Here is an 87,383-nt window from a genome sequence, read left to right on the forward strand (position 1 = left end):
CCGATGAGCACGCTGCTGGAGAAGCAGGGGATTTCTCTGATTCAGGGATATGACGCCAGCCAGCTCGAGCCGCAGCCGGATCTGGTGATCGTTGGTAACGCCATGACCCGTGGGAATCCATGCGTTGAAGCGGTGCTGGAACGCAATATCCCGTACATGTCTGGCCCGCAGTGGCTGCATGACTTTGTCCTGCGCGACCGCTGGGTTGTCGCCGTTGCCGGGACGCACGGCAAAACCACCACCGGCGGTATGGCGACCTGGATCCTCGAAGCCTGCGGCTACAAGCCGGGGTTCGTGATCGGCGGCGTGCCGGGGAATTTCGACGTCTCCGCGCGTCTGGGCGACAGCCCGTTCTTTGTGATTGAAGCGGATGAATACGACTGCGCGTTCTTCGACAAGCGCTCCAAGTTCGTGCATTACTGCCCACGCACGCTGATCCTCAACAACCTTGAGTTCGATCACGCGGATATCTTTGACGACCTGAAAGCGATTCAGAAACAGTTCCACCATCTGGTGCGCATTGTTCCGGGTCAGGGCCGCATTATCCTGCCGGAGAACGACATCAACCTGAAGCAGACTATGGCGATGGGGTGCTGGAGCGAGCAGGAGCTGGTTGGCGAGCAGGGGCACTGGCAGGCGAAAAAGCTCAACGCGGATGCTTCCGAATGGGAAGTGCTGCTCGACGGCGAAAAAGTGGGCGAAGTGAAGTGGGGCCTGGTGGGTGAGCACAATATGCACAACGGCCTGATGGCGATCGCCGCGGCGCGTCACGTGGGCGTACTGCCTGCGGATGCCGCCAATGCGCTGGGTTCATTCATTAACGCCCGCCGCCGTCTGGAGCTGCGTGGTGAAGCGAATGGCGTGACGGTGTACGACGATTTCGCGCACCACCCAACCGCCATTCTGGCGACACTTGCCGCATTGCGTGGCAAAGTTGGCGGCACTGCGCGTATTCTGGCCGTGCTGGAACCGCGTTCGAACACCATGAAAATGGGGATATGCAAAGACGATCTCGCGCCGTCCTTAGGGCGTGCCGACGAGGTCTTCCTCCTGCAACCGCAGCATATTCCGTGGCAGGTGGCCGAAGTGGCCGACGCCTGCATTCAGCCAGCGCACTGGAGTGCGGACGTGGATGTCTTAGCGGATATGGTGGTGAAAGCCGCACAGCCTGGCGATCACATTCTGGTGATGAGCAACGGCGGGTTTGGTGGGATCCATCAGAAGCTGCTGGACGGTCTGGCGAAGAAAGCCGCGGCCGCAGAGTAAAAAAAGGCCCGGTGGCGTTAGCGCTTACCGGGCCTACATTATCTCTTCTCCCTCTCCCCTTTGGGGAGAGGGCTGGGGTGAGGGGTTTACTCTTCGTTCTCAGACAGCTCGCGCAGATACTGGAAAATCAGACGCGCAGACTTCGGCGGCTTATTCCCTTCTTTCTCTTTCTTCGCGTTACGGATCAAAGAACGCAGCTGCTGGCGGTCGGCATTCGGCCACAGGTTCAGCACTTCAGGTACCGCGTCATCACCTTGCTCGATCAGACGGTCGCGGATCTGCTCCAGCTTATGGAACAGCGCAACCTGCTGGTTGTGGCGGTTCTTAAGTTTATCCAGCGCCTGACGGATCGGCTCAACATCGCGCTGACGCAGCAGTTTCCCGATAAGCTGAAGCTGGCGGCGACGCCCTTCTTTCTTGATTTTCTGTGCCAGTTCAATGGCATCGCGCAGATCCTGGTCGAGCGGGATCTTATCCAGCGCGTTCTTACCCAGTTCTACCATTTCTGCGCCAAGCTGTTTTAACTCTTCGGCGTCACGTTTAATTTCACTTTTACTGACCCAGATGATCTCATCATCTTCGTCTTCGATGTCATCACCGGGAACGTCGTCGAGCCAGTCTTCGGGCTGCTTAGTCATGTCAGGCTCCTTAAAAAAAGAGGCTAATGTTACCAGTTAAGACGCGCACTGAAAAACGGTTCTCTGTTAGACTTCACTTAACTCTCTCTTACAGTATGGCATTTGCGATGAAAGTAACCTCACAAGTTGAAGCGCAGCGTAAGATCCTGGAAGAAGCCGTCTCCACCGCGCTGATGCTCGCTTCAGGAAAATCAGATGGCGCCGAAGTGGCGGTCAGCAAAACCACCGGCATTAGCGTGAGCACCCGCTATGGCGAAGTGGAGAATGTAGAATTTAACAGCGATGGCGCGCTGGGGATCACGGTGTATCACCAGAATCGCAAAGGCAGCGCGTCGTCTACCGATCTCAGCCCGGATGCCATCGCCCGTACAGTGCAGGCGGCGCTGGATATCGCGCGGTACACCTCCCCGGATCCTTACGCTGGCGTGGCTGATAAAGAGCTGCTGGCGTTTGACGCGCCGGATCTCGATCTGTTCCATCCGGCGGAAGTGACCCCGGATGAAGCCATTGAGCTGGCCTCGCGCGCCGAGCAGGCGTCTTTGCAGGCTGACAAACGCATCACCAATACCGAAGGCGGCAGCTTTAACAGCCACTACGGCATCAAAGTGTTTGGTAACTCCCATGGCATGTTGCAGGGGTACTGCTCAACCCGCCACTCGCTTTCCAGCTGCGTGATCGCCGAAGAGAACGGCGATATGGAGCGTGATTACGCGTATACCATTGGCCGCGCGCTGGGGGATTTGCAGTCTCCGGAGTGGGTGGGAAAAGAGTGCGCCGAACGCACGCTGTCACGCCTCTCGCCGCGTAAACTCTCCACCATGAAAGCCCCGGTCATTTTTGCCAACGAAGTGGCAACCGGTCTGTTTGGTCATCTGGTGGGGGCGATTGCGGGTGGTTCGGTGTACCGTAAATCGACCTTCCTGCTCGACTCGCTGGGCAAGCAGATCCTGCCGGAATGGCTGACCATCGAAGAGCACCCGCACCTGCTGAAAGGGCTGGCCTCCACGCCGTTCGACAGCGAAGGCGTGCGCACGGAGCGCCGGGATATCGTTAAAGACGGCATTCTGACCCAGTGGCTGCTGACCAACTACTCCGCGCGTAAGCTGGGGCTGAAAAGCACCGGGCACGCGGGCGGCATTCATAACTGGCGCATTGCCGGACAGGGCCTGAATTTTGAACAGATGCTGAAAGAGATGGGCACCGGTCTGGTGGTCACCGAGCTGATGGGACAGGGCGTGAGCGGTATCACCGGCGACTACTCTCGCGGCGCAGCGGGCTTCTGGGTCGAAAACGGTGAAATTCAGTATCCGGTGAGCGAAATCACCATCGCCGGCAACCTCAAGGACATGTGGCGCAATATTGTTACGGTCGGTAACGATATTGAAACACGCAGCAATATTCAGTGTGGTTCTGTATTACTGCCGGAGATGAAAATCGCCGGGCAATAATCCCCGTAAAAGCGTGATTTATAATAAAAAAGGAAGTGAGCAATGCGTAAACACCTGTTAGCGATCGTCGCGGCTTCAACGCTGGTTCTTGGTTCATCTGCGTTTGCTGCCGATCTTGAAGACAACATGGACATCCTCAGTCAAAACCTGAAGGTGGTGCAGAAAACCGACGATGCGGCGGAGATGAAAGACGCACTGACCAAAATGCGTGAAGCGGCGCTGGATGCGCAAAAAGCGACGCCGCCGAAGCTGGAAAGCAAAGCGGCGGACAGCGCCGAGATGAAAGACTACCGCCACGGTTTTGACGTGCTGGTCGGCCAGATCGACGGCGCGCTGAAGCTGGCTAACGAAGGCAAAGTGAAGGAAGCTCAGGCGGCAGCCGACCAGTTTGCGGCGACCCGCAACGCGTATCACAAAAAGTATCGTTGATAGTCTGGATGAGCGGGGCGCGTTAAGCATCCCCGCTCACACTCTTCTCCCTCCCCATAAGAAAACCTTATCCACGTCACATTTCTACGAGCCTGCTCGTAATCTTTTCCACTCCGCTTACCTGTTTAGTGCCGCGTAATAGCGTGATATTCATCACGTAAATCCAGCGATTAATCCAGATTCACCGCATTTATGTGGCACAGATCACTGCCGCGGCTCGCCTTTCCACTTCGAAGTGGAAAACAACTCGCTACAAACAACGCCCCCTCGACGTTAGTTTTATTCCAGAGCCATTAACGGGGTAAGACGAGTGATTAACGGAGCGGTAATGAACGACGTTGGGGAACAGGCGGTGCAAACAGAACAGCTCGCGAACACCATGCTTCAGCAGGTCTACGCCCTGCTGGCCCGGCACAACATCATCCCCAACGCGGTACAGGAGCAGATGCTGACCTCCCACGTTCGCGCAATGGCGCACCGGTCTGTGACCGGCGAGCCGCTGCCGGAGGTTGAAGCAGAGCTGTTCGACGAAATTTCACCAGATTCAATGCAACTTGCCCGTGAAGTGGTAGCGCAGTTTGGCAATCTTCCTGATGAAGAAGCCTGGCTGCTCTCCGTTCACTTCGAAGTCGCGAAAGACAACCTTTAAGGAGCAACACATGGAACAGATTACAGTCGTGATTGGCGATCGCCTGGGTAAAGGTCAGAAAGTGGCTGCGGGTGTGGAAAAAGCCGGCGGACGCGCGGTTGTCGTACCGGGCATGGCAGCGGATATGAAGCTCGGTGACGTGATGAAAGCAGAAAACGCCACCTTCGGGATCTCGTTCTGCGGCAGCGGCGGCGCGGGTGCCATCACCGCCCAGACCAAATACGGCTACAAGGCCAAATACGGCATGCGCTCCGTGGATGAGGGGGTGACCGCTATCAACGAAGGCTGCAACGTGCTGGGCTTTGGCTTTATGGATAAAGAAGAGCTGGGCGAGCGTCTGGTACAGGCGTGGCAGAAGAAATACGGCGCGTAAGCATGAAAGAACAGTTCACGACCACGGTGAGAGTGAAGGGGAAGGGCGATGCCAAAGCGCGCGCCTTTGCCGACGCCCTCAACCACGTACAGGCCGCGGTGATGAAAGCCTCACCGCATATCTTACTGCGTATTGAGCCACAGGATGTGCAGGTTGTTCAGGCGCAAGAAGCGGTGCGAAAAGAAGCGTTTTTGTTCTTCTTTCTGCGTCGGGAAAGACGCACCTACAGCGTGGAGCTGGATGTGACCGTCAACGTGACCGCCATCAATCTCGACCAGGTGGATTTCGTCACGCAACGCTGATTATTCATAAAAGGGCAGACTGATGTTCTTAATTATATTAATAAAATCGCTCATCATTGGCGGCCTGGTTGGCGTCGGTGTTGGAGCCGGGGCTGCACGCATGTTTCATGCGCCTACCACTCAGGGTATGGGCGCGTTTCGTACATTGGGGGAACTGAACTCCTGTGAAGGGGATCCGGCGTCCCACTTCTCCTTTGGGTTAGGTTTCTTCTTTAACGCCTGGGCCTCTTCCGTGGCCGCAGGTGCCTTCACACAGGACGTTGACCACCGCATCATCCCGAACTGGGGTGCTGCTGCACTGATGATCAAAAACCGTAACGTCGGTGAAACGCTGCATGACCCGCGCAAAATGGCGATTGCCTGCGGCATTATCGGCATGATTGTCGTGACCTTCCTTAACCTGACCGCCTCCTCCGTTCCGGCTGCGCTTCAGGTCACCGCCGTGAAGGTGCTGGTGCCTGCCGCGAACCTGCTGGTCAACACCGTGATGCCGGTGATCTTCTGGCTGGCAGCCATCGACGCGGGTAAAAAATCGGGCTTCTGGGCCACCATCTTTGGCGGCGCAGCGCAGCTGATCATGGGTAACGCCGTGCCGGGTCTGGTGCTGGGGATCCTGATCGGTAAAGGCGTGGAAGAGAGCGGCTGGAACCACGTCACCAAAGTGATGATGGCGGCGATCGTCCTGCTGTTTGTGCTGAGCGGCTTCTTCCGCGGCTTCGACATGAAGATGATCGAATCCTTCCATCTGACCGTGCCGAACTGGCTCGACATGATCCACAACTCGCTCAGCGGTAAATAACAGGAGCCTCTAAATGGAACAGAATAAAGGTTTTTGGTATGCCGACTGGTCGTTCCCGATCTTCGTTGGCCTGCTCTCCTCCGGCGTCTTCGCCGGGACGCACATGTACTACCTCTACGGTATCGGCGCGTTTAACGAAGTGGCCTTCGTGGCAATGCTGAAAGCGGGAATCGATACCGGCGTTTACGGCGCGGTGGCGGCGTTCGGCGCAAGCTTCCTGTTCGCCCGTATCATCGAAGGGTCGCTGGTCGGGATTCTCGACATCGGCGGGGCGATCCAGACCGGCGTGGGCCTCGGCGTACCGGCGCTGCTGCTGGGCGCGGGGATCATGTTCCCGGTGACCAACTTTATTGCCTCGCTGATTACCGGCCTGGTGATTGGTCTGGCGATTGGCTACGTCATCATCCTGGCGCGTAAGTTCACCATCAACCAGAGTAACTCCACCTACGGTGCAGACGTGATGATGGGCGCGGGTAACGCCTCCGGCCGCTTCCTCGGGCCGTTGATTATCCTCAGCGCCATGACCGCCTCCATTCCAATCGGCGTCGGTTCCCTGGTGGGCGCGCTGCTGTTCTACATCTGGCAGAAGCCGATTACCGGTGGCGCCATCCTCGGCGCAATGATTTTGGGCTGGCTGTTCCCGGTCGCCCTTTAATACCTGCGGGCGCTTCGGTGCCCGCCTTATCAGGAGAACCCCATGTTTGATCTACTCCTGCGCCGTGCGCGCCTCGCCGACGATACCCTGACCGATATCGCCATTCAGGACGGGAAGATCGCCGCGACAGGCCAAATTGACGCTCCCGCTCGTAAAACGGTTGAGCTTAACGGTGACGTGTTCGTCAGCGCGGGCTGGATTGACTCCCACGTCCACTGCTACCCGAACTCCCCAATTTACCACGACGAGCCGGACAGCGTGGGCATTGCCACCGGCGTCACCACCGTGGTGGACGCGGGCAGTACCGGGGCCGACGACGTGGATGATTTTTACGCCATCACCCGCAAAGCATCCACCGAGGTGTTTGCCCTGCTGAACATCTCCCGCGTGGGGCTGATTGCCCAGAACGAGCTGGCCAATATGGCCAATATTGATGCTGATGCGGTGAAGCAGGCGGTGACGCGCTACCCGGATTTTATCGTCGGCCTGAAGGCGCGCATGAGCAGCAGCGTGGTCGGTGAAAACGGTATTACCCCGCTGGAGCGCGCGAAAGCGATTCAGAAAGAGAATGGCGACCTGCCGCTGATGGTGCACATCGGCAACAACCCGCCGAACCTCGATGAGATTGCCGAGCTGTTAAGCTCCGGCGACATCATTACCCACTGCTACAACGGCAAGCCCAACCGCATTCTGACGCCCTCCGGCGAGCTGCGCGCCTCCATTACGTCTGCGCTGAAGCGCGGCGTGCGTCTGGACGTCGGCCACGGCACGGCGAGCTTCAGCTTTGAGGTGGCGAAACGCGCCATCGCGATGGGCATTCTGCCGCACACCATCAGCTCGGATATCTACTGCCGCAACCGCATCAACGGCCCGGTCGGCTCGCTGGCCAGCGTGATGTCGAAATTCCTCGCCATCGGCATGTCATTGCCGCAGGTGATTGACTGCGTCACCGCCAACGCCGCAGACGGCCTGCGCCTGACGCGCAAAGGCCGCATTCAGCCTGGTCTCGACGCTGATCTGACGCTGTTCACCCTCAAACGCCAGCCGACGGTGCTGACGGATGCTGAAAACGACAGCCTGCAGGCTGAACACATTCTGGTGCCGCTTGCCGCGATCCGCGCGGGCAAGGGCTACATGACCGAACAAGGGAGCACGGAACATGCCTTCGATTTATGAGAAGTACAACTTAAAGCAGGTTATCAACACCTCTGGCCGCATGACGGCGCTGGGTGTCTCCACGCCGCGCCCGGAAGTGGTGCAGGCGGCGATGGACGGCATGAATCACTACTTTGAGATAAAGGATCTGGTCAATAAAACCGGCGAATACATCGCGAAGTTGCTGGAGGTGGAAGGCGCAACGGTGGTCTCCTGCGCGTCAGCGGGCATTGCCCAGTCCGTGGCGGCGGTACTGGTGAAAGACAGCGACTGGCTGCTGGAAAACCTGCACGTCACACCGATTGAGAACAACGAGATCGTCCTGCCGAAAGGCCACAACGTTAACTTTGGCGCGCCGGTAGGCACCATGGTAGCGCTGGGTGGCGGCAGGCTGGTGGAAGCGGGCTACGCCAACGAATGCTCTGCCGATCAGCTGGCGGCAGCGATCACCCCGCGTACAGCGGCTATCCTCTACATTAAATCGCACCACTGCGTGCAGAAAAGCATGCTTAGCGTTGAGCAGGCGGCGGTCGTGGCGCGTAAACACGATCTGCCGCTGATCGTTGACGCCGCGGCGGAAGAAGATCTGCATACCTATTACCGATCCGGCGCCGATCTGGTGATCTACAGCGGCGCGAAGGCGATTGAAGGGCCAACCAGCGGCCTGGTGATCGGCAAAACCCAGTACGTTGAGTGGGTGAAGCGCCAGACGGCGGGCATTGGCCGCGCGATGAAGGTGGGCAAAGAGGGGATCCTCGGCCTGACCTGCGCCATCGAACACTACCTGACGGCCACCAGGGAGAGCGGGGCCGAGATGGTGGCGAAAATGACGCCGTTTATTGACGCGCTCAACACCCTGAACGGCGTCACCGCCCGCGTGGTCTGGGACAGCGCGGGTCGCGATATCGCGCGCACCGAGATTAAGTTTGACGAAGCGACCACCGGCGTCGGCACCGGTGAACTGGTGAACGCGCTCAAGCAGGGCGAATACGCCATTTACTTCCGTGGCTATAAAGCTAACGAAGGGATTATCGAAGCGGATGTGCGCAGCGTGAATGCTGACCAGCTGAACATCGTGTACCGCCGCATTAGCGAAGAATTAGGACAGGAGAAAAAAGCATGAAACTGACCCCCAACTTTTACCGTGACCGCGTCTGCCTGAACGTGCTGGCAGGATCGAAAGCCAACGCCAGCGCCATTTACGAGGCGGCGGAAGGTCATGTGCTGGTGGGCGTGCTCTCCAAAAATTACCCCGACGTGGCGAGCGCCGTCGCGGATATGCGCGAGTACGCGGCACTGATTGATAACGCGCTCTCCGTGGGGCTGGGCGCAGGCGATCCGAACCAGTCGGCGATGGTGAGTGAAATCTCCCGCCAGGTACAGCCGCAGCACGTCAATCAGGTCTTTACCGGCGTGGCCGCCAGCCGCGCGCTGCTGGGGCAGAATGAGTCCGTGGTCAACGGCCTGGTCTCCCCGACCGGCACCGTCGGCATGGTTAAAATTTCCACCGGCCCGCTGAGCAGCAACGCGCCGGACGGCATTGTGCCGGTTGAAACCGCTATCGCCCTGCTGAAAGATTTCGGCGGCAGCTCAATCAAGTACTTCCCGATGGGCGGCCTCAAGTGCCGTGACGAGTATAAAGCGGTGGCGGAAGCCTGCGCCCGTCACGACTTCTGGCTGGAGCCGACCGGGGGAATCGATCTGGAGAACTTTGAGGAGATCCTGCAGATCGCCCTGGACGCGGGCGTGAGCAAAATCATCCCGCATATCTACAGCTCGATTATCGACAAAGCCAGCGGCGACACGCGTCCGGAAGATGTGCGTACGCTGCTGGCGATGACGAAGAAGCTGGTGAAGTAGAACCTGCCCCTCACCCCAGCCCTCTCCCCAAAGGGGAGAGGGTGTAATCGTCCCCTCTCCCCTTTGGGGAGAGGGTTAGGATGAGGGGAAACACACCGCACACACCCGAAGGAGCCACCATGCACACCCGTACCCTGCTTGTCGCTTCACTCTCAATGCTCGCCACCGCCGCTGTCGCCCAGACGCAATACGCCTGGGTGGGCACCTATAATCCCAACGGCGAAGGGCTGTACCGTTTTACCGTCGACCCGCAAACCGGCGCGCTAGATAACAAAACGCTGGTGAGCCAACTCCCGAACGCTGCGCAGCTTACCGTCTCGCACGACGGAAAAACGCTCTACCTGGCAAGCGAGGTGGAGCAGGGCGTGGTGCAGGCGTTGCGAATAGGCGATAACGGCGCGCTGAGCGAGCTGAATCAGGTGGCCTCCGGCGGCGCGGGGCCGGTGTATCTTTCCCTGACGCCGAACGGCAAACATTTGCTGGTGGCGAACTACGTCAGCGGATCGATCGCGGTGCTGCCCGTTAACGCAGACGGCAGCCTGGGCGATGCTACGGACACCCATCAGGACAAAGGCGAACCGGGCGCGGCAAAGCCGGAAGCTGCCGTCGAGGGCAGTTTCGCCATCAGCGATCATAACGGCCCTCACGCGCACATGATCGCCGCCGATCCGAGCGGGAAATACGTTTTTTCCACCGATCTGGGGCTGGATCGCATCTATCAGTACCGTTTTGACGATCGAACCGGAAAGCTGACCCCGAACGATCCGCCGTTTATCCGCGCCTCCTCAAAAGGGGCCGGGCCGTGCCATTTCGTCTTTACGCCGAAGGGGGATGCCCTGTGGCTGATTAACGAAGAAGCCTCTACGCTCACCCATTATGCGCTGGACAGCAACGGCAGGCTGAAAGAGGGTAAAACGATTTCAGCCTTGCCGGACGGTTATAAAGGCACCAGTTTTGCCGCCGGGCTGGCGCTAAGCGCCGACGGGAAACAGCTGTATGTCGCTAACCGTTTGCATAACAGCATCGGGCACTTTACCGTAACGGCGGAGGGCACGCTGACACATCAGGACGATGTCTGGACGCGGGGCGACTATCCGCGCACCCTGACGCTTGATAAGCAGGGGCGCTGGCTGTACGTCATGAACCAGCGCAGCGACAACATTACCCGTTTCCGCGTGGCGCCGGACGGCAAGCTGAGCGCCGAGCCAGACTATACCCCGGTCGGCAGCCCATCCCAGATGGTCATTTCACCCTGAGCAGTAAGAGGACAACGACGTGCGATTTCCGAACCAACGTTTAGCACAACTTTTCGATCTGTTGCAAAACGAGACGCTGCCGCAGGACGAGCTGGCGCAGCGGCTGTCGGTCTCCACGCGAACCGTCCGGGCGGATATCACCGCCCTGAACGCGCTGCTGGCCAGCCACGGCGCGCAGTTCATTTTGAGCCGGGGCAACGGCTATCAGCTCAAAATCAATGATGTGGTGCGCTATCAACAATTGCAGTCGTCCCACCCGCGCGCGCTGCGTATTCCGCGAACCGGACCGGAGCGTGTGCACTATCTGGTGGTGCGTTTTCTGACGTCAGCCTTTTCCCTCAAGCTGGAGGATCTGGCCGATGAGTGGTTCGTCAGCCGGGCCACATTGCAGAGCGACATGGTGGAAGTGCGCGAGTGGTTCCACCGTTACAACCTGACGCTGGAAACCCGCCCGCGCCACGGCATGAAGCTGTTTGGCAGCGAGATGGCGATCCGCGCCTGCCTGACCGACCTCCTGTGGGAGCTGGCGCAGCAGGATAGCCTTAACCCGCTGGTGACCGACGTGGCGCTCAACGCGGGCGTGGCGGAAAAGATGGTCCCTGTCCTGCACGACGCGCTGACGCGCCATCACATTCGCCTGACCGATGAAGGCGAGCTGTTCCTGCGCCTGTACTGCGCGGTGTCGGTGCGGCGCATCAGCGAGGGGTATCCGCTGCCGGAATTCCACGCTGAAGACGTGGAAGAGAACGTACGCGAGGCGGCTAAAGATATCGCTGTGGCTATCCAGGAGCTGGCGGGCAAGGCGCTTTCGCCATCGGAAGAGAGCTGGCTGTGCGTGCACATTGCGGCGCGGCAGATCCAGGAGATCGCCCCCAGCGCCATTAATGCTGACGACGACGAAGCCCTGGTCAACTATATCCTGCGCTACATCAACACCCACTATAACTACAACCTGTTGAGCGACGAGCAACTGCATGCAGATCTGCTCACGCACATCAAAACCATGATTACCCGCGTGCGGTATCAAATCATGATCCCCAATCCGCTGCTGGATAACATCAAGCAGCACTACCCGATGGCGTGGGATATGACCCTCGCGGCGGTGTCGAGCTGGGGCAAATACACGCCGTATGTGATCAGCGAAAACGAAATTGGTTTTCTGGTGCTGCATATCGGTGTCGGTCTGGAGCGCCACTACAACATCGGCTACCAGCGTCAGCCGCGCGTGCTGCTGGTATGTGACGCCGGTAACGCGATGGTGCGCATGATCGAGGCGGTGCTTCAGCGCAAATACCCGCAGATTGAGGTGACGCGCACGCTCACCCTGCGCGAGTACGAACTTGCCGATGCCATCGGCGAAGACTTCGTGATCTCCACCGCTCGCGTGAGCGAAAAATCCAAACCGGTGGTGATAATCGCCCCGTTCCCGACCGATTATCAGTTAGAGCAGATCGGCAAGCTGGTGCTGGTGGACCGTACCCGTCCGTGGATGCTGGAGAAATACTTCGACGCGGCCCATTTCCGCATTCTCGACAAGCCTGTCGACCAGCAAACGCTGTTCCGCGAACTGTGTGGGCAGCTTGAAAGCGAAGGCTTTGTCGGCGCGGAATTTCTGGAATCGGTTATCGAGCGTGAAGCTATCGTCAGCACTATGCTCGGCGACGGCATCGCGCTGCCGCACTCCCTCGGCCTGCTGGCGCAAAAAACGGTGGTCTACACCGTGCTGGCGCCGCAGGGCATTCAGTGGGGAGATGAAACTGCCCATGTCATTTTTCTGCTCGCCATCAGCAAAAGCGAGTACGAAGAGGCAATGGCGATTTACGATATTTTTGTCACTTTCCTGCGTGAACGCGCGATGGCGCGCCTGTGCCAGTGCGAGGATTTTGCGGCGTTTAAGGCTGAGGCAATGGAGAGTGTGAGTCGGTTTTGACGTTCAGGCGGACAGCGGATATCCGCCTTCATTCAACGCAGATGATGCACAACCTGGTTGCTGCTGCCGCGCCAGATAAGCATAGGATCTTTTAGATCCTGCACGAACTTGCCGTCGACCAGGACGTTAATCAGATCCACCACTTCCTTCTGCTGCGCATTCAGTTCATCCAGCTTATAACCCGTCCAGACCCAGATGTCTTTTCCCGCGCACTCGCGGCGGATGCGTTTTACCAGCTTCAGGATCGCCGGCACGTTTTGCGGATGGAGCGGGTCGCCGCCGGAGAGCGAGATCCCCTGACGTTTAATGCGCGTGTCGTTCAGGTCGTTGATGATGCGGTCTTCCATCTCAGCGGTAAACGGCATACCCGAGTTCAGGCGCCAGGTGCTTTTGTTATAGCAGCCGGGGCACTCGTGAACGCAGCCTGATACAAAGAGGGTGCAGCGGGTGCCGGGGCCGTTGACGATGTCGACGGGGTAGTACTGGTGATAGTTCATCGCGAATAACCACGCCGGGTGGCGCTGCGCTTACCCGGCCTACAAAAGAGAGCGGTCCGTAGGCCCGGTAAGCGCAGCGCCACCGGGCATTAACGTGGCAGCGGATTACCCGATCTGCCCATTTCCCAGATGTTTCACCCTGCGCTTCACCTCTTCCTGCTTACCGGCGTTAAACGGACGGGCGTCCGGGCTGCCGAGGTAGCCGCACACGCGGCGGGTTACGGAGACGCGGGCTGCATCGTGGTTACCGCATTTAGGGCAGGTGAAGCCTTTGCTGGTGCACTCGAACTCACCGGTAAAGCCGCACTCGTAGCACTCGTCGATTGGCGTGTTGGTTCCGTAGTACGGAACGTGCTGATAGCTGTAATCCCACACGTCTTCCAGCGCCTTCAGGTTATGCTGGATGTTCGGGTACTCGCCGTAGCAGATAAAACCGCCGTTCGCGATGGGCGGATAGGCCGCTTCGAAGTCGATCTTGTCGTACGGGTTCACCTTCTTCTCCACATCGAGGTGGAAGCTGTTGGTGTAGTAACCTTTGTCGGTCACCCCTTCCACGATGCCGAACTCGGCGGTATCCAGACGGCAGAAGCGATCGCAGAGGTTTTCGCTCGGCGTGCTGTACAGGCTGAAACCGTAGCCGGTTTCCTCTTTCCACTGGTCTACCGCATCGCGCAGGCGCTGCACAATCGCGATACCTTTCTCACGCAGGGCGTCGTTGTCATAGATGTGCTTGTCGCCAAACAGCGCGTTAATGGTTTCGTGAATGCCGATATAGCCGAGAGAGATCGACGCGCGACCGTTTTTGAAGATCTCCGACACATCATCGTCCGCTTTCAGGCGCACGCCGCAGGCCCCTTCCATATAGAGAATTGGCGCGACGCGGGCTTTCACCCCTTCAAGACGGGCGATGCGGGTCATCAGCGCCTTACGTGCCAGCTGTAAACGTTCATCCAGCAGTGTCCAGAAGGCCGCTTCATTCCCTTTGGCTTCCAGCGCGATGCGCGGCAGGTTCAGGCTGATGACGCCCAGGTTGTTGCGCCCGTCGTGGATCTGCTCGCCGTTCTCATCTTCGTACACGCCGAGGAAGCTGCGGCAGCCCATTGGCGTTTTAAACGAACCCGTGACTTTTACCACCTGGTCGTAGTTGAGGATATCCGGGTACATACGCTTGCTCGCACACTCCAGCGCCAGCTGTTTGATGTCGTAGTTCGGATCGCCAAACTTGTGGTTCAGGCCGTCGCGGATGGCGAACACCAGTTTCGGGAACACCGCCGTTTTACGGTTTTTACCGAGGCCGGAGATACGGTTGCGCAGAATAGACTGCTGGATCAGGCGTGATTCCCAGCTGGTGCCGAGGCCAAACCCGAAGGTCACAAACGGCGTCTGGCCGTTGGCGGTGTGCAGCGTGTTTACCTCATATTCCAGCGACTGGAAGGCGTCGTAGCACTCTTTCTCGGTGCGGGAACGGGCGTAACCGTCAGCATCCGGGATCTGCCACTCTTCCGCCGTTTTACGGTGTTTGTTGAAGCTCTCGGTCACGAACGGGGCCAGCACTTCATCAATGCGGTTAATGGTGGTGCCGCCATAGATGTGGCTCGCCACCTGGGCGATGATCTGCGCCGTGACCGCCGTCGCGGTGGAGATGGATTTCGGCGGCTCAATCTCGGCGTTACCCATTTTAAAACCGTGGGTCAGCATGCCTTTCAGGTCGATCAGCATGCAGTTAAACATCGGGAAGAACGGCGAGTAGTCGAGATCGTGATAGTGGATCTCACCGCGCTCGTGCGCCGAGACTACATCGCGCGGCAGCAGATGCTGACGGGCATAGTGCTTGGCGACGATACCGGCCAGCAGGTCGCGCTGGGTCGGGATCACTTTGCTGTCTTTATTGGCATTTTCATTGAGCAGCGACGAGTTGGTTTGCTCTACCAGGCCGCGGATCTCCTGGTTCAGGCGACCCCGTTTCTCACGCTGGACGTCACGGTCGTGACGATACTCAATGTAGGCGCGCGCCAGCTGCTTGTACGGACCAGACATCAGCTGGTTTTCAACCGCGGTCTGGATCTCGTTGATATCCACCTGGCTGCGTTCATGCATCTGGCTGCTAACGACTTCTGCGACGGTGGCGCAGTAATCTGCGTCATCGACTCCCGCTGCTTTAGCTGCACGCAGAATGGCTTCTTTGATGCGCTCTGATTTAAACGGCACTTTACAGCCATCACGTTTCATCACATGCGGTGTCATGATCACTCCATTTTAAAAACAGGTTATCCACAGAGGTGGAGAAGTATTCACCGGGCGTATTCCTCGCCGCGGCAAAGACTTCCCGCGTGCCCAGCCCGTGTTATCCACAATTCCGGCCAGCGTAAGCGCCGTCTTGTTGTTGGAATAGTAGACGATAAATACAAGATGTTGGGTCGGCGTGCATTTTAAGTGCTACATATAGTGATTTGCATCAAACATGTTTGCGATTTTTTTGATGCAGGACAAAGTAAAAAGACGAGAGTACAAACGGCGGGCGCTGGGGCAATTGTAAAGACGCGAAGGAAAAATCTGATTAATTATTCAACAAAAACAGCAAAGTAAGCCGGACACGGCATCGTGCCCGGCGGAGGAATTACTGCTTTAACCACCACACGGCTTCAAACGGACGAAGCATTGAGGTTTGAGGGGCGGGGTAGTTGCTTATCACCACCTGCGACTCGCCGCTGAGAGCGTCCGCTTGCCATTCCTGAGGCAAATGGCTCAGGTTCGCCACCACCATCAGCGTTTGCCCCTGCCACTGGCGGCGATAGCACCACAGGGAAGGGTGGTCAGGCAGGAGATCCTCATAATCCCCCCACGTCAGTACCGGCAGGGTTTTGCGCAGGCTAATCAGCGACTGATAGGTGTAGAACACCGAATCGGGGTCGTCCAGCGCCGCGCGGACATTCACGGTTTCGTAGTTGTCGCAAACGCCAATCCACGGCTCGGCCTCGGTAAAGCCCGCATTATGCGAGGCGTCCCACTGCATCGGCGTGCGGCCATTATCGCGTGACTTACTCGCCAGAATCGCCAGTAGTTCATCGGTATCGCGTCCGTTAGCCCGCTGTTCGGCGAACATGTTCAGGCTTTCTACGTCGCGGTAGTCGGTGATACGGCTGAAATGCGGGTTGGTCATGCCCAGCTCTTCACCCTGATAGATATACGGCGTGCCCTGCATCCCGTGCAGCACCATGCCGAGCATTTTCGCCGCCGCCACGCGGTGTTCCCCTTCGTCACCAAAGCGTGACACGATGCGCGGCTGGTCATGGTTACACCAGAACAGCGCGTTCCAGGCTTTGTTGTGCATCCCCTGCTGCCAGTGGCGGAAAAGGGTTTTCAGCGCCACAAAATCCGGCTTCGCAAGCGTCCACTTTTCGCCGCCGGGGTAGTCGACCTTCAGATGATGGAAGTTAAAGGTCATCGACAGCTCGCGCCCGTCGAGCGACGCATACTGCTGACAGTTCTCCAGCGAGGTGGAGGACATCTCGCCCACCGTCATCAGGTTGCGCGGCGTAAAGACATCCCGGCTCATCTCCTGGAGATATTCGTGGATGCGCGGCCCGTCAGTGTAGAAACGTCGGCCATCCCCGATGGTGTCGTCCGGGAAATCCTGATCTTTTGAAATCAGGTTAATGACGTCCAGACGCAAGCCGTCCACGCCGCGATCGGCCCAGAACTCGCACACTTTTTTCAGCTCGGCGCGCACCGCCGGGTTTACCCAGTTGAGATCCGCCTGCTCCGGCGCGAACAGGTGCAGATAATACTGCTCGCTTTCGGCATGCCAGCGCCAGGCGTTGCCGCCAAACTTGGAGCGCCAGTTGTTGGGAAGCGCGTCCGGCGTACCGTCGCGCCAGATATAGAACTCACGGTACGGACTCGCTTTATCCAGCGACTCGCGGAACCAGGCGTGCTGCGTGGACGTGTGGTTAAAGACCATATCCAGCACGATGCGGATACCGCGTTCATGCGCCCGGGCAACCAGTTCGTCAAAGTCGTCCAGCGTGCCGTAGGTCGGGTCAATGGCAGTGTAGTTCGCCACGTCGTAACCGTTATCCACCTGCGGCGAGATATAAAACGGCGTCAGCCAGATGGCGTCAATGCCAAGGGTTTTCAGGTAGTCAAGGCGCTGCGTTACGCCGCGCAGATCGCCGGTGCCGCTGCCGGTGGTATCCTGAAAACTCTTTGGGTAAATCTGATAGATAACGCCGTTCTGCCACCAGTGAGGAAGGGTATTCATAGTACGTTCCTGCAAATGCGAAGGGGCGCAACTGCGCCCCGAAAAAGGGAATTAAACAATCTGCAACGTGCCCTGACGGAACTTACGCTGGTAAACCACGGTAGTCAGCGCCATTGGGATGATAATCGCCACCGCCATCGCCAGCGCAAATACCTGCCAGAATGAAGGCTGAATGGAGAGGATACCCGGCAGGCCGCCGACGCCAATCCCGTTTGCCATTACGCCGTTCAGGCCGCACAGCAAGCCCGCCAGACCGGAGCCGATCATCGCGCAGAGCATCGGGAAGCGATATTTCAGGTTGATACCGTACATCGCCGGTTCAGTGACGCCGAGGTAGGCGGAGATAGCAGCCGGAACGGAGATCTCACGCTCGTTGTGCTTACGGCTGACGATGATAATGCCGGTTACAGCGGAGGCCTGCGCAATGTTAGACAGGGCGATAATCGGCCAGACCGGCGTGCCGCCGAGGCTCTGGATCATCTGCATATCGATCGCCAGCGTGGTCTGGTGCACGCCGGTGATCACCAGCGGAGCGTACAGGAAGCCGAACAGTGCGGCGCCAATCGGTGCGAAGCTGCCGGTCATCAGGTGACGGACCGCGAAGGCCACGCCGTCGCCAATCATGCGGCCAAACGGACCGATAAAGGCATGCGCCAGGAACACCGCCAGGATCAGCGAGCAGACCGGGACCACCACCAGATAGAGATAGTCCGGCACGATGCGCTTCAGACGCGTCTCAATAAAGCCCAGCGCCAGACCCGCCAGCAATGCCGGGATAACCTGCGCCTGGTAGCCCACTTTGGCGATGGTAAACAAGCCGAAGTTCCACACCTCTGGCGTTTGCTGACCAAGTAAGTAAGCGTTCATTAACTGCGGAGAGACCAGCGTCACGCCGAGTACGATTCCGAGAATGGGCGTTCCGCCCATCTTGCGCACCGCTGACCAGCAGATCCCGACCGGCAGATAGAAGAAGATGGCTTCGCCAATCAGCCACAGGAAGTCATAGATGCTTTGCAGCGCCGGGTACATCTGCGCCAGGGTTTTGCCGTCGCTCATTGGCACATCGCCGATGACGTTACGGAAGCCCAGAATTAAGCCCCCGCTGATCAGCGCCGGCAGCAGTGGGAAGAAGATCTCCGCAAAATGGGAAATCAGCTGCTCATGCCATTTCATATTCTGGCGCGCTGCCTTCTTCGCCTGCTCTTTATCGGCGGAAGAGTGCCCGGTAGTCGCCAGCAGAGCCTGATAGTAATCGCCCACTTCGGTACCAATCACCACCTGGAACTGCCCGGCGTTGGTGAAGCAGCCTTTAACCATTTTCAACTCTTCAATGGCTTTCGGATTGGCTTTGGCCGGATCGTTCAGCACGAAGCGCAGGCGGGTAATGCAATGGCTGACGGTGGCGATGTTCTCGCGTCCGCCGACCAGGACGATCAGCTGATCGATATCGGCTTGTTTGACTTTACTCATCATGAAACCTCATGACAGATGGTGAAAGGGGTTATGACCTGTGCGCAAGCCTACTCCTTCAACGTGACGGCGAAAATGGGAACGTTCCCGAAATCGGGCGAAGATCACAATAATCCATTCAAAAAAATTATGAGAGGCGGGCTGGAATAACGATCTGACGGGGCTCGGTACGCCCGGTAATTTGCTCGATCAGCTGCGCGGCAGCCTGCCGGCCAGACTCGGCATAACCCGGATCGACGCTGATAATCTCCGGGTGTAAGAACTTCATCAGCGGCGTGCTTCCCACGCTCGCTAACTGCAACTCCCCGATGCGTTGCTCCTGCAAATATTTGCTCGCACCCAATGCAAGGGTATCCGTGGCGCACACCAGGGCGGTGGTTTGTGCAGTCAGCACGCTGGCGACCTGCTCATATCCCTGTTTCATACCCAGTCCAGGCAGCGCGGCCACGGCGGGGAGATTGTTTTTTTTACAAAACGCCAGGTACGCTTCATGGCGACGCTTGCCGGTGGTGATGTCGGCATGCGGCACGCCGAGATAGCTGATATGCCGATGGCCCTGTTCATACAGGCGCTGCATCAGGATCACGATTGCCCCTTCGTCATCGTAACAGACAGAGGCAAACCCGCTGGCGTCGCGCGCCAGCAGCACCAGAGACGGCTGCCAGGGTTTAAGCATGTCCTCTTTAAGGCCGGTAAACCCGAACAGCACTACGCCATCAATGTTGCGGCGCTGAAGCATACCGAGATGCTCCTCCACCATTTGCGCCGAGAACTTGCTCTCCATCATGATCGGATCGTAGCCCTGCTCGTAGAACGCGGGCAGCATCGTCTGTACGGCGAGGTTTTCGGAGAGGGAATCCAGACGCGAGACAATAATGGCGACCACTTTATCGCTCTGCCCGCGCATGGCGCGCGCGGAGCGGGAAGGGGAAAAACCGTGCTGATTCATCACCGCCTCGACGCGCTCGCGTGTGCGCTCGCTGACACCGCTTTCGTTGTTAAGCACGCGTGAGACGGTCGATTTCCCCACGCCGCTTAAACGCGCGATGTCTTTAATCGTAAGGCGGTTCTGCATGCTGTATTCCCTGTAACAACGATAAAATAATCAATTGAGCCTAATGCTATCCTGCGAATTCGCTATGGGCAAAGTCTGGTTTACGTGCGGTTTATTTACGAGGGGGTATCATACCGCCCGAATAGTCACAAAAGGTATGGTTAAATCCTTATACTGCGCGACGACATCCCATTTTTAACTTACCGGAGGCCACATGGATCCCGATCCCACACCTCTCCTGACCAGGAGAAAACCTTCTTTCCGGTAAGCCAGCCTTTTGCTGTCTCACCGGCGTGAGGCAGCAACGTTCATACGTTCCTGCTTGATAAATTAAGTGCCTGACAGGTACGGCTCTGCCACGCCTGCGGGAAAACTGCGTCCGCCTTTGCGGATGCGGGGGAATGATTATGCTGAAAAATATCACCCGGCAGCTGTTCGCGCAGCTGAGCCGCCACCTGCCACATCGCCTGATTGCGCGCGATCCGCTGCCAAATGCCAACACCCTGGCGGGCGCGGAAATCCCCGCTTCCCTGACCGAGCGCTGCCTGAACGTGGCGGCGATGGATGAAAACGAAGTCTGGCGCGCCTTTGGCGGCCACCCGGAAGGGCTGAACGCGCAAGAAGTGTCAAAAATCCGCGAGGAACATGGCGATAACCAGATCCCGGCGCAAAAACCCTCTCCATGGTGGGTCCACCTGTGGCTCTGCTACCGCAATCCGTTCAACCTGCTGCTGACGGTGCTCGGGATTATCTCTTACGCCACTGAAGATCTGTTTGCCGCAGGCGTAATTGCCCTGATGGTGGGGATCTCCACGCTGCTTAACTTTATTCAGGAAGCGCGCTCCACCAAAGCGGCGGATGCGCTGAAAGCGATGGTCAGCAATACTGCCACCGTGTCGCGTGTGATTAACGACCTCGGCGAAAACGCCTGGATTGAACTGCCCATTGACCAGCTGGTGCCGGGCGATCTGGTGAAGCTGGCGGCGGGGGACATGATCCCGGCGGATTTACGCATCATCCAGGCGCGGGATCTGTTCGTCGCGCAGGCGTCACTCACCGGTGAATCCCTGCCCGTAGAGAAGGTGGCGAGGACCCGCGATCCGCAGCAGATGAATCCGCTGGAATGCGACACCCTGTGCTTTATGGGCACCACGGTGGTCAGCGGCACGGCGCAGGCCATTGTCACCGCTACCGGCGGCAACACCTGGTTTGGACAGCTTGCCGGACGCGTCAGCGAGCAGGAGAGCGAGCCGAACGCATTCCAGAAAGGCATTGGCCGCGTCAGCATGCTGCTGATCCGCTTTATGATGGTCATGACGCCGATTGTCCTGCTGATCAACGGCTACACCAAAGGTGACTGGTGGGAAGCGGCGCTGTTCGCCCTCTCCGTGGCTGTCGGCTTAACGCCGGAAATGCTGCCGATGATTGTCACCTCCACGCTGGCGCGCGGGGCGGTCAAACTCTCTAAACAAAAGGTGATCGTCAAACACCTCGACGCCATCCAGAACTTTGGCGCGATGGACATTCTTTGCACCGATAAAACCGGCACCCTGACCCAGGACAAAATCGTGCTGGAGAACCACACCGATATCGCCGGAAAGACCAGCGAACGGGTGCTGTACAGCGCGTGGCTGAACAGTCACTACCAGACAGGGCTGAAAAACCTGCTCGACGTGGCGGTGCTGGAAGGTGTGGATGAAGAGTCTGCCCGCATGCTCTCCGGCCGCTGGCAGAAGGTGGACGAAATTCCGTTCGACTTTGAACGGCGCCGCATGTCGGTGGTGGTCAGCGAGCAGCCGGACGTACATCAGCTGATCTGCAAAGGGGCATTGCAGGAGATCCTGAATGTTTCCACGCAGGTGCGTCATAACGGCGAGATCGTGCCGCTGGATGAGACCATGCTGCGCCGCATCAAACGCGTCACCGATAACCTGAACCGTCAGGGGCTGCGCGTGGTGGCGGTAGCAAGCAAGTTCCTGCCCGCGCGGGAAGGGGACTACCAGCGTATCGATGAATCCGATTTGATCCTCGAGGGTTACATCGCATTCCTCGATCCGCCGAAAGAGACCACCGCGCCGGCGCTGAAAGCACTGAAAGCGAGCGGGATCACCGTCAAAATCCTGACCGGCGACAGCGAGCTGGTGGCGGCCAAAGTGTGCCACGAAGTGGGCCTGGACGCGGGCGACGTCGTGGTGGGGAGCGACATTGAGCACCTGTCCGACGATGAGCTGGCCGAGCTTGCCCTGCGCACCACGCTGTTTGCCCGCCTGACGCCGATGCATAAAGAACGCATCGTCACTCTGCTGCGTCGTGAAGGGCACGTGGTGGGCTTTATGGGCGACGGCATCAACGATGCGCCAGCCCTGCGTGCGGCGGATATCGGTATCTCCGTGGACGGCGCGGTGGATATCGCCCGCGAGGCGGCAGATATCATTCTGCTGGAAAAGAGCCTGATGGTGCTGGAGGAGGGCGTCATCGAAGGGCGTCGCACCTTCGCCAATATGCTCAAATACATCAAAATGACCGCCAGCTCCAACTTCGGTAACGTCTTCAGCGTGCTGGTGGCGAGCGCCTTCCTGCCGTTCCTGCCGATGCTGCCGCTGCACCTGCTGATCCAGAACCTGATGTACGATGTCTCTCAGGTCGCCATCCCGTTTGATAACGTGGACGACGAGCAGATCCAGAAGCCGCAGCGCTGGAACCCCGCCGATTTGGGGCGCTTTATGCTGTTCTTTGGGCCGATCAGCTCCATCTTTGACATTCTGACCTTCTGCCTGATGTGGTTTGTGTTCCACGCCAACACCCCGGAACACCAGACGCTGTTCCAGTCCGGCTGGTTCGTGGTGGGGCTGCTGTCCCAGACCCTGATTGTGCATATGATCCGCACCCGCCGCATTCCGTTTATCCAGAGCCGTGCCGCATGGCCGCTGATCGTGATGACGGGCATTGTGATGGCGCTCGGGATCGCGCTGCCGTTCTCGCCGCTTGCAAGTTACCTGCAACTTCAGGCGCTGCCGCTGAGCTACTTCCCGTGGCTGGTGGCGATCCTCGCGGGTTACATGGTGCTGACGCAGATGGTCAAAGGGTTCTATAGCCGTCGGTATGGATGGCAGTAACGGCAAGCCCGGTGGCGCTGCGCTTACCGGGCCTACGATCCGAACGTAGGCCGGGTAAGGCGAAGCCGCCACCCGGCAGCTGGCTTTCCTCCCAAATTCAACAACCTGTGATCTCCGTCGGCGCATTCGCTTGACGACAATTTGAGCGCATGTTAACAGAATGTTTTGCCTTTATTTGGCCCGTCAGATAAGGAACATTCATGTTACGGTACAGCCTCTTAACCGCCGGGCTCATGCTCGGCGCCTCCGCCTTTGCCGCCCCGGCAGGCGACCTTCCCTTAATGCCCTGGCCTGCGAAGGTTGAACGCCCGACCACGCAGGGTGCGCTGGTGCTTACCAATCAACTCACCGTGAGCGTCAGTGGCGACGATCTGGGGGATGCGGTCAACCGCCTGCGCCAGCGCATCGCCCTGCAAACTGGCTGGACGCTACAGCCGCAGGCCGAAAAACCTGACAAGCCAACCATCCGTATTTCCATCGCTAAAAAAGTGAAGCCGCAGCCGCTGCCGGACAGCGATGAGAGCTATAAACTCACGGTGGACGCCAACGGCGTAAATATCTCCGCCAACACCCGCTTCGGCGCGCTGCGCGCCATGGAAACCTTGCTCCAGCTGATGCAGAACGGTGCCGAAAACACCTCGATTCCGTGGGTTACCATTGAAGATTCGCCGCGCTTCCCGTGGCGCGGGCTGCTGCTCGATTCAGCGCGCCATTTCATCCCGTTACCCGATATCAAACGCCAGATCGACGGCATGGCCGCGGCTAAGCTCAACGTCCTGCACTGGCATTTGACGGACGATCAGGGCTGGCGCTTTACCTCGAAGCGTTATCCAAAATTAACCCAGCTTGCCAGCGATGGGCTGTTCTACACCCCGGAGCAGATGCGCGAGATTGTGCGTTACGCTGCCGAGCGCGGCATACGCGTGGTGCCGGAAATTGATATGCCGGGCCACGCCTCGGCGATTGCCGTCGCCTACCCGGAGCTGATGAGCGCGCCGGGGCCGTACGCCATGGAGCGCCACTGGGGCGTGCTTAAGCCAGTGCTGGATCCCACCAAAGAGGCGACCTATACCTTTGCCAACGCGATGGTCAGCGAACTGGCGGCGATCTTCCCGGATCCGTATCTGCATATTGGCGGCGATGAGGTTGACGACAGCCAGTGGAAAGCGAACGCTGCGATCCAGAGATTCATGCGCGACAACAAACTGGCGGACAGCCATGCGTTGCAGGCGTATTTCAACCGCAAGCTGGAGACGATCCTTGAGAAGCACCACCGGCAGATGGTTGGCTGGGATGAGATCTACCATCCCGATCTGCCGAAAAGCATTCTGATCCAGTCCTGGCAGGGACAGGACGCGCTGGGGCAGGTGGCGCAGAACGGCTATAAGGGCATTCTCTCTACCGGTTTCTACCTCGATCAGCCGCAATCCACCGCCTACCACTACCGCAATGAAATTGTGCCGCAGGGGTTGAACGGCGTGGATGTGATAGCAGACACCGACAGCGTCCAGAGCTGGGCTTTCTCGATGCCGCGTCTGAAAGGCAAGCCGGTGGAAGGCAGCTTTACGCTGGTGAAAGGCGATGCTGGCTGGCGCGGATTCATTGATTTTGCCGGGAAATCGCGTCGGGCGGTGGATAATATTCAGTGGCGGGACGACAATCAGGTAACGTTTACCGTTGATACCTGGATGGGTGAAACGCGTCCGGTCGTTTCTGTTGAGAACGATAAGCTCAGCGGCTATTTCCTGGTGGGTAACGCCCGCTACCCGATTAGCGGCACGCGTCAGGACGAAGTGCCGAAAGGCGTTCCGCCGGTGGTGCCGGACCCGGCGAACGAGGCCAATCTGCTCGGCGGTGAAGCCGCGCTGTGGGCGGAAAACGTAGTCGCGCCAGTACTGGATATCCGTCTGTGGCCGCGCGCCTTTGCGGTGGCGGAGCGGCTTTGGTCGGCGAAGGACGTCAACGACATCGACAACATGTATACCCGGCTCCAGGCGATGGACAGCTGGTCCACGGTATCGGTTGGGCTACAGCAGCATACCCAGCAGCAGATACAGTTCACGCGCCTCGCTAACAATGCGGATACCTTGCCGCTGCAAATCCTCGCCCAGGCGCTTGAACCGGCGCAGTATTACACCCGTCAGCATCTTAAGTTCCAGGCTGGAAACTATCATCAGTTTGAGCCGCTCAACCGGCTCGCTGACGCGCTAAACGCGGAAAGTGCGACCGTGCGTCAGATGAATAAATGGGCTGACCGTCTGGTGAGCGATGCGGAAGACACGGAGAGCGCCGACGCGCTGCGCCACGTCTTTAACCGCTGGCAGAACAACACCAGCGACGTGCTGGCCTTGAGCGAAAACAGCTATCAGTTGAAGGCCATCAAACCGGTAATTCAGGAGGTGGACAAGCTGGCCTCGATTGGCCTGCGGCTGACGGATCTGGTGGCGCGCCAGGGAACGCTGGATGAAAAAGAGATCGCGTCGATCCAGAGCGAACTGGATAACGCGGCGAAAATCCAGGACGAGGTGGTGATTGCGGCGGTGTACCCGCTGGAAACGCTGCTGCGTGCGACGCAGAATCAGTAGAAAAAAATACCCCTCTCCCCATAGGGGCGAGGGGCACTATCGGTACCCTCTCCCCTTTGGAGGGAGGGCCAGGCGAGGGGGCTCTATCGGTACCCTCTCCCCTTTGGAGAGAGGGCCAGGCGAGGGGGCTCGATCCGTTCCCTCTCCCCTTTGGGGAGAGGGTTAGGGTGAGGGGTAAGGTTTTTCCACTCAGTTCTTCAACACCCACGCCTCTTTCCAGTGCGCGCCAACGCCAGGCTCAAACTGGTTTGCGGTTGGGCTGTACTGCACGCAGTAGCCGCTGTACGGGAAAGGCTTACATTCGTAGGTCTTACCGTCTTTTGGCTGTAGTACCACGGTGCCCGCTTTGTACGAGGCGATATTGTCCGGGAAGGTAAAGTCGTGGTGGCCGGTGCTGTCCGCAGCCGCATCGCTTTCCAGCATCAGGTTCAGCACGTCCTGGGCGAACATCGTGCCGTCTTTATTGGTCGCGTAGTATTTCAGCATATGGTGTCCCGCCGTCACGTCAGTCAGCGTCATGGTTACGTCCTGATTGACGTTGTTCATGTCCTGCTTCAGGTAACCTTTTTCCGCACCGTGGTGGTTCATCACGTGTGCTTCAAAATTAACGTCACCCTGCGTGTTGACGTGGAAGGTGACGGTCGCGTTGCCATGTTCGATTTTGCTGTATTGCAGATCGGAAACGGCGATGGTCTCGCTCACCTGCGCTTTTTGCTCTTCATAGGAGATGGCAACGGATTTCAGCGTGCTGCCGTCTTTCACGAATACGCTGTTGGCGCCGTGAACCGGGCTGATGTCACCGGCTTCATCTTTAACACCGACGCGGACATCGCTCTGAGCGGTGTTGATCTTTTGCGCCAGATCGTAAGACCACTGGTTAGCGTCGCCTTGTTCAGCAGAGCCGATGGTCATTTCGGTACGCATGGCGGTCACTTCACCGTTGGCGTCGAAGAAGCGTGCGATAACCTTATCGCCCACGTTCAGGTTATTACCGGCAATCTGGCCGCTAAGGGTTTTGCTCCATTCGGAAACGATCGCAGGCGTTTCGTCCGGGGTTACGTTGCCACCATTCCCGAAATCAACGTCAATGGCCTGATAAAAGCTATTTGAGGTGTCCGCAATTTCCCACACGCCGTAAATAACCTGGTACCCCGTACGCGCAGGAACATTGCAAGTCATGGATTTTGTTACGGCTGGTGCCTGACTATTTCCGTTGATCGTACAGAATGGAGTTAATTCAAATTGATCGCGAGTCAGCGGCTTATTTGGATCCCAATTTTGTTTGGTGATGTAATAGCGCCAGTTAGTGGTTTTATGCGGTGCAGTATGATGCCAGACGAACTCATGCGGGCCTGCTGTTATCGGGTTTTTGGTCCAGGCATTCAGGCTTTGCTTATCCAGCTGAGAATACTGGGAAATACCTGCACTGGCGAGCTGGCCGTCCGGCGGCATAGCGCCGGTCGGGAAACCGGAAGTTTTTTCCACGCTCTGCGGTTCATACTGTACAGCGCCGCAATCAATATTTTGGCCAAGCTTACACATATAGGCGCGGCTGGCTGGAGATTCAATATAGCCGTGAGCAAATGCCGACGATGCAACGGTCACTGTCGCGAGGGCAAGTGCAATTTTTGAAATTTTCATTACTCATCCATTATTAGAGAATATTATCGGGTGGAGAAGCTTAATAATGGACGGTGCGATTTGTCATTTTATATGGAGAGTAAAAATAGTCGAAATAAAAAGGACAGCTAAGCTGCCCTTTCTTAATTGAATTGAATTAGCGACGTACGGCAATCGCTTCAATTTCAATTTTCACGTCTTTTGGCAGACGCGCCACTTCCACGCAAGAGCGAGCCGGGAAGGTCGCGTTGTGCTCGGTGAAGAACGCTTCGTAAGTGGCGTTAACGGTCGCGAAATCATTCAGATCTTTCACGAACACAGTGGTTTTGACGATATCGCCCACTTTCAGACCGGCAGATTCCACGATCGCCTGCACGTTTTCCAGCGACTGACGCGCCTGCGCCGCTACGTCGGCGGGTACTTCACCGGTTTTTGGGTTCACCGGGATCTGACCAGAAGTGATGATCATGCTGCCCAGATCAACGCCCTGAACGTATGGGCCGATAGCCGCTGGTGCATTTTCCGTCGCGAGTACTTTGCTCATTTTTTCTCCAGAATTACAGCGTTAAGAATGTTCCCGGCCATTATAACAGCCGGGATTTCATTACCAACCTCAATTAGTTGGCCAGCACCACATAATGAGAAAACTCTTTTTCGCAGTATTTGCATTTGAGTGCGATGTCATTGGCGCGTTTTTTCACTGCGAAACTGGAGGAAACCGGCTCAGCATGGCTGATGCAGTTGCTGTTCGGGCAGACCAGCACGCTTTCGATGCGATCCGGCAGGCTTGGGCGGGATTTGCCCACCACGTCGTAATCGTCGATGCGGTTAACCGTGGCGTCCGGCGCGTACAGCGACAGCTGGTTAACCTGCTCGTCGGTCAGGAAGGTGTTCTCGATTTTGATCAGGTCTTTACGGCCCATTTCGCCCGACGGCAGGTTCAGGCCGATGGTGATGCGCTGGTCCGTTTCGGTCAGTTTGAACAGCGTCAGCAGTTTAAAGCCCACCTGCGCAGGGATGTGGTCAATCACGGTGCCACGCTTGATGGCTTCAACCTGGAGTTTGTTATCGTGTGTCATGGTCGTCTCCCCTTACAGAGCTAATTCGCGATTCAGAACCAGTGCCAGTAACGCCTGGCGAGCGAAGATGCCGTTTCCAGCCTGCTGGAAGTACCAGGCGTGCGGCGTTTTGTCCACGTCTGTGGTGATCTCATCGATGCGCGGCAGCGGGTGCAGCACCTTCATATTGTCACGCGCGCCTTCAAGGTCGCTGGCGCGCAGCACGAACTGCGCCTTCACGTTGGCGTACTCGGACGGATCCAGACGCTCTTTCTGCACGCGGGTCATGTAGAGAATATCCACGTTGCCCATCACCTCTTCGATACTGGCGTGCAGGCTCCACGCGATGCCTTTCTCGTCCAGCATGTCGAGAATGTACTGCGGCATCGCCAGCGCGTCCGGCGCGATAAAGAAGAAGCGGTTGCCGTTAAATTTCGCCAGCGCCTGGGTCAGGGAGTGGACGGTGCGGCCATATTTCAGGTCGCCGACCATGGCGATGTTCAGGTTCTCAAGCGTGCCCTGCGTCTCCTGAATGGTGAACAGATCCAGCAGGGTCTGCGTCGGATGCTGGTTAGCACCGTCACCGGCGTTCAGCACCGGAATGCCGCCGGAAAACTCGGTCGCCAGACGCGCCGCGCCCTCCTGCGGGTGGCGCATCACAATCGCGTCAACGTAGGTACTGATAACCGAAATGGTATCCGCCAGGGTTTCGCCTTTTTTGCCCAGCGACGTGTTGCTGCTGTCCGAGAAGCCCACCACGCTCGCGCCCAGACGGTGCATGGAGGTTTCGAAGGAGAGGCGGGTGCGGGTCGAGGCTTCGAAGAAGCAGCTCGCAATCACCTTGTGCTTCAACAGCTCCGGTTGCGGATTGGCCTTCAGTTTTGCCGCGGTTTCCAGAACCAGTTCCAGCTCTTCGCGGCTGAGGTCGTTTATGGAAATGATGTGTTTTTGATAAAGCGGATTCATGTTTATCTCCTGACGCCGGGCAAAAAAAAGCCCCTCAAATGAGGGGCTCTGGGAATAGGTTTAGCAACGGGAAGAAAAACGGCAGGCCAGCGTCTGATTTCAGACGCGGTAAGACGTTATGTCGTACACGCTTGACCATGCTTCCTCCCGGCAAATTGTCGGGCATTATACGCAGCTCGCTTTTGGGATCAAGCGATTTAATGCACGCTTTACTCAATGCAAACGGTTCTTTGTGAATATTAATGCGTTCTGAGTAAATAATTAATTTGCTTATGCACCAGCGCGGTGCGCTTCACTACGCGGGGCGCGACCCAGACAATACTGCTCCCGGCCACTACACCTAAAATTTCCGGTAACTGGTGATAATCCAGAATACGCGCCACCGCGCGGCCATATCCGGCGACGGTATGGATAAGGATAAATTCGCTGTTGTGCTCCACGCTCACCACCATTTCAGAGACCGTACGCGCCGCGTCGGGGGCCGGGCGCAGCTGGGGATTCAGCGAATAAATCTTTAGCCCTTTGGCATTGCGAATTTTTATGACACCAAGCAACTTGAGCAGACGTGAAACGGTGGACTGGCTGATGGTCTCAAAACCACGCTCCTGTAAGTCACGGCGGATCTCTTCCTGGGAGAGATAGCTCTTTTCCGCGATCAGACGCTGGCAGACCGTTAGCTGTAGTTGCTCTTTGGGAGAGTACTCTTCGTAATCCATCATAGTTCCCATATCAGTTCCCGAAATAACCGGTGGCACCGCACCGATCCGTAGGCCGGATAAGCGCAGCGCCATCCGGCAAATCACAACAAAGCGCCCAGGCTTAACGCCACCATAATCACCACCGTTAAAATCCCCAGCAGCGGCGCGACCCATTTCAGATAACGCACGTAGGGCACGCGGGCGATAGCCAGCCCGCCCATCACGACGGCAGAGGTGGGAGTGATCAGGTTGACGATGCCGGACGCCGACTGGTAAGCCGTAACCACCAGGTCGCGGTTGACGTTAGCGAAATCGGCAAGGGGCGCCATGATCGGCATCGTCAGAACGGCCAGGCCGGACGAAGAAGGCACAAGAAACGACAGCACCACTTCCAGCCAGTACATCACGTTGATGAACGCCACCGTCGACAATCCGGTGACCATTCCCTCGGCGCTGTGCAAAATGGTGTGGGTAATCATGCCCTTATCCATGATCACTACGATACCGCGCGCGATGCCGATTATCAGCGCGACGCCCAGCAAATCTCGCGCGCCGTTGATAAAGGTTGAGGTCAGCTCCTCTTCGCTCATGCGGGCGATCAGCCCGACGATAATGGCACTGGCGAGGAACACCGCCGAAATCTCCGCCATCCACCAGCCCAGCACCGCCACGCCGTAGATCATCACCGCGAAGGCGAGGGCGAAGATCACCAGGATGAGTTTGCGCACCGGGGTAAATTCCAGCGACTGCTCGCCCTTGTTACCGAGAAAGTGGGCGAGATTTTCTTCCTGCTTATCCGCCACGATCGACAGCGACGGATCCTTGCGCACCTTGCGGGCGTAGCGCATTACCCACGCCACGCAGATGATCCAGCCGATCACCAGCAGCGCGATGCGTAGCATGATGCCGTTGGTGAAGGGGATCCCGGCGGCGTTGGCGGCGATCACCGTGGCGAACGGGTTGATGGTGGATCCGAGCGTGCCGATCCCCGCGCCGAGCAGCACGGTAGAGGCCGCAACCACCGGATCGAACCGCGCTGCCAGCATCACCGGCACCAGTAAGGTATAGAAGGGTAGCGACTCTTCGGCCATGCCGTAAATCGTGCCGCCGGCGGCAAACAGCGCCATCAGGATCGGGATCATCCACTCTTCGCGGCCGCGCAGCCGGGTGGTGACGCGTTCGATCCCGGCGTCTATCGCCCCGGTTTTAGTGACGATCCCGAGGAACCCCCCGATGATCAGAATAAACAGCGCCACGTCGATCGCCCCGGCCTGGCCGGACTCCGGATCGTACAGCCCGGCAATCGGCGCCATCAGCACGGAGACGAGCCCCTGCGGGTGCGCTGCCACGTGCGCGTAAGTGCCAGCAACCGGCACTTCTTTGCCGAGCGCCTCGTTCATCGCCATATGGTACTGCCCGGCCGGAACAATCCACGTCAGCACGGCAACCACGGCAATCAGAAAAAAGAGAATGGTATAAGCGGAGGGAAATTTGAACTTGCCCATGATGTTCTCCTGAACCCGGCGCACCCCGCGGCGCGCCGGGCGGTGATTAGTCGCCGAGTGTCGCCACCATGACCGCTTTAATGGTGTGCATGCGGTTCTCTGCTTCGTCGAAGACGATGGAGTTCGGGGATTCAAAGACCTCTTCCGTCACCTCCAGCCCCTTCAGGCCGTACGCCATCTCGATTTCGCGGCCCACTTTGGTATGTTCGTTGTGGAACGCCGGCAGGCAGTGCATGAACTTGACGTACGGGTTACCGGTGGCCTTCATCACGTCCGCATTAATCTGATACGGCTTCATCAGGCTAACGCGCTCGGCCCACGCCTCCTTCGGCTCGCCCATGGAAACCCACACGTCGGTGTAGAGGAAATCGGTGCCCTGCACGCCTTCTCCCACATCGTCGGTGAGGGTGATGCGCGCGCCGGTCTCTTTGGCAATGGCGCGGCACTGCTCAACCAGCCCGGCCTCCGGCCAGAAGGATTTCGGCGCCACAAGGCGGATATCCATCCCCATTTTGGCCGCGCCGACCATCAGCGAATTACCCATGTTGTTGCGCGCGTCGCCGAGGTAAGCAAAGCTCAGCTCCGGCAGGGTTTTGCCCGGAGAGTGCTCCAGCATAGTCATCAGGTCGGCAAGGATTTGCGTGGGGTGGAACTCGTCGGTCAGGCCGTTCCACACCGGCACCCCCGCGTATTCGCCCAGCTCCTCAACGATGGCCTGGCCGTAGCCGCGGTACTCGATGCCGTCATACATGCGGCCCAGCACGCGCGCGGTGTCCTTCATCGACTCTTTGTGGCCAATCTGCGAGCCGCTTGGGCCGAGGTAGGTGACCTGCACGCCCTGGTCGAACGCGCCCACTTCAAAGGCGCAGCGGGTGCGGGTGGAGGTTTTTTCAAAGATCAGGGCGATGTTTTTCCCGACCAGGGTTTGCTTTTCGCGCCCGGCTTTTTTGGCCGCCTTCAGCTCGATGGCGAGGTCGATCAGGTACTGGATCTCCGCCGGGGTGTAGTCCAGCAGTTTCAGGAAGTTGCGGTTTTTCAGGTTGATGGTCATGGGTAAATCCTTTTTAAAATTAATGTCTAAGACCTTACCCCTCACCCCAGCCCTCTCCCCAAAGGGGAGAGGGTGTAATCGTCCCCTCTCCCCTTTGGGGAGAGGGTTAGGGTGAGGGGAAATGGGTGCTCAGTTACGAATCAACGTGCCTTTCTCGCCCGCCAGGATCTCCGCGCCGTCGGCCAGCGCGCCGATCCCGGCAATGCCGTTGCAGGCTTCAACAAACTCGCGGCAGGCGGCCACTTTTGGCCCCATCGATCCGGCGTCGAACTGCATGCCTCTGAGCAGTTCCGGCGTGACCTGCGCCAGCGGGCGCTGGGTCGGTTTGCCCCAGTCGAGGTACACCGCGTCGGCATCGGTGAGGATCAGCAGGGCATCGGCCTCGATCTGCCGCGCCAGCAGAGCGGCGGAGAGGTCTTTGTCGATCACCGCCTCAATGCCGCGATAACCGTTGGCGTTTTCCACCACCGGCACGCCGCCGCCGCCGTTGCAGATGACCAGGTGGTCGCGCTGAATAAGCGCCGTAATGGCGTCGCTCTCCACGATGCGCTTCGGCTGCGGAGAGGGCACAACGCGGCGGAAATAGGCCCCGTCGACCTTGAACACCCAGCCTTTTTCCGCGGCCAGCGCTTTCGCCTGGGCTTCGCTGTAGACCGGGCCGATGTACTTGGTCGGGTTGCTGAACGCCGGGTCGGCGGCGTCCACTTCCACCTGCGTGAGCAGGACGCTCACCTCGCGCTGGGGCAGATTGTTTTTCAGCGCCTGCTGGAGCATGTAGCCGATCATTCCCTGGCTTTCTGCACCAAGAACGTCCAGCGGGTAGGGGGTAACTTTGTCGTAGGCGCTGTTTTGCAGCGCCAGCAGCCCGACCTGCGGGCCGTTGCCGTGCACCAGCACCACGCGCCATTGCTCCGTTAAGCCTGCGATGGTGCGGGCGGCCTGCTCGATGTTCTGACGCTGGATGTCCGCTTCCAGCGGCTCGCCGCGCTTGAGCAGCGCGTTGCCGCCAAGGGCCACAACCAGAGTGGGTTTTCGTTCCATGATGGCTCCTTTAAATTCCGTCGCGTTCCAGGGGGCAGCTCATGCAGCGCGCGCCGCCGCGACCGCGCCCCAGCTCGTCGCCCGGGATCGGCAGCACGGTGATGCCCGCCTTGTCGTATTTCTCGTTGGTCCAGACGTTGCGCTCGTAGCCGATCACCACGCCCGGACGGATGGTCAGGACGTTGTTGGCGTCGTTCCACTGCTCGCGTTCGGCTTCAAAGGCATCGCCGCCGGTGGTGATCAGGCGCACCTGGTTAATGCCGAGGGCTTTTTCGATGGCGTGCAGCAGGTCGGTTTCCTGAGTGCGCAGCAGGCCGCCGCGTCCGTCCGGGGTGAGCGTCCAGCACTGGGCGTCCTTGCGCACCACTTCCGGGTAAACGGAGAAAGTGTCCACGTCGATGTGGGTCATCACGGTGTCGAGGTGCATGCAGGAGCGGTGTTTTGGCAGCTCAACGGCGATCACGCGTTCGGCCTGACGATGTTTAAACAGGCTGTTGGCGAGGAACTCCACGCCCTGCGGCGTCGTGCGCTCTGACATGCCGATCAATACCGCCCCGCGGCCAATCACTAATACGTCGCCGCCTTCCAGGGTGGCGTGGTCGTAATTAATATTCTCGTCGCCGAAATACTTAATAAACTCGCCATCGGCAAATGCGGGGTGCCAGCGATATATTGCGCGCAGATTATTGGTTTCGCGCTGACGGGCCGGTTTCGCCATCGGATTAATGGATACGCCGTTATAAATCCAGCAGGAGGTATCGCGGGTAAATAAGTGGTTCGGCAGCGGTTTCATAATAAAATCATTCGCCGTGTGGGTATCGACCACCATATTTTTAATAGCCGCCGGAATTTCGCCGTAGGTTAATCCGCCGCTTAATCGGCGCGCCAGTTCGCGGTGCGGCATATCCGCCAGCCAGCCGCGGACGTCGCTGGCAAAGGCTGGGCCGAGGCGGTAGTCGGAGATTTGTGTTTCAAGAAGCCAGGCTTTTGCTTCCGCAATATCAAGCGTTTGCGTAAGAAGGTCGGTCAATAGCAGGACTTCCACACCCTGCTCGCGCAGCGTGTTTGCGAAGATATCATGCTCCTCTCCCGCCCGCTCAACCGAGAGCACGTCATCAAATAACAGCTCCTGACAATTCGATGGCGTTAAACGTTTAAGACTTAAATTAGGACGGTGCAGCATAACGCTACGCAATTGACCAATTTCAGAACCGACGTAATGCTTTTCCATAATTATTCCTTTAACTGTTTTTCAGAATAAAAAGGGCATGCGCCATGTGATGTGTTTAATTTCATGGCGGCTAAGCTCAATTGATTTCGTGATTCATAGTAGGCGCTTAAATAATGGTTATTGTGACGCTGCTCACGCGAAAACCGATATTGAGCAGTTTATTTTCAATTGCATGATTCGTATCAGATAATGATTAATTTCATATTATTACGGGATGAATAGCTAAGCAGGAACGGGTGGCAATATTTGAGGTTGTTATTGTTTTGTAGAATTACATGCTTTGAAATATTTAGTTATGCTGTTGATTTTAATGAATAAAATTTTGCCTCGAGAATAGCTATGCAATAATGACAGTTAACTATTTTTCACTTAAGAGAAATCGATAAATAATTATGGGGTTTTAAAGGAAATAACCGAAGTGATAAAGTGTGATGCAACAACAGGTTTTGTGAGTTACGTTTTAAATTCAGCGAGTTAGATAAGTTGCGTAAAGCTTAGGAAATGAGGTTATGCATAACGACTGCATAAATGCCTTTATGTAATTAACAGTGAATTAACACATTTTCCGATAAACATGCGCTGGCGCAAATCTTGTCTAAAAAGGGCTGGTATGGGAGAGGCGATTCTCGTATAAAAGATTAAAATGAAACAATGTTTTGATTTGAGGGTTGTATCATGATTATTGGCAATATTCATCATCTCCAGTCCTGGCTACCAGAAGAGCTGCGCCAGGCCATTGAGCACGTCAAGGCCCACGTCACCGACGCGACGCCGACCGGCAAGCACGACATCAGCGGCAACAGCCTGTTTTATCTGGTATCGGAGGACATGACCCAGCCGTTCGCCGAGCGTCGCGCTGAATACCATGCACGTTACCTGGATATTCAGATTGTGCTGAAGGGGCAGGAAGGGATGACCTTCAGCACCCTGCCGCACGGCACGCCGGACACCGACTGGCTGGCGGACAAAGACATCGCGTTCCTGCCCGAAGGCGAGCAGGAGAAAACCGTGGTGCTGAGCGAAGGGGATTTCGTGGTGTTTTACCCGGGCGAAGTGCATAAGCCGCTGTGCGCGGTGGGTGCACCTGCTAAGGTCAGGAAAGTGGTTGTTAAGATGCTGGTGGAGTAATTCCTTACCCCTCACCCTAACCCTCTCCCCAAAGGGGAGAGGGGACTTTACCACCCTCGCCCCTTTGGGGAGAGGGCCGGGGTGAGGGGTTAGCGGACATTATGTGATCCAGCTTAAACTTCCCGCACTCCCTCCTCATCTCCCATTTACCTGTGCTTTTTCTCCGTCATAGTATGATCGTTAAATTAATGAACACTGTTCTATAATGTAGAACAAAATGATTCAGCAATGAGATCACATGCCGCAGTCCGCGTTGTTCACGGGTATCATTCCCCCTGTCTCCACCATTTTTACCGCCGATGGCCAGCTCGATAAACCGGGTACCGCCGCGCTGATCGACGATCTGATCGCTGCGGGCGTCGACGGCCTGTTCTTCCTGGGCAGCGGCGGCGAGTTCTCCCAGCTCAGCGCCGAAGAGCGTAAAACCATTGCCCGGTTTGCGATCGATCATGTCGATCGTCGTGTGCCGGTCCTGATCGGCACCGGCGGCACCAACGCCCGGGAAACCATTGAGCTGAGCCAGCACGCGCAGCTGGCGGGCGCGGACGGCATCGTGGTGATCAACCCTTACTACTGGAAAGTGTCGGAAGCGAACCTGATCCGCTATTTCGAACAGGTGGCCGACAGCGTCACGCTGCCGGTGATGCTCTATAACTTCCCGGCGCTGACCGGGCAGGATCTGACCCCGGCGCTGGTGAAAACCCTCGCCGACTCGCGCAGTAACATCGTCGGCATCAAAGACACCATCGACTCCGTCGCCCACCTGCGCAGCATGATCCACATCGTTAAAGCGGCCCATCCACACTTTACCGTGCTCTGCGGCTACGACGATCATCTGTTCAATACCCTGCTGCTCGGCGGCGACGGGGCGATCTCGGCCAGCGGCAACTTTGCCCCACAGGTGTCGGTAAATCTTCTGAAAGCCTGGCGGGATAAAGACGTGGCGAAAGCGGCTGAGTATCATCAGACCCTGCTGCAAATCCCGCAGATGTATCAGCTGGATACGCCGTTTGTGAACGTCATTAAAGAGGCGATCGTGCTCTGCGGTCGTCCAATTTCTACGCACGTCCTGCCACCAGCCTCGCCGCTGGACGAGCCGCGTAAGGCGCAGCTGAAAACCCTGCTACAACAGCTCAAGCTCTGCTGAGCCGGACGATAACGATGACCATTGAGAAAATTTTCACCCCACAGGACGACGCGTTTTATGCGGTGATCACCCACGCGGCGGGTCCGCAGGGCGCGCTGCCGCTGACTCCGCAGATGCTGATGGAATCCCCCAGCGGCAACCTGTTCGGCATGACGCAGAACGCCGGGATGGGCTGGGACGCCAACAAGCTCAACGGCAAAGAGGTGCTGATTATCGGTACTCAGGGCGGCATCCGCGCCGGAGACGGACGCCCGGTTGCGCTGGGCTACCACACCGGACACTGGGAAATCGGCATGCAGATGCAGGCGGCAGCGAAGGAGATCACACGCAACGGGGGGATCCCGTTCGCGGCCTTCGTCAGCGATCCGTGTGACGGGCGCTCGCAGGGCACGCACGGCATGTTCGACTCCCTGCCGTATCGTAACGACGCGGCGATCGTGTTTCGTCGTCTTATCCGCTCTCTCCCGACGCGGCGGGCGGTGATCGGCGTGGCAACCTGCGATAAAGGGCTGCCCGCCACCATGATTGCGCTGGCCGCGATGCACGACCTGCCGACCATTCTGGTGCCAGGCGGAGCGACGCTGCCGCCGACCGTGGGGGAAGATGCGGGCAAGGTGCAGACCATCGGCGCGCGCTTTGCCAACCATGAACTCTCCTTGCAGGAGGCCGCCGAGCTGGGCTGTCGCGCCTGCGCGTCGCCGGGCGGCGGGTGTCAGTTCCTCGGCACGGCGGGCACCTCGCAGGTGGTCGCGGAAGCGCTGGGTCTGGCGTTGCCGCACTCCGCGCTGGCGCCGTCCGGACAGGCGGTGTGGCTGGAGATCGCCCGCCAGTCGGCGCGGGCGGTGAACGAGCTGGATAACCGCGGCATCACCACGCGCGATATCCTTACCGATAAAGCCATTGAAAACGCGATGGTGATCCACGCGGCGTTCGGCGGCTCCACCAATTTACTGCTGCACATTCCGGCCATCGCCCACGCGGCGGGCTGCACGATCCCGGACGTTGAACACTGGACGCGCGTCAACCGCAGGGTGCCGCGCCTGGTGAGCGTGCTGCCCAACGGCCCGGACTATCACCCGACCGTGCGTGCGTTCCTCGCGGGCGGCGTGCCGGAAGTCATGCTCCACCTGCGCGATCTCGGCCTGCTGCACCTGGATGCCATGACCGTCACCGGCCAGACGGTGGGCGAGAACCTCGACTGGTGGCAGAGCTCGGAGCGCCGTAAGCGCTTCCGCCAGTGCCTGCGCGAGCAGGACGGCGTGGAGCCGGATGACGTGATCCTGCCGCCGGAAAAAGCAAAAGCGAAAGGGCTGACCTCGACGGTCTGCTTCCCGACGGGCAACATTGCGCCGGAAGGATCGGTGATCAAGGCCACGGCGATCGACCCGTCGGTCGTCGGTGAAGATGGCGTTTACCGCCACACCGGCCGGGTGCGGGTGTTTGTCTCGGAGGCGCAGGCGATCAGGGCCATCAAGCGGGAAGAGATTGAGCAGGGCGATATCATGGTGGTGATCGGCGGTGGACCGTCCGGCACCGGCATGGAGGAGACCTACCAGCTCACCTCCGCGCTGAAGCACATCTCGTGGGGCAAAACGGTGTCGTTAATCACCGATGCGCGCTTCTCGGGCGTGTCGACGGGCGCCTGCTTCGGCCACGTGTCGCCGGAGGCGCTGGCGGGCGGGCCGATAGGCAAGCTGCGCGATAACGACATCATTGAGATTGCGGTGGACCGCCTGACATTAACAGGCAGCGTAAACTTTATCGGTACTGCGGACAACCCGCTGACGCCGGAAGAGGGCGCGCGCGAGCTGGCACGGCGGCAGGTGCATCCGGACCTGCACGCTCACGACTTTTTGCCGGACGATACCCGGCTGTGGGCGGCATTACAGTCCGTGAGCGGCGGCACCTGGAAAGGCTGTATTTATGACACCGATAAAATCATTGAGGTAATTAACGCCGGTAAAAAAGCGCTCGGTATTTAATTATTTTGTGAGAGAAAATCGTCTGCGGAAAATAGTCCGCGGGCGGTTTTTGCGTGTCTGCAATTTACTAATTTAAACAATAAGTTGCGATATATCGTTGACGTCACAAAAGCGAAATAACGTAATACAGAAATAAGATATGAGCATTGCTGGTTAATTGAACAGCTCATTACACTCCATTAACACGATGTTGTAATTCAGCACACTACATAAGGGTGTAATTCTGATGACGCAATTAACCATGAAAGACAAAATTGGCTACGGGCTGGGTGACACCGCCTGCGGCTTCGTCTGGCAGGCCACGATGTTCCTGCTGGCCTATTTCTACACCGACGTGTTTGGCCTCTCCGCGGGCATTATGGGGACGCTGTTTTTAGTCTCCCGCGTGCTCGACGCCGTGACCGACCCGCTGATGGGGCTGCTAGTAGACCGCACCCGCACGCGGCATGGCCAGTTTCGCCCGTTCCTGCTGTGGGGCGCCATCCCGTTCGGCATCGTCTGCATGCTGACCTTCTACACGCCGGACTTCTCCGCGCAGGGCAAAATCATCTACGCCTGCGTAACCTATATTCTGCTGACTCTGGTCTACACCTTCGTTAACGTCCCGTACTGCGCCATGCCCGGCGTCATTACCGCCGACCCGAAAGAGCGTCACGCCCTGCAGTCCTGGCGCTTCTTCCTGGCGGCGGCGGGGTCGCTCGCCATCAGCGGCATCGCGCTGCCGCTGGTCAGCATCATTGGCAAAGGCAACGAGCAGGTGGGTTATTTCGGCGCCATGTGCGTGCTGGGCCTGAGCGGCGTGGTGCTGCTCTACGTCTGCTTCTTTACCACCAAAGAGCGCTACACCTTTGAGGTGCAGCCGGGTTCGTCAGTGGCGAAAGACCTTAAGCTGCTGCTGGGCAACAGCCAGTGGCGCATCATGTGTGCCTTCAAGATGATGGCGACCTGCTCCAACGTGGTGCGCGGCGGGGCGACGCTCTACTTTGTGAAATACGTGATGGATCACCCGGAGATGGCGACCCAGTTTTTACTCTACGGCAGCCTCGCCACCATGTTCGGCTCGCTCTGCTCCTCCCGCCTGCTGGGCCGCTTCGACCGCGTTACCGCCTTCAAGTGGATCATCGTCGCTTACTCGCTGATTAGCCTGCTGATTTTCGTCACCCCGGCGGAGCACATCGCGCTGATTTTTGCCCTCAACATTCTGTTCCTGTTCGTCTTTAACACCACCACGCCGCTGCAGTGGCTGATGGCCTCTGACGTGGTGGATTACGAGGAGAGCCGTAGCGGACGCCGCCTCGACGGGCTGGTGTTCTCCACCTACCTGTTCAGCCTGAAGATTGGCCTGGCGATTGGCGGGGCGGTGGTGGGCTGGATCCTGGCGTACGTCAACTACTCCGCCAGCAGCAGCGTGCAGCCGGTCGAGGTGCTGACCACCATCAAAATTCTGTTCTGCGTGGTGCCGGTGGTGCTCTACGCGGGCATGTTCATCATGCTGTCGTTCTACAAGCTCACCGACGCCCGCGTGGAGGCCATCAGCCAGCAGCTGATCAAGCACCGCGCGTCGCAGGGCGAGGCCGTTCCCGACGCTGCGACAGCCGCATCCCATTAACCGGAGGCAACATGGAAATTACTAACCCGATACTCACCGGCTTCAACCCGGACCCGTCCCTGTGCCGTCAGGGCGAGGACTACTACATCGCCACCTCGACCTTCGAGTGGTTCCCGGGCGTGCGCATCTACCACTCCCGCGATCTGAAAAACTGGTCGCTGGTCAGCACCCCGCTGGACCGCGTGTCGATGCTGGACATGAAGGGCAACCCGGACTCCGGCGGCATCTGGGCACCGTGCCTGAGCTACGCCGACGGGAGGTTCTGGCTGCTCTACACCGACGTGAAGATTGTCGACTCGCCGTGGAAAAACGGCCGCAATTTTCTCGTCACCGCGCCGTCCATCGAGGGGCCGTGGAGCGAGCCGATCCCGATGGGCAACGGCGGGTTCGATCCCTCCCTGTTCCACGACGACGATGGCCGCAAATACTACCTCTACCGCCCGTGGGGGCCGCGCCACCACAGCAACCCGCACAACACCATTGTGATGCAGGAGTTTGACCCGCAGACCGGCACGCTCTCGCCGGAGCGCAAAACGCTGTTTACCGGCACGCCGCTCTGCTACACCGAAGGGGCGCATCTTTATCGCCACGCGGGATGGTACTACCTGATGGTTGCCGAGGGCGGCACCAGCTACGAGCACGCCGTCGTGGTGCTGCGCGCAAAAACCATCGACGGGCCGTACGAGCTGCACCCGGACGTGACGATGATGACCAGCTGGCACCTGCCGGAGAACCCGCTGCAAAAGAGCGGCCACGGCTCGCTGCTGCAAACCCACACCGGGGAGTGGTATATGGCCTACCTCACCAGCCGCCCGCTGCGCCTGCCCGGCGTGCCGCTGCTGGCCTCCGGCGGGCGCGGCTACTGCCCGCTGGGGCGCGAGGCCGGCATCGCCCGCATTGAGTGGCGCGACGGCTGGCCTTACGTGGAAGGCGGCAGGCACGCGCAACTGACCGTGAAAGGCCCGCAGATGGCGGAGCAGCCTGCAGCCGTTCCGGGCATCTGGCGGGACGATTTCGACGCCAGTTCGCTTGACCCGGAACTGCAGACCCTGCGCATTCCGTTCGACAACACCCTCGGCTCGCTTACCGCCCGCCCGGGCTACTTACGGCTCTACGGCAACGACTCGCTCAACTCGACCTTTACCCAGTCGACCGTGGCGCGCCGCTGGCAGCATTTCACCTTCCGGGCCGAGACGCGGATGCAGTTCTCGCCGGTCCACTTCCAGCAGAGCGCGGGGCTGACCTGCTACTACAACAGCAAAAACTGGAGCTACTGCTTTGTGGACTACGAGGAGGGGCAGGGGAGAACCATCAAGGTGATCCAACTCGACCACAACGTGCCGTCATGGCCGCTGCACGAGCAGCCGATTCCGGTGCCGGAACAGGCCGAGAGCGTCTGGCTAAGGGTGGACGTGGATAAACTGGTCTACCGCTACAGCTACTCGTTCGACGGCGAGACATGGCATACCGTGCCGATCACGTATGAGGCGTGGAAGTTGTCGGACGACTACATCGGCGGGCGCGGCTTCTTTACCGGTGCGTTTGTGGGACTGCACTGCGAGGACATCAGCGGCGACGGCTGCCACGCGGACTTCGACTACTTCACCTACGAGCCGGCATAGCCCAGTGCGCGTGAGAGCGCGAGCCCGGCCTGCTGTAGCTGCTCGCGGAAATTAGCCAGCTCGGCGTCGTCCACGCGCGAGGTCAGCGTCGACAGGCTCAGGGCGGCGATGACGCGGGACTCGTGGTTCCACACCGGCACCGCCACGCAGCGCACGCCCTGCTCGTTCTCTTCGCTGTCCAGGGCATAGCCCTGCTCGCGGGTCTGCGCCAGAGCGGCCATTAATGCTTCGCGAGAGGCGAGGGTAGCGGGCGTAAAGGTGGTGTACTGATAGCCCTCCAGCAGGGTGTTCAGCTCGGCCTCGCCCAGCCAGGCAATCAACACCTTGCCGATGGCGGTGGCGTGAACCGGCAGGCGGCGGCCGATGCGCGAATAGGCTATGGCGGCCAGCTTGCCTTCAATCTTCTCGATATAGACCCCTTCACGACCGTCCAGGATCCCCAGATGGGTGGTCTGCCCGGTCCGCTGGGACAGCTCCGTCAGCCAGCCTTTCGCCTTCTGGCGAATATCGATGGAGCCCACGACGAAATGACCGCGCTCAACCAGCTTCATGCCGAGGCGATATTTGCCGTTCTCCGGGTTCTGATCGATATAGCCGTGAAGCTGGAGGGTTTTCAGCAGCGAGTGGAGGGTACTCTTGCTCAGCCCCATCAGTTTGCTGATGTCGGTGATCTTAAGCTCGGTGGCCTGCTCGTTGAACAGGTCGAGGATCTGCAACGCACGTTCAACAGACTGAATAATCGGCATAATGCTGGCATGTCCACGCTGGAATGAAGGCGAAAACGTACCTTTTTCGGGGTGAAAAATCAATGAAATGGCGCCGGTGTTCTCCCTCTCCCCGTGGGAGAGGGCCGGGGTGAGGTCATCAGGCCGCATCGTTGCCTGATTTGCCCGGCGGCGCTACGCTTGCACGGGCCTACGGGTTGTGTTTTCTCCCTCTCCCTGTGGGAGAGGGACGGGGTGAGGGCATCAGGCCGCATCGTCGCCTGATTCGCCCGGCGGCGCTGCGCTTGCACGGGCCTACGGGCTGGGTGTTCTCCCTCTCCCTGTGGGAGAGGGACGGGGTGAGGGCACCAGACCGCAGAGGAGTCAATCACTCCCCAAGCGTCGCCACCATCACCGCCTTAATCGTATGCATCCGGTTTTCCGCCTGGTCGAAGACGATACTCGCCGCCGACTCAAACACCTCGTCCGTCACTTCCATCCCGCCGTGCAGGTCGAACTCCTTCGCCATCTGCTTGCCAAGCGTGGTCTGGTCGTCATGGAACGCGGGCAGACAGTGCAGGAACTTCACGTTCGGGTTGCCGGTCAGCGCCATCATCTGCGCGTTCACCTGATACCCGCGCAGCAGCGCTATCCGCTCCGCCCACTTCTCCTTGGCTTCGCCCATCGACACCCACACGTCGGTATAGATAAAGTCCGCGCCCTTCACGCCCGCCGCCACGTCTTCCGTCAGGGTGATTTTCCCGCCGTGCTTTTCCGCTAGCGCACTGCACTCCGCCACCAGGCTCTCTTCCGGCCAGCAGGCTTTCGGGGCCACCAGGCGTAGATCCAGCCCGGTCAGCGCCGCCGCTTCCAGCATCGAGTTGCCCATGTTGTTGCGCGCGTCGCCCGCGTAGACCAGCGTCATCTCGTTAAACGCCTTGCCCGGCAGGTGCTCCTGCATGGTCAGCAGATCCGCCAGCAGCTGCGTCGGGTGGAACTCGTTGGTCAGCCCGTTCCACACCGGCACGCCCGCATACTGCGCCAGCGTCTCAACGACTTCCTGGCCGTGACCGCGATACTGAATGCCATCGTACATCCGCCCGAGCACGCGTGCGGTATCCTTAATTGACTCTTTATGCCCAATCTGGCTGCCGCTCGGCCCTAAATACGTGACTCGCGCGCCCTGGTCAAATGCGGCAACTTCGAAAGAGCAACGTGTACGGGTTGAGTCTTTTTCGAAGATGAGCGCGATGTTTTTTCCAGTAAGCTTTTGTACTTCCTTGCCATTTTTTTTATCGGCTTTGAGCTGTGCGGCAAGAGTCAGCAGAGAAGTGAACTGTGCAGGGGTAAAGTCGAGCAATTTCAGAAAGTGTTTCTTGTACAGATCAGACATTTTATCCTCGCATGGCGAACGCCACTTATTGAATTAAAATTCACTTTATATGTGTAATTATTCATTTGCAACCCCGTTTCACAAATCTTTCCAACAAAGGTGGAGGCAAACCCGTCCGTGTGTGAAAATAGAAGTATCTGCCGCACTTTAAAGAGGATTGACCCATGGCAAACCCGGAATTACTGGAAGAGCAACGCGAAGAGACGCGTCTGATTATTGAAGAACTGCTGGAAGACGGTAGCGATCCGGACGCGCTGTACACCATCGAGCACCATTTCTCTGCGGACGACTTTGAAGCGCTGGAAAAAATGGCCGTGGAAGCCTTCAAGCTGGGTTACGAAGTGACCGAGCCGGAAGAGCTGGAAGTGGAAGAGGGCGACACCGTCATCTGCTGCGATATCCTGAGCGAAGGCGCGCTGAAGGCGGAGCTGATCGACGCGCAGGTAGAACAGCTGATGAACCTGGCCGAGAAGTTTGATGTGGAATACGACGGCTGGGGAACCTACTTCGAAGATCCGAACGGTGAAGACGGCGAAGAAGGCGACGACGAAGATTACGTCGACGAAGACGACGACGGCGTGCGTCACTAAGCGTTTCAGGCGGTGGCGCGCGCCACCGCTTTTTCAAGGCAGAACCATGGATTACCCGCAGATACTCGCCCCCGTACTCAACTTCCTCCAGTGCCCGACCCCGCAAGCATGGATTGATAAAGCCCGCGACCCGGCGAACCTGCCGTTGCTGCTCACCGATCATATGGTGTGCGAGCTCAAGGCCGCCCAGACCGCGCTGTTACTCGTGCGTAAATACGTCGCCGACGAAAGCGGTGCTGACGCGCTGCTCGACTGGCTCAAACCCTACGAACTGTTCACCTTCCGCGACGGCCCGGAGCCGGACTTCATCGCCCTGCATAAGCAGATTGGCAAAAGCGTGATGCCCAAAACCGACGACCCGTGGGGCCAGGCGCTCATCGACAGCATGGTGCTGCTGATTAAAGAGGAGCTGCACCACTTCTGGCAGGTGCGCGAGGCGATGCTGGCCCGCGACATTCCGTACGTCAAAATCACCGCCAGCCGCTATGCCAAAGGGATGCTGAAGGAAGTGCGCACCCACGAACCGCTGACGCTGATCGACAAGCTCATCTGCGGCGCCTACATCGAAGCCCGCTCCTGTGAACGCTTCGCCGCGCTGGCCCCGTTCCTCGACGACGACCTGCAGAAGTTCTATCTCTCGCTGCTGCGCTCGGAAGCGCGCCATTATCAGGACTATTTGACGCTGGCTCAGCAGGTGAGCGACGACGATATCTCACCGCGCATACAGCTTTTTGGCGAAATTGAAGCCACACTTATCTCGACACCGGACCACGAGTTTCGCTTCCACAGCGGCGTGCCGGTGTAAACCGGCATAACTCAAGGATAAGGATGCGAGATGAATAAAAAGTGGACCCGTATTGTGATTATCGTCATTGCGGCTGCCTCCGTGGCGTTCTGGGTGTTTTTCGACAGGCAGCGCGCTCCGGAACGGCAGATGGATAACGCCCTCAACGAGATGCCCGCCTGGCAGGTGATTAAGGAGCAGGAGCCCGCGCTGCATCAGCGCATCCTCGACCAGATGGCCGCCCTGCAAAAAGCGGGCGAGCCGGAGCAGCAGATTATCGACACCATCCAGCCGCAGATCCTGCATCTGCAGATGTCGCGCCTGCAAAACGCCCCGGACGCCAACGTGGTGAACTACATGACCATCAACATGGAGCAGACCGCCGCCATCCAGAAGGTGAGCGATGACGCCTGCTTCCGCTTCCTCTACCCAATGGTGAAGGGCGGCATCAACCCGATGCGCATGCTGGATAAAGACCTGATGGCGCGGCGCATGCAGGCCGACGCGGACATGATGCGCGCGGCCTACGGCAAAAACCGCCACACCGTGACCCAAGCCGAGCGCGAGGCGGCTGTCGAGGACGTGCGGCCGATTATGAAGCAACTTGCCGATCAGTACGGCGAGGACATCCAGCTGCTGCAGATGCCGGAGAAGGCGGCGGGCAAAGAGAAGCTCTCCTGCGATATGGTGCAGGAGATGTGGGCCAAGGTGCTGGCGCTGCCGGAGCAGAAGGCGGCGAGGGTGATTAGGCTGGCGGTATCTGAGCTGGACTGACGGTAGCGCTGGTTTTTTGGGCACTTAACGTGGGTTTCGCGCGTCGTCGCTTGCATGGCGGCGCGCGACAGGTATAATCCACAACGTTTCCGCATCCCCTTCAGTGCCGAAGTGGCGAAATCGGTAGACGCAGTTGATTCAAAATCAACCGTAGAAATACGTGCCGGTTCGAGTCCGGCCTTCGGCACCATTAGTACTTCCAAGACCATCCGAGAAAGTCCAATTATCCCTTTAAAATCAATGCTTGTAGCGATTTTTACGTCCTGAGTCGTCCGAGGTTGTCCGTTGAAATCCGGATGTCATTGGGGGCATAATTGGGGGCATCTTAACTTCGATTAGAAATGTGCCCCCAAATGAAGCTCAACGCCAGACAGGTCGAGACCGCAAAGCCAAAAGACAAAACCTACAAAATGGCCGATGGCGGCGGTTTGTATCTCGAGGTTTCGGCCAAGGGTTCTAAATACTGGCGCATGAAATACCGACGCCCCTCTGACAAAAAAGAGGATCGCCTTGCTTTTGGTGTTTGGCCAACAGTGACGCTTGCTCAGGCAAGAGCAAAGCGCGATGAAGCTAAAAAGCTGTTAGTGCAGGGCATTGACCCAAAGGCTGAACAGAAAGAAGCTCAGGCCGAGAATTCTGGGGCATATACTTTCGAAACTATTGCTCGTGAATGGCATGCAAGTAACAAGCGCTGGAGTGAAGACCATCGATCGCGCGTTCTTCGCTATCTTGAGCTTTATATTTTCCCTCATATCGGTTTGTCCGACATTCGCCAGCTCAAAACCAGTCAGCTGTTAGCCCCGATTAAAAAAGTTGATGCCAGTGGTAAGCATGATGTTGCTCAACGCCTGCAACAGCGCGTCACGGCCATTATGCGTTATGCCGTACAGAACGATTACATCGACTCTAATCCAGCCAGTGATATGGCCGGTGCTTTATCGACAACCAAAGCGCGACATTATCCCGCTTTACCCTCTAGCCGGTTCCCTGAGTTTCTTGCTCGTCTTGCTGCATATCGTGGCCGTGTAATGACTCGGATTGCGGTCGAGCTTTCGTTACTAACTTTTGTGCGTTCCAGCGAGTTACGTTTCGCGCGTTGGGATGAGTTTGATTTTGAAAAATCTTTGTGGCGCGTTCCTGCAAAACGTGAAGAAATTAAAGGTGTGCGCTACTCGTATCGGGGCATGAAGATGAAAGAGGAGCACATCGTTCCGCTTAGTCGACAGGCGTTGATTTTGTTAGGGCAGCTAAAACAGATTAGTGGTGATAAAGAGTTACTTTTTCCGGGTGATCATGATGCAACAAAGGTTATGAGTGAAAACACGGTAAACAGTGCTTTGCGTGCGATGGGGTATGACACGAAAACTGAGGTTTGCGGGCATGGATTTAGAACAATGGCACGCGGTGCTTTAGGTGAGTCTGGATTATGGAGCGATGATGCAATAGAACGTCAGTTGAGCCACACAGAGCGTAATAATGTGCGCGCGGCTTATATTCATACATCTGAGCATTTGGACGAACGTCGTTTGATGGTTCAGTGGTGGGCTGATTATTTGGACTCAAACAAAAAAGAAGGGATTGCCCCGTATGATTTTGCTAAGCGATTGAAATACTAAAATAGGCTATCTAGCCAACTCGCGTAAAGTAGCTGGCTAGATAAATATAGTGTTAGGAACTCGTATCAAGTGTTAAAAGAGCATGCATCCTTTTAACTATCATAATGATATTTAAAATTAGATGTACGCAGACATATATAATCATTGGGCATAAAATATGCGTTAACATATTAATTTTTAAGGTTATATTTGCTTTATCGATGAAGTATTCGTGAGTTGCACCATAGAAATAACCAGATGAATCAACCGAGAATAGTGATACTATAAAACATAATACAACCAAAAATACCCCGCATAATATTGAGTAACAAATGTTAAAATAAAGCTCAGTTAGCAGTGATTTTTTTGATTCATAAAAAGTATCGATGTCTTTTCTTTGTCTTATCTTTGATTCTTGATCATAGACTAAAACTAGAACACTAAGTAACAGCGCTGTTAATATAGCGCTAAAATTCACTAGTAGCGATATTAAATCTTTCGTTATGCCACTTCCAAAAAATGAAAATGAAGCAGCAATGATAAACGGGAGAATAATAAAAGTGAATATATCCCACATACTGATTTTTTTCGTATCAGCATCCCGTAAAGTTCGAAAATGCCCTATAAGTACTTCGCATATATTTATTTTTGAACTCATTACGCTCTCCTTATAGCAACTCCGCGATATAGTAACTGAATATATTCAATGATAATAGAGTCAACTAATTTATTTAATGATCTAATCTCTGGCATTCCATCATTAAATACAACTTGCTCTTCATCGAATATAATTTCACAAACGGCACCTTTGGCTGTAGTTCCAATTCGGAAAGTCCTTTTTCTACCATCGCCTAATTCTACAACTGTTTTAACGGTTTCTCCATATTCTTTAAGTATTTCTACTAATTGATATTGCTCGGAGTCTCTAGAGAAATAGTCCCTGAGCCTTCCAAGGCCTGAGTTTCTAGGTGGTTTTATTACAAGCTCTTGTTCATTATGACCTAGTTTTCGGGCTTGTTCTGCAACATCCTTTACACCTTGAAATTTTGTTACTTTAATCTCTTTGGCAATGGCGTCCATCCATTTTTCGATCGCTTTATCATATGCTAGAGGATTCATTTGAATTACAAGGTTAGTAACTCTTTTGAAATATTCAGAAAATAAATTCATGAAAAGGGTTTTGATTCCATCCCCTCTGTATGTATGCAAAAAAGCCATGCCTTCATTTACATCTCTGGGAATATAAAAATGTATATAGTATCTAATTATTTCAGCATTGTTCTTTGTTTTTTCAAAATCAACATTGCCGGTGTCAATGTTAATTATGTCAGTTTTTGTTCCATAATATCCTGACTCAAACCAACCGTAAATTTCGCGGTTGTTATCGTCACGAATAACTTCATTGAAACGAAAAACCTGTTTGGTTTGTTCAGAAATAATATATCCATCATTATATTGCTCAATGAAACTATATAATATATCCAATAAATCATGTTCTTTAATGTTACTAAGGGCAGAGTAACGCTGTTCTTTCGCTGCGTGAGGGTTATAGCAGCGAAAAAGATACGGTGCTAAAGCATGCATTTTAATCTCCTTTTTTTTCGTAAGACTAACAAGTTGTCTTAAAGAGATCAATAAATGATCAGGTTGTGATATTATTCTTAGTCTTTTAATATAATTGATATAAATCAAAGACTTATGTTTAATCCCTCTGTTTCCGTGAAAGCTTTAATACTGTTATTAGTAGGGCGCTGATAAATAGTGACTACCATTCGATTTGACTGTCTAAATTTGATAGATACATAAAATCTTAGCGCGCAATGCTCTCCCCGCCCCGCCTGCCCGCTTAAGGGGGCGCATTTAATGCAGGTGCATGACCTGCCTCAGGGCGCGCCAGTGCTGGCGCTGGCGGGGGTTCCAGTATCGGTAAAACGCATGCAAAACCATGCACCTTATGCATGCATGGCTTTTTTAGGGGAAAAAGGCGGGATTTTCGGGAATTTTTGAAAGGACTACTGCGCGGCCAGCTCTACGCGTCGGCGGGTGTAATTCAGGTTCTGTGCAGGCGTGAATTTTTCACGATTATCATCGCGCGAAGCCGCGTCAGGTCTGAATCCTATGGCCGTTAAAATGTCATTATCCTGCGCCGAATAATTAATTTTTTCACCGGCGGCCAGCCAGACCTGTAGCGCCTCACGCAGATAGTCGAGTGAGTGCTGCATGGCACAGCGCTGAACGGCGGAGTGTTGCCCGGAATAATTCATCAGCTCCGGGGCAAGGGCGGCGGCCAGCTCCGCGCCGTGCACCTGCATAAAATCATTTAATCGGTCGCGGATGCTGATGCGCTGCACCTCCTCATGCGAGCGGATGTAGCGACCGGCAGCCTGATTAATTTCCCACTTTTTCACGTCGATAATCTCACTCAGCGTTTGCAGGCTCCGGCCGCTACCGGCAAGCTGTTCGCGGTATGCCTGTTCGGCCTGCGTCAGTTCATCCCTGCGTTGCAGCCAGGCGGATTTGTTTGCCTGACAGGCCTCAAAGGCTTTCTGTAGCGTCAGTGTGGTCACGTATGTTTCTCCTGATGACTGGCCGTGCTTACGCACCGGCACGGTTAACGGTGGCCGCCGGTGCGGGTGCAGGGATGACCGGCTCTGTTGCCGGTGAACGAATAACCCCGTCGATGGATTCAAGCGTGCGGAACGTGGCCGAGCACTCGATGTTCATGCACTGGTGATAGCGCTGTTTTACGTTATCGGACAGATACCGACTGGTGCGGGAATGCGCGCTGGTTTTGCAGAACGGACAGTGAAACATGCTTACCCCTCCGCTTCTGTCTCGCCATTTTCAGCCAGCTTTCTGGCAAGCATCATTCTCTTCGCAGGGCTGCGTAACAGCTCCGTATCAACGTCAGTAATCTGCGGCCGGTGCATGCCCGTCACGGACAACACCGGCTCCTGCGTCATATCGAAGTGATACAGGCTGCCCTGACGGCTCAGCGCATCGCGCAGCTCGCCAGTGGCCACGGACTGCGGGGCGCTTTCTCCCTTCATTTCGAGGGCACGAATGCGCAGCAGGAAAGCGCGGATGAGGGTGACAGGAACCGCATTGACAGCCTGAGCCCATTCCGCACCGGCGTAAGCGGTAAAGGCATCTTCATGCGCTGAAAGGTATTTATTGCCGGTGGAGCAGGCATTCAGCATGGCGCGTGTCCGGTCAGTCTCCAGCTCCGCAATCAGGCCGGTAAACTCGTCGGCCAGCTCGCGACTGGCGATACGCCTGCTGTGCTCAGCTTTCATTTCAGGCGTGAGACTGCCGCGCAGGGTGCGAAAGCGGCTGCGCCAGTCCTGCTCCGCTTCTGCACTCTCACTGAGGGCGGTCTGCCGCTCCTGCTTACAGCGTACAATGGACGTATCAATCTCTTTCAGTACCTGCATGCTGGCCGCGTGCGTGTCTCTGGCAGCAGTGAATGTGCTCAGCTTGTCGGTGATGTGCTGGCTGTTCTCTGCGGACTGCTTGGCGGCAACATCTTGCAGGGCGGTGATGAGTGTTTCGGGTTTCATGTTCAGGCTCTCCATTTATTCAACATGAAATGATTCTGCCCTTCATCACACAACATCTCGATTCATTGCAGTTGTGGCAGTTCTGGCACAAACAGCACTTAAAATCCTGCTTGCCAGAGAAAGGTCTCAGCAAAACCTTACTCATCGTTTGTTTTTTTACTTATAACTGTTCACCACTGTTCACCTTAAATAAAAATATAAGTAATACAGTAAGATAAAGGGTGAACAGTTGAGGGTCTGACTGTTCACCGTCTGTTCACCACTGTTCACCCATCTTCTGAACTCTCCTGGAGGTGTATATAATTTTTATTAATAAAAAATAATCTATTAACCACTTTTTGTTATGTATGGATGTGCCAGAATGTGCCAAAGGATACCCACGATATACCAGAACATTGTCAGAGATTGTCGCTGTATAAAAAACAGTCTGTTGTGTGGTGAAGTACTGCAAAATGACTTGTTGCCCTGAGGGAAAATATTCACAAAATAGAGAGCTACCCGAGGCCGGACGGACACGACCGGCACTGTATGGACATTATGAGGTAGCCCGATGCAAACCGCTTTTTCTTCCCCGTCTTCTGCCCCTGCCGCGCCACTGATGCCGGTTTCTGATGCCGTTCAGGAGCGCTTTATCCGCCTGCCCGAAGTGATGCATCTGTGTGGCCTGTCCCGGTCGACGATTTACGACCTCATCAGCCGGGAGGCTTTCCCGAAACAAATCAGTCTGGGCGGTAAAAACGTGGCGTGGGCGCAGTCTGAAATCACGGCATGGATGGCAGATCGCATTGCCGAACGTAACCGGGACTATGACGCATGATGATGACCGTTCAGCAAACAGCCCCTTTTTCTGGCTTGCTTCTTTTCCCCGTTTCCAGGTATAGTTTTCCCGCTGCCGCAAAATCGGCAGCCGGGATTGGCGTCCCGTTTACAACATTGGCGACACCAGACGCGCCTTGCGTCTTTTTTTGTGTCTATGCCTTAGCGCAACCATTTTTGATCCAAAGATTTAAAAATCTTTGGCTCCATCGAGTAATGGTGGCTCAGGCGGGGGCTTCTCACGAAGCGCCGGTTTCCAATGTTGCCGGTTACGCCAACCCCGTTTGGGCTACCACCAGTGAAATTGGCGTTTCCGGTGGCAGCAGTCACATGCAAACATTGGAGGCTGCCATCATGGCTACTATCCTCGCCCCGTCACACCCGCAGTTTGTCTTTGTATTTGCCGCCGTTCGTCGCGCAGACCGTCAGCCCCGTATCTGTATGCTCCGCGCCGTCGCCGGGGATGAACACGCCGCACGCCTTTCCCTCGTCCGCGATTACGTCCTCTCGTTTGCAGGGCGTCTGCCGGTGGCGGAGGTGCGCGCATGAAACAGCCCGCCATCACCGTCAAAGACCTCGAATGCCTGGAGCACCTGCGTAACGTCGGCCAGTTCGTCGGCGAGCTGATGCAGGTGCAGGACTGTACTTCCCTGCGTCGTGACCCGACTCAGCAGTTACAGCTCACCTCCGTGATTTACCTGATGACCGCCCAGCTCGACGGCGTGGTCGAGCGCTGCAACCACCGCTGGTTCACCGGGGAGGGCAACGTATGAAAACGCCTCTGCCGCCTGTATTGCGTGCTGCCCTGTATCGCCGCGCCGTGGCCTGTGCCTGGCTGACCCTGTGCGAACGTCAGCACCGCTATCCCCACCTCACCCTCGACGCGCTGGAAAGTGCCATCGCCGCCGAGCTGGAGGGCTTCTATCTGCGCCAGCACGGCGAGGAAAAAGGCCGTCTGATTGCCTGTGCATTACTGGAAGATTTGATGGAGGCCGGGCCGCTGAAAGCCGCCCCGTCGCTGTCCTTCCTCGGGCTCGCCGTGATGGATGAGCTCTGCGCCCGCCATCTGACATCGCCTGTACTGCACTGAGGGAGAAAACCATGAAAATGAACGTAACGGACACCGTAAAACAGGCGTGCGGCCACTGGCCGCGCATTCTTCCGGCGCTGGGAATGAAAGTGATAAAAAACCGCCATCAGGCCTGTCCGGTGTGCGGGGGCGCTGACCGGTTCCGCTTTGACGATAAAGAGGGGCGCGGCACATGGTTCTGTAACCAGTGCGGTGCCGGTGATGGCCTGAAACTGGTTGAGAAGGTGTTCGGCATATCGGCATCCGAGGCCGCCGGGAAGGTGAACGCCGTCACCGGGAATCTGCCGCCGGTAGCCCCGGAGGTGGTGGCAGCCGCAGAGGCCGGAACAGAGGCCGACCGCAAAGCAGCGGCCGCGCTGGCCGTCAGACTGCTGGAGAAAACCCGCCCGGCCACCGGCAACGCTTACCTGACCCGCAAGGGCTTTGCCGGTCGTGAGTGTCTGACGCTGACCGCGTCTCACAAAACCGGCGGCGTGGCTTACCGTGCCGGTGATGTGGTGGTGCCGCTGTATGACGAAACCGGCGCGCTGGTTAACCTCCAGCTTATTAATGCTGAGGGGCTCAAGCGCACCCTGAAGGGCGGGCAGGTCAAAGGGGCATGCCATCTTATCGACGGGCAGAAACAGGCCGGGAAACGCCTGTGGATAGCGGAGGGCTATGCGACTGCCCTTACCGTGCATCACCTGACCGGGGAAACCGTCATGGTGGCGCTGTCGTCCGTGAACCTTCTTTCTCTGGCGAGCCTGGCCCGTCAGAAACACCCGGCCTGTCAGATTATCCTCGCCGCTGACCGTGACCTGAACGGCACCGGCCAGAACAAAGCCACCGCAGCCGCTCAGGCCTGTGAGGGCATTGTCGCCCTGCCGCCGGTATTTGGTGACTGGAATGATGCGATGATGCTGAAAGGGGAAGACGCCACGCGGAAAGCCATTTATGCCGCCATCCGGCCAGCGGCACAAAGCCCGTTTGACACCATGAGCGAGGCGGAATTTACCGCCATGGGCCCCAGCGACAAGGCCTGGCGGGTGCATGAGCATTACGGCGAAGCGCTGGCCGTGGACGCCAACGGCCAGCTCCTGTCCCGCTATGAAAACGGCATCTGGAAAAATATCCCGGCCGCCACTTTTTCACGGAGTGTGGCTGATTTATTCCAGCGCGTACGCGCCCCGTTCTCGTCGGGGAGAATCACCTCTGTGGTGGAGACGCTGAAGCTGATTATTCCGCAGCAGGAGGCACCGGCGCGCCGTCTGATTGGTTTTCGCAACGGCGTACTCGATACCCAAAGTGGGATATTCAGCCCGCACAGCAAATCGCACTGGCTGCGCACCCTGTGCGATGTGGATTTCACCCCGCCGGTAGAAGGGGAAACGCTGGAAACCCATGCGCCTAACTTCTGGCGCTGGCTCGACCGGGCGGCCAGTGGCAACCCGACAAAACGTAACGTGATCCTGGCCGCGCTGTTTATGGTGCTGGCGAACCGCTACGACTGGCAGCTCTTTCTCGAAGTGACCGGCCCCGGCGGCAGCGGGAAAAGTATTCTCGCCGAAATCGCCACGATGCTGGCCGGAGAGGATAACGCCACATCAGCCGATATCGACACGCTGGAAGACCCCCGTAAGCGTGCCTCCCTGATTGGCTTCTCGCTCATTCGTCTGCCAGACCAGGAGAAATGGAGCGGGGACGGTGCCGGGCTCAAGGCCATCACCGGCGGCGATGCGGTGTCGGTCGACCCGAAATACCAGAACCCGTACTCGACGCATATTCCGGCGGTGATTCTGGCGGTCAACAATAATCCGATGCGCTTCACCGACCGCAGCGGCGGCGTGTCACGTCGCCGGGTGATTATCCACTTCCCGGAGCAGATAGCCCCGGAGGAGCGCGACCCGCAGCTCAGGGATAAAATCGCCCGCGAGCTGGCCGTGATTGTGCGCCAGTTGATGCAGCAGTTCAGCGACCCGATGAGCGCCCGCGCCCTGCTCCAGTCACAGCAGAACTCCGATGAGGCACTGAGCATCAAGCGCGATGCTGACCCGACGTTTGATTTTTGCGGCTATCTGGAGGCGCTGCCGCAGACCAACGGGATGTTTATGGGGAATGCCAGTATCATCCCGCGTAATTACCGTAAATATCTCTATCACGCGTATCTGGCCTATATGGAGGCCAACGGCTACAGGAATGTGCTCAGCCTGAAAATGTTCGGGCTGGGGCTGCCCATGATGCTGAAAGAGTACGGGATGAATTATGAGAAGCGGCACACAAAGCAAGGTATGCAGACCAACCTGTCGCTGAAAGAAGAAAGCTACGTCGACTGGCTGCCGAAGTGCGACGAACCCACCGCGACTTAACCTGTCTCAGACCGGCAACCGCCGGTCTTTTTGTATCTGCCCCTCCCTCAAGGGTGAACAATCCACTGTTCACCCTTCACCGTATATTCACCCTGTATCACTATGAAAGTATTAATAAAAAACCAAAGGTGAACAGTGTGAACAGTTAAACCCAAAAAAACTTTTTACCCCCCCTCATCACCATCGTATTGCGGTGATGGTCGCCGGAAACTGGCCAGAAACGCGCTGAGGTGAAGAGTTGACTGTTCACTCTTCACCAACCGTTCACCATCTATCACTATGATATTAAAAAGAAAAACAAGGAGGTGAACAGTGTGAACAGTTAAATGCAAAAAAACTTTTTTTGCGTATGATGTTGCTATGCAACTTCATGAGAAGATTTAAGCAGTGGACAAGACCAGAGATTTCATTCTAGAAGGACTCTCCCGCTTTGACTTGGCTGATTTGCCTGGTCGACCTTATGACTGCGCTTTTGACCTCTTGGCTGCAACGCCATCGAGAAAAAGGCTGATTATGATGGGCTTTAATGGCTCGTTAGCTGATTCATGCATGACTAACCGCCAGTCTATTCTGCAAGATTATGAACATCCTTTTATTTCAGGTATTCAAGAAGGGATACAAGGAAAATGGGGGATCACTCATCTTGCTAAAAGACTCCAGCAAATACCTTCTTGCCTCGGTTATAGCTGGGAAGATGTTATTTATACCAACGCATTAATGATGTGTTCTCAGAATGCTGCAACCCTGAAAAAAGAAGCAGCTCGTCACGAGATGACAATGAATGAAATCGAAGCAAACTCAATGGCATTTTTTGAGCATGTAACAGCCCATTTGAGCGAACCAGATTTGATCGTTGCATATAGCAACAGTCTCCAGTCACTCTCAGCCGCGAGTTTGTTGCTAAAGCACTTTGGCGATGCAACTACTCTCAAATTTTCTCAGCCGAAAGGCTACCACACTACTTTCGCATTTATGGCCAATCTTAACAGTAGAAATATTCCGGTTATCTGCGTGCGACACATGTCACGATTTAAACCTGAAGAGAGTTATATCAGGGCGGCTGTCAAATTAATGGGTTGTTAAGTTTTGTTCTGGTAAGGATCCGCATGACGGAACCTAACCGGTAAGAATAACTATCCATAAAAGGTATATGCTTCAACTCGTTATCCATACAATGGCAACAAAACGGCTGGGGGCACAAAAAGGGGCATATTTTTGAGTTAGCAATATTAAATTCTTTTGTATCAATTAGTTATATTGTGTTTTGAGTCCGGCCTTCGCACCATCGGAACATCAATAGACGTCAACGGACGTCTTTTTTTGTGCCTGAAATCCAGTATTTACACATCATTCCCGCTATATTAACTCTCTCAAGGTCAACCGACTTCAACGTACATCTACCAACAGATGTTGGTACAGATGATGTTATTTCCGGTTCGATAATGCTTGTACCACAGGGAGGGAACAGCATGGCAAGCTCATAGTGGTCTGTCTGAACAAGGTTGATATGCTGCGCTCGAATGATAAAGAAGAGATGGTTGGGGCGTCAAAACATGCCTGCAGAACCCTTATGTGACTGAAACGGCGTTTGTTCCTGATTTGCGTTTGTCACAGGGCAGTTCTATTGACGCATAGGTCATGTTTGAATGAGTGTTGAATCAGTTAGAGATGCCGGATAAAGAGACCGCACACCAGAAAACCGAGAAGAAAAACTGATTTCTACTCGGCTTTTTGACCCACTAAATCTTTAGAACTTCTCATTGACGTGGTTTTTCTCGGCTGTGGTGGCGGTGGTGAGTCTTGCAAATTTGTTCCAGAGGTGTTGAAGTTGCAAAGTACAGCTATTCGGTGAATGTAGGATGAAGATGCTGGTAAATAAATGAAATTGACAGAGAAAAACATGCAAAATCTTTTCCAACAACTTATTGAACTGCTTTCTTGTGATGACCGTTTGGTGTCTGAAGGTAAGTTGACGAAGAATAAAGTGGTCGAGTTGGCACTCAGTCTTGATCCACTATTGCTGAAACAGCTTCTTAAAAGTGAGTCATTGAAGAAACATTTTTTTTGCGAAGTCGACGGAGTCCTGATTTTTGACAAAATCAAATTTCAAAAATTTGTGAGTAACAAAACGTTCTTGCCTGATAGCTTTACGGCATTCAAGAACAAGATTGGTCTTTTGGCTGACGATGAATACTTAATTGACACCAATGATGTCGTACTTGCTTGGCCTTACAAAGATTGTGTTTTAGAAGGTTCTCAAGACAATGAAGATGCAAAAAGAAAAGAAATTTTCTGGAATGAGGTGTTGGCACCAGATCAAATAGACAGGCTTCTCGCCCCTAAAGCGTTGACTTCATTTAAACACTTTGGCGGTGGGAAACATAAGGGGGTTGTTGACTTTGGTTGTGAAGAAAACTTGATCATCAAGGGGAATAACTTGCTGGCTCTTCATTCGTTGAAACAGAAATACTCTGAAAAAGTAAACCTGATCTACATTGACCCACCATACAACACTGGTAATGATAGTTTTAGGTATAACGATAGTTTTAGCCATTCAACATGGTTGACTTTCATGAAGAACCGGTTAGAAGCTGCAAAACAGATGTTGCACCCTAATGGTTCCATTTGGATAACCATTGATGAAATCGAATGCCACTATCTAAAAGTTATTTGTGATCAAATTTTCGGAAGAGATTGTTTCGTGACATCGCTGGCATGGCGATCTGCTGACTCTTCAAATAATGATGCTAAACGGTTCTCTGTTGACCACAACACCATTCTTGTCTATTCAAAGAAACCAGGCTGGTTGACTTATCGTCTGGAGAGAACGGATGAAGACAATGGACACTATTCTAACCCAGACAATGATCCAAAGGGACCATGGTTTTCTGGAAATGTGTCTTCACCAAACCCGCGTGAAAACTTGAAGTATGACATTATCACTCCAAAAGGAAACAAAATCCCCCCGCCAAACAATGGTTGGCGATGGTCAAAAGAGAAGGTAGAGGAATTCATCAGAACAGGTGAAATCATCTTCCCTGATGAAACACGGATTCTCAAAAAAACTTATCTGGTCAACCAGAAAGGTAAAGCACCATCTAGCATTTGGGATGACTATGAAGTCACTGGTCACAATCGTCAGGCTAAGTATGAGTTGAAAAAACTATTCCCAGACATGGCCACTGCTGATCTGTTCAAAACACCAAAGCCTGAAAGATTGCTCAAGCGAGTGCTTGAAATCGGATCGCAAGAAGGTGATTTGGTCATGGACTTCTTCATGGGAGCTGGAACAACTTGTGCAGTAGCTATGAAAATGAACCGGAAATTCATTGGCATTGAGCAAATGGACTATATAGATGATGTTTCTATTGCTCGCCTTGTCAAAGTGATTGAAGGTGAGCAAGGCGGCATTTCAAAAGATGTTAAATGGGATGGTGGTGGTGAGTTCGTCTATTGCGAACTTGCTCAAGCCAATCAGATCTTTGTTGATGCCATTCACTCTGCCAAATCACCTGAAGAGCTTCTGACTATCTGGAGCACGATGCAAGACAAGGCATTTTTGTCTTATCGTGTAAATCCAAAGGCATTTGACGAATCTAAGAATGATTTTGTTGAATTGAGCTTTGCCGATCAGAAGAAATTCTTGATTGAGACTTTGGATAAGAACATGTTGTATGTTCCATTATCCGAAATTGATGATGCTACCTATGAAATTTCTGATGCCGATAAGGCAATGAACAAGAAGTTTTTTGCTTAAGGATTTGGAATGACCGATGTGAAAACACTGTCCCAAGTCCTTATTGAAGAACTTGGGAAAAGATCGATTGAAGGAACGAAGCTACCAGATTCCATTACTGGTAACTTGAATCCTGCTTTCCCTATGCGCCCCTATCAGGAACGAGCCTTTAAGTTTTTCAAGAACTACTGGGAAGAGGCTTTTGATGGCAAGCCTCGTCAGAATCACCAACTGCTCTTCCACATGGCAACAGGCAGTGGCAAAACCTTGATGATGGCTGGTTTGATTTCCTATCTCTATGAAAAGGGGTACAGGAATTTTCTGTTCTTCGTGAATAACAGCAACATCATTGAGAAGACCAGAGACAACTTCCTGAACTCTGTGTCCAAGAAATATCTGTTCGCTGAAACTATTAGTTTTGGCGACAAGCGGGTTGCCATACGTGAAGTTGAAAACTTCCAGAGTGTCAATCCCGATGACATAAACATTGTTTTCTCTACTATTCAAGGTCTGCACATGGCTTTGAATACACCCAAGGAAAATAGTCTTACCTATGATGACTTTGAAGACCAGAAAATCGTTCTGATTTCTGATGAGGCCCATCACATCAATGCTGACACCAAGAAGGGTAAAGAAGTTGACCAAGAAGAGCTTTTTGGAATTGTGTCTTGGGAAGGCACTGTCGAAAAAATCTTCCGTGCAAACACTGCTAACTTGCTTCTTGAATTCACTGCTACCGTTGATTTCAGTGATGACAATCTGAAGGCAAAGTATCTGCCAAAACTCCTGTTTGACTATCCTCTAAAGGAATTCAGAAAAGATGGATATTCCAAGGAAGTAAAGGTCTTGCAGGCTGACTTGCCAATCATTGATCGAGCATTGCAGGCCGTGCTTCTGAGCCAGTATCGGCGCAAAATCTTTGAGAAGAACAGGTTGCACATCAAGCCTGTCATTATGTTCAAGTCCAAAACTATTAAAGACAGCCAAGCATTCTTTGAAGACTTTGTTTTATGCATCAAAACTCTAAATGCAGAGACACTGCAAGCTATTAAAAATCGTAGCAGTGATGAAACGATTTTGAAGGTGTTTGCCTATCTGGAAAAGAACAATATCTCGTTGGAGAACCTGATCATTGAGTTGAAGGAAGATTTCTCTGAAGAGAAGCTTATTTCAGTTAATAGCAAAGAAGATTCTGTGGCAAAGCAGTTAGCAGTGAACTCATTAGAAACGAACGAATATCGTTCTGTCTTTGCAGTAGATAAGCTTAATGAGGGGTGGGATGTTCTTAACCTCTTTGACATAGTTCGTCTTTATGACACTCGCGATAGCAAGGGTGGGAAGATCGGAAAGACAACGATGAGCGAAGCACAGTTGATTGGTCGTGGTGCTCGTTACTGCCCTTTCCAGACTGCAGATGATGAACCGTTGTATCGCCGAAAGTTTGATTCTGATCTCGACCATGAAATGCGAATCTGTGAAGAGCTCTACTATCACAGTGCGTACAACCCAAAGTACATCCAAGAGCTAAATACCGCATTGCAAGAAATCGGTATGAAGGCAAAGGAAACCAAGGAAAGACAGATTCACTTGAAGGATTCCTTCAAGCAAACTGCTCTCTTCAAGGCTGGCCATGTCTTCTTAAATGACCGTGTGAAGTATTTGCGCGAAGATATCAACGGCCTAGAAAGTAGCATCATCAACAGGACACACCATGTGTCGTTGAGGACTGGTTATACTAGGAGTATTGTTGCCTTTGAAGCTCAAGATAACGATCGTGGTGCTAACAAAGAAAGCAAGGACTACTTGCTGAAGGATTTTGGGACTGCCGTTGTTAGGAAGGCTCTTCAGCGGATCGAGTTTTATGAGTTCTCCAGCCTAAAAAAATATCTGCCTAACCTGAGGTCGGTGACTGAATTCATCACATCAGATAGCTACCTTGGCAGGATAAAAATTGAGGTTACTGGGCTACCCGAACAGGTAGCAAACCTATCTCCGGATGAGAAGCTTGATGCTGCGATCCAGGTGCTCAGTGAAATCAGTGGTGTGATTGCCTCTGACAAGATTGAGTTCAAGGGTAGCAAGGAGTTCACACCGCGGATGATAAAGGAAGTATTCACTGACAAGACCTTGAACTTCATGATTGATGGTGGCGAAGATCAAGAGTTCGGCAAGTCCATGAACAATGTTACCGAAACGGCCTACCACTTGGATTTGACGACAAGGGCATGGTTTGTCTTTGATGATTGCTTTGGGACTTCTGAAGAAAAACTTCTGATTCAATACATTGATAAGAAGTACAAGGAGCTGTCCAAGGTTTATTCAGAAGCTTATCTGATTCGGAATGAAAAGCATTTCAAGATTTATGCCTTTGAAGATGGTCGTCCATTTGAACCGGACTTCATCCTGTATCTGATAGGTAAGGAAAAAACAAATACTATGCACTATCAGGTATTTGTTGAACCCAAGGGTACACATCTGCTGAAGGCTGATGAGTGGAAGGAAAAGTTCTTGGTGAGCATCAAGGAGCACTTCGAAATTGAGCAGTTATTCTCAAACAAGAAGTATGTTGTATGGGGGCTACCGTTCTACAATAGTAGAGAAAGAATGACTGAATTTGAAAAAGAATTTGAAACACTTATGGCATAAAGAAAAGCACCTTCGGGTGCTTTTTTGTATACGAAGCTGAAGATGCAGACAAATTCATGTTAAAGCGTTTCTTCATGCTGATGCCCTCATGTGGCTAAAAAAGACATAAATAACATCACGGTGTATTAATCAACGGGAGCAGGTCGCCCTTATAACCTTGGTTGCGAGATCTCCGTGACTGACTGAATCATCCTACTTCATCTATATTTAAATATTAACAATATAAAAATTTGCGTTTCAGTCCTATGAATAAAACATACCTACCATAGGTATGTTTTATTAGTCGGGCTGGGATTTATACTAACCATAGTTCTTTTAGCTGTAGCTTCATTTTTTCATGTCGGTCTTTAAGCTCTTCAATCCCCCAACATTCCGATTTACATACATCTTTTGTTAAATCAAATGAACTCTTACTATTTAATTTCTCATAAATGGTTTTTTTCTTAATAAAGTCATAGTGTTGCGCTTCTGAGTTTTTACTTCCGCTGATTAGGGTTAAATTGCCAATTTTATGTAACCAGTAAATATGTTCTTGTGGATTGAATCTCTGTATCCAATATTCATTAACTAAAGCCTGAGGTAATATATGCTCGATAGTAATTCGTCCAGTGTATGTTTTAATAACGCTTTCGTCTTGTTGCTCCATATCCAAGCGAAGAAGAATTGCTTTTATTAAATTCACTTGGTTAGGTCTGGGTTCATATAAGTCATCGTCGAGTGCCAAGGAAAATCCGACATTATCGGCATGTTGATTAATCTGATTGATTATTGAAGGGAAAGACATGTCATTATTTACAGCAACAAGTGTCGAATAGCAGACCATTTCTCTTTGGCTCTTAATTTGTTTTTTCAACCAGCCATGCATATAGACCTTTTCGAAACTAGTTATAAATTGTGAGAAATCCTCCATAGTAAAGTTGTCGGAACGAGCCATTCGATTCATGAATGCCATTATAGGTGGAATCCACTCGTCTACGCCAAGATTACTAAGTGATGCTATCTTTCTCCTTATTGAAGGATGTTCGAAATCATTTTCTAATATTTTTGTGTAATTTTTTGCAGAGTTCACTAACATTAAAGACATCGCAATAGCATCGCCAGCAAATTGCTCCTGTAAGTTTTCAATGAAAGATTCGAATCCTTTTTGCAAAACTCTGTCGCGATCTTTTTTCTCAGAAAGTTTATGGAGGGTAAGAAATTTATCAAGTTTTCTTACACCGACCATATCTTCAATTTGAGACCAGGCCGACTCGATTTGCTCTGATTTTTTATTATGTGCTGATGCTGATTCAAAAAGTGCATTTTTTAATAAGTCAGCATTGCTTAAAGGTAAGCCACGACTATTTAAAACGTTAAATAATCTAAATGAAGAAACAATATCATCAGTTTGAACAAATACAATATATACATTTTGGAGTATATATTTTGCTAACAATTTAAGATCATTAACAGATAACTGAGTTAAATAATTTCTTATGACTTCAGAGTTACTGATGAAAACTAAATCGGTGTCTGAAGGTTTTTCTGGTTTATAATCTTTTAAATCTTGCAGAATGTAATATTTATAAAGCTCGTACTCTTTTTTCCTTACGATTAATCTTGGCTCTTCAGTTTCCTCTGAGTAAACGTCAATTGGCAAGACCCTTTTCTGCAGATCATCCTTGATACCTTGTAATGGGATTATCTTTTTTAATTCAGAGACAATGATACTTAATGTTGTCAAACGTTGTTGACCATCAACAACCTCGAAATTATTTTGTCCTTTACTAATACAAATCATACTTCCTATGAAATATTCGCTTTCATCTGATTGGGAGCTTTTATAAATATCATCAATGAGTTGCTCCGCATTATCAACGCTCCAGCTATATGGGCGTTGATAGGATGGTATAATAAATCTTTTATTCTCTGTAAGGATATCTTGAACTTTACACTCTTTAGCTTCCATTTTTTCATCCAATCTGAATAATGATGATCATATTATCATGCTAATATATTTGAAAGGCAACTATATATACACTCATGTCATCGCGGTCACCTAAAAGCCATGACCAGCAAAAAATTGTGACATAATGCAAACAATTTATGGCTATTTTTTGCTCAAAACCAATAAATTTTTCAGCTCAGGCTGGTTTGTACAAAAAACATCTGCATTACTATTGCGATGTATAGAGAATGGGCGATGAGCAGAAAATATGATGGTAAGCAAGGAAAGTATGAAAAAATGGAACATTCAGTGTCTTCAGGCTCAGGGTGGCACTGCTTGGCCAAGAAAAGTTTCTAGGTATGTTGAGATGACTAAGATGATCAACTCAGGGATTCAGACAATGTGCTGTTTTACTTAGCAATATGACATATGTAAGGCCGCTCAACAATTGAGAAACGAAGGTACTCTGAATCCAGTTAACAGGCGTATGGATTTGCATTCGGGACTAGCGTAATAGTAGTAAATTTAACGCTACTGGTCGTTTTAACTCACAGTTGACTTTTTAAGGTAGGATTATATCAATGTAAAAAACTATCCTGCGCGCATAAATCTTGTTTTATAGCCATATGGATGTTGTAAGGGATGAATTGTTATCCACCTTTTACGGTTTGTTTTGAATTGAATTTGACTTGCGAATATTAGTACTGATTTAGGTATGTATAGTTAGTAAGACTGTATTAATGTTTGTTTATTGTTGATAAATTCGCGTCCGGGCTTCGCATTCACTTCCTAAACACCTCCTTCCTATGCCATTCAACAAACCCCTCCCTTGGATAAATCCCTTTAACCATCGGCAACGCAATCTGCTTCCCAGCAAAATCCCAGAACAACCGCCCAACAATCCCATTCCCATTCACCGCCTCGGACACGAGCAAACGCATATTCTCATCCAGCCCAATAGATCCTTTATCAAACGCCTTATGATGAATCGCACACAACGCCAGTCCGTTCGGGATCTCACACGGTCCGCCAAACTGCTTCCACTTGATATGCGCGGCTTCAAGTCCAACAGAGGCGTTATCATGCCGCATGTTGAATCCACAGATTGCGCACTCATAGTTATACGCACGCAGCACCTGCTGACGGAAAAACGGATCGCGAACCTTACGGATCTGCTGAATATCAAAGCCCATCTCATCCGCGAGCTCTTCCTGAATACTTTCTGGAAAGTGTGCTTCAAGGATCTGCTGCGCCAGCGAGCCGATCAGGTTTCTATTCTTACTCAGCAACGCAAAGTGTTCTTCATCAAACCCGCCTGCGACGTTATGTTCCACAAGTTCTTTAACAGGCGGTTGCTTACTGCCAGTGGTCGAACAGAACTCAGTATTCTGAAGATCCCAAAATCCGTCCCTCTTGAGCCGCCAGAAGGGCATATTTGGGTAATGTGCCTTCCGCTGTGGGCCAAAGCGTTCTAACAGGCAAAGCAGCTGCTCGTGGACCTCGGTTCCGTAATCAAACAGTCGCGCATGCCCTTGCTGATAGTTCGCCAGCACGTACAGAAGCAATAAAGGCTTATGCGGCGCACGCTGTTCGCCTTTGCGCCAGATGGTGATGTCGGCAATTGCCTGTTCGAGAGTTTTGCTGGAAGCCATCGCGTTACGGAAGAAGGTAAATAATTGCGATGATGCTCGCAAAACCCAGACCAATCAACCCACAATCAACAAAAACATGAGCTTACCCCACAGAACCCTATTTCCTGAATCACCCTCGCAAATTTCAAATTTACCCCACACCAAACCGCTGTATTTATATTCAGCCCTGTATAATGAACACCAGAAATTACGCCGTACGGCAAAAGGAAGTATCAAAGAAATTTAAACGAGGAATTCGCGATATGAAGGTGCTGCAACACCCCCATACCGCTAACCACTACCAACTACTGAGGAGTTGAAAATGGCTGCGACGAATTTTAAGCCAGAGTTTACTGTTTGCAAAACAGAATCAGATGCTTTCGCCGGCATGATTGAAAACCGCGAGCTGGTACGCAAAAACAGCGCCCGCCGTCTGCACGGCAACCAGACCAACGTGGCACCCGTCCATCCACGCGCGGAAACACCGCAGGACAGTGCCGCCTGCTGCGAACTCTATGCGCGCATAGACATGAAATACCTTCTTCTGGGTGGCGACTGGTTAACCCGTGCAGGCTTTATCAATGGTATGCCGGTAAAAATCCGCGCCATGAAAGACTGCATTGTGATTACTCCGCAGCATACAAGAGAATTATGGGGATGCCTGGAAGGTATGAGTGTGGTGAATATAAATAAACAGAAAGTCGTGCAGTGGTTAAAAACGTTTCCGGGGGCGCTGAATGATACGGGAGATATACCTATGGTGAAACGCGGAAATGGTTTTGCAAAATAATATATAAATTTCCACCTCAGTGATCCTGTAAAAGGATAAATCAATACGGGCATGAATGCGCATGTCCGTATTTTTTTTGTTTTTCACGTGAATTATCTATCACCGCTGGTGCACTCAATAAATCGGTTGTAACATTCTCCGCAAAGCGACAGGGAGGATTGCTATGCAGATTTGTAGGATGGATTACAACGATGTCTCAGCCGATGGACGAAGGCTGAAACTACACGTTTATGGCGTTGGGACGTTTCCCGTTTTTTCAGGGATAGACCCCGTAACCAATATCGCAGAGTGTGCCTTTATCAGGAATGCTGCATTACCTGTGGGTACGTACTGGATCGTTGATGCACCGGAAGGCAGTATTGCTAATCGGGTTGAGCGGTTTGTAAAAGACTTCAAGAACGGGACCGATCATTCTGAATGGTTCGGCTTGTTTAACGCTTCGACCATGGCTGATAACGTATTTGTGAATGGGGTCGACAGAGGCTCATTTCGACTTCATCCATTGAGGCCGAATGGTGAGGGAGAGTCGTGGGGATGCATAACGTTCTATAATATCCCTGATTTTCAACTGGTCAGACAATCTTTGCTTGCACGTAAGAAGATTCGTGTTCCTGGTGGTAAAGGGTTGATGGCATATGGACGTATTGATGTGACAGGAAGGGCTGATTATGCTTCATGCAAAGTTAAAAAATAATATCCTGATTGGTCTGGCATGCCTCATTGCTTCCTTCTTTATCGTCCTGTTTCCTCTGGGAGGCTTGCTCGATTACTTGTCTCAAGCCAGCAATGATTTTTTAAATCGTACCGGTCTGGGGTTTGCTGATGGTGAAGCAGACCCATCATTCCTGTGGGTGTTGTGTGGGATGATGGTCGTCGTTAACGCGCTACTGATGTATATCATCCGAAAGATATGCAGCCTGAAACGTGCTTGAGATATTTCATAGCTGCTTTCTAAAACAATTAAGCGGCTTCATGCCAATTCCACGCACTCCACCGCTAAACCTACTTTAACTAAACACCGGTACCCCCAACCCAACCTTCACCTCCCTCAACGTCGCCTGCGTCACCCCCTGCGCCCGTTCCGTGCCGCGCTTCAGCATCGTCATTAACTCGCCCTTGTCACGCATATACATCGCCCGCCGCTCCCGCATCGGCGCAATCAGCTCCTGCAAACACCCCTCCAGCTCGTTCTTACAAACCCGGTCACCCAGCCCGCCCGCCTGATAATGCGCCTTCATCGCCGCCACCTTCTCCTTGTCCGGATGAAACGCGTCGAGGTACGTAAACACCACGTTCCCCTCAATCTGCCCCGGGTCGCTCACCTTCAGGTGGTTCGGGTCGGTGTACATGGCGCTGACCGCACGGTGGATCGTCTCTTCGCTGGCCGACAGGTGCAGCGTGTTGCCCAGCGATTTCGACATCTTGGCGCTGCCGTCGATGCCGGGCAGGCGGCTGGTGTCGCTCAGCATCGCCTTGCAGTGGCGCAGCACCGGGGCGGGCAGCAGGCTGTTCATCTTGTGCACAATCTCGTTGGTCTGCTCAATCATCGGCAACTGGTCGTCGCCGACGGGCACGCACTCGGCCTTAAACGCGGTGATGTCCGCCGCCTGGCTGATGGGGTAGGCCATAAACCCGACCGGCAGCGAGCGGGCGAAGCCCTTCTGCGCAATCTCGTTTTTCACCGTCGGGTTACGCTCCACGCGGGCGACGGTGACGATGTTCATATACAGCATCGTCAGCTCGGCGAGGGCGGCCAGGGCGGACTGCAGGCAGATCGTGGTCAGGTTCGGGTCGATGCCGGCGGCGAGGTAGTCGGCCAGCACTTCGGGGATGTTGTCGCGGATCTTCTGCGGGTTGCTGCCGTTGTCGGTCAGCCCCTGAAGGTCAGCAATCAGCACAAATTGGTTGTGCGTCTGCTGGAGCGCGACGCGCTGGCGCAGCGATCCGACGAAGTGGCCGAGGTGCAGCGGGCCGGTTGGGCGGTCGCCGGTGAGGATGGTTGGTGTGTTCATAAAGACTCCTTAATGTGCAATTGCCGAAAGGGGTCTTAGAAAAGTGAAAGCCGCCTTTCGGCGGCTATCAGAAAATGGGGAAAACTACTCCGTGCCGCCTTAAGAAGGCAGCCACCAGCGGTTTACGGTGAGCACGGCGTGGTTTATGTTCATCTCTTTACCGTACCACGTCCGGCGCGAAAAACAAAAGGGCACGTCATGCTGCAATCTCTCAATCATCTGACCCTCGCGGTCAGCGACCTGCAAAAAAGCGTCACCTTCTGGCACGAGCTGCTGGGGCTGACGCTGCACGCCCGCTGGAATACCGGGGCCTATCTCACCTGCGGCGAACTGTGGGTCTGCCTGTCCTACGACGAGGCGCGCCAGTACGTGCCGCCGCAGGAGAGCGACTACACCCACTACGCGTTTACCGTGGCGGAAGAGGATTTTGAACCGCTCTCGCAAAGGCTTGAGCAGGCGGGCGTCACCGTCTGGAAGCAGAACAAAAGCGAGGGGGCGTCGTTCTATTTTCTCGACCCGGACGGGCACAAGCTGGAGCTGCACGTGGGCAGCCTCGCCGCGCGGCTGGCGGCGTGTCGCGAGAAGCCCTATGCGGGCATGGTATTTACTTCAGACGGGGCTTGAGGCGCGCACCTTCAGCCTGCCCGCCAGCGTCACGTGCGTGGCGGCATCTTCCTGATTGCACAGGTACTCCACCGCCAGCCGTCCCAGCTCGCTGTAGGGCAGCTGGATACTGGTCAGCGGTGGGGTTAGCTGTTCGGAAATCTTCTGGTCGTCGTAGCCCGCCAGCAGCATGTCCTGCGGGATACGCACGCCATTCACCGCCAGCGCCTGGTAGCAGCCAATCGCCAGCCAGTCGCTGGCACAGAAAATGGCGTCCGGGCGTTCGGTCAGTTCCAGCAGGGACGTGGTGGCGGTAAAGGACTCGCTGAACTGCCAGTTGGTCTGGCGCACCAGGCTCTCGTCACACGTTAAACCGGCCTGCTTCAATGCCGCCTGGTAGCCCGCCAGACGCTGGCGCGAGGCCTCCATCCAGCTCTCGCCGGTGATGTGGGCGATACGGCTGGCGCCGCAGGCGATGAGGTGTTTAGTCACCTGGAAGGCGTTGGCGTAGTCGTCCGGGATAAACGACGGCATCAGCGGCGAGCCAGGGTCGCGCTGGTTGAGCAGCACCAGCGGGATGCGGGTACAGTCCTGAAATGGCGTCATATCGACGACGTTCGTGACCGGAGAGGCAAGAATAATCCCGATGCAGTTGCGCTTGTCCAGCTGGCGGATGATGTTCAGGGCCAGCTCCACGTCGTCGCCGTAGTCGTAGACGGTGAGCAACGTTTCGTTGCGCCACGCCGCTTCCCGCGCCTGGCTGATGGCGTCGATAAACGGGTCGAAGCTCTGCAACGAGCTGACCAGCAGGGCGATCTCCTCCTGGTTGCGCGGAGCGTGAATGGCAGGAAGACGGTCGTAGCCGAGCTCGGTAGCGACGTTGATCACCCGCTGGCGGGTGTCGTCGCTGAGCTTGATGTTGCGGGACTGGTTAAGCACCAGCGATACCGTCGCCTGCGACACGCCCGCCGCCCGCGCAATATCGTTCATCGTCACTTTCGTTTTTCGCTTCATCCGTCCTCTCCCTTTCGCGAATTCGCATCATACCCTAACCGCACGCTTTAGCGCCGCCGATCACGTTTCTCATTCATCGAAGCGTGAACTTTGTGAGAGGCGTCGCTTTTCTTTGCACCGCGATTTGCGCATTTATCCCGCAGCTAATATTTATTAGCTAAACATTATCAGCAAGAGGATGCGTAATGAAAGAGCAGTGGAGTAAAGAACAGGCACAGGCGTGGTATCAGCAAAAAGGCTGGCTGTGCGGGTTCAACTATCTGCCGTCGACAGCGGTGAACTGGACCGATATCTGGCAGGAAGAGACCTTCGATCCCGCCACTATCGACCGCGAGCTGGGCTGGGCGGCGGACGCGGGCTATAACACCCTGCGCATCAACCTGCCGTTTATCGTCTGGGAGCACGACCGTGACGGGCTGATGGCGCGCATCGACCGCTTTTTGACGATTGCCGACGACAACGGGTTCAGCACCATGCTGACCCTAATGGACGACTGCGGTTTCTCCGGCGACGAGCCGTACCTCGGCCCGCAAAAGCCGCCCGTACCGGGCAAACACAACAGCCAGGCGGCGGCGAGCCCGGGGCGCGACAAGGTGTGCGATCGAGACTGCTGGCCACAGATTGAGCGCTATATCCGCGACGTTGTGCGCCAGTTCCGCGAGGATAAGCGCGTGTTGCTCTGGGATCTGTATAACGAGCCGGGCAACCGCGGCATATTCGCGACAGGCACGGAAGAGGTGCTGTACGACGAGAAGCTGGAGACCTGCGCGCACGAGTTGATGAAGCTGGCGTTCCGCTGGGTGCGTGAGGAAGACCCGACCCAGCCGCTTACCGTCTGCGCCTGGCGTCTGCCGGCGGAAGAGGAGGGCGAGACGTTTTATCAGCACCCGCTGGACCAGACCGCGCTGGAATTGTCGGACGTGGTGAGCTATCACGCCTACACCAATACCGGACGCATGACGGCGATTATCCAGCAACTTCAGGCGCTGGGCCGCCCAATCTTCTGCACCGAATGGCTGGCGCGTCACGTGGGCGGCACCATCGAAGAGCAGCTCCCGCTGATGTACATGGCGAAGGTTGCGCCGTATCAGTGGGGGCTGGTGCGCGGTAAAACCCAGACCTGGCTGCCGTGGCCGGTGGTGATGAAGGAGTCCACGGACTACTGCCGCCTGTGGTTCCACGACGTGTTTGAGGAGAACGGTATCCCGTTTTCACGCGCTGAAATCGCGCTGATGAAGAAGCTGCGCAATATCGCCCCGGATCCGCAGGGCTAATAATAACGACCCGGCGCGCTGTCGCCGGGCAACCAGGTACGCACTATGGCAATGACAATGAAAATACCGTCTCGCGAGTTATGGTCCTACTTTGGCTATGGTTTAGGTCAGTGTTTTAGCTTTGGTTTAGTGGGTTCGTTTATAAACTATTTTTACACCGACGTGCTGGGGATCTCGGCGCTGGCGGCAAGTACCATCTTCCTGATTGCCCGCGCGTGGGACGCGGTTCACGATCCGCTGTTTGCCAGCATTATGGACACCATTAACAGCCGGTTTGGCAAGTTTCGCCACTTTTTACTGATTGCGCCGCTGCTGATTACCGGCGTCACCCTGCTGGCGTTCTATAAAATCGAAGCAGACATGACCACCAAAATCCTCTACGCCGGGGTAACGTATATCCTGTGGGGGACGCTGTACGCCATCTCCGATATCCCGTTCTGGTCGATGTCGTCGGTGATGACCAACGACTCCGGCCAGCGCACCCGCGCGGTAACGGCGGCGATGCTCGGGGTAAACGCCGGGATTGCCTGCGCCAACATCTTCTTCCCGAAGCTGGCGGCGTTCTTTGCCCAGTACAGCAACGATAAAGGCTACTTTATGGCGGCGCTGGTGATGATGCTGGTGGGGCTGCCGCTGATGCTCAACGGCTTTATGCAGATCAAAGAGCGCGTCCCGCCCAGCCCGGAAAAGGTGACGATGCGCGATACCTTCCACAACCTGCGCCAGAACAAGCCGCTGTTTATCGTCCTGCTGTCGTTCTTTTTCTGCGTGTTCCATAACGTGGCGGGCGGACTCTATATCTACTTCTTTATCAACAACATGGGCGACGGCAGCCTGCAAATGGCAATTGGCGTGATGGGGATAGTGGCGGCGGTGCTGTGCCTGGTCGCCCCGCTGCTGACGCGCCGGATGCAGAAGCGGAAGCTGTTTATGATCCTCTGCGGGCTGGACGTGGCGGTGCGCGTGGTGATGTGGTTCACGGGCTATCAGCACACGGCGCTGCTGTTTATCCTGCTCGGCCTGAGCACGCTGTTCGTGATGATGACCAACATCCTCACCTCGTCGATGATTGCCGACACCATCGAGTACGCGGAATACCACACCCACAAGCGCTGTGCAGCGATCACTTTCTCCGGGCAGACCTTTACCGGCAAGATGTCGGTGGCGGTGGGCGGCGGGTTAATTGGCGTGTTTCTGACGATGATCAACTATGTGCCGCAGGCGCAGTCACAGAGCGACAGCGTGCTGTCGGGGCTGTTCTTCGGCATTTGTTTGTTGCCGGCGATTGGGTCGCTGATCCGCATGGGCTTTATGTCGCGCTTTACCTTTACCGAGGAGAAGCATGCGGAGATTTGTCGGCTGCTGGCGGAGCGCAGGTTGAGTAGGGAAGGGGCGCGGGGTAGCGAAGAGCGTAGCGTTCGTCCTGTGCCGGTAAATTAGCGCTGCCAGACACCTGCCGGGCAGGTGTCTGGCCTCTGACATTACGATGCGTGCGGCGGTTTAATCTCCTTGAGGAGATCCAGAATGCCGTTACTGCCTGTCGATTTTACTTTTTGATAAAATACAGGGTCGGAAATCGGTGAATCCCATTGATGGATCTGCTCTTTTTTGAATGGAATACATTTCATGGCTGTGCGCTTCAGCGCTTTACTGCGGAGATCGTAAGCTTCGAAATCATCCGCCGTTGTTTTCAGGCTTGCCGCTCTCGCGGCGTTAATCTGGCCAGGGCATATGAGCTGTATATTACCCAGTGCAAAGATATTTACCCCAGTGATAAAAAATCGTGACGGGATTTCTTTATAGTAACGGGTGTTCCACGTTGCTCCGTCAAACATGGCGTGGGGATGCGTCTGCGTCTCGATGTAATACTGGTGAGTCCGCCAGTCACTGATGCCAGAAAGATTGAGGGTCATGTTGATAAGCAAGTTCGGCGTGGGTCTAAAGAAAATCGTCATCAGGAACACCAGGGCCGGAATGACAATCACTATTGTCGTTATCATCTGGATGATGTTTTTCTGTTCACTTACGAGGATCATCCCCGGGAAAATGCCGACCACGGCCAGGACCACCGACAGCCCGGTAAAAATGGCTAACTGTGCGAGCATGCTCGTTTCACTGTTAAAATCAAGCTGGCTGGTCACGAACAGAAGCGGGAGGACCTGAACGCACGCAGGAATGAGCAATAGAGCAGGTAACCCGAACTTAATCGGCCATGTTTCGAGGTACTTCTTTTCCAGCGTATTATCAATTTCAACATACGCACGGGTGAAAATCTGCCATCTCGACATACTCCAGGTTGTCAACAGAAGCAAACCGATCGCCGTTACTGTAACGGCAAGTCCATTCCAGTTGCGAAAATAATAAAGACTCATGCTGGAGATAAACACGATGCAAATCATGATGCTGTTTACCAGACTCACATTTGCGAGACGTGAGGGTAAGCCTTCATAATGCTTAAGCGATTGTTCATTCGATAAGTAGATTAAATACAGTAAGAAAGACGAAATAAATATAACGATACTGAAGCCGAACAGGGAAAGCAGAGTGAAACCAAATATGATGCCGATGGCGCTCGTCACGCTCAGCGCATCATAAAGAATATCCAGCCGGTCAATGTTAGCGAGATAGAACCATATAACGCTAAAGGTACACCCTGTCACGAAGGTGGACGAGGTTATAATGGCAATGAAAAATTTACGGTTAATGATTTTTAAAAAATCGGCCTTCATCCTGACGCCCCCTTTTGTAAAGGGGCATCATAAGACGTGATAAGCCTTAATTTCCAGCCCCCAAAATGTGTGATAAATATTGAGGGCGGTTCCCTTCCTGCGCCGCACAGAACGGTGACGAACGCTTAACCGGTAGACTCACCCACAAGCTCGATCCGGTTTCCGTCCGGATCGGCAATCACGGCTTCATAAAACCCGTCTCCCGTCATACGCGGGGCGCTGAGCAACGTACCGCCCGAGCGAGCCTGCTCCGCCATGCTGTCTACCTTTGCTTTACTGCCAACATCAATGGCGATATGCGCCCAGCCGATAAACTCTGGGTAAGCGGGAGCGTCGGGCATGTCGGGGACGGTCATCAGCTCAATGGTCGGCCCGTTGTCCAGCGTAATGAAATGCGAGGCAAATCCCTGGCGGTTTTTACTGAGGTAGCGCTCGTTGCTCCGCCCGCCAAAAATCGTTTCCCAGAACCTGACCTGGGCGTCCAGGCTGCGCGTCCAAAGCGCGACGTGTGCAATATTCATCATAACCCTCGTTGTTTGTCCTGCGCGGTTGTGCAACATTATGCGTACTGATACGCGATTAGGTTTATTTAAAGGATGCTTCATGCTCGATTATGCTGCTTTTCCGGATCAACGACAAGCTCGGATCCGTCAGATCCTGACCGATAGTGGAAGAGTGGTTTGCGCAGAGCTGGCGATCCAGATGGGGGTTTCAGAGCACACCATACGCCGTGATTTACATGAGCTGAGCAAAGAGGGCATCTGTAAAAAGGTCTACGGCGGGGCGGTGCTTCAGCTGCCGGAGACGGGAAGCTTTGTCAGCCGCGAGCGGACGAACAGTGCAACAAAAGACACAATCGCGCAGAAAGCGGCAACGCTCGTTAGCGCTGGCGGCTGCATTTTTATCGATACCGGCACGACGAATCTGGCGCTGGCGAAAGCGTTGCCTGCGGAGTTAAGCATCACGGTGGTGACCAATTCGCCGGTCATTGCGGCGGCGCTGCTGCACCATCCGCTGTGCGAGGTGATTATGATCGGCGGACAGATCCAGCGGGCATCCGGCGGGGCGATTGGCGCGACGGCGGTGAGCCAGATCCAGGGGATTATCTTCGATCAGGCGTTTATCGGCGGCTGCGCGATGGATCCTGAGACGGGGCTGACCGGCTTTGATTATGCCGACTGCGAGTTCAAAAAAACGGTCATTGCCCAGAGTAGCGAGACCATTGTCGCGCTGACCCCGGAGAAGCTCCCCGGCGTGGCGCGCTACGTGGTGGCAAAGAGCCGCGACGTTGACGTGCTGGTGGTGGATGAGACTATGGAGAGGGACCTTATCGATACCTTTGCCGCACTGGATGTTCGCATTGTGCGCGCGTGAGGACTTTGACAGGTAAAACAGGCTACACTCTGATTTTGAGCGCGACAAGCTGAGGACATAACGATGCACTACACACTGAAAAGCAGTGACGATAAAGAAAAAGCGGAAGGAACAAGCGGCGCGGGCGCTCTACAGCAAAAACTGCTGGAATCCCGTTCGATTGTCATCTCCGGCGAGATCAACCAGGAGCTGGCCCAGAAAGTCATCACTCAGATGATCCTGCTGCAAAGCGTCAGCAACGATCCGATCAAGCTGTACATCAACAGCCAGGGCGGCCACGTGGAAGCGGGCGACACCATCCACGACTTCATTAAGTTTATCCGACCGGAAGTGCACGTCATTGGCACCGGCTGGGTGGCAAGCGCCGGGATCACCATCTTCCTGGCGGCGAAAAAAGAGCACCGCTACTCGCTGCCGAATACCCGCTTTATGATCCACCAGCCGCTGGGCGGCGTGCGCGGTCAGGCAACGGATATCGAAATCGAAGCGCGCGAGATTATCCGCATGCTGGAACGCGTGAACAAACTGATTGCTGACGCCACCGGCCAGCCGCTGGAGAAAGTGAAGAAGGACACCGACCGTAACTTCTGGATGTCACCGGCGGAAGCGCTGGACTACGGCATCGTGGGCAAACTGATCACCCATTATGACGAGCTGAACCTGGATTAAGTTTTAGCCCGCGCGTGCGTCGGGTGACGGCTTTGCCTTACCCGACCTACGCGCGCTCGATTGACCCATGACAAGTTCCCCCCTGGCTGTCTCTTCTATAATCGCGCCTGTCTCCCCTCTCACTGGTGCTAACCATGGCGTATCAACTGAACCTCGACTGGCCGGAATTTCTTGAGAAATACTGGCAAAAACAACCCGTTGTGCTGAAAAATGCCTTCCCGAATTTTGTCGACCCCATTACCCCTGATGAACTGGCGGGTCTGGCGATGGAGCCGGAAGTCGACAGCCGCCTGGTAAGCCATGCTAACGGCAAGTGGCAGGCGAGCAATGGCCCGTTTGAGCATTTCGATAACCTCGGTGAAACCGGCTGGTCTCTGCTGGCGCAGGCGGTGAACCACTGGCATATGCCCGCCGCAGAGCTGGTGCGTCCGTTCCGCGTCCTGCCGGACTGGCGTCTCGATGACCTGATGATCTCCTTCTCCGTCCCGGGCGGCGGCGTTGGGCCGCATATCGATCAGTACGATGTGTTTATTATTCAGGGGATGGGTAGCCGTCGCTGGCGCGTGGGTGACAAGCTGCCGATGCGTCAGTTCTGTCCGCATCCGGCCCTGCTGCACGTCGATCCGTTTGAGCCAATCATTGACGAAGATCTGGCCCCGGGCGATATCCTCTATATTCCGCCTGGATTCCCGCATGACGGCTTCACCCATGAAACCGCGCTCAACTACTCTGTCGGTTTCCGCGGGCCGAACGGTCGCGATCTGATCAGCAGCTTTGCCGATTACGCGCTGGAAAACGATCTGGGTGGCGAGCACTACAGCGATCCGGATCTGACCTGCCGCGAACACCCGGGCCGCGTGGAGCAGTACGAGCTCGATCGCATTCGCCAGATGATGATCGACATGATTAGCAAGCCGGATGATTTTACAAAATGGTTCGGCAGCTTCGTCTCCACGCCGCGTCACGAGCTGGATATTGCCGCCGCCGAGCCGCCGTATTCCGCAGACGAGGTGCTCGACGCGCTGCAAGGGGGCGAAACGCTATCACGCTTGAGCGGGCTGCGCGTGCTGAACGTCAACGGCAGCTTCTTTATCAACAGCGAACAGCTGGAGACGGCGGATGTGAACGGGGCGGACGCGCTGTCCCGCTACACCCAGCTCGGCCAGGCCGAACTGGGCGATGCGCTGAATAATCCGGCGTTTGTGGAAGAGCTGACCGGATTAATTAACCAGGGATACTGGTACTTCGACGAGTAACAGACTGCGGCGTTTAGTCAGACTAAACGCCGCTACGTTCAAACCAGCATATTACAGGCCTTCCAGTAGTTCAGAAGCCGCTCATCGTCGCGCTCTTTTTCCGCTTTAATTTTCATCGCCTGGGCGAGATTTTCTCGCGATACCTCATGGCCTTTTTGCACGATGTCTAAGACCGCTTCACCAAGAGCCAGCGAAATTTCTGTCCGATTGTTGCGAATCGTCATAAATACCTCCTCGTTGGTTGCGATACTTTAATTATGAACGGGAAATAATCAGTCGCTAATAATTAATCTTATTCTTATTTTTTCAATTCGGCGCTAAATAGACATAATATTCGGTTCTGTCAATGATGTTTCAAAATGCTAATACGCATTTCAGGTCCGAATTTATGCGCTACAGTTAATTTCGTGCAACAGGCAAATAACCGAAACAGGAGAATGAATATGGTAGATAAAAGCGCAATTAAGGATCACACTCAGGTTGTCGCCAGCTGCGGAACGCATGTCGGGGTTGTAGACCATCTTGATGGTGAGCGTATCAAGCTTGCGAAGAGCGACCCGGAATCAGGCGGCAAGCACCACTTTATTCCTCTCGGCTGGGTCGATAAGGTCGAAGATAATAAAGTTGTCCTGACCAAAAACCATAAAGAGGTTTTTGCTGAGTGGCAGGAAGCATAAATATATTTCTCGTAAAGAAATATACGCCTTCGCTCCGGCTTCGTCCGGAGCGTAATAGTGTCTGCGCCCGGTGATTGCTGCCATGGCAAATGAATGGTACTGTTTTGCCTGTCCTTTCCCCGATGCAGGCTCCGAATTATGCTCCAGAGTGAAAATACATCAGCGAAGCGCATATTTTTTGTTGAGGATTTTCAAATATTCGGCGAGCGCTACGGCATCGACTACCGTTTCCCGCAGCTAAAAGATGAGCAGGTCAGCGGCAGCCCCGTGTTGCAGGGGAATGTTGAAGAGATGACGCTCTCGTCCGGCATTTCACTGACCCATTCCGACGTACGTGTATTACAGCCCTATGAAACCACCTCTCGCCACAGCAGCCCGCTTTATATGCTGGTGGTGCTGGAAGGGTGCGTGACGCTCACGCTCAATGGTATCGATTATCCCGTCCGCCCGGGCATGGCGTTCAGCTCGCGTCTGAGTGAAGATCAGGTGATGAGCGCGCGTCACGATGCTGACAGCACGCTGAAAACGCTCTCGTTTGGCGTGTACCCGCACGATGCCGGACGTGAAGCCCTGCTTGAGTCGCTGCTGCTGGAATGGCAAAGCCTGAATACCCCCGCGTTTGTCTGGCACGTTCCCGAGTTTGTGATGTCAGGCATTCAGCATGCACAGCGGCAGGGGGGAAGCGTGCTCTCGCGTAAGCTGTTGCTGGAGGGGCTCATGTACCAGCTGCTCGGCCACGGCCTGAACCAGTGCCAGCTGCCCTGCCCGAGCCGCCCTGAGCATGCGCGTCTGGAACGCGTCCGGTGCCTGCTGGAACAGTCTCCTGAACGTGACCATACACTCGCGCAGCTGGCAGCCCTTGCTGCCATGAGCCCAAGCAGCCTGCGCAGCAAGTTCCGTCAACGCTACGGCTGCACACTCTTCGATTATCTCCGCGACTGTCGCCTTGCGCTGGCGCGTCGCTATCTGCTGGAAGGCCACAGCGTACAGCAGGCGGCGTGGATGTGCGGGTATCAGCATGCCACCAACTTCGCCACCGCGTTTCGTCGTCATTACGGGATTTCACCGGGTGACGTGCGCAAATTCCGCTAACGTAATTTTGTCCATCGCGCGAACGTATCCCGTGCGGTTTAGCATCGCGCATACATAACCTGGCGGCGCGCATAGCTGTTTGCACCCTCAAAAAGGTAATAATTCTTATTAACAATAAGAAATATCTCTGGAGAGGGTTATGTTTGCTAAATCGCGTCTGGCACTGCTGGTGGGATGGGTTACCGGTAGCGTCGCTTTTCCTTTACTGGCGCAGGATGCCCAAAAAACTGACACCGTGGTGGTGACCTCGCAGATGCAGTCTGCGGCCACCAAGCTTGAAACGCCGGATATTGAAACCCCGCAATCGGTCTCTATCGTCACCCGCGAGCAGTTCGAAGAGCAGGGCGCAACCAGCGTGCGTCAGGCCGTGAGCTACACGCCGGGGGTCTACAGCAACCAGATTGGGGCATCAAACCGCTTCGACTACATGGTGCTGCGCGGCTTCTCGGACGGCAGCCTGGACAACGTCTACCTCGACGGCCTGAAGATGATGGGCGACACCAATTCCCACAGCTCGCTGGTGGTTGATCCGTGGTTCCTGGACAGTATCGAAGTCGTGCGCGGCCCGGCCTCCGTGTTGTACGGTCGCTCATCGCCGGGCGGCATCGTGGCGCTCACCTCCCGTAAGCCATCGTTCGATCCGGGCGGGGAGATCAAGCTCTTCGCCGGTAACAATAACCAGCGCGGGGCGATGTTCGACGTGACCGGCCCGGTTGATGATAACGACCGCGTGGCGGTGCGCCTCAGCGGGATGACCCGCTATGCCGATTCCCAGTTCGATCCGCTCAAAGAAGAGCGTTACGCGCTGATGCCGAGCCTGACCTGGCGTATCACCGATAATACCCGTCTGGATCTGATGGCCTACCTGCACCGCGATCCGGAAGGCGGCAGCCACTCCGGCCTGCCGTATGAGGGCACCGTCGTGCCGCACAGCGGTAAGAAAATCTCCAACACCTTTTTTGAAGGTGAAGACGATTACGACAAGTACGATCGTCGGGAAAACATGGTCGGTTATAACATCGAGCACCTGTTTGACAGCGGCTGGGCCGTGCGTCAGAAGCTGCGCTACCTGCACACCAAAGTCGAGCTGAACCAGGTGTATGCCGCAGGCTGGCTGAACGACACCGAGCTGAACCGCGGCTATTCCGGCTCCGACGAGAAGATGAACGCCATCACCCTGGATAACCAGGTCGACGGCAGCTTCGATACCGGCGAGGTGAACCACCGCGTGCTGATCGGCATGGACTACCAGGACCGCACCAACAACGTCACCGGCTACTACGGCGGCTTCCCGCCGATTGACGCTTTCCATCCTGCTTATGGCGCGAAGCCGGACTACATCACCCAGTACAGCAGGGAAAAGCATAAGCTGCGCCAGACCGGCTACTACCTGCAGGATCAGATGTCCATTGACCGCTGGCGCCTCACGCTGGGTGGGCGTTACGACCAGGTAAGCGTGTCGAACGTCGACAACTTCAACCATACCCGCAGCGATCTGGATAAAAACAACTTCAGCAGCCGCGCGGCGCTGCTGTATCTGTTTGATAACGGTGTCGCGCCGTACGTCAGTTACTCCACCGCCTTTACGCCGACCAGCTTTGCCGACGAGCAGGGGAATATCCTGGATCCGATGAAGGGCAAGCAGTGGGAAGCGGGCGTGAAGTATGAGCCGGAGGGGATGAACAGCCAGTTCAGCGCCTCGGTGTTCCGCATCAACCAGAAGAACATTGCCACTAAAGAGGAGCCGACCGATCCGTACCGTTCCATCGGTGAAATCGAATCCGAAGGCGTTGAGCTGGAGGCGATTGGACAGCTGACCGACAGCCTGCGCATGCAGGCGGCCTATACCTATACGGATATTCGCTACAAGAAGAGCAGCCCGGAAGAGGAGGGCAAGCGCGCCGTCTATGCCCCGCGTAACATGGCCAGCGCCTGGCTGAGCTACGACGTCAAAAGCGGCCCGCTGGACGGCCTGACCGTCGGCTCCGGCGTGCGCTATGTCAACGGGATCGCCAGCGATCGTCAGAACACCCATACGCTACCGTCATACACCCTGGTGGATATGGTCGTGGGGTATGACCTGTCGAAAGTGGGGCTCACGGGCGTGAGCGCGCAGTTGAACGTCAATAACCTGACGGACAAAAGCTACGTTGCGGCGTGTAACTCGCTCTCTTACTGCTACTTCGGTGCAGAGCGCAGCATTGTCGGCAGCGTTTCGTGGACGTTCTGAGTCGTTAGCCAATGCCCGGTGGCGCTGCGCTTACCGGGCCTACGGGATCGGTTTTCACCCTCTCCCTGTGGGAGAGGGCCGGGGTGAGGACAACAGGCCGCACTACCCCTCCATCGCAATCACAATCGCCTCACCCATCTTTTTCAACGCCTCGCGATGTTTATCCGTCGGCGGCAGCGCCACGTTGATCCGCAGACAGTTGCGGTACTTACCGGAGGCGGAAAACAGCGACCCCGCCGCAGCCTGGATTTTGAGACGGCACAGCTGCTTGCTGACGCACACCATGTCGACCGTCTCCGGCAGCTCGACCCACAGCAGGAAGCTGCCCTGCGGGCGGGTAACGCATATTTCTGCCGGAAAATACTGCCGCACCCAGCAGGTGTAGGTCTCCATATTCTGCTGATAAATCTGGCGCATGCGCCGCACGTGGCGATGGTAATGACCGTCGCGAATAAACGCCGCCACCGCCATCTGCGTGCCCGGCACGTTAAACCCGCCCGCGGCGTATTTCATGTGCATCACCCGGTCGTAATAGCGCCCCGGCACAATCCAGCCGACGCGCAGCCCGGGCGCCACGGTTTTGGTAAAGGAGCTGCAGAGGATCACGCGGCCATCAATGTCCATCGAGTGAATGGTGCGCGGGCGCGGGTACTCTGCGGCCAGCTCGCCGTAGATATCATCCTCCACAATCACAATATCGTGCCGCTGGGCGAGCGCCAGCACCTGCTTTTTACGCGCTTCCGGCATGATAAACCCGAGCGGGTTATTGCAGTTGGGGACCAGGATCACCGCTTTGATCGGCCACTGCTCCAGCGCCAGCTCTAACGCCTCGATGCTGATCCCGGTCTCGGGATCGGTAGGTATTTCAATCGCCTTGATGTCGAAGCCGCGCAGCATCTGCATGGTGCCATGAAACGACGGCGACTCGACCGCCACGATGTCCCCCGGCTTGCACACCGAGAGCAGGGCGATCGACAGCGCGCCGTGGCAGCCGTTGGTGATCACAATCTCGTTTGCCGCCACGGTGGAGCCGCCGTCCAGCATCAGGCGGGCGATCTGCTCGCGCAGCTCCAGACGACCATCGAGCACGTCATAGCTCAGCATTTCGCTAGGGTTATGCTGCGCAATGCGGCTCATCTCGCGCCACAGCGGCTTCAGGCTCGGCTGGTTGATGTCCGGCGAGCCGCCGCCAAAGGAGATCATCTCTTTGTCGGCGCGGGCGTCCAGCAGCATCATCACCTCATCCCACTGGGTGACGTCCACGGGGCGCTGCACCGGGCGCGTCATCGCCGGTACGGGCGGTTGCGCTTTGCGTTTCGAGACAAAATAGCCGGAGCGCGGCTGGGGCGTGATCAGCTGGAGATTTTCGAGGATCTGGTAGGCCTGCTGTATGGTGCTGATACTCACGCCGTGTTCCTGGCTCAGCGTGCGTACCGACGGCAGACGTTCGCCGCTGCGATACAGCCCTTGTTCGATACGTTCCGCCAGTAGGTTGGCCAGATGTTGATAGCGCGTCATGCTGTATCCTTTGTTTTCACCATACAGATTAATAAACCAGTACAGATTGGTGGGTAAAACGCCATGCAGATACCGTTTTAGCGGATCTGTATGGTAAACAAAAGCAGTTTTTGAATCTGTATTGTACTGGCCGTTTTCCATGATGATAACCCCACTGGCACAGCGAGGAGAGCATCATGGAATTCTACGAGAATCGTTCAAAACGTCCGTTTATCGCGTTTGTCTGGGTAGCGAAAACGCTGCGTAACTGGTATCGCATCAACCGTACCCGCCGCATTCTGAGCCAGATGAGCGACGAGCAGCTCAAGGACGTTGGGTTATCGCGATATGATGTGTAAGCATTGGGTTGCCCGGTGGCGCTACGCTTACCGGGCCTACAGGAGACCGTAGGCCGGGTAAGGCGCAGCCGCCACCCGGCGGTTTTCAACTCAACAGCGCAAGCGTCTGCCGTTTCGGCCTTTCCAGCAGCTCAACCGCCTCCTGATATGACCGCACGTTGTTATAGCCCATCACCAGCCCGTAGCGTTTGCCCGACCCGCGATACCACTCCGACAGCGCATTAACCTGTAGTTGCTGTTCCTGCCAGCAGCGGGCGATCTCCCGGTCAGCGCTTCCCTTTGCGAGGAACGCGACAATATGCATTCCACCGTCGTTTTGCTCGGTGAAGAACAGATCACCATAGACCTCACCCAGGGCGGCAATCATCCAGTCGCGGCGGATCTGATACAGGGCGCGCATCTTTTTCAGATGACGAAAAAAATGCCCTTCGTTGAGAAATGCGGTGAGGATTTTTTGCGTCAGCACCGGCTGGCCGCTGGTGGTAATGTCCGCGCAGTCGGTAAAGGCCCCGACGGTGCTGGCGGGCATCACCACGTAGCCCATGCGCAGTGAAGGCATGATGGTTTTGCTGAAGGTGCCCATAAAAATCACCCTGTCATGCTGGTCGAGGCTTTTCATCGACGGCAGCACTTTGCGGGTGTAGTGAAATTCCCCGTCATAATCGTCTTCGATAATCCACGCCTCGTTTTGTGACGCCCAGTCGAGCAGCTGCTGCTTGCGCGGCAGTGAGAGCGTCACCGCCAGCGGACTCTGATGCGACGGGGTCACGATGGCAAAACGCGCGTCGCGATGATGACGGAGCAGGTAGTCCGTATCGATGCCGCAGCGATCAACCGGTACGGTGTGCAGGCGGGGCACGATCCGCTTGAGCAACTGCTGGCCCATAAAATAGCCCGGATCCTCAAACACCACCTTGTCGCAGCGGCTGGCAAGCGTGTCAAGGATCAGGCGCAGGCTGCTGCTGTAGCCGCTGGTAATCAGTACCTGTTCGGCGGTGCAGAATAACCCGCGCGAGATATTGAGATAGCGGGCAATCGCCTCGCGCAGCGGATACCAGCCCAGCACCGGCGGGTTGAGCATTTCATCCTGACGCATGGCGCGCGTCGCCTGGCCCGCCAGCAGCAGCCATTTTTTATAGGGGAAGCTGTCGAGCGCCGGAATGCCGGGGCGCAGAAAACCGGCCCGTTCGCGCTGGCTAATCAACGACGCCGGCAGCGTGCCGGTCGCTTGTTCTGTGGGGGCGTGTTGCGCGGGCAGCAGAAGATCCGGGTTCACCCGCGTCCCGCGCGCGCCCTGGCTTACCAGATACCCTTCGCCCGTCAGAATGGCATACGCCGTCTCGACGGTTTTACGCGCCACCTTCAGCTCTTCGGCCAGCACGCGGATGGCAGGCACTTTATCGCCCGGCTTCAGCACGCCGCGCGTGATGTTGTCGCGATAGCGGGAATAAATCTCATGATAGCCCGGCTTCATGTCCTACCTCATTTCACGCTTTTTGTGTCTTTTTACTATGTCATTAACGGCGTAGATTTGCCTTATCGCATGAAAAAAACGGCACAAAAAGAGGAAAGACAATGAGCACCCGCGTAAACCACCACAAAGCCACACCTGCACTTGCCAACGCGCTTTCTGCCCTGAGCATGGAGGTGGCGAAAACCTCTATTGATCCGGCACTGAAGCACCTGATCGACATTCGCGTATCGCAGCTGAACGGCTGCACCTTCTGTCTGGATATGCACTCGAAAGAGGCTAAAATCGCCGGTGAGCGCGAGCTGCGCCTGTACCATCTGGCGGCCTGGCGCGAGTCCCCGCTGTTTAGCGCCCGTGAAAAAGCGGCGCTGGCCTTCACCGAAGCGCTGACCCAGATTGGCGTACATGGCGTGAGCGATGCGCTGTACCGCAGCGTGGCGGAGTACTTCTCGGATGTCGAGATTTCAGAGCTGAACTTCGCCATCGTAGCGATCAACGCCTGGAATCGCCTGGGCATTACCTCCCGCATGGAGCCGGGCGCGCTGGATGCGGCTTACGGTCTGAACAAGGCTAACCTGGAATAATTCTGTGCTCGCGGATCATCGCCACCAGCGCCCGTAATCCAGGCGAGTGGGGGATTGGGGCGTTTATGGAGTCGAAGTCGATGGTGGGTTAAACCCTGCCCGGTGGCGCTACGCTTACGGGGCCTACATGAGCCCGTAGGCCGGATAAGCGCAGCGCCATACGGCAAACACTTCGCTCCATACCGAAGCATTGTGGTTTTGCCTCCTGCATTCTCTCCACACCCTCACAACGGAGAGACACCCATGATCGCAGTCCTTTTTGAAGCCAAAGCGGAGCCTCATCATCAGGCGCGCTATCTGCAGCTTGCCGCTGAACTCAAGCCTTTGCTGGCGGACATCGACGGCTTTATTGATATTGAACGTTTTCAGAGCCTGAGCATCGACGGCAAAATCCTGTCCCTTTCCTGGTGGCGGGATGAAGAGGCCGTCCGCCGCTGGAAGCAGAATGTCTTCCATCAGGCCGCGCAGGCCGAAGGCCGGGAGTCGATTTTTTCTTTCTACCGTATTCGCGTGGCGCAGCTGGTGCGGGAGTACAGCTCCGAAACGGGAGGGCACGCGGATGTATGACGTTCACGTGATTTTTAGCGACAGGCCCGGCGAGCTGGCGCGCTTTGGACAGCTGTTAGGCCGCAACGGCGTGGGGCTGGAGGGGGGCGGCGTTTTCGGTACGGATGCCCATTTCCTGGTGGAGGACGGGGAAAAAGCCCGCCGTGTGCTGCTCGACGCCGGGTTTACCGTGCAGGCGCTGCGAAAGCCGGTGATCAGAAAGCTTAAGCAGGAGCGTCCTGGCGAGCTGGGCGAGATAGCGGCGGCGCTGGCCGCAAAGGGCGTGTCTATCCTGACTCAGTACAGCGACCACGCGAATCACCTTATTCTGCTGACGGATGATGATAAGCTGGCCGCTGAGATCACCACACCCTGGGCGACAAATGTTAAAGACGAGCTTACCCTCTGATAACAGCGCGATGCTGGAAAAGGCCATTGCCGCTGTAGCGGCTGCAATGGCCGATCCGTCGCGCGTGAAAATGCTCTGTGCACTAATGGACGGGCGGGCGTGGACGGCCACCGAACTGAGTGCGGCGGCAGACGTTGCGCCGTCGACCGCCAGCGGGCATCTTGCCCGGCTGGTTGAAGGGCAGCTAATTACCTGCCTGTCGCAAGGGCGGCATCGTTATTATCGTCTTGCCGGGCACGACGTGGCGGCGCTGGTGGAACAGATGATGGGGCTTTCGTGGAGCCGCATTACCCCGCCGGAAACTACCGCGCCGAAAGCCATGCGGGAGGCGCGGACCTGCTACGACCATCTGGCGGGCGCGGTGGCGGTGCAGATCTACGATTTCATGCAGGCAGCAGGCTGGCTGGAGGCAGACGGTTCAGCGCTCACGCCGTATGGTCGGGAGCAGTTTCTGAAGCTCGGCGTTTCGTTAAGCGCTCATCCGCGCCGAAAAGCGTGCTGCGCCTGCCTGGACTGGAGCGAGCGGCGGTTTCATCTCGGAGGCGAAGCCGGCGCAGCGCTGCTTCTTTATCTGGAAAGCAAAGGGTGGATCCAGCGGGTGGCGGGGTACAGGGAGGTGGTTGTGACGGCTTCAGGACAGGGCGCCATCACCAGACATTTTAGCCGCTAAACTCCGCTGCGGGCTGTGCCCTCACTCTGGCCCTCTCCCACAGGGCTGAGGGTTCCCCACAAATTAATGCGAGCACTGAGCAATCCCCTCGCCCCTCCGGGGAGAGGGTTAGGGTGAGGGGAACATACGGCGGTG

At 55.2% G+C, this 87,383-nt stretch carries 82 protein-coding genes, 1 tRNA gene and 1 pseudogene; 51 read left to right on the top strand and 33 right to left on the bottom strand.

The annotated features are described in order from the left end of the window. Positions 1–1,266 (top strand): UDP-N-acetylmuramate:L-alanyl-gamma-D-glutamyl-meso-diaminopimelate ligase (mpl, locus tag ACOTX2_RS16680; RefSeq protein ID WP_421625947.1); only part of this gene is annotated, 1,266 nt, incomplete at its 5' end. An 86-nt stretch (positions 1,267–1,352) separates the two neighbouring features. Here the strand turns inward: mpl and yjgA are convergent. After that, the gene (gene yjgA / locus ACOTX2_RS16685; RefSeq protein ID WP_003856072.1) at positions 1,353–1,904 is read right to left on the bottom strand and encodes a ribosome biogenesis factor YjgA; all 552 of its coding nucleotides are present in this window, start codon (positions 1,902–1,904) and stop codon (positions 1,353–1,355) included. Positions 1,905–1,999: 95 nt separating this feature from the next. On the opposite strand from yjgA, the gene pmbA reads away from it, so the two are divergent. The 12 genes from pmbA to ACOTX2_RS16745 all read left to right on the top strand — a co-directional run bounded on the left by pmbA (position 2,000) and on the right by ACOTX2_RS16745 (position 12,760). Next, positions 2,000–3,352 (top strand): metalloprotease PmbA, encoded by a 1,353-nt coding sequence (gene pmbA / locus ACOTX2_RS16690; RefSeq protein ID WP_023299182.1) that lies wholly within the window; start codon positions 2,000–2,002, stop codon positions 3,350–3,352. Positions 3,353–3,394: 42 nt separating this feature from the next. Then, positions 3,395–3,781 (top strand): cytochrome b562, encoded by a 387-nt coding sequence (gene cybC / locus ACOTX2_RS16695; protein WP_022646861.1) that lies wholly within the window; start codon positions 3,395–3,397, stop codon positions 3,779–3,781. A gap of 310 nt (positions 3,782–4,091) precedes the next feature. Beyond that, on the top strand, positions 4,092–4,430 hold the full coding sequence (locus ACOTX2_RS16700; protein WP_026080657.1) for a PRD domain-containing protein: 339 nt from the start codon (positions 4,092–4,094) through the stop codon (positions 4,428–4,430). A gap of 10 nt (positions 4,431–4,440) precedes the next feature. Beyond that, complete coding sequence (locus ACOTX2_RS16705) at positions 4,441–4,803, top strand: SFCGS family glycine-rich protein (protein WP_006810339.1); 363 nt, start codon at positions 4,441–4,443, stop codon at positions 4,801–4,803. Between the two features lie 2 nt (positions 4,804–4,805). Continuing rightward, a complete protein-coding gene (locus ACOTX2_RS16710; protein ID WP_006810338.1) occupies positions 4,806–5,105 on the top strand; it encodes a DUF4312 family protein in 300 nt (99 codons plus the stop codon). A gap of 22 nt (positions 5,106–5,127) precedes the next feature. After that, positions 5,128–5,904, top strand: coding sequence for a DUF4311 domain-containing protein (locus tag ACOTX2_RS16715; RefSeq protein WP_006810337.1), 777 nt, complete (start codon positions 5,128–5,130; stop codon positions 5,902–5,904). A gap of 13 nt (positions 5,905–5,917) precedes the next feature. Beyond that, entirely contained in the window at positions 5,918–6,559 is a 642-nt protein-coding gene (locus ACOTX2_RS16720; protein ID WP_003856081.1) for a DUF4310 family protein, read from the top strand. A gap of 42 nt (positions 6,560–6,601) precedes the next feature. Further along, complete coding sequence (locus tag ACOTX2_RS16725; protein ID WP_032625226.1) at positions 6,602–7,735, top strand: amidohydrolase/deacetylase family metallohydrolase; 1,134 nt, start codon at positions 6,602–6,604, stop codon at positions 7,733–7,735. Then, complete coding sequence (locus ACOTX2_RS16730; protein ID WP_058677081.1) at positions 7,719–8,837, top strand: DgaE family pyridoxal phosphate-dependent ammonia lyase; 1,119 nt, start codon at positions 7,719–7,721, stop codon at positions 8,835–8,837. Before ACOTX2_RS16725 ends, ACOTX2_RS16730 begins: the two co-directional genes overlap by 17 nt. Beyond that, complete coding sequence (dagF, locus tag ACOTX2_RS16735) at positions 8,834–9,574, top strand: 2-dehydro-3-deoxy-phosphogluconate aldolase (protein WP_022646864.1); 741 nt, start codon at positions 8,834–8,836, stop codon at positions 9,572–9,574. The genes ACOTX2_RS16730 and dagF overlap by 4 nt, the downstream gene beginning before the upstream one ends. Before the next feature lie 119 nt (positions 9,575–9,693). Next, complete coding sequence (locus ACOTX2_RS16740; protein ID WP_100148641.1) at positions 9,694–10,830, top strand: lactonase family protein; 1,137 nt, start codon at positions 9,694–9,696, stop codon at positions 10,828–10,830. 19 nt (positions 10,831–10,849) lie between these two features. Further along, positions 10,850–12,760 carry a BglG family transcription antiterminator gene (locus tag ACOTX2_RS16745; RefSeq protein ID WP_023305322.1) on the top strand — a complete coding sequence of 637 codons (1,911 nt, stop codon included), beginning with the start codon at positions 10,850–10,852 and terminating at the stop codon, positions 12,758–12,760. A gap of 32 nt (positions 12,761–12,792) precedes the next feature. Here ACOTX2_RS16745 and nrdG read toward each other — a convergent pair whose 3' ends face one another. From nrdG to treR, 5 genes are all read right to left on the bottom strand, one after another. Continuing rightward, the gene (gene nrdG / locus ACOTX2_RS16750; protein WP_022646867.1) at positions 12,793–13,257 is read right to left on the bottom strand and encodes an anaerobic ribonucleoside-triphosphate reductase-activating protein; all 465 of its coding nucleotides are present in this window, start codon (positions 13,255–13,257) and stop codon (positions 12,793–12,795) included. A 105-nt stretch (positions 13,258–13,362) separates the two neighbouring features. Further along, the gene (gene nrdD, locus ACOTX2_RS16755) at positions 13,363–15,501 is read right to left on the bottom strand and encodes an anaerobic ribonucleoside-triphosphate reductase (RefSeq protein ID WP_023305323.1); all 2,139 of its coding nucleotides are present in this window, start codon (positions 15,499–15,501) and stop codon (positions 13,363–13,365) included. Positions 15,502–15,874: 373 nt separating this feature from the next. Then, complete coding sequence (treC, locus tag ACOTX2_RS16760; RefSeq protein ID WP_063148068.1) at positions 15,875–17,518, bottom strand: alpha,alpha-phosphotrehalase; 1,644 nt, start codon at positions 17,516–17,518, stop codon at positions 15,875–15,877. Between the two features lie 51 nt (positions 17,519–17,569). Continuing rightward, a complete protein-coding gene (treB, locus tag ACOTX2_RS16765; RefSeq protein WP_022646875.1) occupies positions 17,570–18,988 on the bottom strand; it encodes a PTS trehalose transporter subunit IIBC in 1,419 nt (472 codons plus the stop codon). 127 nt (positions 18,989–19,115) lie between these two features. Then, positions 19,116–20,063, bottom strand: a complete 948-nt coding sequence (treR, locus tag ACOTX2_RS16770) for a trehalose operon repressor TreR (RefSeq protein ID WP_022646876.1) — start codon at positions 20,061–20,063, stop codon at positions 19,116–19,118. 386 nt (positions 20,064–20,449) lie between these two features. Between treR and mgtA the strand changes: the two genes are divergently transcribed. Further along, on the top strand, positions 20,450–23,158 hold the full coding sequence (gene mgtA / locus ACOTX2_RS16775; RefSeq protein WP_022646877.1) for a magnesium-translocating P-type ATPase: 2,709 nt from the start codon (positions 20,450–20,452) through the stop codon (positions 23,156–23,158). Positions 23,159–23,358: 200 nt separating this feature from the next. Further along, a complete protein-coding gene (locus ACOTX2_RS16780; protein WP_063148069.1) occupies positions 23,359–25,743 on the top strand; it encodes a beta-N-acetylhexosaminidase in 2,385 nt (794 codons plus the stop codon). Positions 25,744–25,932: 189 nt separating this feature from the next. On the opposite strand, the gene gbpA is transcribed toward ACOTX2_RS16780, so the two are convergent. The 5 genes from gbpA to ACOTX2_RS16805 all read right to left on the bottom strand — a co-directional run bounded on the left by gbpA (position 25,933) and on the right by ACOTX2_RS16805 (position 29,526). Continuing rightward, positions 25,933–27,384 (bottom strand): N-acetylglucosamine-binding protein GbpA, encoded by a 1,452-nt coding sequence (gene gbpA / locus ACOTX2_RS16785; protein ID WP_063148070.1) that lies wholly within the window; start codon positions 27,382–27,384, stop codon positions 25,933–25,935. Positions 27,385–27,520: 136 nt separating this feature from the next. After that, positions 27,521–27,907, bottom strand: a complete 387-nt coding sequence (ridA, locus tag ACOTX2_RS16790; RefSeq protein WP_003863373.1) for a 2-iminobutanoate/2-iminopropanoate deaminase — start codon at positions 27,905–27,907, stop codon at positions 27,521–27,523. Positions 27,908–27,980: 73 nt separating this feature from the next. Beyond that, positions 27,981–28,442 (bottom strand): aspartate carbamoyltransferase regulatory subunit, encoded by a 462-nt coding sequence (gene pyrI / locus ACOTX2_RS16795; protein ID WP_003863370.1) that lies wholly within the window; start codon positions 28,440–28,442, stop codon positions 27,981–27,983. Positions 28,443–28,454: 12 nt separating this feature from the next. Then, positions 28,455–29,387 carry an aspartate carbamoyltransferase gene (pyrB, locus tag ACOTX2_RS16800; protein ID WP_003863368.1) on the bottom strand — a complete coding sequence of 311 codons (933 nt, stop codon included), beginning with the start codon at positions 29,385–29,387 and terminating at the stop codon, positions 28,455–28,457. Positions 29,388–29,421: 34 nt separating this feature from the next. Then, on the bottom strand, positions 29,422–29,526 hold the full coding sequence (locus ACOTX2_RS16805) for a pyrBI operon leader peptide (RefSeq protein WP_022646880.1): 105 nt from the start codon (positions 29,524–29,526) through the stop codon (positions 29,422–29,424). On the opposite strand from ACOTX2_RS16805, the pseudogene ACOTX2_RS16810 reads away from it, so the two are divergent. Next, positions 29,506–29,623, top strand: a pseudogene (locus ACOTX2_RS16810) (hypothetical protein). The gene ACOTX2_RS16805 and the pseudogene ACOTX2_RS16810 overlap by 21 nt on opposite strands. A gap of 3 nt (positions 29,624–29,626) precedes the next feature. Here the strand turns inward: ACOTX2_RS16810 and ACOTX2_RS16815 are convergent. The 5 genes from ACOTX2_RS16815 to arcA all read right to left on the bottom strand — a co-directional run bounded on the left by ACOTX2_RS16815 (position 29,627) and on the right by arcA (position 34,913). Then, positions 29,627–30,106 carry an arginine repressor gene (locus ACOTX2_RS16815; protein WP_003863366.1) on the bottom strand — a complete coding sequence of 160 codons (480 nt, stop codon included), beginning with the start codon at positions 30,104–30,106 and terminating at the stop codon, positions 29,627–29,629. 80 nt (positions 30,107–30,186) lie between these two features. Continuing rightward, entirely contained in the window at positions 30,187–31,590 is a 1,404-nt protein-coding gene (locus ACOTX2_RS16820; RefSeq protein WP_022646882.1) for a YfcC family protein, read from the bottom strand. A gap of 46 nt (positions 31,591–31,636) precedes the next feature. After that, positions 31,637–32,641 carry an ornithine carbamoyltransferase gene (gene argF / locus ACOTX2_RS16825; protein ID WP_100148640.1) on the bottom strand — a complete coding sequence of 335 codons (1,005 nt, stop codon included), beginning with the start codon at positions 32,639–32,641 and terminating at the stop codon, positions 31,637–31,639. A gap of 129 nt (positions 32,642–32,770) precedes the next feature. Continuing rightward, positions 32,771–33,682, bottom strand: coding sequence for a carbamate kinase (arcC, locus tag ACOTX2_RS16830; protein WP_022646884.1), 912 nt, complete (start codon positions 33,680–33,682; stop codon positions 32,771–32,773). A 10-nt stretch (positions 33,683–33,692) separates the two neighbouring features. Beyond that, entirely contained in the window at positions 33,693–34,913 is a 1,221-nt protein-coding gene (gene arcA / locus ACOTX2_RS16835; protein WP_023299194.1) for an arginine deiminase, read from the bottom strand. 675 nt (positions 34,914–35,588) lie between these two features. Here arcA and ACOTX2_RS16840 point away from each other — a divergent pair. From ACOTX2_RS16840 to ACOTX2_RS16860, 5 genes are all read left to right on the top strand, one after another. Continuing rightward, on the top strand, positions 35,589–36,041 hold the full coding sequence (locus ACOTX2_RS16840) for a YhcH/YjgK/YiaL family protein (protein WP_022646886.1): 453 nt from the start codon (positions 35,589–35,591) through the stop codon (positions 36,039–36,041). 238 nt (positions 36,042–36,279) lie between these two features. Then, a complete protein-coding gene (yagE, locus tag ACOTX2_RS16845; protein WP_063148072.1) occupies positions 36,280–37,188 on the top strand; it encodes a 2-keto-3-deoxygluconate aldolase in 909 nt (302 codons plus the stop codon). Positions 37,189–37,202: 14 nt separating this feature from the next. Beyond that, positions 37,203–39,170 (top strand): xylonate dehydratase YagF, encoded by a 1,968-nt coding sequence (yagF, locus tag ACOTX2_RS16850; RefSeq protein WP_063148073.1) that lies wholly within the window; start codon positions 37,203–37,205, stop codon positions 39,168–39,170. Between the two features lie 226 nt (positions 39,171–39,396). After that, a complete protein-coding gene (locus ACOTX2_RS16855; protein WP_023299198.1) occupies positions 39,397–40,779 on the top strand; it encodes an MFS transporter in 1,383 nt (460 codons plus the stop codon). An 11-nt stretch (positions 40,780–40,790) separates the two neighbouring features. Then, positions 40,791–42,401, top strand: a complete 1,611-nt coding sequence (locus ACOTX2_RS16860) for a glycoside hydrolase family 43 protein (RefSeq protein WP_063843841.1) — start codon at positions 40,791–40,793, stop codon at positions 42,399–42,401. On the opposite strand, the gene xynR is transcribed toward ACOTX2_RS16860, so the two are convergent. The 3 genes from xynR to argL form a co-directional block, all read right to left on the bottom strand. Next, positions 42,386–43,147, bottom strand: a complete 762-nt coding sequence (xynR, locus tag ACOTX2_RS16865) for a DNA-binding transcriptional repressor XynR (RefSeq protein ID WP_038415186.1) — start codon at positions 43,145–43,147, stop codon at positions 42,386–42,388. The genes ACOTX2_RS16860 and xynR overlap by 16 nt on opposite strands. Positions 43,148–43,493: 346 nt before the next feature. Next, positions 43,494–44,498 (bottom strand): ornithine carbamoyltransferase, encoded by a 1,005-nt coding sequence (gene argF / locus ACOTX2_RS16870; RefSeq protein WP_023299201.1) that lies wholly within the window; start codon positions 44,496–44,498, stop codon positions 43,494–43,496. Beyond that, positions 44,468–44,563, bottom strand: a complete 96-nt coding sequence (argL, locus tag ACOTX2_RS16875) for a putative translational regulatory protein ArgL (RefSeq protein WP_213083700.1) — start codon at positions 44,561–44,563, stop codon at positions 44,468–44,470. Before argL ends, argF (ACOTX2_RS16870) begins: the two co-directional genes overlap by 31 nt. 99 nt (positions 44,564–44,662) lie before the next feature. On the opposite strand from argL, the gene rraB reads away from it, so the two are divergent. From rraB to ACOTX2_RS16900, 5 genes are all read left to right on the top strand, one after another. Continuing rightward, complete coding sequence (rraB, locus tag ACOTX2_RS16880) at positions 44,663–45,088, top strand: ribonuclease E inhibitor RraB (protein ID WP_032625251.1); 426 nt, start codon at positions 44,663–44,665, stop codon at positions 45,086–45,088. A 46-nt stretch (positions 45,089–45,134) separates the two neighbouring features. Next, a complete protein-coding gene (gene miaE, locus ACOTX2_RS16885) occupies positions 45,135–45,893 on the top strand; it encodes a tRNA isopentenyl-2-thiomethyl-A-37 hydroxylase MiaE (protein ID WP_063148075.1) in 759 nt (252 codons plus the stop codon). 30 nt (positions 45,894–45,923) lie between these two features. Continuing rightward, complete coding sequence (locus tag ACOTX2_RS16890) at positions 45,924–46,646, top strand: hypothetical protein (protein WP_063148076.1); 723 nt, start codon at positions 45,924–45,926, stop codon at positions 46,644–46,646. Between the two features lie 105 nt (positions 46,647–46,751). Further along, positions 46,752–46,836, top strand: a tRNA-Leu gene (locus tag ACOTX2_RS16895). A gap of 163 nt (positions 46,837–46,999) precedes the next feature. Further along, a complete protein-coding gene (locus ACOTX2_RS16900; RefSeq protein ID WP_045894211.1) occupies positions 47,000–48,262 on the top strand; it encodes a tyrosine-type recombinase/integrase in 1,263 nt (420 codons plus the stop codon). A gap of 52 nt (positions 48,263–48,314) precedes the next feature. On the opposite strand, the gene ACOTX2_RS16905 is transcribed toward ACOTX2_RS16900, so the two are convergent. From ACOTX2_RS16905 to ACOTX2_RS16925, 5 genes are all read right to left on the bottom strand, one after another. Beyond that, positions 48,315–48,899: a hypothetical protein gene (locus ACOTX2_RS16905; RefSeq protein ID WP_045894212.1), complete on the bottom strand. Its 585-nt coding sequence runs from the start codon at positions 48,897–48,899 to the stop codon at positions 48,315–48,317. Continuing rightward, positions 48,899–49,825 (bottom strand): hypothetical protein, encoded by a 927-nt coding sequence (locus tag ACOTX2_RS16910; RefSeq protein WP_045894213.1) that lies wholly within the window; start codon positions 49,823–49,825, stop codon positions 48,899–48,901. Before ACOTX2_RS16910 ends, ACOTX2_RS16905 begins: the two co-directional genes overlap by 1 nt. A gap of 428 nt (positions 49,826–50,253) precedes the next feature. After that, positions 50,254–50,808 carry a phage polarity suppression protein gene (locus ACOTX2_RS16915; RefSeq protein WP_063216456.1) on the bottom strand — a complete coding sequence of 185 codons (555 nt, stop codon included), beginning with the start codon at positions 50,806–50,808 and terminating at the stop codon, positions 50,254–50,256. A 28-nt stretch (positions 50,809–50,836) separates the two neighbouring features. After that, positions 50,837–51,055 (bottom strand): ogr/Delta-like zinc finger family protein, encoded by a 219-nt coding sequence (locus ACOTX2_RS16920; RefSeq protein WP_032634242.1) that lies wholly within the window; start codon positions 51,053–51,055, stop codon positions 50,837–50,839. 2 nt (positions 51,056–51,057) lie between these two features. Next, on the bottom strand, positions 51,058–51,801 hold the full coding sequence (locus ACOTX2_RS16925) for a hypothetical protein (protein WP_063929335.1): 744 nt from the start codon (positions 51,799–51,801) through the stop codon (positions 51,058–51,060). 550 nt (positions 51,802–52,351) lie between these two features. Here ACOTX2_RS16925 and ACOTX2_RS16930 point away from each other — a divergent pair. The 8 genes from ACOTX2_RS16930 to ACOTX2_RS16965 all read left to right on the top strand — a co-directional run bounded on the left by ACOTX2_RS16930 (position 52,352) and on the right by ACOTX2_RS16965 (position 62,434). Further along, positions 52,352–52,618 (top strand): helix-turn-helix transcriptional regulator, encoded by a 267-nt coding sequence (locus ACOTX2_RS16930; protein WP_017692850.1) that lies wholly within the window; start codon positions 52,352–52,354, stop codon positions 52,616–52,618. Further along, positions 52,615–53,166 carry a host cell division inhibitor Icd-like protein gene (locus tag ACOTX2_RS16935; protein WP_045894218.1) on the top strand — a complete coding sequence of 184 codons (552 nt, stop codon included), beginning with the start codon at positions 52,615–52,617 and terminating at the stop codon, positions 53,164–53,166. The genes ACOTX2_RS16930 and ACOTX2_RS16935 overlap by 4 nt, the downstream gene beginning before the upstream one ends. Continuing rightward, positions 53,163–53,390 carry a hypothetical protein gene (locus ACOTX2_RS16940; RefSeq protein ID WP_004098168.1) on the top strand — a complete coding sequence of 76 codons (228 nt, stop codon included), beginning with the start codon at positions 53,163–53,165 and terminating at the stop codon, positions 53,388–53,390. The genes ACOTX2_RS16935 and ACOTX2_RS16940 overlap by 4 nt, the downstream gene beginning before the upstream one ends. Continuing rightward, on the top strand, positions 53,387–53,707 hold the full coding sequence (locus tag ACOTX2_RS16945; protein WP_014837515.1) for a DUF5375 domain-containing protein: 321 nt from the start codon (positions 53,387–53,389) through the stop codon (positions 53,705–53,707). Before ACOTX2_RS16940 ends, ACOTX2_RS16945 begins: the two co-directional genes overlap by 4 nt. Positions 53,708–53,718: 11 nt before the next feature. Then, on the top strand, positions 53,719–56,052 hold the full coding sequence (locus ACOTX2_RS16950; RefSeq protein ID WP_063929336.1) for a primase-helicase zinc-binding domain-containing protein: 2,334 nt from the start codon (positions 53,719–53,721) through the stop codon (positions 56,050–56,052). Between the two features lie 387 nt (positions 56,053–56,439). Next, the gene (locus tag ACOTX2_RS16955) at positions 56,440–57,135 is read left to right on the top strand and encodes a hypothetical protein (RefSeq protein ID WP_004177607.1); all 696 of its coding nucleotides are present in this window, start codon (positions 56,440–56,442) and stop codon (positions 57,133–57,135) included. A gap of 796 nt (positions 57,136–57,931) precedes the next feature. Beyond that, complete coding sequence (locus ACOTX2_RS16960; RefSeq protein ID WP_063148077.1) at positions 57,932–59,809, top strand: DNA methyltransferase; 1,878 nt, start codon at positions 57,932–57,934, stop codon at positions 59,807–59,809. Between the two features lie 9 nt (positions 59,810–59,818). Continuing rightward, positions 59,819–62,434, top strand: coding sequence for a DEAD/DEAH box helicase family protein (locus ACOTX2_RS16965; RefSeq protein ID WP_421625948.1), 2,616 nt, complete (start codon positions 59,819–59,821; stop codon positions 62,432–62,434). A 295-nt stretch (positions 62,435–62,729) separates the two neighbouring features. Here ACOTX2_RS16965 and ACOTX2_RS16970 read toward each other — a convergent pair whose 3' ends face one another. Next, a complete protein-coding gene (locus tag ACOTX2_RS16970) occupies positions 62,730–64,382 on the bottom strand; it encodes a DUF262 domain-containing protein (RefSeq protein WP_074136375.1) in 1,653 nt (550 codons plus the stop codon). A gap of 761 nt (positions 64,383–65,143) precedes the next feature. Next, on the bottom strand, positions 65,144–66,013 hold the full coding sequence (locus ACOTX2_RS16975; RefSeq protein WP_063148079.1) for a phosphorothioated DNA-binding restriction endonuclease: 870 nt from the start codon (positions 66,011–66,013) through the stop codon (positions 65,144–65,146). Between the two features lie 301 nt (positions 66,014–66,314). Here ACOTX2_RS16975 and ACOTX2_RS16980 point away from each other — a divergent pair, with 301 nt between their 5' ends. The 3 genes from ACOTX2_RS16980 (at position 66,315) to ACOTX2_RS16990 (ending at position 67,714) form a co-directional block, all read left to right on the top strand. Next, positions 66,315–66,782 (top strand): SymE family type I addiction module toxin, encoded by a 468-nt coding sequence (locus ACOTX2_RS16980; protein ID WP_074136376.1) that lies wholly within the window; start codon positions 66,315–66,317, stop codon positions 66,780–66,782. Between the two features lie 163 nt (positions 66,783–66,945). Then, a complete protein-coding gene (locus tag ACOTX2_RS16985; RefSeq protein WP_063148080.1) occupies positions 66,946–67,476 on the top strand; it encodes a DUF2778 domain-containing protein in 531 nt (176 codons plus the stop codon). Beyond that, the gene (locus ACOTX2_RS16990; RefSeq protein WP_063148081.1) at positions 67,451–67,714 is read left to right on the top strand and encodes a hypothetical protein; all 264 of its coding nucleotides are present in this window, start codon (positions 67,451–67,453) and stop codon (positions 67,712–67,714) included. The genes ACOTX2_RS16985 and ACOTX2_RS16990 overlap by 26 nt, the downstream gene beginning before the upstream one ends. A 75-nt stretch (positions 67,715–67,789) precedes the next feature. Here ACOTX2_RS16990 and trpS read toward each other — a convergent pair whose 3' ends face one another. After that, positions 67,790–68,794 carry a tryptophan--tRNA ligase gene (trpS, locus tag ACOTX2_RS16995; RefSeq protein WP_063148082.1) on the bottom strand — a complete coding sequence of 335 codons (1,005 nt, stop codon included), beginning with the start codon at positions 68,792–68,794 and terminating at the stop codon, positions 67,790–67,792. A 198-nt stretch (positions 68,795–68,992) separates the two neighbouring features. Here trpS and fosA point away from each other — a divergent pair, with 198 nt between their 5' ends. Next, entirely contained in the window at positions 68,993–69,418 is a 426-nt protein-coding gene (fosA, locus tag ACOTX2_RS17000; RefSeq protein WP_063148083.1) for a FosA/FosA2 family fosfomycin resistance glutathione transferase, read from the top strand. Here the strand turns inward: fosA and ACOTX2_RS17005 are convergent. Then, a complete protein-coding gene (locus ACOTX2_RS17005; RefSeq protein ID WP_063148084.1) occupies positions 69,404–70,411 on the bottom strand; it encodes a LacI family DNA-binding transcriptional regulator in 1,008 nt (335 codons plus the stop codon). The two genes, fosA and ACOTX2_RS17005, sit on opposite strands and share 15 nt — an antisense overlap. Positions 70,412–70,596: 185 nt before the next feature. Between ACOTX2_RS17005 and ACOTX2_RS17010 the strand changes: the two genes are divergently transcribed. After that, positions 70,597–71,685: a cellulase family glycosylhydrolase gene (locus ACOTX2_RS17010; protein ID WP_048965576.1), complete on the top strand. Its 1,089-nt coding sequence runs from the start codon at positions 70,597–70,599 to the stop codon at positions 71,683–71,685. A gap of 45 nt (positions 71,686–71,730) precedes the next feature. After that, positions 71,731–73,125 carry an MFS transporter gene (locus tag ACOTX2_RS17015; RefSeq protein WP_063148085.1) on the top strand — a complete coding sequence of 465 codons (1,395 nt, stop codon included), beginning with the start codon at positions 71,731–71,733 and terminating at the stop codon, positions 73,123–73,125. 41 nt (positions 73,126–73,166) lie between these two features. Here the strand turns inward: ACOTX2_RS17015 and ACOTX2_RS17020 are convergent, their stop codons facing one another. Next, a complete protein-coding gene (locus ACOTX2_RS17020; RefSeq protein ID WP_063148086.1) occupies positions 73,167–74,414 on the bottom strand; it encodes a hypothetical protein in 1,248 nt (415 codons plus the stop codon). Positions 74,415–74,539: 125 nt separating this feature from the next. Continuing rightward, positions 74,540–74,935, bottom strand: coding sequence for a VOC family protein (locus ACOTX2_RS17025; RefSeq protein ID WP_063148087.1), 396 nt, complete (start codon positions 74,933–74,935; stop codon positions 74,540–74,542). Between the two features lie 82 nt (positions 74,936–75,017). Here ACOTX2_RS17025 and ACOTX2_RS17030 point away from each other — a divergent pair, with 82 nt between their 5' ends. The 3 genes from ACOTX2_RS17030 (at position 75,018) to ACOTX2_RS17040 (ending at position 77,713) form a co-directional block, all read left to right on the top strand. After that, positions 75,018–75,788 (top strand): DeoR/GlpR family DNA-binding transcription regulator, encoded by a 771-nt coding sequence (locus ACOTX2_RS17030; protein WP_100148637.1) that lies wholly within the window; start codon positions 75,018–75,020, stop codon positions 75,786–75,788. Between the two features lie 63 nt (positions 75,789–75,851). After that, on the top strand, positions 75,852–76,457 hold the full coding sequence (locus ACOTX2_RS17035; protein ID WP_022646928.1) for an ATP-dependent Clp protease proteolytic subunit: 606 nt from the start codon (positions 75,852–75,854) through the stop codon (positions 76,455–76,457). Positions 76,458–76,591: 134 nt separating this feature from the next. Then, positions 76,592–77,713: a cupin domain-containing protein gene (locus tag ACOTX2_RS17040; RefSeq protein WP_045307858.1), complete on the top strand. Its 1,122-nt coding sequence runs from the start codon at positions 76,592–76,594 to the stop codon at positions 77,711–77,713. 38 nt (positions 77,714–77,751) lie between these two features. On the opposite strand, the gene ACOTX2_RS17045 is transcribed toward ACOTX2_RS17040, so the two are convergent. Further along, positions 77,752–77,937, bottom strand: coding sequence for a hypothetical protein (locus ACOTX2_RS17045; protein WP_010427252.1), 186 nt, complete (start codon positions 77,935–77,937; stop codon positions 77,752–77,754). 219 nt (positions 77,938–78,156) lie between these two features. Between ACOTX2_RS17045 and ACOTX2_RS17050 the strand changes: the two genes are divergently transcribed. The 3 genes from ACOTX2_RS17050 to foxA all read left to right on the top strand — a co-directional run bounded on the left by ACOTX2_RS17050 (position 78,157) and on the right by foxA (position 81,712). After that, complete coding sequence (locus ACOTX2_RS17050) at positions 78,157–78,390, top strand: DUF2171 domain-containing protein (RefSeq protein WP_003863067.1); 234 nt, start codon at positions 78,157–78,159, stop codon at positions 78,388–78,390. A gap of 138 nt (positions 78,391–78,528) precedes the next feature. Further along, complete coding sequence (locus tag ACOTX2_RS17055; RefSeq protein WP_063148089.1) at positions 78,529–79,482, top strand: helix-turn-helix domain-containing protein; 954 nt, start codon at positions 78,529–78,531, stop codon at positions 79,480–79,482. A gap of 121 nt (positions 79,483–79,603) precedes the next feature. Further along, a complete protein-coding gene (foxA, locus tag ACOTX2_RS17060) occupies positions 79,604–81,712 on the top strand; it encodes a ferrioxamine B receptor FoxA (RefSeq protein WP_103891573.1) in 2,109 nt (702 codons plus the stop codon). Between the two features lie 102 nt (positions 81,713–81,814). Here the strand turns inward: foxA and ACOTX2_RS17065 are convergent, their stop codons facing one another. Beyond that, complete coding sequence (locus ACOTX2_RS17065) at positions 81,815–83,230, bottom strand: PLP-dependent aminotransferase family protein (protein WP_063148095.1); 1,416 nt, start codon at positions 83,228–83,230, stop codon at positions 81,815–81,817. Positions 83,231–83,406: 176 nt separating this feature from the next. Here ACOTX2_RS17065 and ACOTX2_RS17070 point away from each other — a divergent pair, with 176 nt between their 5' ends. Beyond that, a complete protein-coding gene (locus tag ACOTX2_RS17070) occupies positions 83,407–83,568 on the top strand; it encodes a DUF1127 domain-containing protein (RefSeq protein WP_003863073.1) in 162 nt (53 codons plus the stop codon). 85 nt (positions 83,569–83,653) lie between these two features. Here ACOTX2_RS17070 and ACOTX2_RS17075 read toward each other — a convergent pair whose 3' ends face one another. Further along, positions 83,654–85,042 (bottom strand): PLP-dependent aminotransferase family protein, encoded by a 1,389-nt coding sequence (locus tag ACOTX2_RS17075; RefSeq protein WP_063148090.1) that lies wholly within the window; start codon positions 85,040–85,042, stop codon positions 83,654–83,656. Positions 85,043–85,143: 101 nt separating this feature from the next. Here ACOTX2_RS17075 and ACOTX2_RS17080 point away from each other — a divergent pair, with 101 nt between their 5' ends. The 4 genes from ACOTX2_RS17080 (at position 85,144) to ACOTX2_RS17095 (ending at position 87,248) form a co-directional block, all read left to right on the top strand. Further along, positions 85,144–85,623, top strand: coding sequence for a carboxymuconolactone decarboxylase family protein (locus tag ACOTX2_RS17080; RefSeq protein ID WP_045621753.1), 480 nt, complete (start codon positions 85,144–85,146; stop codon positions 85,621–85,623). Between the two features lie 243 nt (positions 85,624–85,866). Then, positions 85,867–86,190: an antibiotic biosynthesis monooxygenase family protein gene (locus ACOTX2_RS17085; protein ID WP_038415232.1), complete on the top strand. Its 324-nt coding sequence runs from the start codon at positions 85,867–85,869 to the stop codon at positions 86,188–86,190. Next, complete coding sequence (locus ACOTX2_RS17090; protein WP_022646936.1) at positions 86,183–86,578, top strand: amino acid-binding ACT protein; 396 nt, start codon at positions 86,183–86,185, stop codon at positions 86,576–86,578. The genes ACOTX2_RS17085 and ACOTX2_RS17090 overlap by 8 nt, the downstream gene beginning before the upstream one ends. Next, positions 86,553–87,248: an ArsR/SmtB family transcription factor gene (locus tag ACOTX2_RS17095; protein WP_063148091.1), complete on the top strand. Its 696-nt coding sequence runs from the start codon at positions 86,553–86,555 to the stop codon at positions 87,246–87,248. Before ACOTX2_RS17090 ends, ACOTX2_RS17095 begins: the two co-directional genes overlap by 26 nt. The last annotated feature ends 135 nt before the right edge of the window (positions 87,249–87,383 follow it).

Origin of the sequence: Enterobacter cloacae complex sp. IR5412, from assembly GCF_049237385.1 — a bacterium.
GTDB lineage: Bacteria > Pseudomonadota > Gammaproteobacteria > Enterobacterales > Enterobacteriaceae > Enterobacter > Enterobacter intestinihominis.

Excerpts from the sequence above, each read along its gene's own strand:
- yjgA (WP_003856072.1), bottom strand. The coding sequence starts at position 1,904 with ATGACTAAGCAGCCCGAAGACTGGCTCGACGACGTTCCCGGTGATGAC.
- pmbA (WP_023299182.1), top strand. The coding sequence starts at position 2,000 with ATGGCATTTGCGATGAAAGTAACCTCACAAGTTGAAGCGCAGCGTAAG.
- cybC (WP_022646861.1), top strand. The coding sequence starts at position 3,395 with ATGCGTAAACACCTGTTAGCGATCGTCGCGGCTTCAACGCTGGTTCTT.
- ACOTX2_RS16705 (WP_006810339.1), top strand. The coding sequence starts at position 4,441 with ATGGAACAGATTACAGTCGTGATTGGCGATCGCCTGGGTAAAGGTCAG.
- ACOTX2_RS16710 (WP_006810338.1), top strand. The coding sequence starts at position 4,806 with ATGAAAGAACAGTTCACGACCACGGTGAGAGTGAAGGGGAAGGGCGAT.
- ACOTX2_RS16715 (WP_006810337.1), top strand. The coding sequence starts at position 5,128 with ATGTTCTTAATTATATTAATAAAATCGCTCATCATTGGCGGCCTGGTT.
- ACOTX2_RS16720 (WP_003856081.1), top strand. The coding sequence starts at position 5,918 with ATGGAACAGAATAAAGGTTTTTGGTATGCCGACTGGTCGTTCCCGATC.
- ACOTX2_RS16725 (WP_032625226.1), top strand. The coding sequence starts at position 6,602 with ATGTTTGATCTACTCCTGCGCCGTGCGCGCCTCGCCGACGATACCCTG.
- ACOTX2_RS16730 (WP_058677081.1), top strand. The coding sequence starts at position 7,719 with ATGCCTTCGATTTATGAGAAGTACAACTTAAAGCAGGTTATCAACACC.
- dagF (WP_022646864.1), top strand. The coding sequence starts at position 8,834 with ATGAAACTGACCCCCAACTTTTACCGTGACCGCGTCTGCCTGAACGTG.
- ACOTX2_RS16740 (WP_100148641.1), top strand. The coding sequence starts at position 9,694 with ATGCACACCCGTACCCTGCTTGTCGCTTCACTCTCAATGCTCGCCACC.
- nrdG (WP_022646867.1), bottom strand. The coding sequence starts at position 13,257 with ATGAACTATCACCAGTACTACCCCGTCGACATCGTCAACGGCCCCGGC.
- nrdD (WP_023305323.1), bottom strand. The coding sequence starts at position 15,501 with ATGACACCGCATGTGATGAAACGTGATGGCTGTAAAGTGCCGTTTAAA.
- treC (WP_063148068.1), bottom strand. The coding sequence starts at position 17,518 with ATGAATACCCTTCCTCACTGGTGGCAGAACGGCGTTATCTATCAGATT.
- treB (WP_022646875.1), bottom strand. The coding sequence starts at position 18,988 with ATGAGTAAAGTCAAACAAGCCGATATCGATCAGCTGATCGTCCTGGTC.
- treR (WP_022646876.1), bottom strand. The coding sequence starts at position 20,063 with ATGCAGAACCGCCTTACGATTAAAGACATCGCGCGTTTAAGCGGCGTG.
- mgtA (WP_022646877.1), top strand. The coding sequence starts at position 20,450 with ATGCTGAAAAATATCACCCGGCAGCTGTTCGCGCAGCTGAGCCGCCAC.
- ACOTX2_RS16780 (WP_063148069.1), top strand. The coding sequence starts at position 23,359 with ATGTTACGGTACAGCCTCTTAACCGCCGGGCTCATGCTCGGCGCCTCC.
- gbpA (WP_063148070.1), bottom strand. The coding sequence starts at position 27,384 with ATGAAAATTTCAAAAATTGCACTTGCCCTCGCGACAGTGACCGTTGCA.
- ridA (WP_003863373.1), bottom strand. The coding sequence starts at position 27,907 with ATGAGCAAAGTACTCGCGACGGAAAATGCACCAGCGGCTATCGGCCCA.
- pyrI (WP_003863370.1), bottom strand. The coding sequence starts at position 28,442 with ATGACACACGATAACAAACTCCAGGTTGAAGCCATCAAGCGTGGCACC.
- pyrB (WP_003863368.1), bottom strand. The coding sequence starts at position 29,387 with ATGAATCCGCTTTATCAAAAACACATCATTTCCATAAACGACCTCAGC.
- ACOTX2_RS16805 (WP_022646880.1), bottom strand. The coding sequence starts at position 29,526 with ATGGTCAAGCGTGTACGACATAACGTCTTACCGCGTCTGAAATCAGAC.
- ACOTX2_RS16815 (WP_003863366.1), bottom strand. The coding sequence starts at position 30,106 with ATGATGGATTACGAAGAGTACTCTCCCAAAGAGCAACTACAGCTAACG.
- ACOTX2_RS16820 (WP_022646882.1), bottom strand. The coding sequence starts at position 31,590 with ATGGGCAAGTTCAAATTTCCCTCCGCTTATACCATTCTCTTTTTTCTG.
- argF (WP_100148640.1), bottom strand. The coding sequence starts at position 32,641 with ATGACCATCAACCTGAAAAACCGCAACTTCCTGAAACTGCTGGACTAC.
- arcC (WP_022646884.1), bottom strand. The coding sequence starts at position 33,682 with ATGGAACGAAAACCCACTCTGGTTGTGGCCCTTGGCGGCAACGCGCTG.
- arcA (WP_023299194.1), bottom strand. The coding sequence starts at position 34,913 with ATGGAAAAGCATTACGTCGGTTCTGAAATTGGTCAATTGCGTAGCGTT.
- ACOTX2_RS16840 (WP_022646886.1), top strand. The coding sequence starts at position 35,589 with ATGATTATTGGCAATATTCATCATCTCCAGTCCTGGCTACCAGAAGAG.
- yagE (WP_063148072.1), top strand. The coding sequence starts at position 36,280 with ATGCCGCAGTCCGCGTTGTTCACGGGTATCATTCCCCCTGTCTCCACC.
- yagF (WP_063148073.1), top strand. The coding sequence starts at position 37,203 with ATGACCATTGAGAAAATTTTCACCCCACAGGACGACGCGTTTTATGCG.
- ACOTX2_RS16855 (WP_023299198.1), top strand. The coding sequence starts at position 39,397 with ATGACGCAATTAACCATGAAAGACAAAATTGGCTACGGGCTGGGTGAC.
- ACOTX2_RS16860 (WP_063843841.1), top strand. The coding sequence starts at position 40,791 with ATGGAAATTACTAACCCGATACTCACCGGCTTCAACCCGGACCCGTCC.
- xynR (WP_038415186.1), bottom strand. The coding sequence starts at position 43,147 with ATGCCGATTATTCAGTCTGTTGAACGTGCGTTGCAGATCCTCGACCTG.
- argF (WP_023299201.1), bottom strand. The coding sequence starts at position 44,498 with ATGTCTGATCTGTACAAGAAACACTTTCTGAAATTGCTCGACTTTACC.
- argL (WP_213083700.1), bottom strand. The coding sequence starts at position 44,563 with ATGAATAATTACACATATAAAGTGAATTTTAATTCAATAAGTGGCGTT.
- rraB (WP_032625251.1), top strand. The coding sequence starts at position 44,663 with ATGGCAAACCCGGAATTACTGGAAGAGCAACGCGAAGAGACGCGTCTG.
- miaE (WP_063148075.1), top strand. The coding sequence starts at position 45,135 with ATGGATTACCCGCAGATACTCGCCCCCGTACTCAACTTCCTCCAGTGC.
- ACOTX2_RS16890 (WP_063148076.1), top strand. The coding sequence starts at position 45,924 with ATGAATAAAAAGTGGACCCGTATTGTGATTATCGTCATTGCGGCTGCC.
- ACOTX2_RS16900 (WP_045894211.1), top strand. The coding sequence starts at position 47,000 with ATGAAGCTCAACGCCAGACAGGTCGAGACCGCAAAGCCAAAAGACAAA.
- ACOTX2_RS16905 (WP_045894212.1), bottom strand. The coding sequence starts at position 48,899 with ATGAGTTCAAAAATAAATATATGCGAAGTACTTATAGGGCATTTTCGA.
- ACOTX2_RS16910 (WP_045894213.1), bottom strand. The coding sequence starts at position 49,825 with ATGCATGCTTTAGCACCGTATCTTTTTCGCTGCTATAACCCTCACGCA.
- ACOTX2_RS16920 (WP_032634242.1), bottom strand. The coding sequence starts at position 51,055 with ATGTTTCACTGTCCGTTCTGCAAAACCAGCGCGCATTCCCGCACCAGT.
- ACOTX2_RS16925 (WP_063929335.1), bottom strand. The coding sequence starts at position 51,801 with ATGAAACCCGAAACACTCATCACCGCCCTGCAAGATGTTGCCGCCAAG.
- ACOTX2_RS16930 (WP_017692850.1), top strand. The coding sequence starts at position 52,352 with ATGCAAACCGCTTTTTCTTCCCCGTCTTCTGCCCCTGCCGCGCCACTG.
- ACOTX2_RS16935 (WP_045894218.1), top strand. The coding sequence starts at position 52,615 with ATGATGATGACCGTTCAGCAAACAGCCCCTTTTTCTGGCTTGCTTCTT.
- ACOTX2_RS16940 (WP_004098168.1), top strand. The coding sequence starts at position 53,163 with ATGAAACAGCCCGCCATCACCGTCAAAGACCTCGAATGCCTGGAGCAC.
- ACOTX2_RS16945 (WP_014837515.1), top strand. The coding sequence starts at position 53,387 with ATGAAAACGCCTCTGCCGCCTGTATTGCGTGCTGCCCTGTATCGCCGC.
- ACOTX2_RS16950 (WP_063929336.1), top strand. The coding sequence starts at position 53,719 with ATGAAAATGAACGTAACGGACACCGTAAAACAGGCGTGCGGCCACTGG.
- ACOTX2_RS16960 (WP_063148077.1), top strand. The coding sequence starts at position 57,932 with ATGAAATTGACAGAGAAAAACATGCAAAATCTTTTCCAACAACTTATT.
- ACOTX2_RS16965 (WP_421625948.1), top strand. The coding sequence starts at position 59,819 with ATGACCGATGTGAAAACACTGTCCCAAGTCCTTATTGAAGAACTTGGG.
- ACOTX2_RS16970 (WP_074136375.1), bottom strand. The coding sequence starts at position 64,382 with ATGGAAGCTAAAGAGTGTAAAGTTCAAGATATCCTTACAGAGAATAAA.
- ACOTX2_RS16975 (WP_063148079.1), bottom strand. The coding sequence starts at position 66,013 with ATGGCTTCCAGCAAAACTCTCGAACAGGCAATTGCCGACATCACCATC.
- ACOTX2_RS16980 (WP_074136376.1), top strand. The coding sequence starts at position 66,315 with ATGGCTGCGACGAATTTTAAGCCAGAGTTTACTGTTTGCAAAACAGAA.
- ACOTX2_RS16985 (WP_063148080.1), top strand. The coding sequence starts at position 66,946 with ATGCAGATTTGTAGGATGGATTACAACGATGTCTCAGCCGATGGACGA.
- ACOTX2_RS16990 (WP_063148081.1), top strand. The coding sequence starts at position 67,451 with ATGCTTCATGCAAAGTTAAAAAATAATATCCTGATTGGTCTGGCATGC.
- trpS (WP_063148082.1), bottom strand. The coding sequence starts at position 68,794 with ATGAACACACCAACCATCCTCACCGGCGACCGCCCAACCGGCCCGCTG.
- fosA (WP_063148083.1), top strand. The coding sequence starts at position 68,993 with ATGCTGCAATCTCTCAATCATCTGACCCTCGCGGTCAGCGACCTGCAA.
- ACOTX2_RS17005 (WP_063148084.1), bottom strand. The coding sequence starts at position 70,411 with ATGAAGCGAAAAACGAAAGTGACGATGAACGATATTGCGCGGGCGGCG.
- ACOTX2_RS17010 (WP_048965576.1), top strand. The coding sequence starts at position 70,597 with ATGAAAGAGCAGTGGAGTAAAGAACAGGCACAGGCGTGGTATCAGCAA.
- ACOTX2_RS17015 (WP_063148085.1), top strand. The coding sequence starts at position 71,731 with ATGGCAATGACAATGAAAATACCGTCTCGCGAGTTATGGTCCTACTTT.
- ACOTX2_RS17020 (WP_063148086.1), bottom strand. The coding sequence starts at position 74,414 with ATGAAGGCCGATTTTTTAAAAATCATTAACCGTAAATTTTTCATTGCC.
- ACOTX2_RS17025 (WP_063148087.1), bottom strand. The coding sequence starts at position 74,935 with ATGAATATTGCACACGTCGCGCTTTGGACGCGCAGCCTGGACGCCCAG.
- ACOTX2_RS17030 (WP_100148637.1), top strand. The coding sequence starts at position 75,018 with ATGCTCGATTATGCTGCTTTTCCGGATCAACGACAAGCTCGGATCCGT.
- ACOTX2_RS17035 (WP_022646928.1), top strand. The coding sequence starts at position 75,852 with ATGCACTACACACTGAAAAGCAGTGACGATAAAGAAAAAGCGGAAGGA.
- ACOTX2_RS17040 (WP_045307858.1), top strand. The coding sequence starts at position 76,592 with ATGGCGTATCAACTGAACCTCGACTGGCCGGAATTTCTTGAGAAATAC.
- ACOTX2_RS17045 (WP_010427252.1), bottom strand. The coding sequence starts at position 77,937 with ATGACGATTCGCAACAATCGGACAGAAATTTCGCTGGCTCTTGGTGAA.
- ACOTX2_RS17050 (WP_003863067.1), top strand. The coding sequence starts at position 78,157 with ATGGTAGATAAAAGCGCAATTAAGGATCACACTCAGGTTGTCGCCAGC.
- ACOTX2_RS17055 (WP_063148089.1), top strand. The coding sequence starts at position 78,529 with ATGCTCCAGAGTGAAAATACATCAGCGAAGCGCATATTTTTTGTTGAG.
- ACOTX2_RS17065 (WP_063148095.1), bottom strand. The coding sequence starts at position 83,230 with ATGACGCGCTATCAACATCTGGCCAACCTACTGGCGGAACGTATCGAA.
- ACOTX2_RS17070 (WP_003863073.1), top strand. The coding sequence starts at position 83,407 with ATGGAATTCTACGAGAATCGTTCAAAACGTCCGTTTATCGCGTTTGTC.
- ACOTX2_RS17075 (WP_063148090.1), bottom strand. The coding sequence starts at position 85,042 with ATGAAGCCGGGCTATCATGAGATTTATTCCCGCTATCGCGACAACATC.
- ACOTX2_RS17080 (WP_045621753.1), top strand. The coding sequence starts at position 85,144 with ATGAGCACCCGCGTAAACCACCACAAAGCCACACCTGCACTTGCCAAC.
- ACOTX2_RS17085 (WP_038415232.1), top strand. The coding sequence starts at position 85,867 with ATGATCGCAGTCCTTTTTGAAGCCAAAGCGGAGCCTCATCATCAGGCG.
- ACOTX2_RS17090 (WP_022646936.1), top strand. The coding sequence starts at position 86,183 with ATGTATGACGTTCACGTGATTTTTAGCGACAGGCCCGGCGAGCTGGCG.
- ACOTX2_RS17095 (WP_063148091.1), top strand. The coding sequence starts at position 86,553 with ATGTTAAAGACGAGCTTACCCTCTGATAACAGCGCGATGCTGGAAAAG.